Raw genomic sequence first — 112,948 nt, forward strand, 5'->3', positions numbered from 1 at the left:
GTCACGCTGATTCTGAAACAGGTGGTCACGCTCACTCTGAAATGACCGGTCATTTGCCTGAAATGGGTGGTCACGCTGGCCTGAAATACGCAATCAAACTTCTTTAAAGTTCTAATTTGCTGATCCGATTTAGCGGTATGTTGAAATTGCTCATACTCATAAAAGTCCACTAGGTACTTTTGATTGGGATTGAGTAGTTCCACAGAGCCGTTATAGATAGCTCTGCGAAACAAGCCTTTACCAAATGGGGTGTTGTACTTCTCATTAATAAAACCTCTGATTGCGATTTCTCTCATTTATTTTCTCCTTGAGTTCTCGTTGCTAGTTGCTTGGTTGGTTACAAGAGAGATCAGAAGAGATCAGTTGCATTAAAAGTCGCAGATCTCAAAAGAGGAGTTACGAAGTCGTGTCGCTTAGTCAGAGTTACTCATTTGCCACTACGAGTAACTTACAAGCAACTACTCAAACTCAACTTTGCAACTTCTTTTTCTTTATGCGACATCTACTTTGTAACCAAGCAACTCGCAAAAATATTTATGACTGCCACAGAAAAACCATATTTTTTCTATCCAAAATGAGCCGTTTTCCACTAATAGCCAAAAAGAGGTCGACCAAATAAGCAGATCGAAAACAAACTACTTATGCCCATTAACTAATAGGAGAAAACAATGAGCGCATTAAGTAATTTAAAGTTAGTTGCAGTAAAAAAGCCAACTCACATGCCTGCAATCGTGATTCGTAGAAATAAGCTTTCTAGCAAGCTGTGGGAGCAAATCCAATTAGCTAAAAGTCAAATGGATGGCACACCCTTTGTTGTAACAAAGTTCAAGACCATTAAAGACAAAGAGACGGGGTTGCGTAAGCAAGTAGAAATGCCTAAGCGGTTAAAGCCCTGGTGGTTCCAGTCAGAACAAGGCAAAGTTTGTGTTTCTGTCAAATATGGAAGCTGGACAATTGAGCTTGCTAAAGGTAAGCCTAGTGTTGAGGTATCCAGTGGTCCAGAGCTAGTAAAGGCATTGGAGTCTATTAAGTCAGCTGTTGAGGCTGGTGAATTGGATTCTCAAATAGAAACTGCAAGTGCTAGCTTGCGAAGTGGGTTTAAGCGATAGCAATATAAGTGTCCAGCAACTAGACGCTGGACGCTAAATATTTATATGAAAAGATATAAGGCAACAGTAAATGCAAGCGGACTATGGGTTGAGACGATTCTCTTCGCTCAAAATCAAGCTCAAGCCTATGCACTCTTCAAGGCAATTTTCGGCGCTAGTAATGTGCCCCACCAACCATTACAGATTGGTTAACTATGAGATTCGATGAAATTGCGCCACAAAAGCCATTGAGCCCTGAGCAAGCTAGGCTCAAGTCAATGAAGGATCGTGTCAAGCGAGATCAAGAGGCCGTTAAGGCTGAGCGAGCTAGGCAGAAGATTAAGGCTGGGCAGCAAGAGCTTGGTAAAGTTGAGCTATGACTTCTAAGGGCTCAAAATATGAAATTAATAGTCTCTAAAATTATCGCCTCAGTCAACGAAATTGCAATTGATCTGAATGCCTCTAATTGGAGGCGAATAAAGGCGGAAATTGAGGCCGTTCAGGAGGAGGGGCGATGCGAGGATGTTGATGTAAGCTCCCAAAAGAAGTTTATCGACTGCTTTATTGGCAATGAGGAATTGCATGCGGAACTATTTGATATTTTGGCGTCTAATAATTTGGGCGAAGAGGAAGTCTTTTTAGATTCATCAAATGAGACTTTTGAGGGAAGGGTTGATGGTTAGTGGTTGCTCATAAGCCCTACCAAGCAGTTCAAACAACGACCGTAATGGCGACGTATACGGTGGGCTTGTAAATAAGCTGTTTGATACACAAAGACCCGCCGCAGTGATGTGAGCGGGTTTTTTGTTGTTTAACGGGAAATCTAACCAGGGTTAATACTCAAAATTGATAGTAGTTATTGTGATTCATATGGAATTTGGTGATACTAGGCTGCCAATACCTAGTTACTGAATTGGTTGGCTAGAAAAATCTAAGAAAAATAAAAAATGAAATTACTTAATATTAAAAATATCGCATTAGTAACCGGTTTTATTTTGTTTGCGATTGCCGATGTGAGCGCCCAAACTTGTTCGGGATCGAACATTGCTGTTGGCACCAGTCAGAGCTGTCCAACAGTAACAGTAGCTAGCGATATTAATTCAGTTACAAATGCCGGAACAATTGGCAGTGGAAACTTCGGCATTAATTTTTTTAGTAGTACATCTCCATCTAATATTACTGTTGGCACTATTACCAATGCGGCAACAGGATCGATTGGTTCCGGTTTTTATGGTATTTTGATTTACTCATCTGCGAGTGGAGCCAATAACTCAATCTACTCAACTATTAATGCGATCAATAATGCTGGCTCAATTTCAGGAAGTGGCTACGCCATTCTTAGTGACGCCGCTCTTGGTTGTCCTTCGGGCTGTAACAACAGTACCTCACATGTTTCCATTGGATCAATTACTAATACTGGAACAATAACGGGTACTGGATCTTACGGCATATTTAATACGGCCTCTGTTGGTGGGTTTGGCTATTCGGGTGTAAGCTCAACGGCCACAATTGGTTCAATTGTAAATTCAGGGACCATTAGCTCAAACTACGCCATATATAACTCTGGCAATAATATTTCTGGAACCAACACCGTTTTAGCAACCATTGACTCGATTCAAAATAGTGGCTCAATAACAGGTACAACATATGGAATTATTAATTCTGGATTGATCAACAGCATTGCTAATACCGGCTCAATTACTGCCGGAACCACCAACCCGCAAATGGGCATCAATAACAATGGCACTATTGGTAATTTGACCAATAGTGGTTCTGGTTTGATAAGTGGCTACATCGGCATTCAAAACGGCGGAACAATTAATGCTCTCACTAATACCGCAAGCATTACTGGCCCTGACTACGGGATTGTGAACTACGGAACAATTACCACGCTGAATAACGGACAGGGTGCTGGCAATACAAATGGCCCGCTAACTTTCTATCAAAATTTACCCACTAACTACAACATCATTATTAATAGCAAAACGAGCTATGGTCAGCTAGCCATAAATGGTATTAGTGGTGCCACCACTTTTGGCATCTACTCTGGTGGCGTTGCTGGTATAGCGGCATCTGTGCTGAATAAAGGCACCTATTCAAGCGTTTTGTCTGGCGTGTTATCAAGCAATCTTAATAACACCAAGGGTAATTACAACGGCTTTACTTGGAGCCTAAACAATTCTTCTGGAACTATTTGGGATTTAATTGTTACTGGCGCCTCCACAGCCGACACACAACAATCTCTCGTCAACACAGCATCCGCATTACAAAACACCTTCACACTTCAAAATACCGTTCTTGCTAATAGCTTTACTTACGACTGTAATGTGTTCGGTGCTAATAATGTTTGCGTATCTGCTGGTGGCCGCAATACCCAAGTATCAGCAGCCAACGGATTAAACAATACCAGCGCACTCTTAATTGCTGCTTATCGTGTAATGCCAACCGTTCGCGTTGGTGCGTACGCCGATCAGAACTTATCAGTGAACAATGCTGGTTCAACAGTGAACCTAGGTAACAACACACCACTCATCGGTTTATTCGGCGCTTGGAATGAAAGACTTGATGGCACTGGTACTGAAGTGAAAGTATCAGCCGCTTATGGTCAAAAGAACACCACCGTGAATCGTCAAATTGTTGGTTTGAGTGAGGCTGGTTCTGGATCATCACAGTTAAACAGCCAAGGCGCTCAAGTAACGGCTAAGTATGGCTTTGGTGTAGCGGAGAATACAATTGTTTCTCCTTATGTTGGTGTTCGTTACACACAAAACAATATGAATGGCTACTCAGAACAAGCTACTAGTTCTGTAACAGCACCACTGACATACTCAGCGGTAAACACAAACGCAACAACTGCTTTAGCGGGTGTTGGCGCTCAATATAGGTTCATCCCACAAGCCACTGTCTTTGCTAGTGCTGGCGTTGAAACAGATACCAATACCAGTAATGGCACTTACTCAGCTACAGGTGTTGCTGGACTCACTCCGATTAACTTCAACGCCAATCCAGTGAAGACAAGACCAACGGCTACTATAGGTGCTTACTATGATGTTGAGAAGAATCAGAGGATTGGTATCACTGGCATTTATAGGCAAGAGCCATACCAAGCCGTTCAAACAACGACTGTGATGGCGACCTATACGGTTGGTTTGTAAACAGCGTTAATTTGAATCAAACAAAAAACCACCTTCGGGTGGTTTTTTGTTGTTTAGCGGGGAATCTGTTTAGGGTTAACCCCCAAAATTGATAGTATTTATTGTGATTTACCCGGCACTTAGAGACAATCTAACCCCAAAGCCTGAGCGTAGAGCCAATTACAACAAACAGCCCAAGCAAAAATAACAATGAAATTATTTAACATTAAAAATATTGCTTTATCAATAAGCCTGGCTTTTCTAGTCATTGTGGATGTGAGTGCGCAAACTTGTTCTGGAGGAACAACTACGGTGAACTCCATCACAAATTCGCCGCTTTACCTGAATGACAGTAATTCTTGTGGCTATATAAGTTCATCAGGCTCAGTTACTTTCGTAAGTGCCGAAGGAATGATGTCAGATATTGATGGAGTTATTATTAGAAACAATGGGGTGATTGGAAGTTCGATTACATATGACTATGCTGGTCAAGTTGGTATCGAGATTGGAGGTGGCATAGCACAAACTTCAATTGCTTCTTTAGTTAATGCTGCCAGTATCAATGTTTCTCTCAATGGTATTAATCCATATGTTTGGGGGATAAGAAATTTTGACACTATTATTGCGCTGACTAACAGCGGAAGCATTATTACTTCCGCAAATGGCGCAAATGCCTACAGCATTGGGATTGAAAACAATGGCGCCATTACTTCGCTGACTAATAGCGGAAGTATTACTTCCTACACAAGCGGAATAAATTCATTTGGTTTCGGCATTGCGAATAATGGCACGATTGATGCTTTGAATAATGCTCAAGGAGGTAATCGTTCTTCGCTACCAACTACAGCTTTGACTTACACTGGCGCACTGCCCACCAACTACAACATTATCATCACGAGCCCGACACATTATGGTCAATTGGCTGTGACTGGTGGCTCTGGCACCACCACTTTTGGTATCTATGGAGGCGGAGCTGCTGGTATAGCAGCATCAATCTTGAGCAAGGGCACTTACTCGGCCGTTTTGTCTGGCGTTGCTGCTAGTAATATAATTGGCGCTACTAAGGGTGCTTATGGCGGACTAAATTGGACTTTGTCTGAAGTGAATTTAACTGGTGGCATTTGGGATTTGATTGTGAACGGCGCAACAGTTGCCGATACTCAGCAATCACTCGTTAACACAGCCTCTGCTCTACAAAATACCTTCACCCTACAAAACAACGTATTGGCTAATAGTTTTTCTTATGACTGTAATATCTTTGGTGAGAACGATGTGTGTGTAAGTGCTGGTGGTCGCAATACGGCCGTATCAGCAGCCAATGGATTGAATAACACCAGTGCTTTATTAATCGCGGCGTATCGCGTAATGCCATCTGTTCGTGTTGGTGCGTATGCTGACCAAAACTTATCAGTAAACAACGCAGGCTCCACCGTTAATCTTGGTAATAACACGCCACTCATTGGACTCTTTGGTGCTTGGAATGAGCGTCTAGATGGCACAGGTACAGAAGTCAAGGTATCAGCTGCTTATGGTCAAAAGAACACCACAGTGACTCGTCAAGTAGTCGGCACTAGTGAAGCGGGGTCGGGTTCATCACAGCTAAACAGTCAAGGGGCACAAGTAGCTGCGAAGTACGGCTTTGGTGTTGTTGAGAATGTCATCGTCTCACCATATGTTGGTGTTCGTTATACACAAAACAATATGAATGGTTACACCGAAGCTGCTAGCTCAACAGTCACAGCACCACTCACATACTCAGCACTCAATACAAACGCAACCACTGCTTTAGCTGGTGTTGGTGCTCAGTACAAGTTCATCCCACAAGCCACCGCTTTTGCTAGTGTTGGCGTTGAAACAGATACCAATACAAGTAATGGCACTTACTCAGCTACTGGCATTACAGGGCTTACTCCGATTAACTTCAATGCTAATCCTGTTAAGACTCGTCCAACAGCAATGCTTGGCGCATCTTACGATGTTGAGAAGAATCAGCGTTTAGGTGTAACTGGTATCTATCGTCAAGAAGCGTACCAAGCTACAGCATCCACTACTGTGATGGCTACTTATACAGTGGGTTTCTAATCAAACCCAATTAGCCTTAATCAATCAACCCGCCTAGTGCGGGTTTTTTGTTGTCTTGAATATGGGGTTTATTAAAGCGCAGGGTTTTTCACCTACAAAAAACCTGCTTTTGCTTAAAGCAACCCAGCTAAATATATTGATGCTGATTAAAGAAGTAGAAACTATCAAATCTATAAAGCCACTGACGCCACAGCAGCAGCGTATAGACACGCTTAAGCAACAAGTCAAGCGAGATCAGGAAGCCATTAAGGCAGAGCGACAGCGTCAACAAGTCGCTAAAGCACAGCAACAGCTACAGAAGGCCAGAGCTTTAAGACCGTAGAGTCTAAAAGCAATCCTCTATCCCACTTCCTACCGTAAACAGGATAGAAAATCCCCACCAAGCCGCAGGATCAATAGCTTTTTAGAAGAGTTAGCTACAGTAAGTACTTTTTAACAGCTTGATTACACTTTCATTTATAATTCCAAGTCTTGGCCTGGTAGCTCAGTCGGTAGAGCAGAGGATTGAAAATCCTTGTGTCGGTGGTTCGATTCCGCCCCGGGCCACCAAGAATTCAAAAAGAGAGCTTCTAGCTCTCTTTTTTCATTTGAAAGTTAGCATCGACACTATAAATCTTGTTTTTTATTCTGGAGTAGCTAATAGTCAAGGCAATGCAACTAGGGTGACTAACCCAAGCTTGTTATCCAAAGAAACAGCCATATTGATCGGCATCAATAACTTGTAGTGCCTCATTGAGATCTTTTGAGATTGGATTTGGCTCATAGGCTTGCCATTTTCCGCTGGCTCGCATCCAATAAATATGCCACAGAGCCTCAGACTGTATGTACCGAAATTTTACAAACGGTCGTCGAGTTAACTCTCCTGGTTTTCCACGCCACAAAGGGCGAACTTCAAAAACACTTACAGTCTGGCCATCGATTTCGTAATCGTAATCAAGATCTTTTTTGATTTCAAGTGGAGCCAGAAGCAGACACCACTGCCCGACCAAATAGTCAATATCCCCTAGCTGTTCAATGCTAAATGCCATATCTGATTAGTTGTCCCAGAAAGTAAAACTGATCAATCAATTTTATTTCAAACATAGCTATTATGAATTATGGGTGAAATGATTACAGTGGATATAGACGTCCTCAGACTAAATGAAGCTCAACTCTCTTGCCCAAGGCCGCCGCATACTTTCTTAGGGTAGTTAGGCTTGGGGAATGTTTGCCGGTAGCCAGAGAGCTTTCTAATCTAGCAATAGCTGGGGTTTGTGTTCCCATCTTTTTTGCCACTTGAGCTTGCGTTAATCCAGCCTCTTTCCTTGCCGTAAGAATCTCATCAAGAATAGCAAATTCAGTGCGATCAAGTTCTTTGACTGCGGCTTTTACAGCTGGCTTTTTAAGCATTTTGCTTATCATTTGTTTATGGGTAAGCATTTTTGTTTTCTTCTGTGTTGTCATTTTTTCCACTCCTTCATACGTGCTTTCGCAATCTTTAATTCTTTCTCAGGCGTCTTTTGAGTCTTCTTAATAAAGCTATGGAGCATCACTATTTCTTTCTCCACCATCGTACAAAAGAAAACTCGGGCGATACCTTCAGCCCCTTTAAGTCTTAATTCAAATAAGCCGCCGCCAAATGAATCCGTATGAGGCAAGCCTAAATTCGGCCCATGCTCAATCATTCGAGTGGTCAATCCAATATAGCGAGCTTGAAGCGTGTCGGGAAGATTCATAATGTCTTCTTGAACCTGCTCGCTGTAATAAAGGATGGAATAGCTCATCCGTGTATGTTAACAAATTTGTTAACATTGAGCAAGAGTAAATTGTCTTTTAAAGCAACAGTCTAGAGGCGGAATTAAACATCCTAGGTCCTGGTCTATTCCGAGCCGGGCCACCGAGAAACACCAAACTACCTTCGGGTGGTTTTTTCATTTGTAAGAATAAGCCTTTAGTCTAATATTGAAGAATTCAACTTTAGTAATTAGGGCAAAAAATGAATTTTCACTTCAATAGATATTTCTTAATATCAGGCTTATTGATGCTGATGTGTGGATTATTGGTGCCCATTTACTCACCTTACGCAATTGCCCAAATCGGAATATTACAAGCCCATTTAATTGGCGTCGTTCAGGCGCTAGTATTCTTTGCATTTGCTTGGATGTGGCCACAATTAACGTTGCCAGTTTTTTCAAAAAAGATTGCGACTATCTCTCTCTATATTTCACTGTGGGCCAATTGGCTGGGCACTTTTTTTGTAGGTGTTTTTGGTGCCGGTAAAGAGCAATATATTGTTCATCAAGATTTAGTGCCAGGAGCGACAGGCTTTTGGAATGTTGTAACTTTATTGCTGATTAATCTATCTCTCTTGGCAGTACTTGCAACTTTATTGGCCATTGCGGGCTTTTTAAAATATGACTGTTTAGTTCGTCGAGTTAAGACAATGAATTACACCTCATTAGCATTATTCTTAGCTTGTATTGGAATTGCCTTATTTCAAACCTTTAATCCGGAGTATTCGAACGGATAGCTCTGTTTTGGCCCTGGTCGACTTCGCCCCGGCCACCAAGAAACACCAAAACCACCTTCGGGTGGTTTTTTCATTTAGTCCTGCGGAAAGGTTGCGTGAACCAGAATTTTTAAGCCTGGTTGCTTACCCCAAATAATATATGTACAATGTACATATGACTTCATTGCGATTTGAATGGGAACCCAGAAAAGCATCAGCCAATCTGAAGAAACACGGCATTTCTTTTGAAGAGGCGAAATCTGTTTTTTATGATGAAAGTGCTAAGTTAATTTCCGATCCCGATCATTCGGAGGATGAAGACAGATTTATCTTGCTGGGAGTAAGCCATTCTCTTCGTGTAGTTTTGGTTTGTCATTGCTATCGAAGGGAAGGCAATGTTGTCCGTATTATTTCGGCTCGTAAGGCAACTCCTAAAGAGTCAAAAGCTTATTAAAGGTGATGAAAATGCGTAAAGAATATGATTTCTCAAAAGCCCGTAAAAATCCATATGCTTCTATGCTCAAGAAGCCCATTACGATTAGATTGGATGAGGATTCAGTGAGTTACTTCAAGTCTGTATCAGAAGAGGTGGGCATTCCTTATCAAAGCCTCATTAACCTTTATTTGAGAGATTGTGCGGCATCTCGTAAGAAGTTAAACCTTAGCTGGAAGTAGTCTAGCTAGGATTGGGCATCCTAGGCTCTGGTCGATTCCGCCCCGGGCCACCAAGAAATACCAAAACCACCTTCGGGTGGTTTTTTAATTTATGGGCGCGCCCACCTTGATTTGTTGAAAGCCCTAAGTCGTAGAATGTAGCTTAGATGCCTATTAAGTTCATTCAGCTGTTAACTAGCGCCCAAAGGTCTCATAAGGCCAACATTCAATTGGGTGCTTATATGGCCTTTGTGGCAGGCGCCGTTAATGCTGGCGGGTTTTTGGCAATCGCTCGCTACACATCTCATATGAGCGGCATCATTTCTGCTATCGGCGATGATCTTGCCCTCAATAACTTTATTTCAGTCTTGGGCGGTATATCTCTATTGCTCTCATTTTTATTTGGCGCCGCAACGACTGCCATTATTGTTAACTGGGGGCACAGGAGAAAAATTCATAGTGAGTTTGCTTTGCCATTATTGCTTGAGGCCATCTTGTTGCTGGTATTCGGGCTTGTTGGAGCAAACTTAAATTTGTATTTGCCTTTAACGGTCCCAGCTATTGCTCTACTCCTTTGTTTTGTAATGGGCTTACAAAATGCAATTGTCACTAAGGCCTCGCACGCAGAGATTAGAACGACTCATATGACGGGCGTTATCACTGACATAGGCATTGAACTTGGTAAGTTGGTTTATTGGAATAAGTCCCAAGAGGCCAATGTGAGTGGTTATGTCAAAGCCAATCGAGAAAAGCTCAAAACCCATTTATGCATTTTTGGAATGTTTTTAATTGGCGGTATTGTTGGCGCGGTTAGCTTTAAGAAGGTTGGCTATATTTCGGTGGTGCCGCTATCCCTTTCTCTAGTTTTGATCGCTGGTTTACAGATTTATCGAGACATTAGGGCGATCATGAAGGGTTGAGAACCCTCAGCCCTAGTTGATTCGGTCCCAGGTCACCATTAAATACCGCGCCTACCATTGGGTAGATTGGATATTGGTAGGCGCAGCGTTAGACTAATATTCAGATGTTTAACTTTTGTAGATGAGACAAATAATGAATTTTCAATTTGATAGATATTTCTTAATATCAGGCCTATTGATGTTGATGTGTGGTTTATTGGCTCCCATTTACTCGCCTTACGCAATCGCCCAAATTGGCCTACTACAAGCCCATTTAATTGGTGCCGTTCAGGCGCTCGTATTTTTCGCATTTGCTTGGATGTGGCCACAATTAACTTTGCCAGATTTTTCAAAAAAGATTGCGACCATCTCTCTGTATGTTTCATTGTGGGCTAATTGGTTAGGCACTTTTTTTGTCGGTGTTTTTGGTGCTGGCAAGGAGCAATATATTGTTCACCAAGATCTAGTGCCGGGGGCGACAGGATTTTGGAATGTTGTAACTCTATTACTAATTAACCTATCGCTCTTGGCTGTGCTTACGACTTTGTTGGCTATTGCGGGATTTCTAAAGTTCGACGTTTTGGTTCGTCGGGCCAAGACAGTAAATTATGTCTCCCTAGCATTATTCTTGGCCTGTATTGGAATTGCTCTGTTTCAAACTTTTAATCCAGAGTATTCGAACGGATAACTAAGATGTATGCTCTGGTCGATTCCGCCCCGGCCACCAAGAATCTCAATAGCCCACTTGTTGGGCTATTTTTATTTCACACCCTTCTTCAGGATCCAGGCACTTGGGTGTTGTTCAAAACCAAGGGGCCCATAGTATTCTCTTGCCTTTGGGGCGGCCAGTAAAACCAACATACATTCTGGCTCGAGATCTGATTTAGTTTTCTCAATCAATTGCTTTCCAATGCCCTGCTTTTGATATTGAACATCTACAGCTAGATCAGATAGATACGCAACATATGAGAAATCAGTTAATGACCTAGCAATACCTACTAACTTATCGCCATCCCAGGCTGAAATAATCAGATTGGCATACTTATACATATTCTCAAATGCTTTGCGATTATGAATGGGGCGCCTTTCCCCAAGTGTCGACCTGATGTATAAATCGATTGCTTGATCAGCAGAGATATTGGTCGAACTGGAATAGGCGATTTTCATAGCTTTACACTTAATAAAATACCAGTCTATATAGTCCTAGTAAAAAAGTAAAACCAGGACCGAGCATCCTTAGCCTTGGTCGATTCCGCCCCGGGCCACCAAGAAATACCAAAACCACCTTCGGGTGGTTTTTTCATTTGGGCTCGGTTATATTGTTGCTATGAAAGCGCTCAAGAAAAGAATCCTGGGGTCTTGTTGTGGTGCCCATATTCTTCATGATGGATATACCGACCTACTGTATGTCATGTTTCCCATTTGGCAAATGGCATTTGGTCTATCGCTTGCTGAAGTTGGCTCTTTAAAGACTTTATATTCGGGGGCGATGGCTTCCTTACAAGTTCCATCAAGCATGTTGTCAGAAAAGGTCGGTGAAAAACGCCTATTGCTATTCGGCACTCTGATTGCGGCAATTGGGTTTTTATTGTCTGGTTGGACTACCAGTTTTTTAGGTTTGGCGGCCTGTTTAATTCTTAGTGGTATTGGCGCAAGTGTTCAACACCCCCTCTCCTCCTCATTAACTTCCCATGCTTTTGAAGGCTCGGAATTAAGGGGTGCTCTGAGCACATATAACTTTTCTGGCGATATAGGGAAGGTGTTATTGCCATCACTCTGTGCGGCTTTATTGGCAGTCTGGGATTGGCATACCGTAACCAGCGTGATGGGGCTCTTGGGATTGTTGGCTGTAATGTTCTTAGCAGTTGTTCTACCTAAAACAACAGTTACCAATCACTCTAAGACCCAGTTAAATAAGGCATCAAGTGATACAAGCGGAAAAGGTGCAGGCAGCAACTTTCTTAATCTAGGCTTTATTTCTTTATCGTCAATTGCTGCTATCGATAGCGCTACTCGTATGGGGTTTCTAACACTACTACCTTTTTTATTAATGTCTAAAGGCGCCACAGTCACGCAGGTAGGCTTTGCGCTGAGTTTAACTTTTGCTGGTGGCGCCGCAGGTAAATTTGTTTGCGGGTTTATCGCAGCTCGATTTGGCGTAATCAAAACCACTTTAATAACAGAGATTGCTACGTCTATTCTGATGGCTTTAACCTTGCCGCTAAATGTTGATGTTGTTATGTTGATGCTGCCATTAGTTGGTGTTGCCTTAAATGGAAAATCCTCTGGGCTTTATGGAACTGTCCCCGAGTTAGTTCCACCGCACATGCGATCAAGAGCATTTGGAGTGTTTTATACAGTAACAATTGGTTCTGGTGCTATTTCACCCCTTGTTTATGGTTTTGTCGGCGATAGGCTGGGAGTCCCTAATACTATTGCCCTAATTGCTGGCTCAGTATTAATGGTGCTACCGCTGACTTTGGGTTTGAAAAAAGTCTTTAGAAGATTACAAGTCTAGAGCTAGGATTGGATATCTTTAGGCTTGGTCGATTCCGCCTCAGGCCACCAAGATTCAAAAAGAGAGCTTCTAGCTCTCTTTTTTCATTTCCACCCTAGCCATTTGTCTCTAAGTTAAGCGATGGTGCGCCCACCTTAGTTCTAGCGCCTTATGTCGTTGCCTAGAGCTTCCAATCTAAACGTCAGGATGAGTAATCCTGTCCTACCGTTTCTGCTATGCAAGTGGTCTTGTTCGGGGTATGCTCAAGAGAACGCAAATCCTTTTGATGTTCAGGTTAGCGTAAGTCCAATGGAAGGACGTTTTCAGATTCAAGCAAGTTACGTTGTTCCAATAGACATCTGTAATGCTTTCTCCTTCATCACCGCATATGAGGGCGCAAAAAATATTCCTGGAATACTGGAATCAAAAGTGATTTCTAGGGCGGGCAACAAGGTGCGGGTTTACAGGGTAGTTGAAGAAAATGTACTCTTTTTTCCTATCGAGATGAAATCAGTTATGGAATATACAGAGACACCAAATCGACTATTAAATTTTGAGCAAATCAGTGGCGACACAAAGTTTTATAAGGGTAGTTGGAGATTGACTTCAGACAAGGTCAATACGAGTTTTAAGTATGAAGCAATAGTAGAGCCCGACTCATTCATTCCATCCGCCGTGATTGAGTATTTCATGAAAAATAGTATTCGCGGACGATTTGAGTTAATGGCTCAAAGAGCTTCTCAACATAAGGCCGTTGAAAAGCTGGCTTGTAAATAGCTCTTACGACTTGGTCAATGTCGTTTAAAACAACATTACTAACTAAAGCTCAGTGAGGCTATGAGCTTAATAACCCAATTATCACTATTGGCTGTAACACCTTTACCAACCCCAAAGTTAAGCGATGATTTGCCATGCTTGGCATCTAGGACTAAGTAAGCAGTATGGGGCTGTTGAGTGATGTTGTACAAACTTTTATTGGGTAGGTTATCTCCGTAATACTCCATGCCAACATCAACCGTAGACGTTATCCCATAAACCGCTTTAGCTGATGGTGAGAATGTGGCTGAGCTATTTTTATTCAAGGCCACATCAATGCTTGGGTTGATAGTAAACCGCCAATCTTGAAGTTGTAGAGCAAGAATGGGTGTTAGCTCGTAATAAGTGGTTTGATTGCCGCCTATATCTTTGATGTAATTAATCTCATTCTTCACCCCGTAATGCCACAAGCCCTCTTCATCATGGGTGGGAATATACACATGGCCTACCTTCCCGCCATTGATATAACTCACGCCGTTGTAGTTGCTCAAGTAGATGTTGGCACCAATCTCACTATTACGGGCAATACCATACCCATATTCAAGCCGCGTTTGAAATACATTGGTCTTGAGGCCCTGTGATGCTGGTGCTTGAAATAGATTTGTTTCTACTTCATAGGCAGATTCTTGATATTCCGCAATAAGCTCATCATGCACCTTGATTTCAAAAGGAGCGGCAATCGCGAAGCCGTCAGCAATCCATAGTAAGTAGGGCGCTAATTTAAGGAGATTAAATGGATTGCGAAAAAAAGACACTTCGCGATCATAAAGGATCAGTATGAAATGTCGTTTTAAACGACATTTCAATCAAATAGCTCTTTGATTAACCCGCTTGGATAATTCCTCGGCTGACTCTTTTCGCTCACTGTAGCGATCAGTCAAATAGCCAGAAACTGAGCGAGTCAATAAGGTGAACTTAACCAGCTCCTCCATGACATCAACCACGCGATCGTAATTAGCTGAAGGTTTCATTCGATTGTTGTCATCAAACTCTAAAAATGCTTTGGGTACTGACGATTGATTGGGAATCGTGATCATCCGCATCCATCTGCCTAGGATTCTCATTTGATTAACCGCATTAAAAGATTGCGAACCACCACTCACTTGTAATAAAGCAAGCGTCTTACCTTGTGAAGGTCTGACAGCACCAACGCTAAGCGGTATCCAATCAATTTGAGATTTCATCAGCCCTGTCATTGCGCCATGACGCTCGGGACTACTCCAAACCATTCCTTCTGACCATTGAACGAGTTCTCTGAGTTCTACTACTTTGGGATGTGTTTCAGGAGCATCATCAACTTGTGGTAATCCATGGGGATTAAAAAACTTAGTTTCACAGCCCATTGCCTTTAATATTCTTTCGGCTTCTTCCGCTAGAAGGCGACTAAAAGATCTTTCTCTCAATGATCCATATAAAAGCAAAATCTTAGGGGGATGACTCTGTAAAGCTTTGTTTTGGAATTCATCAAGATTTGGCTTGTGAAATAGTGCTTTATCGATATTGGGAAGGTCGTTCATGGACGCTCATTAAGCAAAAATTAGATTTCATAAAATTGTCACAATAATTCTATTATCATCGAATTATGAAAAATACAGACGCTGTAAGTGCATTTGTAGCTCTTGGACAAGAGTCCCGCCTTAATGTATTTCGTTTAATTGTCCAAAAGGGTGACAAGGGTTTAACCCCATCTCAAATACATGAGATGTTGGGCATTCCAAATGCCACCCTCAGTTTTCATTTGAAAGAGCTCTATCAAGCCAACTTAATTTCGGTAGAGCGTCAAAGTCGTAATCTTATCTATCGCCCTAATGCAGATTTGGTCCAAGAGCTAAGCAAGTTCTTGTTAGACAACTGTTGCGGCGGTAAACCCTGCTCACTCGTTAAATCCTCTAAAAAGGTTAAATCGCTATGAAGTCATACAACATTCTGTTTTTGTGCACACACAACTCAGCTCGCTCGATTATTGGTGAGGCGCTGGCATCTACTCATCCAAGTGGAAAATTTAAAGGTTTTTCTGCAGGCTCCACTCCGGGTACAAGCGTAAATCCCATTGCCGCTGACATTGCCGCAGAATTGGGAATGGATCGCACTTTGCTAAAGTCAAAAAGTTGGGATGTGTATGGTCAACCTGACGCCCCCAAGATGGATTTCGTAATTACTGTTTGTGACAATGCGGCGGGTGAACAATGTCCATTTTGGCCTGGACAGCCAGCTACTGCTCACTGGGGATTTCCTGATCCATCACAAGTGCAGGGTACAGACTTGGAAAAGCGACGTGCATTTAATGATGTAATGAATGGCCTCAAAAGACGCTTAGACATCATGGCGGCTATGTCACTAGATAAATTAGATTCAATGAGCCTTAAAGAGATCCACACTAAAGCATGAGAAGTTATGTAAGTGAGTTTGTAGGTACAGCCTTGCTATTAGCAATAGTGGCAGGGTCAGGTTTTATGGGCGAATCATTGGGTGCTGGTAATGCCGCTGTAGCTTTACTTGGAAACAGTATTGCTACTGGGGCAGGACTCTACGCTTTAATTGTTTTACTAGGACCCATCTCGGGCGCTCACTTTAATCCCGTTGTCACTTTGATGTTTTGGAAACTAGGCCATATCAAAGCGCCAAAGATGTTGGGTTACTGGGTATGTCAGTTTACAGGCGCTATTGCTGGTATCTGGCTCACACATTTAATGTTTAGCTTACCCATTATTCAAGAGTCAACCAAGGTCAGAACAGGATTGGGTATTTGGGTTAGTGAGCTTATATCTACTCTTGTATTGCTCTCAGTAATACATATTGGCGACAAGGAAGCCAAAGATAAGGTGCCAATGTTAGTTGCTTTAACAGTAACAGCAGGTTATTGGTTTACTTCATCTACTTTCTTTAGCAATCCAGCAGTGGCAGTAGCTAGAAGTTTTACGAATACCTTTGTTGGTATTGCTCCATCAAGTGTGTTTGGATTTGTTATTGCTGAAGTCGTTGCGGCATTGCTGGTTTTAGGAATTCTTGCTCTAGTTGAGCCGAAAGATAGTAAGAGCTATACAAGGGGCTTGTAGTGGTAATGTCCTTTAAAAAGACACTTCATGTAGCGGTGGCGAGCACTCCAAGGGTGTCCCATCCCTGTGCCAGTCAAGCCTCATGACCGACGCATTAACTACCGCACTCCTTGTGTCGGTCAAATACTTCTTCCAAATCAATCCCATACAAAGGGCATGTTGATTTTGTGAACAAAGTTTTCACATGGTGGGAGAACCAGATGATTGAAAAGCGAAATCGGTCTAGCTGAACGGGTTGGGCATCCTAGGCCCTGGTTCGATTCCGCCCCGGGCCACCAAACTCAAAGAATGCCCTGCTCCGTGCGGGGCATTTTCTTTTGGTTTGGCGGATGAGATGGTCACTTGACAAAGCGTACGCTTTTGCGTACTATTTTGAAAAGGAGTGAAATCATGACCACATTAACTGCAAGTGAAGCTCGAGCAGGTCTCTACCGTTTAATTGATCAAGCGGCAGAGTCACACAAGCCAGTAGTCATTTCTGGTAAGCGAGCAAATGCCGTTTTAGTATCTGAAGAAGATTGGAGCGCTATTCAGGAAACACTTTATCTATTGGCCATTCCAGGAATGCGTGAGTCAATCAAAGACGCTATGGCTGAGCCTATTACTAAAAGTAAAAGGGCATTGAAGTGGTGACTTGGAATTTAGCTTATTCCAAATATGCCATTAAGGATGCTAAAAAACTATCTGCCGCAGGCCTTAAAGATAAAGCTCAGGCTTTATTAGATATTTTAGAAGTTGATCCTCTCCAAAATCCGCCACCTTATGAGAAGTTAGTTGGTGATCTAAAGGGGGCTCACTCACGCAGAATTAATATTCAACATCGCTTAGTTTATGAAATTTTGCGCAAGGAGAAGACGGTTCGAATCTTAAGAATGTGGACTCACTATGAATAAAGTAGGTATTAGTCTAGGGTAGAGTTTGACATCCTAGGCCCTGGTTCGATTCCGCCCCGGGCCACCAAGAATCTCAATAGCCCACTTGTTGGGCTATTTTCTTTTATGGCTTGGCAGGATTAGGCGCCATTTGAGTCGGATACCACTATCTAGAACCGTCCTTTAAAAGGACAAATCAATTATTCATCCCTGCGCCAGTCAATGTCGTTTAAAACGATATTTTTAATTAGTGCCGAGGGTAATCACTAACGCATGCTTCTATAAAAGTAGCTATGCTGACATGAGCTTAAAAAATACTGTGGAGGAGATATCCATGAATTCAGAGAACTTTACCAATAGACGTAAAGTCATTACTGCGGCATTGGCTGGTGGAGCCAGTTCTTTATTGCCATCCTGGGCTTTGGGAGCAGAGAGTACTAATTTACCTATTGCCTATGGCGAGCGTGAGCTCATGGCCTTTCCTGAAAAGAAGCCCATGATTGTGCTGACCTCTAGGCCACCGCAATTAGAGACACCTTTTAAGTATTACGACAATCATGTCATTACGCCAAATGATGAATTCTTTGTGCGCTATCACATGGCTGGCATTCCGACATCGATTGATCCCACTACTTATCGGTTAAAAGTTGGCGGCAATGTTGAAAAGCCTTTAGAGATTTCTCTAGAGTCTTTAAAGAAAAACTTCCCATCCCAGCGCATTGTTGCGGTGAATCAATGCTCTGGTAACAGTCGTGGCTTATTTGAGCCTAGGGTCAATGGTGGTCAATTGGGTAATGGCGCTATGGGTAATGCCGCTTGGGTTGGTGTTGCCTTAAAAGATATTTTGAAAGCGGCTAACCCCGGTCGCGGCGCTAAGCAGGTAACCTTTGATGGATTGGATCAGCCAGTATTGCCAAGTGATTCTGATTTTGTAAAAGGTTTGGATATTGACCATGCTATGGATGGCAATGTCATGGTTGCCTACCAAATGAATGGAACAGACATTCCCTTCTTAAATGGTTATCCAATTAAATTAATTGTGCCCGGTTACTACGGAACCTATTGGGTCAAGCACTTAAGCGAAATTAAAGTGGTTGATGATGTATACAACGGCTATTGGATGAATCCCGCTTATCGCATTCCCGATAACGACTGTAATTGCGTTGCGCCTGGAACGGCCCCTTCTAAAACGATTCCAATTAATCAATTTACGATTCGCTCTTTTATTACGAACTTCACAGACAATAGCGTTGTGACTGTTGGTAAGCCTACTCAAGCTCGAGGCATTGCCTTTGATGCCGGCTATGGAATAAAGAAAGTTTTATTCTCTCAGGACAATGGACAAAATTGGACAGAGGCGAGATTGGGTCAAGACTTGGGTCGTTTCTCATTTAGAGAGTGGCGTGTTGAATTTATGCCAAAACAAAAAGGCACATTGGACTTAAGGGTTAGAGCCTTTAATCATGCCGGTCAAGTTCAGCCAATGACCGCAACTTGGATGCCTGCTGGTTATATGCGAAATATCGTGGAGACCGTCAAGGTCACTGCGGTTTAAGGAGAAGAATATGAAAAAATTACTTCTTCTTATATCTGCTCTTGCTTTGGCGCAAATGGCACAAGCTAAAACAATTGAGTTGCCAGCCGATACTGTTTTATGGAGACCATCAGATTTGCCAGGTTATCAGCTTACCTTACAAAAATGCTCTGCTTGTCACTCTGCTCACTACGCAGAATATCAGCCGCCTAATACGGGAGTTGGTTACTGGAATGCCCAAGTTTTAAGGATGAAGAATGTCTTTAAGGCGCCGATTACTGATGAGGAGGTTCCTATCATTGTGGATTACCTCAACAAGACTTATGGAGCTAATAGAAAATAAGGTTAGGTATCCTCAGCCCTGGTCGATTCCGCCCCGGACTGCCAAGAAGTGCAAAAACCAACCCGGGTGGATTTTGCACTTGATTAGGTGTAAAACTATTCCATGAAAATATTTGTTTTGCTGACCTTACTTGGTACTCTAGTTTCAATTCAGGCAAAAGCTCAAGTTTTTGATGTTTCTTATAAAAATGATGCTCCCACTAGAACATTTTTATTGGCAGCAAAACATCCCCAAGCAGTTGTTCTCCTTTTTCCAGGCGGCAGCGGTGTTTTGCGCTTACAAGACGATGGATCAACCACCAATACTCATACTTTTGTAAGGTCTATTGAGCTATGGGCTCAATATGGAATCGATGCCGTACTGGTCGACACACCATATGGATTAGGTAATGGAAGAAATAATTCGAGGTCGACTCGAGATCATCAGCAAAGAATTTTAAATGTCGTTAAATATTACAAAGAAAAATTAAATATACCCATTTGGTTATTTGGCCATAGCATGGGTACCGTAAGTGTTTCAGAATTTGCTAATAGTGGATTGGAGCAGCAGCAGATGATAAGCGGCGTGATTATTGCTGGCACCTATAGAACGGTCTCGATGGATGGGGATGGAAAATTGCCTGTTCTGGCAATTCATCACATCCATGATGGATGTTCGAGCACCCCCAAATCTGCATCTGAAGCAGTCATCAAAGATAGGCCAAAAGACTCGCGATCTCAACTTATCTTGATTGATGGCGGTATGAGCACTGGCGAGGAGTGCTTATCGCTAGCCCACCATGGCTTTAATCAAAATGAAACCGAGCTAATTAAGGATGCAGCAGATTTCATTTTGCACGAATAGCTTTAAGTTAGCGCGGGTTTTTATCTTTCTGAACCTCCCCAAAAATTGGGTTTGCTGCGGCGTTTGCAATAATCACGGCGGCGTCATCGGGTAATAAAAAGCCTGCCTGCATTAATTTAATCGAGGCACTACGGACTTGATTGACATAATCATCTTGGTTTTTATAGCGCTCCTCAATAGATGGGCGGGTATCGTGCGCGGCCTCTCGCTCAGCTTTAGTTTTGGCAAAGGCGATGTAAGAGCCCGCAAGAGAGCAAGTAAAAGTTTGAGGTTCATTTTGGCCTCCATTTGTGCCTAAGGGGACTGCATGATCGGGCAGACGCACGCCGCCGATCGCATTGCCATCAGCATCGAGTCGAGGAGTTTGTATGACAGCGCTAGCTAAGTGTTTAGGTGCCCTCAGGGTAGCAGGCATGTTTTGAGCGAGTTGAAGTTGAAGCAAGGTTGTTGGTGGTGGCGCCGTATTGTTAATGACCCACTGATCTAAGCGTGCCAAGGTGGCGCGCGACACGGGGGTCCAATCTAGTGTGGCCACAGGTATTTTGCAATCTTCATTTTGTATGGGTAGCAGAACGTGTGAAGCACCTGCAATATCGTACATTCTGACGTTGGCTGGCAAAGGTAAGTCATGAGTGCCACTTGCGCCAGTGCGTCCTAATGAGGCTCTAAGAGAGTAGTAATCTGTAGTGCTTGAAATAAGAATCAGCTTGGGCGGCAGTTCACCCCGAGCTTGTACTCGCTTATTGATCTCAGCGATCGTCAGCACTTCTTCGTGGACACCTCTCATCTCGGGATTGGCGAAGCTTGGCGCATTGTTGCCGTTGGATTCTGGCCCCACTCCGGTTTGTAGGATAGGCAATAGTCCAGCGCCAGAAACAAATATGTGCATGCCATCAAAAACTCTTTCGTGGCCAACCATATTGAAGCCATTTAGCAAGAACGTTTTTAGAAAGCGACCAGTTTGAGATTTGCCACTAGCCAGCAGGCGACTAATTTTTCCAGCAAACGGATTGAGATTGCCTTCGGAGTCATGCGCGCGGTGCGCAAAAAAGTTACTTGCATCCCTAACAATGGCAAACCCGACACCTTCTACATATTGTTTTTCACCCTGCGCATCGATGAATGATGGCAATTGAGCCCCTTGACCTAGCTCCCAGTAAATCTCGGCTGTGCTAAAGCCAACATCTTGCAAGTATCCAGTGCCCTGAGCAAATGTTCCGGAGAGAAAAGGTAATCCCCTGGGTGCGTTATAAAGTGCTTGAGCATAAGCACGGCCTCGGTTGGGGATATCGATAATTAATCCACCATTTGAGTGACCATTTTCATCGGGCATGATTAGTACAACATTAGCAGAATATTCAACCATTCCGTAATTATTGGTTTGTAATTGCTTAAGCCCGGGTATATTTTCGCTGGGCGATAGTTCACCATGAACCCTTCCCTTAAGAATGACATAGCTGCCACTGAGAAATGTTCCGTAAGGCTCAATGCTCGTAATTTCTAGGCGTGTAAGTTCAGCATGTGCTACACAGCTGAGTGAAATAGAGATGAGAAATAAAGCAATGCGTTTTATATGAATGATGGCCATGACTATAAGGACTATTAATGATTGAACAGCTTACCTCTTTTATTGAGCTGTTGCAAAGCTATCGGCAAGCTTGCCGACAATTTTTATTGTATTTTCTAGCTTTGGATTAAAAAATAGCTCGAAAGATTCTGCCAATATATGATGAAAGAAATTGATGTTGAAATTGTTTTTTAGATTGAGCTTAGCAGAATATAAAATTCGGTTAAACAACCGAGGGTTAAGTTAATAAATCATTAAAGCTTTATCCTTAAGAAAATAAAAATGGAGACATAATGAAACTATTGTTTATAAAAAATATTTGCATTGGATTTATTTTGCTTGCTGCTGCTGGAGTGCCGGCAGCTGAAATTCAAGTGGTGAGTTCGGGGGGCTTTGCTCAGGCCTATAAAGAATTGGCTCCTGAATTTGAAAAGCAAACAGGAAACAAATTGATTTCAGGTTGGGGCCCTTCAATGGGAATAACTAAAAATGCTATTCCAGTTCGCCTAGATCGTGGCGAACAAATTGATGTGGTAATTATGGTCGGTAGTTCGCTTGATGATCTAATGGCGCAAGGGAAGCTTATTCCAGGAAGTAAAGTTGTTTTGGCAAATTCACCAATTGCGTGTGCAGTAAAGCAAGGGGCCGCTAAGCCAGATATCAGTACAGTCGCTAAATTTAAAGCGGCTTTGCTCAATGCAAAAACAATGGCTTATTCGGATAGCGCTAGCGGCGAATACATCAAAAACGAGTTGATGGATAAGCTTGGAATTACAGAGCAAATGGCTGGAAAAGCCAGGCAAATTCCTGCTACACCAGTTGGTGAAATTGTTGCGCAGGGAGAAGCGGAGATAGGCTGTCAACAGCGAAGTGAGCTCAAAGCAGTTAAGGGGATCGATATCATTGGGCTGATTCCACAAGAGGTTCAGCTAATCACAACGTTTTCTGGCGCTGTTGTTGCCAGCTCTAAAGTTCCCAGAGAATCACAGGCCTTACTTATGTTCTTAAGTGCCCCCCAAAATGCCCAAGCGATTGAAGAGACCGGTTTGGTGCCAGCCTCCAATAAGCATTAACTAGTTTCGCATTATTAAGGCGTATGGCTTCAGCTCGTTTGGCATTATGAAATACATATCTCTAAGTGCTTAAGGACTCGCAGAAACATCAAAACCACTCTCAAGTGGTTTTTTCATCTTCTGCTCCCTAAAAGAGTAATTTTGTTTGGGGATGGTTCATCTTTTCATGATGGGGTAAACGCCTAGAGTAATTAGTCCTAGAGCTCTCTAGTATTTGTGAATGTCTCAACTAATCGAATTAACTTATGTGAGTGAGCCAGCCCAAAATATGTCCTTTTTGGGCTTGATGAGGCTTCTATATCACTCGTATTCTAAGAATCAAGCGCTAGGTATTACTGGCGCGCTTATTTATGAGAACAATCAATTTGGTCAAGTGATTGAGGGGCTTGAAAAAGATATCGAAGCCTTGTGGCAAAAAATTCAAAAAGATAGCAGACATAAAAATGTTCGCCTAATAGAGGCAAAATCTATCAGTGAACGAAGTTTTAGTAAATGGACAATGGTTTTTCAGGGAAGTGAAGAGGTTGCCAAGACCTTACCTGAAGTTACTGCGGCTATTGAAGACGTGGAGTTTCCAATGGGCCATCCATTGCTGATAGCCTTGAGGGGTGCTTAGGGGTCACTTCCCTCCCCACATAAGATGGCCTTATCAAAACAGTTTTGTTACTTGAACTCCGTTGCTGTAAATCATGTTTTGATGGGTTGGCTCAAACCCAACAGTTAATAAAAAATTATCTATTTCTAAGTTGCTATCTTCATTGAGCAGGGAGGTCACTTTCGCTTTCAGCTTAAAGTCCCCTATTTTAATTTCTGTAATTGTTTTCCAAATATCGCCACAGATAGCTTTTAAGGGTTCTGGAAGATCGTAATAATTTCCATCTTCGGATTGCTTGGGCGTTTCGGCATTGGCATCGTAGGTTAAGGAGCTGTAGTGGTAAAGATAGCCAAAACGAATTTTGTTTACACCTTGAAGATAAGTGGTGGTTTCTTCATAGGACTTAAAGCAATCAAATTTAATAATGGAAGTTGCGGTTAGATAGCCATTGGCTAGAAATTCATTAATACGATCTTTCATTTGCTCATCCAGCCCAATCATTGGTTGACCAGCCAAAATGGCGCTGGATATTGAATTAAGAGCCCATACTAATTCCGCAGAGCGCAATTTAAATGAGGTTCCACTACTGGTTTATACCGATGACCCTGTTTTAAGGGGTCATAGTGATATATATTAGGGTTAATTTCTATAGGGTGCAGGCAGGAATAGACACCAAAACATCCTGCGGGCGTTTTTTCATACTCGGGCTTTATGATCTGACTATGAAATCTTATCTATCCGAATTCATTGGTACCGCCATGCTATTGGCTATCGTTGCTGGCTCAGGAATTATGGGTGAGACCTTAGACTCTGGTAATGCCGCAATAGCGTTACTAGGAAACAGCATTGCTACAGGAGCAGGTTTATACGCTTTGATTACATTGCTAGGACCCATCTCTGGTGCCCACTTTAATCCCGTAGTCACTTTGATGTTTTGGAAGTTGGGTTATTTGGATTTGAAAAAGATGTTGGGTTATTGCTTGTGCCAATTTGCCGGGGCTCTCTGCGGAATATGGCTGACACACCTCATGTTTAGCTTACCTATAATTCAAGAATCAACTAAGGTTAGAGCGGGATTAGGAATTTGGTTAAGCGAATTCATGTCAACGCTCGTTTTACTTTCAGTCATTCATATAGGTGATAAAGAGGTCAAAGATCGAGTGCCAATGCTTGTTGCGTTAATAGTAACAGCAGGCTATTGGTTTACTTCATCTACCTTCTTCGCCAATCCTGCTGTTGCCTTGGCAAGAAGTTTCACAAATACTTTTGTGGGCATTGCTCCCGGCAATGTCTTAGGTTTTGTAACGGCTGAAGTATTGGCGGCTTTGGTAATGATTGGGATATTTTCTTTCTCAAAACAAAAGTCTTGAGCCGGTTTTTATCTACGATATATGACTAATAAAGCCAGCTTAGAAAATGGTGAGGCTGAAAGCTCGAAAAAAGAAGGGTTAGAAGGCCTCTCTGACTATGAGCAACGTCTGCAAGATGCGAATGGCCTCAGGAGACGCGTGCAAAGTAAGCGCGAAATAATGGAAGAGTTAAGTCGGGCGCGATTTCCATGGGAAGATGAAGGCTAGTGGGCCGCTTTTGGCCCATTTACTAGCCAATGCTTATGAAATGTATCAGGAGCCCTGAATGTTATTGGTCACCTCAATCATCGCCTTGGTTTTATTGAACTTGGGCCGGACTATTTTTAAAATAATTATCTAAAACTAAGGATTGCATATGCCTTTTGTCAGAATCGATTTAAGCAAAAAACATCCAACAGACTTTGCCCAGCAAGTGGGTAATATTGTCTATGGTGCCATGCGAGAGCATATTAATGTGCCAGAAGATGATAAGTTCCAAGTCATCACCAGGCACGACAGCAATGAACTAGTAATACCTAAAAGCTATTTGGGTATTGAGTATTCAGAGGACATCATCTTTATTCAAGTAACCCTGAATGCAGGCAGAACCACTGAAATGAAGAAAGTTTTCTACAAAGCAATATGCGACGGCATCGTAGAGAGGCTTAAAGTAAGGCCGCAAGATATCTTTATCAACCTGGTGGAAGTGAATAAAGAAAACTGGTCATTTGGCAATGGCGAGATGCAATACGCGCCAAAGGATTAAAAGGCTATTAAAAAGAAGAAAACCACCTTATGGTGGTTTTTTGCTTTTAGGATCTGCTATAAATTGATAAATCATCAATGGAGCTGACATGACCCAATCTTCCCGCCGTAACTTCTTAAAAACATCAGCTATTAGTTCAGCTGCAATCGCAGGGGCCTGTGGAATGGTATTGGGTATTCCAAGTGCACAAGCAGCAGGCGCAAAGTCTAGTATTGAAATAAAGGCCAATGAAATATCCAAGAAATTATTTTCTGATGATGGCTTGGCAATTCCAATTGCTACTAAGCCCACAGTTTCCAAGCTAGCTAAAGGTCTTGATCGAACAATGGTGCTTGGTGGGGGCGGGGAATACTATATTGCTTGGTATTGCGGTTTCTTTCATGGTCTTTATGAGGCTGGCTTGGATATGGCTCAAATTCCAGAAATGGTAGTGGGCACTTCTGCTGGTTCTTACATGGGATCATCTTTACTCTCCGGTGAATTTTTACGCTTACGCACCGAGTTTGATTTTTTTGGAAAATTCCCAGCCATCTTCTCTAAGATGGCTCCAATTGCTAGCCCTAATGTAAGTCAGATGAGGGCCGATCAAATCAATATGAGCGCAAGTGATGGCAGTATTGAAACTCGCAGAGTCATAGGCGCTGCAGCATTGGCAGCTGATAATAAATTAAATAGCGATCGAATCGAAAAACTAGCCGCGCTTTTAACTGGGGATAGCAAAACAGATTGGCCAAGTAGTCGGATGCATACTACCGGAATCGATTGCTATACCGGCGAGCGTTTGGTGGTCAGCCAAGAGACTGCAAGAAAAAATAATATTCCCCTGGCGCATGGTGCAGCTGCTAGTAGCTCATTACCAGGGGTCGCCGGCCCGACACTGTTGGGTCAGCGTTTTGTAATGGATGGTGGTATTTGCTCTAATCCTGCTCATGTAGATTTGGTGGCGGGCTCCAAAAGGGCTTTGATCATCACGCTGACAGATGGTGTAACGGGTGCAATATTGACAACCATCCCCCACCCAATCGCCCAAAATATTAAAGATATAGAGGCTACGGGCACAAAGGTAAAGTGGGTGGTGGCAGGTACACCCCCTGGTGTTAACCTGCTAGACCCAAAACAGATTGAGGCAGCATTACATAGAGGATATGAACGCTCAAAAATGGAGGCATCCAATATCAAAGCATTTTGGTCTTAATTTTGCATGCAGAAAAAGTGAAGATATATGAGTGTGAATAAATAGGCGCAGTAAAAGACTATTGATAAGGTAATAAGATGAAAAAATTATTGAGTTTTGTTTTGTTGGCGATATTTCTATTGGTGCTAGGTGGATGCGCAGCCAGCAGCACTTCGCCGATAGGTATTAATTGCGATGATACAAAAGACCTGACCATAAATGAGATGCCACTTGCTTGCCAAGGTGGCCGCTGATTTAAATTGCGTATACCAGCATATATGTTTTTCAATATATGCAAATCACTTATTAATGGTGGCGCTAGGACGCCAATGTATTCACCGTCGCTTCTTTAACAATGACCCAGCTGAGCTAGAAAAAGGAATGGCGGGATTGCGCGTAATGGGTTCTGGACATAGCTCCGTAGTCAGTAAGGACGGTATTTATTCGAAGTTAGATCGATACTTATCAGGATCCTATTCTTACGATCTTTATGAGCGGGCTGAAGAAAGTCGAACCTCATTAGCGCTATCATAGAAAAATGCACGCAGACTATTTGGCGGGCTATCAGTAATTGCATTAGCACCATCTAATTGATGTTCGCTACGCAGCTCTAGTTGATAATTAGGAATTCGAGCTAGCTCATAAAAACGTGGGTGACGAACGATTTTTGATTCAATAGCAAGCCGCTCTTTATTCATGCTTAATTCCCGTGATGGTTGCGTAACTAATGAGTGCAATAGATGTTGGTCTCATAGTAAAAAATATATTGCCTATTAGATATACAACCTTAGCTCTAGAACTTTGGGGGTAGAGCTTATGAGTGCGTCATCAAACTGACATTAATTGTTAATAAGTCGGCATGTAAATGCGTGAACGCCTATTGTTGATGAGCAAGCTAGAGCAAACAAAGCCAAAAGTCATTGGGAGCAATGTTGGATTTACATCAACTCTATTCCAAATCCTTTGATCAAAAGCGCAAATAGAAGAAAGCAGATCATGGTGATGCCTATGCTCGCACCCATCGTGAGCCAAAACCCAATTTTGGGTAATAAATAAGGAAATAATAAAAACATTGGTAAGGTGGGTATGACATACCAAAATGTGTAATAAGCATGGTTGGCAATTTTTTCAACGCCTTGATTTTCAAAATAGAGCCAAGTCAGCGTAAGCAATGTCATGACTGGTAGCGCCCCCAAAAGACCGCCGAGGCGATCACTGCGTTTTGCTACTTCAGAAATAAATACAACCATTCCTGCGCTTAGTAAATATTTGGCGATAATCCAAGTCATAAAGGCCTTACAAAAGAAGTGCTAGCTTAAGATATTAATGGCCCTCATTAATTAACGGTTAACTGATTCATGAAAAGACGCCTCCTTATATTTTTGGCGACTCTATTGATGGGTATGACCTCATTGCCTGTGCTTGCTGCAGAAGAGCCAGAAGGACATGCGTTGGTTTTGATGTTGGGAGGTGCGGCTGAGAAGAGTGTGAGTGAGGTAACAAGCAATGTCGGCCCCACAGCTTCAGTGGAGTTTTTAGTGATTGAGGATTTACTTGAGATTGAGCTTGGCACCCAATACCTTAGCTCAAGCTACCTGCATACATTGGGAGGTCAAATTTTGTTTAAGAAGCCATTTGAGGTGACTCACAATATTGAGCTGATGGTAGGGGCGGGGCCTGCAATCACGCACGCTACTTCAGGTGCAAGCCCCATCAATCAATATGGAATTTCTTTTGCTCTTGATTTAATGGTCTGGACCTCAAAAGAGATGGGCTGGTTTATTAGTCCAGAATATAACTATGGGGTGGGGGCATCGAGCGAAAGAAGTATTGGCCTATCGCTTGGCTTGATGTTTGGTTTATGACAAAAATGTCACTACCATCAACGATACTAAGGCGTTTTTACACCATTTTTATACCTCGTTGTTTACTCTAACTAAAACCGAGCTTACTAAAGCTCGACATGATTTAGTTAAAAAGGGGTATGTATGCGGCAAATTGGAAAACGCCTATTTCTGGGTGGTGCGCTTATGGTTATATTGGGATCGGCTTATGCAGACAATGCATCTGTCAGTGTAAAAACTTGTGATCCCTATCAAGACTATAGCTGTTTAGATTCAGCCCTCGGCACAGGGTTTTGGAATCGCCTGACCAATTACTACAAGTTAGAGATGGGCAAGGATGCTGCGCCAGTTGATCCAAATGCGCCCCCCACTCGGCGCGAAGATTTTCCTCCCGCAGCCATGACTATGCCACCAATGCCTTTCACAGAATGGCCTTATGGTGGCACCACGTCACTTGGCGTTTCTCTCCCTAATGCGGTGGATAGTCCGTTTATGAATGCAATTTCTGATACCGCCTTTGGGCAGTGGATGATTGACAATCACATCCAAGCGTACGGCTGGGCTAATGCTGGATTTAACTTTAGCAATGCTTCGGTACATGGTGGAAATGCGCCCGCTGCTTATTCCTACAATCCAAATTCATTAGCCTTGGATCAAATTGTTGAATACGTTGAACGTATTCCGGATATGGTGCAAAAAGATCACAATGATTGGGGCTTCAGAGCATCCATGATTTATGGTCAGGATTATCGCTACACCACTTCTTACGGTGTGATGAGCGGACAGTACTTAAATCAAAATTTGGCTAACGGCTGGGATGCCCCCATGCTTTATGCCGAGTGGTATACGCCCTTTGTAATGCAAGGTTTGAATATTCGTGTGGGGCGATATATTTCTGTGCCAGATATCGAGGCACAGTTGGCGCCAAATAACTATATGTATTCGCATTCCATGACCTATGCCTACGATAACTATACAAACGAAGGAATTATTGCTTCGTTAGCCGTGGACAGGAATTGGATTATTCAAGCAGGTATTGAGGGGGGTACAGACTCATCTTTGAATCATTCATGGTCAACTACTAATAACCCAGCCCCTAATGCACTTTTCCCGAATAAAACTACTAGGCAAGATCCAGGCGCAAATCCTGCCGGCACTTTTGCGGTTCGATACACCACGGATGATGGAAAAACCAATTTGCAGGCAACTGCTAATGGTATTAATAGCGGGACATGGGGTTATAACAACCTGCAATGGTATGGCCTAACCTTCTATCACACCTTCGACGAGCACTGGCATATTTCCTCTGAGGTTTATCAGGAGCATCAAAATAATGTTCCCAACTTGAATAATAGTTATGTCATGACGAGTAATAATGGCGGCCCAATTTGGACTCCGCTCACTTTTGCATATAACTCACCGGGCTGGGCTTCTTGTAGTAATGCAGCAGCATTAACTTGTACTGCAACAGCAAAAGGATTTGTAACTTACTTAAACTATCAGATTGATCCATTAAATAACTTATCTTTGCGTCCAGAAATTTATTGGGACCCACAAGGACAGCGTACTGGAACAGCTGCTACTTACCGTAACTTAGCTTTTGGCTGGCAGCACTGGTTCTCGCCACAAATTGAAGTGCGCCCAGAAATAGCTTATTACACAGCAAATAAGGCCGCATTTAATGGGAATGCCAATTTAGGAATGGCACCCAATATGAAAAATCTTACTGTTTTTTCAGGCGATATCATTTGGCACTGGTAAGCGAAGTTATCGAAGTTGCATCGCTTTAGAGAGAGCCACCTCCGGGTGGTTTTCTATTTTGTATTTAGTCTTTTGGGTGGAAAATGGGATGATGAAAATACCCAATATGAATGCCCTTAGTATCCGGGCCCTAATAAAGACAATTTCCCTCTGTTTTTTAATTGCAATGGGAGTGACTGCTCTTTGCTGGTCTTTCGGCGGCTTTATTGACTATGCCAATATTGCTATGATCTTTTTGCTCAGCACTTTTCTGGCTGCTCTTGCATTTGGACGTGGCGCAGCTGTTGTCTCAGCCTTTCTAAATGTTGCATTTTTTGACTTCTTCTTTGTTGCGCCGCTTTATTCATTTGATGTCGAGGATCTGCAATATTTAATTACGCTCGGGGTGATGTTGATCATTGGATTAATTACCGGAAATTTTGTATCAAGCCTTAAAGAAAAAATAGCCGATATTACGCGTCGAGCCTCAATGAGCCTTGCCTTGCAAAATTTATCCCAAGGCTTATTTAAGGCTCAGAATATCGAACAAGTGATCGCCACTAGCTTGACAAGCTTACAGCCAGCCATCAAGGCTGAGTTGAGTATGTATCTTTTAAATGAAGAGGAGATAATCATTCCTCAAAATACTCAACACATAGAGCAAGTCATGGCAATCATGGATGGGTCTGTGGCAACTCCCCCATCAGAACCTGATCCTAATCTTGAATGCGAAATTTTTATACCCATTCAATCGGACTGGAAGAAATTTGGTGTATTGCTAGCTAAAGATTTGAGCCCCTTTAGTAAAAAAGATGGACGAGAGCAGTTTCTTCAAACTGCTGCAGATTTGATTGCACTAGCAGTATTAAAGCTGCAATTGGCTCGGTCAGACGAAGCTAGCAAAGTTGAGGCGGCCACTGAGCGCTTGCGTAGCGCTATCTTATCTTCTTTGTCGCATGACTTACGTACACCGCTAACCAAAATTATTGGCCTGGCAGAAGAGGTGCAAAGCAAGGCAGCCAACCTAGATGTGAATAGCAACCACACGCTCACTACCATTGCGAATCAAGGAAAGCGACTTTCAAACAAGATCAATAATTTATTAGAAATTGTGAAGTTACAAACCCAGAAGCCTACATTAGAGAAGGCATGGCAGCCAATCGAAGAGGTCATCGGCACTAGTATTAAATATTTTTCATCTTTATTTCCCTATCGTAAGGTAGAGATATCAATTGATCCAGAGATTCCACCGCTTTATTTTGATGAGGTGTTAATGGAGCGCGTGATTTATAACTTATTAGATAACGCCGCAAAATATTCTGGGCCTGATTCGGTAATAGAGATTAATGCTAGGCGTCGTAAGGAGTTTGTGGAGATTGAGGTAAGAGATTATGGTTCTGGATTTACAAAATCGCCCACCTCTCTGTTTAAGGCATTTGCTAAGGGCGATAATGATTCTGTAGTCGGTGGCTTAGGTTTAGCCATATGCAAAACGATTATCGATTCGCATGGCGGCACCATTTGGGCAGAAAACGTTGCAGATGGCAATGGCGCAGTGGTAGTGATTCAATTGCCCTTAATTAGCGCTCCCAACTTCGACCTTGATCTTGAGTGAGGCCCATCAATTTTGACACCCAAACAAAATAAACCATATGTCTTAGTAGTTGAAGATGATCCTGAGATCCGGGATATGATTTTGAAAATCCTAGAGGGAATGGATTTAGCCTCTGGCTATGCAGGCAGCGTGGCGGCTGCTATTTCTGAGATTGTGAAGGCGCCACCAGATTTAGTTGTGCTTGATTTGGGTTTACCAGATGCCGATGGAATTACCCTCATTGAGAATATACGCCGTTGGTCAGAACTACCCATTTTGGTTTTATCTGCCCGTATTGTTGAGCACGAGAAAGTGAAGGCTCTAGATGCAGGTGCTGATGACTATTTGACAAAACCATTTGGCATGGCCGAATTAATGGCGCGCATTCGTGTTCTCTTGCGTCGTCGATCTGCCAGTGAAACCCTCTCTCCTAAATTTCAGTTTGGCAATATTGAAGTTGATCTGAGTGCTCGTAAAGTACTCAAGCGCGGCGAAGAGGTTCACTTGAGCCCGATCGAGTTTCAATTACTCAATATATTTTTGGTCAACAAAGGCAGAATTATGACGCACCGACAGCTACTAAAAGAAGTTTGGGGTGGTCGTCGTATTGAGTCGAATCATTATTTGCGAATTTACGTTGGTCACTTGCGTCAGAAGCTAGAGGATGAGCCTGCACGACCTGTCTATTTACTCACTGAGGCCGGCGTTGGCTATCGTCTAGAGATAGAGTGAATATCGAAGTTAGTGCGAGCAAAAAACTAGCTTTTTTCTAGCTTGAAAACATGTAAAAAGTGAGTGTGGTGTTGTGCTGAGGCCAAATAGACTAAATTTGGATCATCAAGTAGTGGATCTGTGTGGCCAGTTGAAAAGATGACGAATTCGTTATCTTCTAGTGGCGCGTCCTTTTCTACCAAAGCCCAAATAGTCAGTTGCGTTCCTTGATATTCAATATCTAAGATTTGCGCACCCTTTTGAATGGGAATGATATTTCTTGAGCCATTGGATACATGTTCAATCGGATATTTGTAGATAATTTTCATATTAAGAGCTCGTATGGATCAATTAAGACGTTTGGCTTCGGCGCCGCATTGTTAACATGGTAATCCTGTAAGGCTTTAAATGGCTAATTTTTATTAGAAAATAAAGCGAATGAGTTTGACCTAGATCACAGCCTATATAGGTAAGATGGTTTTAGAGCACAATGTAAGAAAATTTCTAAAGATGGGAATCGCATGTACAAGTTAGTTGCTTTCGATGCATACGGCACGTTATTTGATGTGTACTCCATGGGGCAGCTTGCGGAAGAGCTTTTCCCAGGGCATGGTCCTCAATTTGCATTGATGTGGCGCGATCGTCAAATTGAATACACACGCTTGGTTACCATTAGTGATCCAAATCCCAATGGCAGCAAGCATTACCTCCCTTTTTGGGAGCTCACAATCCGTTCCTTGCGTTATGTAGCTAAACGTATGGGATTTGATCTTACTGCGGAAAATGAGAAGCGGTTGATGGATCAGTATGCCAAGCTCACTGGATTTGCAGATAGCTTGTCAGTTTTGAGGAGCATTAAAGAAAAAAGCATTACCACGGCCATTTTGTCTAATGGCAGCCGAGAGATGCTTGCCACCGTTGTTCAGAGCAACGGACTGGGGCCTTACCTTGATCAAGTTGTTACTGTTGAGGAGGCTCGCTTATTCAAAACTGCACCCCAAGCCTATGAATTGCTCTTAAAGACATTTCCGGTGCAGAAAGAGGAGGTTTTGTTTGTTTCTAGCAATGCATGGGATGCTCTTGCAGCGAAATGGTATGGCTTTCATGTGTTTTGGGTCAACCGTCTGGGGCACCCATTTGAGGAAATTGGTGAGCAGCCAGATTACGAAGGCTCTCAATTAAGCGATGTATTGGCAATTATCTAAGTTTGACTCAGGGAAAATATCAGATTGATTTTTTTGATGTTTTCAGTTGATACTGCTTGATATAGCACGCGATAAGTTAGATAAGCAGTAAATATCCATTCATAAAATAATAGAGACAAAATGAGCGCATCTATAGCTAAGCCGCAGTCAAAATTTTCCACGGTGGTTCGCGTTACCAGCGGCAACTTTATTGAGATGTATGATTTTTTTCTTTTTGGCTTTTATGCCACTTACATCTCTAAAGCTTTTTTTCCTTCAGATAGCGAATACGCTTCACTGATGTTAACTTTTGCAACTTTTGGGGCGGGCTTTCTAATGCGTCCTTTGGGCGCTATTTTGCTGGGTGGTTATATTGACCGAATTGGTCGACGTAAGGGCTTGGTGCTTACCTTGGGAATTATGGCAACCGGAACTGCAATGGTTGCTTTCATTCCAAGTTATGCGACGATTGGATTGTTTGCACCATTGCTAGTGTTGGTTGGCCGTTTGTTGCAAGGCTTTTCTGCAGGTGTTGAGCTAGGTGGCGTATCTGTGTATCTTTCTGAGATGGCAACCCCGGGTCATAAGGGCTTTTATGTCAGTTGGCAGTCAGCCAGTCAACAGGTGGCCATTATTTTTTCAGCCGCCTTAGGCTACATCCTCAATGAGTTTATGAGCAAAGAGATGGTTGCCGATTGGGGTTGGCGCATTCCTTTCTTCATTGGATGCATGATCATCCCCATTGTTTTTCAGATTCGACGCTCACTTCAGGAAACCGAAGTATTCTTAGCAAAAAAGCACCACCCTAGTTTTAAAGAAATTTTGCAATCTCTCGTCCTCAATTGGCAGTTAGTCCTTGCTGGAATGATGCTGATAGTAATGACAACAGTGTCGTTCTATTTGATCACTGTCTACACCCCAACTTTTGGCAAGAGTGTTTTAAAGCTGACTATTGTCGATAGCTTAATTGTGACGTTTGCTGTTGGTATTTCCAATTTCTTTTGGTTGCCAATAATGGGGGCGCTCTCTGATCGTATTGGGCGTTGGCCAATTATGGGATTATTTTCGGCATTGACCCTAATTACTGCTTATCCGATCCTCAGTTGGTTGGTTGGCTCACCTAGCTTTGAGCATATGTTGGCGGTAGAGCTATGGCTGTCATTCTTGTATGGCAGTTATAACGGAGCAACCGTAGTGGCTTTGACGGAAATTATTCCAAGCAACATTAGAACCACAGGGTTCTCATTGGCATATAGCTTAGCCACTGCGCTTTTTGGTGGATTTACACCTCTGGTTTCTACTTGGCTAATTGAATCGACAGGCGATAAGGCTGCCCCAGGTTATTGGATGGCCATGGCAGGCGGCCTCGGTTTATTGGCTACATTTTTGATTTATCGGGGCATTATTAAGGTGAAAAATTGATAAGGCTCTCATAAAACCTGCAAAATTGAACATTTAAGAGGAGTCTGCACCATTTTGGGATGCTTGGCACCTAAAGAATGCGAAACCGAAAATCCCAAGAAATTGATGACACTATTATGAAACTGTAGTTTTGATTCATTCTTTAGTCTCACCTCCATAAGTTTTATTTGCAAGCCACCCTTTGGGGTGGCTTTTTTCTTTCTTGTCCCCCCTTTATCCTTTTTTGAATATTTTGGTTTGCTTGATAAACTGCGTATTAGGAGGATTGTGTCGACTGGCTTACTAGGGTCGATAAATTTTATAAATATAAAAATCCATATTTGGAGAGACAGTCATGAGCTATACAGTCAGCGAAAAGCGGCAAAGAATTTTTGCCATATTTGCAGCATCCTCAGGAAATCTAGTGGAGTGGTTTGATTTTTATGTGTATGCCTTTTGTGCAGTTTACTTTGCACATATTTTTTTCCCAAAGGCAGACCCCACCGTTCAGCTTTTAAATACTGCGGGGGTTTTTGCTGCAGGATTTTTAATGCGCCCTATTGGCGGTTGGTTGTTTGGCCGCCTAGCAGATCGTCATGGCCGAAAAAAATCTTTAGTGATTTCCGTAGCAATGATGTGTGCAGGCTCTCTCTTAATTGCCTGCTTGCCAGGTTATGACAGCATCGGTATTTGGGCGCCATTTTTGTTGTTGGTAGCAAGACTGTTTCAAGGCCTGTCAGTAGGTGGTGAGTATGGTGCTACAGCAACATATATGAGCGAAATCGCTATGAAGGGACAAAGAGGGTTTTACTCCTCCTTCCAGTATGTCACGCTCATTGGAGGTCAGTTGCTTGCGGTGTTGGTGATTATCATCTTGCAGCAGTTTTTAGACGATGCACAAATGAGAGACTGGGGCTGGCGTATTCCATTTGTTGTTGGTGCGGCAGCAGCTGTGATTGCACTCATGTTGCGTAAAACCTTAACCGAGACAGCTCATAATCTCGCCAGTGAAAATAAAGATGCGGGCAGCATCAAAGCATTATTTCGTTACCATAAGAAAGCATTCTTTACGGTTCTGGGTTACACCGCAGGTGGATCACTTAGCTTCTATACCTTTACAACCTATATGCAAAAGTATTTGGTCAATACTGCGCATATCTCGATTAAAACAGCCAGTGGCATTATGACGGGCTGTTTATTGGCATACATGCTGATGCAGCCTTTATTCGGCGCCTTATCTGATCGCATTGGTCGTAGAAATAATATGTTGCTGTTTGGTGGTTTAGGGGCAATTTGTACTATTCCTATCATGATGCTTTTGCAGGGTGTCACAGAGCCATGGGTAGCATTTGCACTGATTTCTTGCGCGCTCGCCATTGTGAGCTTTTATACGTCCATCTCTGGAATTGTTAAAGCAGAAATGTTTCCAGTTGAGGTGCGTGCTTTAGGTGTTGGCTTATCGTATGCAGTTGCCAATGCCTTGTTTGGCGGCTCAGCAGAATTTGTGGCACTCAGCTTTAAGGCAGAAGGTCATGAGTCTTTGTTTTATTGGTACGTTACCGGAATGCTCGTAATTGCTTTTGTAGTAAGTTTCCGCTTACCTAAAAAACCTGAGTACCTCTTAAACGATCACTAATGCTATTGGAGTAAGCGGGGCGCCGAATAAGGCGCCCTCGCGACGACTTAGCGGAGCAAGAAATTGATTAATAAAATAGCGCCCTCTATTCAAGAGGCACTCTCTGCCATTTCCGATGGCTCTACTATCTTGATCGGCGGCTTTGGCACTGCTGGCAACCCCAATGAACTAATCAATGCCCTGATTGAACAAGGGGCCCGCGATCTGACGGTGGTAAACAATAATGCCGGGAATGCAGAAGCAGGGCTGGCAGCTTTGCTGAAAACGGGTCGTGTACGCAAAATTATTTGTAGTTATCCACGTCAAGTTGATTCTTATGTTTTTGATGAGCTCTACCGTAGTGGCAAGATTGAGCTTGAGCTCGTTCCCCAGGGCAATTTGGTGGAGCGCTTGCGTGCGGCTGGCGCAGGCATAGGCGCCTTTTATACCCCAATTGGGTTTGGAACGGAGATGGCGAAAAATGCCGATGGCAGTCCCAAAGAAACCCGGATTATTCATGGCAAGCCTCACGTGCTGGAGTATCCAATCTATGGCGATGTTGCACTCATTAAAGCAGAGAAGGGTGATCGTTGGGGCAATTTAGTTTATCGAAAAGCAGCGCGCAATTTTGGCCCTGTCATGGCAACCGCTGCTAAATATACGGTTGCAACGGTGCATGAGATTGTCGACTTAGGCGTGCTTGATCCAGAGACAATCGTAACGCCTGGTATTTTTGTGTCTAAGATTGTGAAGATAGATCATGTGGCAACTGCGGCTGGCGGCTTTAAAAAAAGTAAGGATGCAGCATGAGTCAATATCACAGACGTAGCAAAGAAGAGCTTGCAAAGCGAGTTGCGCAAGATATGTTTGATGGGGCTTACGTTAATCTTGGCATCGGCCAGCCTACCTTAATAGCAAATCATCTGCCTGCTGGCGTAGAAATTATTCTTCATAGCGAAAACGGTATTTTGGGGATGGGTCCAGCACCAAGTCAGGAGGCTGAAGATTTTGATCTCATTAATGCGGGTAAACAGCCGGTGACATTATTGCCGGGTGGCGCATTTTTTCATCATGCAGATAGTTTCTCGATGATGCGTGGCGGCCATTTGGATATTTGTGTGCTTGGCGCTTTTCAGGTATCAGCTACAGGGGATTTGGCAAATTGGAGTACCGGTGAAGTAGGTTCCATTCCGGCTGTAGGTGGTGCAATGGATTTAGCAATCGGCGCAAAACAGACTTGGGTGATGATGGATCTCTTGACGAAAAAAGGCGAGAGTAAAGTCGTTGCCACATGTAGCTATCCTTTAACTGCGATTGCCTGTGTAAAAAGAATTTATTCTGATCTTGCTACCTTAGAGTGTACGTCTGAGGGTCTCAAATTAATCGACATGGTTGAAGGTCTTGATCATGCTCAGTTAGAAGATTTGGTCTGCTTGCCAATTCGCTCGTAATATTTTTTTCTAGAAAGCGCTTTACGACAGATGCATTTATTTGCGATGCGATTCGCACTCCATTTGGTCGTTATGGTGGCGCTCTCAGCAGTATTCGTGCTGATGATCTCGGCGCGATTGTGCTAAAGGCCTTAATGGTACGCAATCCCACTGTAGACTGGGGCTTAGTGGATGACGTGATATTTGGCTGCGCTAATCAAGCCGGTGAAGATAATCGCAATGTGGCTCGCATGAGTAGCCTCTTGGCTGGGTTGCCAGTGGAGGTTTCTGGAGTGACATTAAATCGCTTATGTGGCTCGGGTTTGGATGCCGTTGGTTCAGCTGCGCGCGCAATTAAATCGGGCGAGACTAGCTTCATGATTGCGGGCGGGGTAGAAAGTATGAGCCGCGCTCCTTTTGTGATGCCCAAGGCTGAGAGTGCCTTCAGTCGCAACAATGCGGTCTATGACACAACCATTGGCTGGCGTTTTATCAACCGATTGATGAAAGAGCAGTATGGGGTTGATTCCATGCCAGAGACGGCTGAGAATGTTGCGATCGATTTTAAGATTGAGCGAGAGGCCCAAGATCGTATGGCTATGCGTAGCCAGCTACTGGCATTAGCTGCCCAACAGGCGGGTCACTTGGCACGCGAAATTTGTGCTGTGACAATTGCCCAGAAGAAAGGCGATGCACTGGTCGTTGATAAAGACGAGCATCCGCGTGCAACCAGCGCAGAAGCATTGGCTAAATTGAAGGGGATTGTTCGCTCCGATGGCTCGGTAACCGCTGGTAACTCTAGTGGCGTCAATGATGGGGCTTGCGCACTATTGTTATCAAATGAGGCCATGGCAGTTAAAAACGGATTAACTCCAAAAGCGCGAGTAGTCGGCATGGCAGTCAGTGGAGTTGCCCCGCGCATTATGGGCATTGGCCCCGGGCCTGCAGTTGAAAAAGTATTGGCACTCACAGGCTTAAAGCTTGAGCAGATGGATGTGATTGAACTCAACGAAGCATTTGCTGCCCAAGGACTAGCAGTGCTACGCTATCTTGGTTTATCCGACGATGACGCGCGTGTAAATGCCTGGGGTGGCGCCATTGCCCTAGGCCACCCACTGGGTGCTTCTGGAGCCCGCTTAGTGACTACGGCTATCAATCGCTTGCATGCTACTGGCAGTCACTACGCTTTATGTACGATGTGTATTGGGGTTGGTCAAGGAATTGCCTTAATTGTTGAGCGTGTTTAATGCTATTTGCAGTAAAGTAGTTCTAGTATTTTTAATCACTATAAAAAAGGAATTCTGATGTCTCATCACGAAAAATTAATTGCAGCCTTTGAAGCTTATAAAGCGGAAAATGAAAAGTTCCAGGAAAAAGGCATTAAAGCATCTGCTGCTAGAGCTCGTAAGGCACTTCAAGAAATTGCTGGCTCTTGTAAAGAGCGCCGTAAAGAAATCACAGCGCAAAAAGAGGCTTTAGAAGCTAAGCCAAAAGGCGAAGGTATGTCTCAAGATGCTGCACGTCACGCGCACATCCGCAGATAATTGCTGCAAATATAGAAACCGCCTGCGGGCGGTTTTTTTATTGCATCAAGTTAAAGATCAATATTTTCTAGGGAAACATGTTCTAGATGGCGTGTGTCAGCCCATTGCCCAACTTCCCATCCGCTTCCATCATGAATGAGCCAGTTAAATGACGCATTCGGGACGGAGGCTGCGCGTTTCGCATTCAATGCCTCACGTCTTGCCAGTCTATGAGCCATATCTAAGACGCCCCCATGACTTACAAGCAGAATGGTTTTTCCAAGATTGGCTTGGCGAATCTGCTCAAGTGTATCTTGAACCCGTTTTGCAAATTGAGAAATACTTTCTCCACCATTGAGATCATGGTCTATGTCTCTAGCGAGGTGTGCTTCCCATACTTGGGGCTGCTGATCGGGAGCCTCGACTACAGTGAGCCCTTGCAAGGCCCCGAAGTGGCGCTCTCTCAAGCCCTGATGGGGAATTGCGTCTACATTAAATAGATTCACAATGGCATTGGCGGTATCAGCAGCTCTCTGTAGATCACTTGTATAGAGCGCATGAAATTGCAAGTCTGAGATCTTCATAGCTTGCGCCAATTGCAGAGCCTGCGCTTTGCCACGTATGTTTAGTGGAGTGTTCGTCATGCCTTGCAGGCGTCGTTCCACATTCCAGGCGGTTTCTCCATGACGTATGAGGCAGAAGCGAGTTGTATTCATTCACTAATGATAAAACGGCATTAAAAAAGCCCCGTGTGGGGCTTATTCATTATGCTGCTAATAGATTGAGCTTATTTAGGGCCCTTTGGATTTTGTCTTTTTCTTTTGGTTTAGTACTTGTCTCAAGCAATTTTGTTAGTTGTGCAAGATTGAGTGGACCCAATCGGGCTTTACCGGTTTTGGTAAGCATAGAGTCATTTTTGCGATTGCGTTGATTTTGGCCTACAGCCATGATGGTGTCCTAGAGTATTGGAATGATAAATCCGAGGGTCCAACCCAAGAGACTTCCCTAGCTAGGGCGCAGAATAGTGATCACTGATCAGCATAACAGCTATATTCCCCTGGCGTATCATAAGAATGTTAGATTCATGTTTTACTGATCGAATCAAGGCTGAGTAAAAGCTGAAAGCACATTATGAATAAATTTTTATATCCTTTGTTACTCATGAGCCTCAATTTGATGGCTTGCGCTGCAGTGTATACCGACGCATCTGACGCTAATCATGTCACTTATTTGAATAGCAGTGATGAGTCGATTGCACAGTTAAATCAAAAAGCCACCTTGTATTGTGCTCAATACGGCAAGGTTGCCTCATTCAGAAAAACCGATAGTGCTCTGGTTGCGGTTTTTGACTGCAGCTACCAAAAATAAGACTAGTTAACCCGCTAAGTCTGACTGATAAATGAGACCCGCATGCTCTCGTAGGGCATGGAATTGAATGGATTCCCAGCGTTGCTGCGCAACATCTAGTTCTGATTTGTGAGAGGCTAAAAATACAGATGCACCAACGACATCTTCGGCCATGCGGTGAATATTTTCTTGGGTAAATTTCTTGAGCGCCACAGGATCATCAGAGCTTACCCAACGCGCTAGACTGTAACGAGCAGGAAGAAGCCTCACCTCAGCACCATACTCAGTTTGCAGGCGATGACTCACCACCTCAAACTGCAGTTGACCAAATGCACCTAGTAGCATGGTGCCACCAGTCATCGGCCTGAAAACTTGAATCGCACCTTCTTCGCCCAGCTGCATTAACCCGGTTCGCAATTGCTTGGAGCGCAAGGGGTCGGCCGACTCAACCATACGGAAAATTTCAGGAGCAAAAAATGGCAAGCCAGTAAATTGCAATTGTTCGCCTTCAGTCAGCGTGTCGCCTAAGCGGAGCAGACCATGATTGGGCAGGCCTATGATGTCACCCGGGAAAGCCTCGTCCAAAATGTCACGGCGTTGCGATAAAAAGGAGAGGGCATTGTTGGTGCGAACTTCTTTACCATTGCGGCAAATCTTGAGTTTCATGCCGCGTTGGAAGTGGCCAGAGCAGATACGTAAGAAGGCAACTCGGTCGCGATGCGCTGGATCCATATTGGCCTGAATCTTGAAGACTACGGCCGAGAATTTATTTTCTGCGGGACTGACTTCACGTTGCAATGCTTTGCGTGAACCTGGCGATGGCGCGAGCTCAACTAGGGTATTCAAAATTTCTCGCACCCCAAAATTATTAATCGCTGAGCCAAAAAATACAGGGGATTGGCGGCCTGCTAAGAAGGCTTCGCGGTCAAATGCAGGCATGGCATTTTTAATTAAATCAACTTCAGCTAAAGCATTCTCTAGATCATCGCCCAAGCGCTCTTTGAGCGCCGGATCATTGATATCAACGATGGCGTGTGAGTCTTCAGTAACACGATCTTCACCCGCTTTAAACATCCGCATTTGCGAGTTCGCAATATCAATCACGCCCGCGAAAGATTTACCCATGCCGACAGGCCATGTGAATGGCACTACTTCAATACCAAGTGCAGATTCAATTTCATCCATTAATTCCATGGGCGGCTTTACTTCGCGATCCATCTTATTAATGAAGGTAACAATAGGTGTATTACGAGCACGACAAACCTCAAGCAAGCGCAAGGTTTGAGATTCAACACCATTGGCTGCATCAATTACCATTAAGGCAGAGTCAACCGCGGTTAATACCCGATACGTATCTTCAGAAAAATCTTGGTGACCTGGCGTGTCTAATAAATTGATGATGCAGTCACGGTATTCCATCTGCATCACCGAGCTTGCTACCGAAATGCCACGCTGTTTCTCAATTTCCATCCAATCTGAGGTGGCATGTCTACTGGCTTTACGAGCCTTCACACTACCGGCAATTTGAATTGCTCCAGCATAAAGGAGCAGTTTTTCAGTCAGCGTAGTCTTACCCGCATCTGGGTGAGAGATGATGGCAAAACTGCGGCGGCGAAGAACTTCTGCGCCGGGAGTGCTTGATGAAATAGTATCGATGGTAATTCTGCCCTTAATCTAGGTCTGGACAGAATTATAAGCGGGTACTGCCTTCTCAGAACTGCTCTTCAGGTCTCAGAAAGCGCCATTGCCCAGGTGGCAGTGGACCCAGTGAAATTCGACCCATTCGCACACGCTTTAAGCCGATGACCTTAAGACCCACCATTTCACACATGCGGCGAATCTGACGTTTACGGCCTTCTCGCAGCACAAAGCGTAACTGATCTTCGTTCTGCCAACTTACTTGGGCTGGTTTGAGGGCAACGCCGTCTAGGGAGAGGCCATGTTTGAGTCTATCTAAATCCTCAAATGAAAGTGCACCCTCTACTCGCACTAGATATTCTTTTTCAATTGGGCTGTTCTCGCCGATGAGTAGTTTGGCAATACGACCGTCTTGTGTAAGAACAAGCATGCCGGTTGAGTCAATATCTAAACGGCCAGCAGGCGCTAGGCCGCGGGTATTAAAACGTGGACTACGACCTTTATCCAGAGGACTACCAAAGTAGTTGTCTGGGGTGATAAGGGATGCGGCTGGCTTATATTCTTGTTCGTCGTCAAAGTGAGAAATAAAGCCCACCGGCTTATTTAAGATCACAGTTACTCTAGAAGCCTGCTGTGCTTTTGCAACCGATTGCAACTCAATCTTTTGATGGCGAAAAGCCCGGACGCCCAGCTCATTTACTACTTCGCCGTCAACCGTCACCAGACCTTGTTCAATGTAGGAATCGGCCTCACGGCGAGAGCAGAGGCCCAACTCAGAGAGTAGTTTTGAAACGCGAACTTTTTCTTCCATGGGGACATTATCAAGCAAATGGCTAACTTATTGATTAAATCCGGGCATAGATGCTAGACGCGTACGATATGCACGCTACAGGTCGCTTCCTCAACAATTTTGGTCATGGAGGTTCTCCAGGGCGCTACTTTATTAGGTAGCTTATGAGAGCCTCCAATAATAATCAAAGAAGCCTCATTGTCTTTGGCAAACTCAACAATGCGGGTTGCCGGATCTAGCGCTTCTAGAACATGATATGAAATCCGCTCGGGAGGAAGTTTAAGTGGTTTAGCCCATTCCATGAGTTGCACGAGATGGTTACGCACTATACCGCTGGCAGTTTGACTTTCTTGATTGCCCTCAAATGTGGGTGTGCTTGCAATAGTGCTAAGACAGACGAGGCGACCTTCGGGATAGACTAACAGAACATTTTTAGCAGTCATTTGCATGCGTTCACGCAATTCTTGATCTGACTGGCGTGTGTCGATAGCCGCAATAATGAGTGGTGCATTTTGATTGCCCTTGCTTGGGCGTGGGCTGGGGGAGGGTTCATAACCCGCAGCACTAAACCAACGCTTCATACTCTCCCAGAGACTGACCGGGGCAACACGTTCAGAGCGCTCTGTCAGCGTAATGGTATCTGGTTCGCGCAATGCTTGACGTAGTTGGGTAGCGCTTTGATAGCGATCATCTGCTCTTGCCTCCAAGCAACGTAATACAACCTCTTGTAGCCAGCGAGGAATTTCTTTGCGAATGGCGCGTGGCGGGAAAGCTTCGGCCCACATTCGCTTGCGTAAGCCACTCATGGTCTGCGGATTGCCAAATGGAAGCTGACCTGTAAGTAATTCATACAAGATCACGCCAATAGAGAAAATATCACTGCGATAGTCAGAGCGAATTCCAAAAACTTGTTCGGGTGCAATGTAAGGCGCCGAGCCGATGCCTTTTCGCATTTCTTCGGCCAGCAAATCAGGAAAACGTTCATGATGTGAAAGGCCAAAATCAATTAGACTTAATTTGCCCTTCTCATCAATCAAAATATTGTCGGGCTTGATATCAAGATGAATAGCATCTTGAGAGTGTAAAGATTGCACTGCCTGAGCTAAATCCGCTCCTATCTGAATCACTTCTTCAATGCTAAATTGCTTGCCCTCTTTGATCTGGTCTTCTAAGGGGTGGCCACCGACCCGCTCCATTGCTATGTAGGGACGGGTTGCCATATTGCCAGAGCCTAAATATTGGGGAACATAAGGGCTCTTGAGAGCTCGCAAGATGGTTAATTCAGTTTCAAATCCAATCAAGCTTTCTACGGGCTGATCCCTGCCAACCCGTGGAATTTTTAAAAGAATGGGGAGATCAATGCCTTCTTTGGTTGCAGAAAATAAGCTGGCCATACCTCCGCGATGCACTTCTTTGCCCAATACAAAACCATCGACCACCTTGCCTTCTTGAAAGATATCGTCAACTGCTTCGATGTTTGGCCTGGCATCCATGAACAGTTTATTTGCCAGTAATGAGGCGATTGGCTAGCTCTTCAGGTAGGCCAGCACTTCTTACTTTTTCTGCGGCTGTAAAGTGATCATAGGGCACACGGTGAAACGTCAGGGCTTCTGTAGCAGGCTCAAGGATAGCAAAACAGGCCTCAGGATTACCATCCCGTGGTTGCCCAAGAGAGCCCACAACACCGACCCATTGGCGATGTTTCATCACTGGAATTTCATCACCTGGATGGGGTGCAAAGCGAATGAGTTTGCCTACAGCGCTTTGATAAAAGAGGGCTTGCTCGTGGGCATGGCCAACAAAGGTATATGTGGTGCCAGAGCTTTGTGCACATTGCCAAGCGCTCATGCTATCGGTAACGTAATTCCATTCAGACGGGTTATATGCTGATGCATGCACAAAGCATCGATCTTCTTCATGAATGATGAGGGGTAGATCTTTTAAAAATTGCACCTGCGCACTGCTTAATTGTGTCTTTGTCCAAGCAATAGCAGCATTTGCATGGGGATTCATCTGATCGCGATAGTCTTTAAAGACTGCTTCATCATGATTACCAACAATTGCAATTGCTTTTTTTGCAGCCACTAGATCGCCAATACGATCGACGAGCGCGCAAGGATCTGCGTTATACCCTACTAGGTCCCCCAAAAAAACCATGCGCGTCACCCCAAGCTCTTGCGCCTTAGCCATACAGGCTTCATAGGCTTCTAAATTGCTATGCAGGTCGGCAAAAAATCCAATACGTTCAGTCATCCTCAAATGATAGGACAAAATGGAAGTGGGCGGCTAATATGGATTGGTTTCGTTTAAAGGACGGTTTTTAAAACGCTTATGAACCCAATAATATTCTGCCGGTCGTAAACGAATCTCTTTTTCAAAATACTCATTCAGCTTGGCTGTATCAGCCACTGGATTGTCGGTTGGAAATTGCTCGAATGGTTTGCTAATCGAGCATATATAGCCACTTTCATCTGCTTTGAGAGTGGTAATCATCAAGCAAACTTCCGCCCCAGTGATAGATGCGAGGCGCGAAATAGCGGTAATCGTATTTGTCGATATGCCGAAGAAAGGTACAAAAGCAGAATCTTTTAGGCCCAAATCGATATCAGGCGCAATGATGATGAAATTACCCTTACGAATTTCGCGGATCAGCTCTAGAGAATTTCCCTGGCGATCTATTGAGTTGCCACCAAAGCGATTGCGCCATTCCACAATTTTTCGATTAAAGAATGGGCTTTTCATTCTTTGAAAAAATCCCGAGGTTCTAGGCCAACCCTTTTCTTTCGAGAGCGCGCTCAAAATAATACTGCCCTCAATTCCAGTGAAGTGCATATTAACTAATATACGTGGTTTCTTATCCTTTAGATCAACTGCTGATTGCACTTCAATCATGCGACTTAATTGCTGTGAGCTACCGCACCAGATCACGCTTTTTTCCACCAGACTTCTGCCTAGCAAACGCCAGTGTTGCTTGCTTAAGACCTCAATCTCGTGGGAGTTCAAATTTGGAAAACACAAATGCAAGTTGGTTTTAACAACCCGATTGCGTTCACCCGGTATACGGGCCGCAATATACCCAAGACCATACCCTAGCGCTACCAATAATTTATAAGGAAGAATTGATAGGATTTTTAAAAAAGCAACTACGGTGTAATTTGAGAGAGTCTGAAGCAAATTATGTAGACTCGATTTCATAACGACTCAATGTCTCTGGGTAGCGCATAGCCAATTCTTCGGATGAGCTAATAGACATGCCAAGATCATTCACAAGGCCTGTTTCGAGGCGATATGTCCAGCCATGAACAGTAAGATCTTGTCCGCGTGACCAAGCATCTTGGACAATCGTTGTTTCACAAACGTTGACCACTTGCTCGATCACATTGAGCTCGCATAAACGGTCTTGTCGTTTTGGTGTTGGTATGAAATCGCCTAAGTAACGCTCGTGTTTTTGGTGGACATCTTTTACATGGCGCAACCAGTTGTCGGCAAGGCCTACGCGGCGGTCGCTTAAAGCGGCATGTACACCTGCACAGCCATAGTGACCTACTACCAAAATATGCTTAACCTTAAGCAAGTCGATCGCAAACTGAATGACTGATAAGCAATTTAAATCGGTATGAACGACTACATTTGCTACATTGCGATGAACAAATAATTCACCGGGTAATAAATCAACAATTTCATTAGCAGGTACGCGGCTATCTGAGCAGCCAATCCAAAGATATTCGGGAGCCTGTTGAGAGACAAGGCGCTGAAAGAATTCGGGATCTTTAGCAACCATGCTTTGCGCCCAAACACGATTATTGGTAAATAGCTGTTCTAAAGGTTTGGAGTTCTTCATAATGATGTTTTCAGTTTAAAGCACTTTTATGACGCCAATTTGGTTGAAACAAACTTCTACAGGTATTGCGCTGAGCTTGCACTGCCAGCCGGGTGCTAAACAAACTAAGGTTGTTGGCTTGCATGATGGCTGCTTAAAAATCTCTTTACAAGCCCCTGCGCTAGAGAACAAGGCAAATGAATTGCTTTTGGCTTGGCTTTCAAAGCAATTAAAGGTGCCGCAAAAACAAATTCAGTTTCTATCTGGTCAAAATAGCCGCGTCAAAAGAGTGGAAATTTGGGGCTCTATTACGCCTGAGCAAATCGTCCAGATCCTGAGCCCCTGAGGTTCACCAGAAGATTGCCCACAGAATTCCCAAAATAAGTACCCATTTACCAATGTAATAAACAGAGCGGTGTTTTGCTTTGAGCTTCTTGGCCTGCGCTCTGAGTTGGTAAAAATACCAAAAGAGTCTATTAACAAACCCTACTTGCTCTCCTACCTCATTTTGCGAGGATGCAGCACTCATGACGTAGCGACCAAACCAGCGATTAATCACTTGTACCAGCTTGGTGTAAACGGGGCGCTCGACATCACAGAACAAAATAATCCGCTGTTGATCGGTTTCATTCGCGGCAAAGTGAATATAAGTCTCATCAAACATCACCGGCTCGCCATCTTTCCAGAAATAACGCTCCCCATCTACTTCGATAAAGCATTTAGGATCGTTCGGCGTGACTAGGCCAATGTGATAACGCAAAGAGCCGGCATAGGGGTCACGGTGTCTTACCAAAGTGGCGCCAGGGGGTAGTGAGGCAAACATGGCGGCTTTGACTGCAGGGATTGAGTTCAATAAAGCGACTGTTTTGGGGCATTTAGCCTGCGCCGATGGCATTTCTTTGCCGTACCAGCAAAGGTGGAAGCGCTTCCAGCCCGTCCGAAAGAATGAGTTAAAGCCGATATCGTTATAGCCAGTTGCCACTGCAATTGCACCGTCACTGTTTAAAGAAAGGGCCTCGTCGCGGATGATTTGCCAGTTATCCTGCAACACTTGCATCTCTGGAAACTGTTCAACAGGAATAAACGCACCCTTTTTGACTTTTGAAAAAAGGTACAAAAGCGTATTAATGGGAGCAAGTAGTACTTGATAGTCCATTAAAGAGCGAACCAAGCCGAAACGCACCTTACCTCGGAAATATACAAATAATGCTGAGGCAATAAAAATAAAAAAGACGATGTGGCGCACTTGCATAGGGTTTACCAATAAGGATGAATCCTTGTATTTTATTTCTTGCGGCTAGCGATTGCTATCTTTTCTCTACTGGATATACCCCTATACTTAAAGTATATGAATAATATGTTTAGCGATAGGCATCTAATTGGTGCGTAGTGCCCTATTAATAAGGAAAAACAGATGAATAAATTCATAAAAACCCTTCTAGTTCTTATAGTTATTGGCTTGGCGCTCTTGGCAGCCTATACCTGGGCAATGCTCAATTGGAGCTATGGCAGCGGTGAGCGCGCTGGATATGTGCAGAAATTTTCTAACCGCGGGTATCTCTGCAAGACCTGGGAAGGTGAGTTAGCAATGGTTTCCATGCCTGGAACAATGTCAGAAAAATTCTTTTTCACAGTCCCGAGTGATGCTGTGGCGCAAAAAATTAACGCTAATTTAGGTAAAAAGGTCACATTGCAGTATCAACAACACATCGGTCTTCCAACAACATGTTTTGGGGATACGGAGTATTTTGTCTCGGATATAACTGTTTTGGATGACCCAAATCAATAAGTAGTAAAAATTGCTGTAGCGCAACTTTATTTTTGTAATTTTTTATGGTTAAAATCATGTAAGCGTAATGTGCGCTGACATCAATATATATAAGGAGCTTCACTTGAACAAAGCAGAACTAATCGCAGCGATTGCTGACGATGCTGAGATCTCAAAAGCCAAAGCTGAATTTGCATTGAATTCTGCTATTGAGCAAATCATTAAGGCTGTTACTAAAGGTGATTCAGTACAACTGATCGGCTTCGGTACTTTTGCTTCTGGTAAGCGCGCTGCGCGTATGGGTCGTAACCCAAAAACTGGCGAGCCACTCAAAATTGCTGCTGCTAAAACTGTTAAGTTCTCTGCTGGTAAAGCATTTAAAGATTCAGTTAACAAGCGTAAGAAGTAATTCTTACTTTGTTAGAAAAAAGCCCGGCATGCCGGGCTTTTTTATTTCTGCAAATAGCTAGGATCTATAAAAAATCTCAATCCAATTTAGCTTTGAACCAAGCGGCGATGGCGATGAATGCTCATTAATATTCCAGCACCAAAACCTAGCGTTACTAAGGCAGTGCCACCATAACTGATGAACGGCAGGGGTACTCCGACCACCGGAAGTAGTCCACTTACCATGCCAATATTTACAAATGCATAGGTAAAGAAAATTAAAGTGACTGATGCACCTAAGAGGCGGGTAAATAAATTGGGGGCGCTTGCTGAGATCGTCAAGCCTCTTTTGATGAGTGCAAAAAAGAGCGCCAATAAAATAAAGTTGCCAAGCAAGCCAAACTCTTCTGAATACACTGCAAATACAAAGTCGGTATGTTTTTCTGGAATAAATTCTAAATGGGCTTGAGTGCCCTGAAACCATCCCTTGCCAAAGAAGCCGCCAGAACCGATGGCGATCATTGATTGAATGGTATGAAATCCTTTTCCAAGAGGATCGCTGCTTGGATCAAGCAAGGTACAGACTCGATGCTTTTGATAATCTTGAATAAATGGCCAGGCTATATCCGGTTGACAGATCGTGCCGCCAAAAATAATGATGAGCAAAATCCCAACAACACCAATTGCAACAAAAGGCAAAATCCATTTCCAGGGTAGGCCAGCCAAAATGATGACGTAAAGACCTGCTGCAAAAACAAGGAGTGCGGTACCTAGGTCGGGTTGACGTGCAATGAGTAGAACAGGGATGCCCAGAATCACTGCAGCAACACCATAGTCCCAAGTCTTAATAATGCCTTCTCGTTTTTGGAAGTACCAAGCCAACATGAGAGGCATGGCAATTTTCATAATTTCAGAGGGCTGAATGACAACGCCAATATTGAGCCAACGGCGCGCCCCTTTTTTAATTAATCCAAAGGCAGCTACTGCAACTAACAATAGAACGCCCAAGCTATAAATCCATACTGCAGCAAGCTCTAACCATTTTGGCGGGATCCGAGAAACAATCCACATCACCACAAAAGATAATGCAAGATTACGCAACTCATCTTCAACCAATACGGGCGTATTTTGACTTGCAGAAAGAAAAGTTAAAAAGCCAACCGTCGCCAAGCCAAGTAAAATAAGGCCTAAGCGTCGATCTAAACCTTCAAAAATATAAAAGAAGGCTTGGCGTAATTTAGTTATGGGGCTCTTTTCCATTCAGGAACCTCCTTAGGCCATTTGCCTTCAATGTAGTAATCCAAGGCTTTGCGAGCAATCGGTGCAGCATATTGCGCACCAAAGCCTGCATTCTCTACAACCATCGCAATAACGATAGTTGGTTTGTCAGCAGGCGCAAATGCTTCGAACAAAGCATGATCGCGGAGAAACTCTGCAGTGGCGCCATGTTTGTAATCTTTCGAATTCAAACTAAAGACTTGAGCTGTTCCAGTTTTTCCGCCAGAGGTATATCCAGCTCCTTGAAACGCAGCTGCAGATGTCCCGGAGCGATTGACTTCAACCATGGCATTTTTGATCACTTCAATGTTTTCTGGTTTGAGCTCAATTCGATAGCTTTCCTTGGGCGTGGTCAGGGTGCGATTTCTTGTAAAGGGATCTTCAATTGCCTTCACTAAGTGCGGCTTCATGACGATGCCGTTATTCGCGAGGTTTGCCATTGCGTGTGCTAATTGCAAAATCGTGAAGGCGTTATAGCCCTGCCCGATTCCCAATGAGATCGTTTCGCCTTCATACCATTTTTGCTGCTCTGGTTTTTTAGAGGTATTCTTTTTCCAAGTGGTAGATGGTAGGACGCCTTTTGCTTCACCTTGTAAATCGATGCCAGTGATTTGGCCAAAACCAAATGGCTTCATAAAGTCCGCAATCATATCTACACCCATATCGCGCGCTAGCATGTAGTAATACGTGTCACACGATTCAACAATCGACTTTTGCATGTCCACAGTACCATGGCCACCTTTTTTATCATCGCGGAATGTGTGATTGCCAAAATCAAAGTAGCCGGGATCAAAAATAGTTTGTGATGGAGTGCGCTTTTTATTCTCCAAGGCGCCTAATGCCATAAATGGCTTGTAAGTAGATCCGGGTGGATAAATACCTTTTAGTGGCCTGTTATAAAGTGGTTTTTGTGGAGAGTCATTCAGCTCCTTCCATGTCACTGAGTCAATGCCTTCCACAAAATCATTTGGATTGAAGTTGGGTTTAGAGACGAATGCCAGGACATCACCCGTTTGAGGTTCGATTGCTACAAATGCGCCACGAAAGTTTCCATAAAGCTGTTCAACTAAATATTGCAATTTGATATCAACAGACAGAATGACATTTTTGCCTGGCACTGAAGGTGAGCTTGAAAGTGTGCGCACAGGTTTGCCACCAGCAGTAATTTCTACCTGGTCGTAACCTGGTACGCCACGCAATACAGTTTCATAACTTTGTTCTAGACCAATCTTGCCTACGTATTGAATGCCTGGCAAAAAAGATGCCTGAAGTGCATCAGGATCATCGGCTTTAGAGTCTTCAATTTCGGCTTGCATGCGTTCTTTGTCGCGCTGTGAAACGCGCCCAATGTAACCAATGAGGTGGGAGGCCAATTCGTTATACGGGTACTCTCGGAAGCTTCGGGCGCGGATTTCAACACCTGGAAAGCGGTAACGATTGGCCATAAAGCGGGCAGTTTCTGCCTCGGTTAGCATTGAACGAAGGGGAATTGTCCCCATTTTTCGAGAATCTTCTAGAGAACGCTTGAAATTGCGTCGGTCTCTGGGGGAAATGAGCACGATTTCAGATAACTGATCAATTAATTCGTCCACATTCCCTTGAACCTCTTCAGCATTGATATCTAAAGTAAGGGCGGAATAGTTTCGTCCAATCACAATTCCGTTGCGATCAATCAGCAAGCCACGGCTAGCTGGTGCTGGCACCACGGCAATGCGATTGTTTTCTGCTAGAACTGCATATTTATTATGGCTAACCAATTGCAGCCAAACTAGTCGGGTAATTAGCAGAAAAAAGCAAAACGTGACAAACCAGGTTGCAATATGAATGCGCTCTTGGAACGAGTCTAAGTCTGGCTTTTTAAAGGAAACCATTGGCTTTAGATGGGGCGGTTGTGATCAACGTCAGTTGGCCGACGTTGGGGCGCAAGCAAGATTCGCGTCGCAAGTGGCCACAACATAGCTTCAATGCTTGCTTGAATCGCGCCCGTTAAAGCCCACCAATAGAATTCCCCGCTAAGCATCCAGTGCACTAAGACTGGAAATAAAGAAACTAAGAGGAAGATTGGCAGTAGGTGAAAGGCCTGCGTAAAAACTGCTAATGCAGTAATGCGGCGATGCCAAGAGATGGCGATATAGGCTACCAGCGAGTAACTAAATGCATGCAGGCCAAGCAGATCGGAGTTGTGTACATCCATTAGCAGGCCGAATAAGAAGGCCCATACAACGCCTACATAGCGGTGCTGATGAATATTCCAAAACACAATGCAGAGAATGAGCCAATCTGGCACCCAACCGTAGTTTCCGATTGGTAGGAGATTAAGCATTAAGGCGCAAAATAAACTGAAGTAAATAAATACAGGGTTTACTGGGCGAAGAATGTAGCCGCTTTGAAAGTCGATCATTGCATTCCTCGGGCGCGGGTCTGGCGACGACCGGGCGCATTATTGACTGGGGCCCCAGTCTTATTGGAGCTGGTGGAGGCTTTTGCCTCCCATTTTGGGTCGTAAAGGAAGGCCAAAGCCTGGCGATAGCGATTGACAGGAGCAACTGGTTCGCAAAATACGTTCGAAGAGTTCTTGTCTGCATTACGCTCAATACGAGTAATGATCGCCACTGCAAATCCTGGCGGGTATACGCCATCAATTCCGGAGGTCAATAAAACATCTCCTACTTCTAAATCACTGGCAACGGGCAGATAGCGCAGCTCTAAAGGATTGCCGCGCCCCGCACCAAATACGGCGGCTCGAAGGCCATTGCGAGCGACTTGCACTGGTACGGCAAAATCACGATCTTCTAGCAAAGATACTTCTGCAGAGTGATCGTAGATGCGCACCACCTGACCAAGAATGCCATCATCATTCGCAATCGGATTACCAAGTTTGAGTCCATCATCGGTGCCACGATTAATTACAACGCGTTGTGAGATTGGATTTGGTGGGTTAAACAAAATTTCAACAGGCAAGGTTTTGAAAGAAACCTGTTTTTGTAAGTCCATGAGCTGACGTAAATTCTGATTCTCTACTTGGAGGTATTCGGATTGAGTGGCAAGCAGGGAGAGCTCCGCTTGACGTGCTTTCATTTCTCGATTCTCTTGATCTAAAGTTCCGCGAGTAGTGAAATAGTCTGAGCTAGCTTCAATCAAGTTCCGGGGCGCCATCATGATGTATTCAAGTGGACGCAATACCCAATTCACATTGTTGCGAATCGGATCGAGGGCTTTAAAGCGAAAATCGATCAGCATTAATGCAATGCTGATCGACAGACAGACAATCAGTTTTACTAAGGCGGGAATGCCCTGTCTGAAAAGTGGAGGGGCGCTATGTCGCAATGTCCTGGCCGACGTTATCGCTTACTCTTGCGAGAACACTCCACCCAATTTGTCCATACGCTCTAAAGCAATACCGCAGCCACGAGCAACGCAAGTGAGCGGGTCTTCAGCAATATGAATCGGGAGTCCAGTTTCTTCCATGAGTAAGCGGTCTAGGTCACGCAATAAGGCGCCACCACCAGTAAGCATCATGCCGCGCTCAGCAATGTCAGATGCCAACTCAGGAGGAATTTGTTCGAGCGCAGCTTTGACTGCAGTGACGATTTGATTGAGTGGATCAGTCAAAGCTTCCAACACTTCGTTGCTAGTGACAGTGAAGCTACGTGGAATACCTTCTGAAAGATTGCGACCCTTTACTTCCATCTCGCGCACTTCAGCGCCAGGGAATGCAGAGCCAATTGTTTTCTTAATCAATTCAGCAGTTTGCTCGCCAATCAACATCCCGTAGTTACGACGAATGTAATTGGTAATCGCTTCGTCAAACTTATCACCGCCAACACGCACAGATCCTTTGTAGACCATGCCACCCAATGACATCACGCCAACTTCAGTGGTACCACCACCAATATCAATCACCATTGAGCCAGCCGCCTCAGATACAGGCAGGCCTGCACCGATTGCTGCAGCCATTGGCTCTTCAATCAGAAATACTTGTGAAGCGCCCGCACCGAGTGCAGATTCACGAATTGCGCGACGCTCAACTTGAGTTGAGCCGCAAGGAACGCAGATGATGATGCGCGGGCTAGGCTTGAGAAGCTTGCTTTCATGAACCATCTTGATAAATTGCTTGAGCATTTGCTCAGTGATGGTGAAATCAGCAATAACCCCGTCTTTCATGGGGCGAATGGCCTCAATATTGCCCGGAACGCGTCCTAACATCGCTTTTGCTTCTTTGCCGACGGCCAAAATGGTCTTTTTGCCACTTGGACCACCTTCTGTGCGAATTGCCACAACCGAGGGTTCATCAAGCACAATACCCCGCTCACGCATGTAAATTAAGGTGTTGGCGGTTCCTAGGTCGATGGCTAGGTCATTAGAAAAGTAGCTGCGGAAAAAACCAAACATGATGTAGTGGGAAAATAGTAAGTGTTAATAAATATATATAGGAATGATACTCCAGAGACCTATGAAACTTGATGATGTCCAGCGCATTGCGCACCTATCTAGGCTTGAGTTAAATCAGGCAGAAGCCGAGGCAGTTTTGCCTCAATTGCAGGCGGTTTTCTCCCTGGTGGAAGAAATGCAGGCAGTCGATACCTCTGGTCTGGAGCCCTTGGCTCACCCCATTCTTTTCCTGCGAGAGCTGGCTCAGCCTTTACGGGTCGATCAGGTCAGCGAGTCCGATCATCGCATTGAAAACATGCAATCTGCCCCTGCCCAGCAGGATGGTTATTTCTTAGTTCCAAGGGTGATTGAATGAGTTGGCACCAAACCCCCATCGCCCTAATGGCCAAAGCGTTGGCCGCAAAAGAGGTCTCCAGTATGGAGTTGACCCAATACTTTTTGAGTCGTATTGAGGCTGAAAAACGTTGGAATGCATATCTTGATGTGAATGCTCACTTATCTTTAGAGCAAGCAAATAAAGCAGATACATTAATAGCTGCCGGTAAAGGTACGCGTTTAACCGGAATTCCGGTGGCGCACAAAGATGTGTTCGTCACTAGGGGCTGGAAGTCGACCGCAGCCTCCAAAATTCTAGAAAACTACCAAAGCCCTTTTGATGCCACCGTGGTGGCAAACCTCGGAATGCCAAGTGAAAAAAATCCACATGGTGCAGGAATGGTCTGTCTTGGCAAGACCAATATGGATGAGTTCGCAATGGGCTCTTCTAACGAAAATTCAGCCTTTGGACCAGTCTTAAATCCCTGGAATGGTCAATATGTCTCTGGTGGCTCCTCCGGTGGTTCGGCTGCTGCCGTAGCTGCCGGATTGGCCCCTATTGCTACAGGTAGCGACACCGGCGGATCCATTCGTCAGCCATCGGCCTTTTGTGGCATTACTGGCATCAAGCCTAGTTATGGGCGCGTATCCCGTTACGGCATGATCGCCTATGCCTCTTCCTTAGATCAGGCTGGCCCTATGGGTAAAACGGCGGAGGATTGCGCTTTATTGTTAACGGCAATGTCTTCTCATGACCCGCGCGACTCAACCTCCTTGGCTGATTCGGGCGAGGACTACAGTCGTTTCCTCAATAAGCCCTGGCAAGATAGCAGCACCAATTCCGCAAAACCTTTAGAAGGCTTACGAGTGGGGCTGCCAAAAGAGTTTTTTGCAGAAGGATTGGCGCAGGATGTTGCAAATGCAGTAAATGCTGCAGCGAAAGCTTTGGCAGATTTGGGGGCAACACTAGTTGAGGTGAGTCTGCCTAAAACCAAATTATCCATTCCAGTCTATTACGTCTTGGCACCCGCCGAGGCATCAAGCAATTTGAGTCGTTTCGATGGTGTACGTTATGGACATCGCGCAAATGAATATAAAGACCTTGGGGATATGTACCAAAAGTCTCGGACGGAAGGTTTTGGTGCTGAAGTCAGACGCCGTATTTTGATTGGCACTTATGTACTGTGCCATGGTTACTATGATGCCTATTATCTCCAGGCACAAAAGATTCGTCGCATTATTGCGGCAGATTTTCAGGCGGCATTTAATCAATGCGATGTCATTTTGGGACCAGTGGCTCCTGATGTGGCTTGGCGTTTGGGTGAAAAGTCCAAAGATCCAGTACAAATGTATTTAGAAGATATTTATACGCTTTCCACGAATCTGGCTGGACTACCAGCAATGAGTGTGCCTTGCGGCTTTAATGCAAATGACTTACCCATCGGCATGCAACTCATTGGGAATTATTTTTCTGAGGCGCGCTTATTGCAGGTGGCGCATCAGTATCAGCAGGCCAGCGATTGGCATTTGCGGCAAGCAAGCGAGGTGGCATGATGCAATGGGAAGTGGTTATTGGTTTAGAAACTCACGCGCAGTTACAAACGCAATCAAAAATTTTTAGTGGCGCAAGCACGCGCTTTGGGGCTCAGCCCAACACACAGGCATGTGCTGTTGATTTAGCCTTGCCTGGCGTATTGCCTGTACTCAATCGCCAAGCGGTAGAGCACGCCATTCGTTTTGGTTTGGCGGTAGGTGCAAAGATCTCGCCAGCCAGCATTTTTGCGCGCAAGAACTATTTCTATCCTGACCTGCCAAAGGGTTATCAAATTAGTCAATTTGAAATTCCGGTAGTAGTTGGTGGCCAATTAGAAATTTTGGTAGGCGATGAGGTGAAGGTTGTTGAGCTCACCCGAGCGCATATGGAAGAAGATGCGGGCAAATCTGTTCATGAAGAAGGTTTCACTGGTCCGCATGGTGAAGCTTCTAGTGGCATTGATCTCAATCGCGCTGGTACACCGCTACTTGAAATTGTGACTGAACCAGTCATGCGTAGCGCAGTAGAAGCAGTGGCTTATGCAAAAGCGCTGCATGGTTTAGTTGTTTGGTTGGGGGTATGTGATGGGAATATGCAAGAAGGCTCTTTCCGTTGCGATGCCAATGTCTCAGTGCGCCCTAAAGGACAAGTTGAATTTGGTACGCGCTGCGAAATTAAAAACCTTAATTCATTCCGCTTTTTGGAAGAGGCCATTCAATATGAAGTGCGCCGCCAAATTGAGTTAATAGAAGATGGGGGCACCGTTGTTCAGGAGACGCGCTTATACGATCCGGATAAACAGGAAACGCGTAGCATGCGTAGCAAAGAAGATGCGAATGACTATCGCTACTTCCCGGACCCTGATTTATTGCCAGTAGTCATTGATCAGGCTTGGATTGCTGATGTGCGTAGCCAAATGCCGGCATTGCCTGCGCAACTGCGTGAACGATGGCAAAGAGATTTTGGCCTGAGCGCCTACGATGCACAGTTACTGACACAGGATCGCGATACCGCAAAATTATTTGAGACTCTATTAACTTTGGTGGATAAGTCTCTTGCGAAGGCTGCCGCTAATTTAATTACAGGTGAATTTGCTTCCGCTTTAAATCGTGCAGGGATGGCCACTGCAGATGCGCCCCTCAAGGCAGAACATCTCGCACCGATACTTGCTCGCATTGCTGATGGCACGATATCGAACAAGATTGCGAAAGATATTTTTGCCATTCTCTGGGAAGATGTCGTAGCTGGTAAACCACTGAGTTCAGTTGATGAGATTATCGAGGCGAAGGGCTTGAAGCAAATTAGCGATAGTGGTGCATTGGAGGCAATGATTGATCAGGTACTGGTAGCCAATCAGAAATCAGTTGAAGAATTCCGTTCTGGAAAAGAGAAGGCATTTAATGCTTTGGTCGGGCAAATCATGAAGGCCTCTCAGGGCAAAGCCAATCCAGGTCAAGTCAATGAGTTGCTGCGTAAGAAATTAAGTTAAAACCAATTTGTAAAAAGAAAGAGACGATGAGCGCGATTGATCCAAAGCAAGCTGAGCAAGAAGAATTGGTAGCGGAGTGGTTGCGCTCCACCCCAGGTTTCTTTGAGCGTTATGCAGAGTTGTTCAATGAAATTCGTATTAAACATCCGCATGAAGATCGAGCTATCTCTTTGCAAGAGCGACAAATGACAGTCTTGCGCACGCAGAATCAAGAGCTCAATCGTCGTTTAAGTGAGATGTTGCACTTTGGTAGTCGTAACGATAAAACCCAACAAAGCTTAGTAGCATGGTTATTACGTTTAATGAAAGCAAATAACAAGGCCGATGTAGAGGACGCAATTACCTCTGGTTTGGCTGATGTGTTTGAAGTCGAGTCTGCACAACTACTCTCACCAAACGCTGCATTTGGTCCTTGGGTTGATACTCCCTTATGTGGGTCTGCTAAAGAATTGGCGGCAGCGAGTGTGGATTTATTGGCAACCCAAACAATGATTGATCCAAATTGGCAAAGCATGGTCGCTATCGGCTTACCCCTAGGTAAGGCCGCTGCTACACCTCAATCTCCGGCGGTGTTACTGCTTGCTAGTTCGGATGCCACGCGTTTCACGGCTGATATGGGTGCCTTTTACCTGCGTCAGATCGCTGAATTAACGGCAGCAGCTTTGGATCGTATCCAAGCATATGAATCCCCGACTGACTGAACTGCATCCACTCATGCAGGAATACTTGCATGACTTACATGTGTTGCGTCAGTTGTCCGCACACACCCTTAAGGCCTATCAAATGGATTTGGGGGCACTGCAGCTTTTTGCAGCCGAAGATACGACTGATCTATTGTGTGTCAGCAATGCGCATATTCGTCGTTGGGCTGGCAGAATGCATGCCAAAGGTAAATCCCCTAGAAGCATTGCCCGGGGTCTATCAGCTTGGCGTGGTTGGTATGACTGGTTAACCGAGCGGGATGCCAGACGGAGTCCAGGTGTGGCCAATGCTGCCGATAAGTTGTTCGCCAACCCAGTTGATGATGTCAAGGCACCCAAGCGTTTGAAGTCGCTGCCAAAAGCCCTGTCTGTAGAACAGGCCCTATCTTTGGTAAATCAAGCTGTACGCGAAGCACAAGAGAGGGATGATTTCGAGTCGATTCGGGATGCCGCCATCATCGATTTGCTGTATTCCTCTGGTTTACGCCTTTCCGAGTTGCTCGGAATTGATGTCATGCAAAGCAAGGATCGTCAGCATGAGTCGGCTGGTTGGTTGGATTGGGATGCGGGCGAGGTGACGGTACTAGGTAAGGGAGGCAAGCGACGTTCTGTCCCTGTTGGTGCGCCAGCAATGGCGTCATTATCTAAATGGCGAGAGCACAGGGACACACTCGATAGACAAATGATTTCTGCGGGCCTCTTTCTTTCTGCTACGGGCGCGCGTTTATCGCCCCGTACGGTACAAGCGCGTCTACGCTCCTTGGCTATTAGGGCCGGTCTGCCAACCCATGTTCATCCGCATATGATGCGGCATAGCTTTGCCAGCCATGTTTTGCAGTCTTCACAGGATTTACGAGCGGTTCAGGAGATGTTGGGTCATGCCAGCATTGCCAGCACCCAGATCTACACTTCTTTGGATTTTCAGCATTTGGCGCAGGCGTATGACAAAGCCCATCCTAGAGCAAAGGCTGGCAAAGGCTGAGGAACTCGGTAATATAGGGGGTTTCTCGGTTTGAGAACGCGACACACTCGATTTAGATTGGATTTTTAATGGCTTTAATTCCTGTAACGATTCTGACTGGCTTTCTGGGTAGCGGTAAGACCACTTTGCTAAAGCACATTCTGACTGAGCAACATGGCAAGAAAATTGCCGTGATTGAGAATGAGTTTGGCGAGGAAAATATTGATAACGATATTTTGGTCCAGGACAACCAAGAAAATATTGTGCAGATGAGCAATGGTTGCATCTGCTGCACCATCCGTGGCGACTTAGTGGAGGCCTTAAATGCCTTATGGGAACAGCGTAAAGAGAAAAAAATTAGCTTTGAGCGCGTGGTCATTGAAACCACGGGTGTAGCTAATCCAGGGCCAGTTGCGCAAACCTTCTTTATGGATGATGACGTTGCCGACCACTATGTATTGGATGCTGTGGTCACATTGGTAGATGCCAGGCATGGACAACAACAATTAACTGAACATGAAGAAGCGCAGCGCCAAGTGGGCTTTGCCGATCAAATATTTATCACCAAAACGGATTTAGTCAGCCCTACTGAGGTGGATGCATTGCGTAACCGTTTAATGCATATGAATCCGAGAGCCCCAATAGCTGGGATTTCTAAAGGGGTTGTGCCCTTAGATGCGGTATTGGATCTAAAAGGCTTTAATCTCAATACCAAACTGGATATTGACCCCCATTTTTTGGAGGCCGAGGATCAAGATCACAGCAATTGCGGGCACGACCATGGCCATGATCACCATGACCACAGTCATTGTGGGCACGACCACTCCCACGACCATCATGGCCATGCAGGCCATACTGATCGTATCCAATCCTTCGTTTTTCGTAGTGATAAACCCTTTGATCATAAAAAATTGGAAGACTTCCTGGGAGGCATTTTGGAGATCTTTGGCGAGAAGATGCTGCGCTACAAAGGGGTGCTTTACGTTAAGGGAAGTAACCGAAAAGTCGTGTTCCAGGGCGTTCATCAGATGATGGGCAGCGATTTGGCCGGTCCTTGGGGTGCTGAGCACAAGCAAACCCGGATGGTGTTTATCGGCATCGACCTACCCAAAGATACCCTACTGGCGGGGCTTGAGGGTTGTTTGGCCTAGTTAAATTGCGAGTACAATCCGCCGCCACGGTCAATATTGGTAAAAGGTCTTAAAACTTTGGCAGAATGAGGCAATAATGCTTCAAATCCACTGAAAGAATGAATGATGGTTAAAACAGCAACAAAATCCACTGCGGCTACTAAGACAGCTAGCAAAGCTCCAAAGGGTGCGCCTCTCACTGAAGCTGAATTGCTCAAAATGTCCGAGAAGGACTATATGAATGCTGCTCAGTTGGATTTTTTCCGTCAGAAGCTTAATACCCTGAAAGATGACATCTTGAAGAATGCCTCTGAAACAACAGAGCACCTTCGTGAAAATATTTTGGTTCCCGATCCAGCCGATCGCGCAACGATTGAAGAAGAGCACGCGCTTGAATTGCGCACGCGTGATCGTGAGCGCAAGTTGCTCAAAAAAGTAGAGCAAGCTTTAGCGCGCATTGAATCAGGCGACTATGGTTGGTGCGAAGAAACCGGTGAGCCAATTGGCTTGAATCGTTTGATTGCCAGGCCAACTGCTAATTTATCTCTTGAGGCTCAAGAGCGTCGTGAATTACGCCAAAAGCTGTTTGGCGATTAATCTTAAAAATGTCTAATCAATCACCTTCTCTCGCAGATATCTCGCCTTTATTAAAGGCGGAGATCTTAGCTGAGGCTCTGCCTTATATTCGGCAGTACCACGGCAAAACTATTGTGATCAAGTACGGCGGGAACGCCATGGTCGAAGAGCGTCTCAAAGAAAGTTTTGCGCGCGATGTCATTTTGCTCAAGCTAGTTGGTATGAATCCAGTGGTGGTTCATGGCGGCGGCCCACAAATTGATGAAGCCCTCAAAAAGATCGGTAAGACCGGTAACTTTATTCAAGGTATGCGCATCACTGATGACGAAACCATGGAAGTAGTTGAATGGGTTCTCGGTGGTGAAGTGCAGCAAGATATTGTGATGTTGATCAACCACTTTGGCGGTCAGGCTGTGGGCTTGACCGGTAAGGATGGCGGCTTAATTCATGCGCGAAAAATGTTAATTCCAGATGAAAAAAATCCTGGAGAGACAATTGATATTGGGTATGTGGGTGAGATTGAAGCTATTAATCCAGCAGTAGTAAAAGCATTGCAAGATGATGCCTTTATTCCAGTGATATCACCCATTGGCTTTAGCGACGAGGGTCAAGCCTATAACATCAATGCCGATTTGGTTGCTGGCAAGATGGCTGAAATTTTGCATGCTGAAAAATTAGTCATGATGACCAATATTCCCGGCGTGTTGGATAAAAATGGCACTTTGATTACCGATTTGACTGCGCGTGAAATTGATGCCCTATTTGCGGATGGCACTATTTCTGGTGGCATGTTGCCTAAGATTTCTTCAGCATTAGATGCAGCAAAGAGCGGCGTCAATTCAGTGCATATTATTGACGGCCGAATTGAGCACTCTTTGTTATTGGAAATTTTGACTGAGCAAGCTTTCGGCACCATGATCCGTTCCAGGTAATCAATCAATAAGCGATATGACTATGCGTGATTCCCTCGAGCCGGCAGCAGAAGTTGACAACAGCGTTGCTGACGCCGGTAAGACACGTAAGCGCCCACGCCCAGGCGAGCGCCGTTTGCAAATCTTGCAAGTGCTTGCGGAGATGTTGCAAAATCCAAAAGGTGAGCGGGTCACAACGGCTGCCTTGGCAGCCAAAATACAAGTATCGGAAGCGGCTCTGTATCGTCACTTTGCTAGTAAAGCGCAAATGTTCGAGGGGCTCATTGCCTTTATTGAGCAGACTGTATTTGGCTTAATTAATCAGATTAATCAAAAAGAAGAATCCGGTCTTGCCCAAGCGCGCGGCATGTTGCAAATGCTTTTATTCTTTGCGGAAAAAAACCCCGGCATGACTCGCGTGCTCTTGGGCGATGCTTTGCTGCAGGAGGATGATCGTTTACAAGAGCGCATCACTCAGGTTCTAGATCGTGTCGAGGCATCACTGAAGCAAGCATTAAGAATTGCCCAGACTCAAGGTGGTGCATGGTCACACGTGAGTCAAGATGAGGTGGGTATTCGGGCTGCCATGTTGATGAGTTTTGTCTTGGGACGTTGGCATCGCTTTGCGCGTAGCGGTTTTAAAAAACTACCAACTGAAGCTTCTGACATTAGTCTTCGCATTCTTCTCTCCGAATGAGCGAGCTAAACCTCTCTAGAAACACCATCCATTTTGCCGAGCCCTTGCCTTTGCAAAGTGGCGCCATTCTGCCTGCTTATGACTTAGTGATTGAAACGTACGGCAAGTTAAATGCTGATAAAAGCAATGCCGTATTAATTTGCCATGCCCTCAATGCATCCCATCATGTAGCGGGACCAAGCCCCGATAATGCAAATGACATTGGCTGGTGGGACAATATGATTGGACCTGGTAAGCCAGTCGATACCAATTATTTTTATGTCATCGGCGTTAATAATTTAGGCTCCTGCTTTGGCTCAACTGGGCCAATGAGTATTAATCCTGAAGATGGCAAACCATATGGTGCCAACTTTCCAGTCATTACTGTTGAGGATTGGGTAAATACCCAGGCGCGCTTGGCTGATAAATTAGGTATTCGTAAGTTTGCGGCAGTAATGGGTGGTAGCTTGGGTGGCATGCAAGCGATGGCTTGGGCGATTCAATACCCTAAGCGTTTAGATCATTGCGTAGTGATTGCCTCCACACCAAAACTCAGCGCACAAAACATTGCTTTCAACGAAGTCGCTCGCAATGCCATTCTCTCTGATCCAGACTTCCATGGCGGGAACTATTACGAGTACGGAGTAGTACCCAAGCGTGGCTTAAGACTCGCGCGTATGGTTGGCCATATTACTTATTTGTCAGATGACGATATGGCTGAAAAGTTTGGGCGCGAGTTACAGCGCCCTCATGGTGAATCAAATGACTACCGCTTTAGTTTTGATGTTGAGTTTGAGGTCGAGAGTTATTTACGCCATCAGGGTGATAAGTTCTCCAATTATTTTGATGCCAACACCTATCTATTGATTACACGCGCATTGGACTATTTTGATCCATCGCGACGTTATGGTGGTAGTCTAGATCGTGCCTTAGCAGATATTCAGGCGAAATTCTTGGTGGTAAGTTTTTCAACAGATTGGCGCTTCCCGCCAAATCGCAGTCGCGAAATCGTGCAATCCTTATTAAGCAATAAGAGTCAGGTCAGTTATGCGGAGATTGACGCGCCACATGGCCACGATGCCTTTTTGTTGAATGACCCGCGCTACCATAATCTGATTCGTGCGTATTTTGAAAAAATGCATGAGGTTCATTCATGAAGCGCGCTGATTTTTCTGCCATTGCTAATTGGATATCACCCAACAGCCAGGTTTTAGATCTAGGTTGTGGTGATGGTAGTTTTTTGGAATATCTTCAAACACAAAAAACGGTGCAAGCCTATGGTGTTGAAATTGATGATGCTCGCGTACTTGCTTGTGTACAAAAGGGGCTCAATGTCATTCAGCAAAATTTAGAGGGTGGACTCGCTCTTTTTGGAGATGCTAGTTTTGACACCGTAGTTTTATCTCAGACCTTACAAACCATTCATCAAACAGAAAAGATTTTGCGCGAAGTGGTGCGTGTTGGTAAAGAATCTATTATTTCTTTTCCAAATTTTGGCCACTGGTCACATCGTTTAGCCGTTGGACTGGGTCATATGCCTGTATCCAAAAGCCTGCCATATCAGTGGTACAACACGCCTAATGTGCGCGTACTCACGGTGGCTGATTTTGAAAATCTGGCATCCAATCTTGGTCTGAAAATCATTGATCAATGCATCTTGCATGAGGGTCGGGTAGTTACATTAATGCCCAATTTGTTTGGTAGTTTGGCTCTGTTTCGCATACGTCGCGCTTGAGTACACCTTCTGCCTCACTTAAAGGCCCTAGCAATACCAAAGCCTTTATCGCCTGTGCTTTTTTGGGCTTTACTAGTGGCCTACCCTTATTCATCCTATACAACCTACTAGCTGCCTGGCTTAAATCAGGCGGCGTTGATTTGAAGGCAATTGGCCTATTTGCCTTAGTGGGTTTTCCCTACACCTGGAAATTTCTGTGGTCACCATTTCTCGATCGCTATCCATTTCCTTTTTTAGGAAGACGACGGGGGTGGATGTTAGTGACACAAATAATCACCATGGCTGCGGTAATGGCGATGGGATTTTTTAATCCCGTAACAGAGATTTGGATCGTAGTTGGCTTGGCAGCAGTCGTTGCATTCTTTTCTGCTAGTCAGGATATTGTGGTCGATGCTTATCGACGCGAATGGCTTACTGATGCGCAGTTAGGTTCTGGCACTGCCGTATTTGTAAATGCTTATAAGCTGTCTACTTTGGTGCCCGGCTCTTTATCTTTGATCTTGTCAGATTTTATGCCTTGGTCCACAGTGTTCTTAATTACGGGTGGATTTATTTCTATTGGCGTTCTGACAACCCTGATGTTGCCTGAGCCTACTTTACGCGGGAAGCCGCCTCAAACTTTGCGTGCTGCAGTTATCGAGCCTTTTAAAGAATTCATTACACGACGCGGTTGGCGTTACGCATTCACGATTCTGGCGTTTATTTTTTTATATAAGTTGGGCGACTCCATGGCAACCGCTTTGGCTACGCCGTTTTATATGGACCTGGGTTTTACTCGTACACAGATTGGTTTGGTAGCAAAGAACGCCGGTCTTTGGGCTAGCTTAGGCGGCGGCTTATTAGGCGCCTATTGGCTGCAGAGGATGACCATTGCGCGCGGCCTATGGATTTTTGGCGTCTTGCAGGCCATTGCTATTTTGGGCTTTGCTATTTTGGCCAAAGTTGGTCTAAGCCCATGGATCTTGGCTTGGGTGATTGGCTTTGAAGCTTTTGCTGTTGGTCTGGGGACGGCCGCTTTTACTGCATACATTGCCCAAACTACTGACCCTCGCTATACGGCAACGCAATTTGCTTTGTTTACCAGCTTGGCTGCAGTGCCACGTACTTTTATTAATGCTATGACCGGCTATATCGTTGAAGCTTTGGGCTGGTTTAATTTCTTCATCTTATGTTTTGCTCTGGCGCTACCGGGAATGCTGTTGCTACTCAAGATTGCCCCGTGGAATCATACGGCAGAATCTGAGCGTACTTAAATAGACCAGTCGTAATCCACAATCAAGGGCGCGTGATCTGAGAAGCGCTCATCTTTGTATATAGAAGTCGATTGTGCGGTCGCTGCAATATCGGGTGTGGCGAGGTGATAGTCAATACGCCAACCCACATTTTTGGCATAAGCTTGCCCCCGATTGCTCCACCAGGTGTAACAAGCTTCAGTCGCTTCTGGTTCAATTTGACGATAGACATCAACGTATCCGACTTGATCAAACAGCTTGCTCAGCCAAGCGCGCTCCTCTGGCAAAAAGCCAGAATTCTTGAGATTGCCTTTCCAGTTCTTTAGATCTATTTCATTGTGAGCAATATTCACATCACCACACAGTACGATTTCTCTACCAGACTTTTTAAGCTTGATGAGGTGCGGCAGAAAGGCGTCAAGGTAGCGAAATTTAGCCTCCTGTCTCTCTGGGGAGCTGGAGCCGGAGGGCATATATACCGAAAGAATTGATAAGCCTTTGAAGCGAGCCTCAACATAACGGCCCTCAGCATCAAACTCCTCATTACCAAAACCATAAAGTACTTCATCTGGTTGATGGGGGGTATAAATGCCGCAGCCACTGTAACCCTTCTTTTCTGCATGATGGAAAAAGCCATGCATCCCATCTGGGTTGAGTATGGCATCGTCCAGATCATCGCGCTGGGCTTTCAGTTCCTGTAGGCAGACAAAGTCGGCCTGCTGTTTTGTCATCCATGGCAGGAAGCCTTTTTTGACTGCAGAACGAATACCGTTGAGGTTGGCGGAAATGATGCGTAACATGTAGGCCTATGAGCTCAGAAAATTCAAATCAAGTTAACTTTATTCGTTTCGCCTTAGAGGCAAAAGTATTGTCGTTTGGGGAGTTTAAAACCAAAGCGGGCAGACTGACCCCTTATTTCTTTAATGCTGGCGAATTTAATGACGGCGTACGCTTAAACGCGCTGGGGCAGTATTACGCTCGTGCCCTCCAAGAATCGAACATTCAATATGACATGCTCTATGGCCCTGCATATAAAGGGATTACCTTAGCGGCCGCTACCGCGATTGCTTTAGCGCAGGCTGGTCGAAATGTGCCATATGCGTATAACCGTAAAGAAGCCAAGGATCATGGTGAGGGCGGCACCTTGGTGGGCGCTCCCGTTCAAGGCAAGGTGGTCATCATTGACGATGTGATCTCGGCCGGTACCTCGGTAAGGGAGTCGGTGCAATTGATTCGTGCTGCTGGGGCTGAGCCTGCTGCGGTACTCATTGCCTTGGATCGCATGGAAAAGTCTGGAACAGCCACTGAGATTGGAGACAAGTCTGCAGTTCAAGCGGTGGAGCAAGAATTTGGTTTGCCGGTGATTGCGATTGCTAATTTAGCTGATTTGATGGCTTTCTTAACTGCTTCAAGCGATAGTCAGCTCGGTGCCTATTTGCCGGCTGTGAAAGCCTACCGCGAAAAATATGGTATTTAAGTTTCCTGCCTAAGAACTTAAGCAGGAAAATCAGTCTCACCTTCAAAGACCGTGATGGCGGGCCCAGTCATGATGACTGGCTCGCAAACATTATTGTGAATGCCGCCCCATCCAATTGTTAAATCGCCACCACGGGTGTGAACTAGTGCGGGTGAATCGAGCATACCCCGACGAATCCCTGCTACGACTGCCGCGCATGCACCAGTACCGCAAGCCAAGGTCTCGCCAGCCCCACGCTCAAATACACGTAATTTAATTTCATGGCGATTCATAACCTGCATGTAGCCGGCATTGACACGGTTTGGGAAAGCGGGATGACTCTCAATCAACGGACCTTCTGTAAGCACAGGCGCGCTTTCAACATCGACTACGACTTGCACTGCATGAGGGTTGCCCATAGACACTACGCTAATCCAGTCATCATGATGACCTGGATTATTACTAACAGCTAAGGCATAAACAGTTTCATGAAAGTCTTGCTTGCTTGGTAAACCTGCCGGGTTAAATGGAATACGACTAGGTTCAAAAATAGGTGCACCCATATTCACCTCTACTTGCCCATCTTCATGGGACAGCAGTGTGAGGATGGTATGAGCTACCTCAACGCGCAAAGGATTTTTGTTGGATAGCCCGTGGTCTTGTACATAGCGTACAAAGCAGCGTGACCCATTGCCACATTGCTCTACCTCGCCACCATCTGCATTGAAAATACGATAACGAAAATCAGCATCTGGGCGAGTGGCTTTTTCTACCAAGAGAATTTGATCGGCACCAATGCCAAATTGACGGTGCGCTAATTGCTTCCATTGTTCTGTAGTAATGCTGCTTAAATCTTGGTCAATGCCATTGAGCACAATAAAGTCATTGCCCGCGCCATGCATTTTAGTAAAGCGAAGTTTGCGTGCTGTATTGCTCAAAGGAATTCCATTTAGTTATAAAGACTGGGTTCGCCTGCGGGGCGATGCTTAAAGCGCTTATGTACCCAATAGTACTCTGCCGGTCTTTCGCGAACAAGATCCTCGATATAGCGATTGAGTCGAGCCGTATCTTGCTCTACATCATCACTAGGAAAATTGGGTAACGGTTCGCTAATGTTGCAGGTATAGCCCTTACGGTCTGGATTGAGGGTGGTAGTCATGAGACATACTTCCGCACCACTTAATTTTGCCAAACGGGAGACTGAAGTGATCGTATTGGTTTGAATGCCAAAGAATGGGACAAAGACTGAGTCACGAGGACCAAGATCAATATCAGGGGCAATAAAAATAAAATTACCCGTCTGAATCTCGCGAATCAAATCACGTAGACGACTTTGTCTTTCAATAGACTTGCCACCAAAACGATTGCGCCACTCGATCATCTTTTGATTAAAGAATGGATTTTTCATGTTTTGATATAGGCCTGCCCCTCTGGGCCAGTCATGTTCAGCGGCTAATACTGACAGAGCCATGAAGCCTCCCTCTAATCCCACAAAGTGTGGATTGATGAGTAGGCGAGGCTTACGATCTCCAAGGGTGATGGCCGACCGAATGGTGACAATGTCAGTGATTTGCCTGCCACTACCGAGCCAAATGCGACTGCGTTCAATGACACTGCGCCCAAATAATTTCCAGTGTTCTAGTGCTAAAGCGTCAATTTCTTTTTCACTCAAATTGGGAAAACACAGCCGCAGGTTGGTTTTGACTACCCGAGCGCGTTCATTTGGTATGTGGGCAGCCAACCAACCTAAGCCATAACCAATATAAATTGTTAGGCTGTAAGGTAAGAATGCAAATAAGCGCAGCAGTTTGAGCGCTAGAAAATTAAACAGGTTTTGAAGCCAAGTCATTTTCGATTAATTATAAATTTACCAATTCATTACTTGGCGGTAATTCAGCGCCAGCTGGGTGCTTGTAGCGGTTGTACGCCCAGATAAATTGTTCTGGAGCCTTTAGGATTGCGTTTTCGATAGCGACATTCAGTTCTGCGGCTGCGACTGTTGGATCATCGGAGAGTGGTGTAAGTCTGGTTGCCTGCATCAGCCAGCCCTTACCTAGACCTTTGCGTTTTGCAGTAAACATCACCACGGGCGTGTTATTCCGGCTCGCTAAACGGGCTGGCAGTGGCGTTGTATAAGCGGGGCGCCCAAAGAAGGGTACCCAAACACCTTCCCCGCCAGTAGGTACCTGATCGGGCAGAATACCGATGGCTTCACCGCGAGTCAGTGCCCGCGTCATCTGCCGGACGCCATTGAGGTTGGTGGGTACAAAGTGCATATTGGGATAGGCGCGCCCCTCTTCAACCACCTCATTGAGCCATGTTTGGCGAGAAGGTCGATATAGGATGGTGGCCGGGAAATGTTGTGCCAGCACACGAGGAATGATTTCAAAGCCGCCCAGATGGGGTGTGAGCATGACTAAGCCGTGCCCTTCGTTAATGGCTTCTTCGACTAAGTCCCAGTTTTGTACTTCCGCTAATTTGAGGGCTTTTTGCGGATTACGCCAGATCCACAGGCTATCTGAAAACAGCATTCCAGATGCGCGAACGGCAGCCCATAAATGATTTGGCAGTTTGTATTTTGAAATGACAGCCTCATATTGAGGCTTAAAAAGTTCGCGATATGGTTTTGAGCCCAAAAAAGCTAATAGTCCTAAAAAGGACCCAATCAGCTGTACTAATGCCAAAGGAAGCGCTGCAATCGCATTGAGTGTTGTTAGAAGAAGAAATTTACGCACTTAGCAATGATATTCAATGCTGGCGATATGGCCAAATTTACTGAGCGTATTGCAAGATTTGGCGTTTTTCAGATAGAATTGATTTATCGCTGAGTTAAGACAACTTGCAGAGCGATTCAAAAATTCTGCTAAAGCGTCGCCGTTGTGGTTCCTGGCACGTCGAGTTGTCCAATTGATAGTGTTAATTTTTAAAGGAATGCAGCAATGGCAAATGATTACTTCTTTACCTCAGAATCGGTTTCTGAAGGTCACCCCGATAAAGTAGCGGACCAAATTTCTGATTCGATCTTAGATGCCATCTTGGCGCAAGATTCGACTGCACGGGTTGCGGCTGAAACTCTCTGTAACACTGGTTTAGTGGTTTTGGCTGGTGAAATTACAACCAACGCAAACGTGGATTACATTCAAGTAGCCCGTAATACCTTGCGTGAAATTGGTTACGACAACACTGATTACGGTATCGACTACAAGGGCTGTGCTGTGTTGGTTGCCTATGACAAACAAAGTCCTGATATTGCTCAAGGTGTTGATAAGGCGCACGACGACGGTCTAGATCAAGGTGCTGGCGACCAGGGTTTGATGTTTGGTTACGCCTGTGATGAAACTGCAGAACTCATGCCGCTACCCATTCATTTGTCTCACCGTTTGGTAGAGCGTCAGTCTCAACTGCGTCGCGATGGCCGTTTGAACTGGTTGCGTCCTGATGCAAAGTCACAAGTGACCTTGCGTTACGTTGATGGGAAGCCTGATTCAATCGACACCGTCGTTTTATCTACTCAGCATGATGAAGATATCTCCCTTGAGAAATTGCGCGAAGCTGTCATCGAAGAAATCATCAAACCCGTACTGCCAAAGCATTTAATTAAAGGCGCCATTAATTTCTTAGTGAACCCAACAGGCCGCTTTGTGATTGGTGGGCCGCAAGGCGATTGCGGTTTAACAGGCCGCAAGATTATTGTAGATACCTACGGCGGTGCAGCTCCCCACGGTGGTGGCGCCTTCTCCGGGAAGGATCCATCTAAAGTGGACCGCTCAGCTGCCTATGCTGGTCGTTATGTTGCAAAGAATGTGGTGGCCGCAGGTTTGGCAAGTAAGTGCTTAATTCAGATTTCGTATGCGATTGGTGTTGCTAAACCCACTTCAGTGATGGTGAGCACCTTTGGCACTGGCAAGATCTCTGATGAGAAAATTGCACAACTCGTTTCTGAGCACTTTGACTTACGTCCAAAAGGCATCGTCAAGATGCTGAACCTCTTGCGTCCGATATATCGCAAAACAGCAGCGTATGGTCACTTTGGTCGTGAAGAGCCAGAATTTAGCTGGGAGCAATGCGATAAAGCACCTGCATTACGTGCTGCAGCAGGGCTATAAGTAGTAAATAACTAGTATTGAAGCCAAAGATGGCGAAATTGATTACAATTTCGCCATACCTTCAAGGAGCGCTGCAAGGAATGCTGAGAACCAGTATTGCCTCAGGCTTGAGGGGAGTAAATTTTGGGCACACCCCAATTTGCTAATTGCAACTGCGCTCGCTAACCCATGATTCAATGGCTAGCGAGTACCCACTCCAGCATTGAATCGTATTTAGCTGGAGCATTCATGAATACCGTTTCTGATTTCAACTTACAAGACTTTGTCGCAACGCGTTGCGCAATTGCTGATATTTCTTTGGCAGACTTTGGCCGTAAAGAAATTGCGATTGCCGAAACCGAGATGCCAGGCTTGATCGCTATTCGCGATGAGTTTGCAGCACAGCAGCCATTGCGCGGTGCGCGTATTACCGGTTCATTACACATGACCATTCAAACGGCTGTGTTGATTGAGACATTAGAAGCACTCGGTGCCGAGGTGCAATGGGCCTCTTGCAATATTTTCTCTACACAAGATCACGCCGCTGCTGCAATTGCAGCGAACGGTACACCTGTGTTTGCAATTAAGGGCGAAACCCTTGAGCAGTATTGGGATTACACCCACCGTATTTTTGAGTGGGCAGATGGCGGCTTTACCAATATGATTTTGGATGACGGCGGCGATGCTACTTTGTTGTTGCATCTGGGCGCACGTGCTGAGAAAGATCAGGCCTGCATTGGTCATCCGACAAGCGAAGAAGAAACTATTTTGTTTGCAGCTATTAAAAAGAAATTAGCGCAAGACCCTACTTGGTATTCAACTCGCCTGGAAAAGGTAAAGGGCGTTACTGAAGAAACCACTACTGGTGTACATCGTCTCTATCAGATGTTTGCTAAAGGTGAGTTGAAGTTCCCAGCAATCAATGTGAATGACTCAGTCACTAAGAGCAAATTCGACAATCTTTATGGTTGCCGTGAGTCTTTGGTTGATGCGATCAAGCGCGCTACTGATGTGATGGTTGCCGGTAAGGTGGCTGTGGTTTGTGGCTATGGCGATGTAGGTAAAGGTTCTGCGCAAGCCTTACGTGCCTTATCTGCACAAGTGTGGGTAACTGAAGTTGATCCAATTTGCGCATTGCAAGCTGCAATGGAAGGTTATCGCGTTGTCACTATGGATTACGCTGCTGATAAAGCCGACATCTTCGTTTCGGCAACTGGTAACTACCATGTGATCACGCATGACCATATGGTGAAGATGAAGAATCAAGCGATTGTTTGTAACATCGGTCATTTTGATAATGAGATTGATGTTGCCGGAATTGAAAAATACAAGTGGGAAGAAATCAAGCCACAAGTTGACCATGTTATTTTCCCGGCCGCCAATGGTCAGCCTGAAAAGCGCATCATCATTTTGGCTAAAGGTCGTTTGGTTAATCTTGGTTGCGGTACGGGCCACCCTTCCTATGTAATGAGCTCTTCTTTTGCAAATCAAGTGATTGCTCAGATTGAGTTGTGGAATGCGGTTGGAACCAATAAGTACCCGATTGGCGTTTATACCTTGCCTAAGCATTTGGATGAGAAAGTTGCACGCTTACAGTTGAAGACTCTGAATGCCGAGTTGACAGTGTTATCGGATCAGCAAGCCTCTTACATTGGCGTTACCAAGGAAGGCCCGTACAAGGCTGACCACTACCGTTATTAATCTGTAGATATAAAGTATATAGGCCCAAAATCATGGAATTAAGCGTTGAATTCTTTCCTCCTAAAACACCTGAAGGGGAGAGCAAGCTACACATGGTGCGTGAGCGTTTAAGTGAAACACTCAAGCCTGCATTCTATTCCGTGACTTTTGGTGCCGGTGGCTCGACACAATCGGGTACTTTAAAAGTAGTAAGCGATATCCATGCGGCAGGGGCTGCTGTAGCGCCTCATTTATCGTGTGTGGGTAGTTCGCGTGACAGCGTGCGCGAGATGCTTAAGCAATACCAAGCGCTTGGCGTAAAACGCATTGTTGCTTTGCGGGGCGATTTACCCTCTGGCATGGGTCAGTACGGTGAATTTCATCATGCCAATGAATTAGTTGAATTTATTCGTACCGAGACTGGCGATTGGTTTCACATTGATGTTGCTGCCTATCCCGAAACGCATCCACAAGCAAAATCACCGGCAAGTGACATTGATTTCTTTGTACAAAAAATGAAAGCCGGTGCAGACTCAGCGGTAACCCAGTATTTTTACAACAGCGACGCTTACTTTCGCTTTGTAGATGAGGCTTATGATTTGGGTGTTACCCAGCCTGTAATCGCTGGCATTATGCCGATTACCAATAGTACGCAATTATTACGTTTCTCTGATGCCTGTGGCGCTGAAATCCCTCGCTGGATTCGTTTGCGTTTGCAGTCGTATGGTGATGATATTGCTTCGATTCGTGCATTTGGTGAGGAAGTGGTTACCGACCTATGTGACCAGTTATTGACCGCTGGCGCTCCTGGATTGCATTTCTATTCTCTGAATCAAGCAGATGCTGTTTTAGCGATTACGGATAATCTCAATCTAGCGCAATCAAAATAGTAAACCGGACTCAGTAATGAGGGCATCCAAGGGTTCATCATGTGCCTGAGCAGCCCATTGGCTGTCAGTTAGTTTTTGCCAATGAAAACCAATGCCAACACATAGCAGTTTTGGGTTGGCATGACGTAATTGTGCAAGCGTGCGATCAAAGTAACCCCCGCCATAGCCAAGACGCCAATAATGTTGTTTACCTTCAAGCTGGGATGCATTCCAGCCTACGCAGGGTAGCAAGATGCAGTCAGGCACCATTTGGGGACGCTCGATATTTCCTGGATTAGGTTCTAGAACGCCATGCTTGCTTGGGCTTAATGTATCCCCCTCTTTCCATAGATAAAACTCAAGATGTTTATCTGGGCGTGCAAAAGGTAGCAGTAAGCTCCGCTTGGCATCCTGATTAGCCCAAGCCAGTAAGGCCGGGCGTAGATCGATTTCATCCTGAATGGGGCAATACAAGGCAACTGACCTCAGCAAAACATCATTGATGGCCAGGAAATTCTGAAGGGAAGTAATGAGACCCTCTTTTGCTTGGGGGAATACGGACTCTGCCGCAAATGCTTTGCGCTGACTAATCAAGCTTTGGCGAAGAGTTTTTAACGAATTGCCGTGCATATCGACCATTATCAGGCGAAAATTAAAGAATATAGTAGCTCAGCGAGCTTGGTAAAGACACATGGGGTTTGATGGTGAAAAAGAAGTTGCTTGTAAGCGCAAAAAAAGGCAAGGCAATCGCAGGGGCATTCCTCTTGGGAATTCTTCTGGCATCCCCTATGGCTCACGCTGATAAAACAAAAAAGAGCGGTTCTAACAATATTAGCAAGGTAATGGCCAACGATTTAACTGATAGCGATCGTATTTTTATCGATTTACGCGAGGCAGCCAAAAAGAATGATGTCGCTAAAACGCAGCAATTGGCGGCAAGTCTGACCAATTACCCCTACGATGATTATGTGGCTTACTTTCGCATTAAGCCCCAGTTGTTTGATAGCGCTGGTGGCGCGCGTGCTGATAGTTCTGCAGATTCTCAGGTGAATGCATTTCTCACTCAATATCAAGGCAGTGCTTTAGCTGATCGGATGCGTAATGATTGGCTATTGGTTTTGGGCAAACGAAAAGATTGGGCTAATTTTGATGCTCAATATGCCAAATTTGTATTAGATGATGAGACCCAAGTGAAGTGCTACGCCTTGCAATCCAGATTGGCGCAAGGTGAAAATCCTGCAAAAGTAGGGCTTGATGCGCGTGCAGTTTTAATTGATCCCCGCTATTTCGGGCAGGCCTGTCAAGAGTTAGTACCAGCCTTAGTAGGGTTTGGTGGCATGAGTGCAAGTGAAGCAAAGGCAATTGGGCGCGCTGCTAATGAAATGGGTTTTGATACGATGTCCCGCCGCTTAGGTGGCGATGATCCAATCGCAGATATTGTTAAGGCAGCCAAAACCGATCCTGCAAAAGCGTATAAAGACTTTGCTCAGGTGGCTTCTCGTTACAGTAAAGAGAATCAAGCAGTTGCTTGGGGTGTTATTGGGCAGTTTTTAGGAAAAAAACTCGACTCAAACGCAGCCGATGCTTACCGCATGCAACAAGAATTAGGCTATAACGAACTACTCTCCGCTGAAACGCAGGAGTGGAAAGTGCGCGCTGGACTGCGCGCCAAAGATTGGAGCTTGGTAAAGAGTGCAATTGAGGGTATGAACCCAGCTGTACGCAATCGCGATCCAGCCTGGGTGTATTGGTATGCGCGCGCATTAAAGGCGGATGGTCAAGATGCCAAGGCGCGAGAAAACTATGAATTAATTTCTGACCAATTTAATTTCTACGGCCAATTAGCGCGTGAAGAATTGGGTAGGCCAAATCATGCGCCTCCACGTACTAAAGTATCTGAGCCAGAAATAGAAGCAATGACTAATCGCAAGGGTTTTATTAGAGCCGAGCGTTTATACGCAATGAATTTGCGCTTCGAGGGCAATCGGGAGTGGAATTGGGAGTTGCGTAATATGAGCGACAAACAATTATTGGCTGCCGCAGAATATGCCAAGCGAATCAACTTATATGACCGTGTTGTCAATACAGCCGATCGTACCAAGCAAGAGCATGACTTTAGTTTGCGCTATCCCACCCCTTATCGTGATGAGCTTTCTCCGATTGCCAGGCAAATTGATTTGAATTTGGCTTGGGCTTATGGATTAATACGTCAAGAATCGCGCTTCATTATGAATGCCGCATCTTCCGTTGGTGCTTCTGGTTTGATGCAGGTGATGCCCAACACTGCAAAATATGTAGCCAAGAAAATCGGGATGACCTCCTATACTAATGACCAGTTGAGCAACACCAATACCAACCTCACCTTAGGTAGTAATTACTTGAATATGGTATTGATGGATTTGGATGGATCCTGGGTTTTGGCTTCAGCAGCATACAACGCAGGTCCTGGACGCCCTAAACAATGGCGTGAGAAATTAACAACGCCAACAGAAGGCGCCATCTTTGCTGAAACGATTCCATTTAATGAGACGCGTACCTATGTCAAGAATGTCTTGGCAAACTCAACTTACTACACGACAGTCATTCAGGGGCAAACACCTTCACTAAAACAACGGCTGGGAGTAATTAGCCCTAAAGCTGCTAATTCTTCTGATTTACCTTAAGACATTGGGGTTTTATGAGATACGACATTCTTTTAATTGGTGGCAATGGGTTTGTAGGGCGAACACTTGCAGCGCGCCTGCAAAGGGAGGGTTATTCTGTTTTAATTCCGACCCGTCACCCTGCTAGTGCACGTGACTTCCGTATTCTTCCTGCAGTGCATATTGAAGATGCCGATGTAAATGACTTTGATGAATTGCAAAGCCTTTGTGCTTGCATCAAGCCTACTGGTGCTGTAATTAATTTAGTCGGCGTGTTACACGATAAACCTGCGACACCCTATGGCAAAGTGTTTAAGGCTGCGCATGTTGATTTGCCAAAAAATATTATTACTGCAATGCAGTTGCATGGCTTAAAGCGTTATTTGCATATGAGTGCTCTGGGTGCCGATAGTCAGGGCTTATCGATGTATCAGCGCAGTAAAGGCGACGGTGAGGCTGCAGTGAAGGCTAGTAATTTAGATTGGACTATTTTTCGCCCATCCGTTATTTTTGGCGAGCAAGATGAATTCATTAATCTGTTTGCTAAGTTAACCAAATTATTTCCAGCCTTACCTTTAGCGCATAGTGATGCACAGTTTCAGCCCGTCAGTGTCGATGATGTTGCGGGCGCATTTACTGCATCATTGAAAATGCCAAGAGCTACTCACCAATCTTATGATCTGGTTGGAGCGACAGTGCTGACGATGAAAGAAATTGTTCAATTGGCGGCGCGTAAATCTAAATCCTCTTGTATTGTTATTCCGGCGCCTGATTTAGTGGGTTATTTACAAGCCCTGGCTTTTGAGTATTTGCCAATCAAGACGCTCATGTCCCGTGACAATATTGCATCTATGCAAACACCCAATATTTTGCCTCCAGGCGGCCAAGATGCACTGATGGATGTATTTGGCATCAGTCGTCGAGCTATCGAGGATTTGGTGTAATGAAAATCTACGCGGTAGGCGGAGCCATTCGCGATACCCAAATGGGTTTACCGATGCATGACATTGATTATGTGGTGGTTGGCTCCAGCGTAGAGGAGATGTTGGCGAAAGGTTTTCGACCGGTCGGAAAAGATTTCCCGGTATTTTTGCACCCCCAAACACAAGCTGAATATGCTTTGGCCCGTACGGAGCGCAAAACAGGCTTAGGCTATAAAGGTTTTCTCTTTCATGCCGATCCCTCGGTGACACTAGAGCAAGATTTAGAGCGGCGTGATTTGACGATGAATGCTATGGCTCAAGAAGTGTCAGAGAGTGGTGCATTGGTAGGTCCAATTATTGACCCTTTTAATGGCCAAAGAGATTTGGTGGCGAAAGTATTTCGGCATGTATCAGATGCTTTTGCAGAAGACCCTTTACGCCTACTGCGAATTGCTCGTTTTGCAGCGCGTTTTCCGCAATTTACGGTAGCCCCTGAAACGCTCGAAGCACTCAAGGCGATTGTTCAATCGGGTGAACTCAATGCATTGTCTCCTGAGCGAATCTGGCAAGAATTGGCCAGAGGCTTGATTGCGGATAAGCCGATGCGAATGTTTCAAGTCTTGTTGGATACGGCTGCTGCGCAAACTATTTTGCCCGCAAGCTTGGTAGCTCAATTAGTACAAGAGCCCGCGAGAGAAATCATGGGTGCGCATTTACATGCAAGTGCGGCAGTATTAGAGCAGCGTTGTGCAGTGGCTTTGATGAACTTGCCCGCTACTGAAATACGGTCTTGGGCGGAGTGCATTCGAATGCCAATAGAGGTGCGCGACTTTAGTGAAATCTTTAGTGAATTAATTCAATTTCTGAAGATGAGCTTAGGTGGTGTATTTCAAGCAATCGATGTGCTTGCTTGGTTCAATCGCGCTGATGTTTGGCGTAAGCCTGAGCGTGGCAACAAGTTATTGCAGCTAGCTCGCAAACTTGGTTTTAAGGTGGACAGCTTGATTCTTGCTATGCAACAAGCACAACTGCTTAATGCACCTGAAATTATTGCCACCATTCCCCTTGAAGACAAACTGAATGGTGAGCGCATTCGGAGTGCAGTTGAGGCGGCACGCTTAGCCACCATCACCTCTGCGCTGAATCTAAATAATTAAAACCAGGCTGGTTTACAGCCTATTTCTGCCGCGAAGTCCAGGTAGATCCTCAAGAGAATATCCCGGTAGTAACTTATGCAGATTCTTTGAGAAGGCAAACGCCTTAAATAGTTCACCCATCTCGGCTTCCGATAGTAGTTTTTGTAAGGCATTAGAGATAGGTAGAAAGACTTCAGGGTTGCTCGGGTCTGCACTCTCTAGGGCAATTTCACCGATACCAGCATCAAGTAAATATGCTGCTTGGTTAGTGAGGTACACGTCATCTGCATTTTCATCCAATGCATTGCGGGCAATTTGAGACCACTCGACGTGTGTCGTGATGTCGCATAGGCCAGGAAGATAAAACGGATCTTGAATCGCATGATGGCGATGGTGCGCCATTAGTGTGCCCTCAATGCGTTGTGGGTGGTAATACTCGCTCTCCGGAAAGCCATAATCAAATGTCAGAAATAAGCCCATATCCAGTTGCTTTGCAATCTGACGAAGCCAACTATTTGCTTGAAGATGCAGCTCGCTGACATAGCCTTCTGAATAGCTATCAACTCGTAGTGGCTCGGGTAAAAGATCTTGAGGGACTGGCGCACCGGTTTGCCAGGTAAGTTGACCTTCATGAAGGCAAACGTTCTGCCAATGCCAAAATCCATCTTGATAAACAATAGCATCGCAAGGAATAGCATCGATCACCTCATTAGCAATCATGACGCCCTTAAATTGCTCGGGTAAAGCGCTGAGCCACTGACATTCGGTTGTTAGGCCTAATTCTGCTGAGATACTCCCCAGCCTTTTTTGTTGTCTTTGCGTTAAGTCCGGTGAAATCTCAATAATTTGGTAGCGATCCAAAGCAAAGCCCAGATCGTGCAAGCGCTTCAGAATAGATTGGGCTAACTTACCAGTGCCTGCACCAAACTCCAGAATCTGGGCGGGTAAGCCTTTGGCTTTGAGGGCCTCCAAAACGGGCAATAAGGTTGAGACGATGGCTGCGCCAAATAGTGGGCTTAATTCAGGGGCGGTAGTGAAATCACCTCCAATGCCTAATTTATGAGCACCAGCGCTGTAATAACCCATTCCAGGCTCGTAAAGTGCCATCTCCATATAGCGAGAAAAGGGCATTTGCCCACTTCCAGAGGCTATTTCAGTCGCCATTTTTTGATATAGAAGGGCGGTATGCTCCGTTTCGAGGCTGCTCAAGGTAATATCCATAGCTCGTTAGTCTAAGAGAATTTTGGTGAACTTGAGTTCAATATCCCCTTCACAGCAAAATAAAGCGGTATTGGTGACCGGCGCTGCTAAGCGTTTAGGTAAGGCCATTGCCCTTGAGTTTGCTCGTCAAGGATGGGACGTTGCGGTTCATTATGGGCGTTCTGAGTCTGAGGCTATGGCCACAGTAACTGAAATACAAGCCCTGGGCAGAAGGGCCAAAGCATTTCGGGCTGAGTTATCCCAGGAAGAAGATGTTCGGGCCCTATTTATAGCGGTGAGCCATGAATTTACTAATCTGTCTTGTTTGGTGAATAACGCTTCTATTTTTGAATTTGATCGCGCTAACTCTGAAGTGCCATTAAGTGGTGCAAGCCTACAAGAGCACATGCAGGTTAATGTGACTGCTCCGATTCTTTTATCTCAGCTCATGTTTGCATTGCAAAAGACAATCAAGGCAAAGCAAGCTGGCACAGAATCAGCTCAAAGCGTACTGCCTGCAGTCATTCAGCTGTTAGATCAAAAATTGATTAATCCAAATCCTGATTATTTATCCTATACCTTATCAAAAAGTGCGCTGCTTGCTTCTGTGGAGTTATTGGCAATGGATTTCGCACCATGGCTACGTGTTGTTGGTTTAGCCCCAGGGATTTCTTTGCTATCGGGCGATCAAACGCAGTCAGGATTTACGAGTGCGCATCAGATGACGCCACTTGGAAAGTCCTCTACCCCAAATGATATTGCTAGAGCAGCAGTTTTTTTAGCAGAATCGAATGCCATCACTGGAACCACCTTATATGTTGATGGTGGGCAGCACTTGCTGCCATCTGACCGTGATGTCATGTTTAAAACGAATTGATTTACAAATAATTATTTAGGCCACTATTTATGCATGCCATTCTTTCTCATCCCGCTTTAGTGGATTGCCGCCGCTTATTTTTGCGCGATTATGAAATCTATATCAACATTGGCGTTCATGACTTCGAAAAAAAGGCTGAACAGCGCGTCATTTTGAATGTCGATTTATATATACCCTTAAAAGAAAATACACCCACACAAGATTTATTGGACGAAGTAGTTGATTATGACTTCATGCGCGAAACTATTAAGGCACGGGCTATGCAGGGCCATATTCATTTACAAGAAACCTTCTGTGATGAGATTGTTGCGGCAATGTTGATGCACCCAAAAGTATTGGCAGCCCGCGTGAGTACTGCAAAACCAGATGTGTACCCCGACTGCCATTCTGTTGGTGTTGAAGTATTTCGGATGAAACAAAATTAAACAAAAGAATATATTGAGCTGATGGGTGATATTCGTAAAGTTGTTTTCGAAGAAAACAAGCTAGAAAAAAAGTTATGCCGTCTGGTGGGTCAAGCCATTGGTGATTTTGGCATGATTGAAGACGGCGATAAAGTCATGGTCTGTCTGTCGGGAGGGAAAGATAGTTATGCCATGCTTGATATCTTGCTCAAGCTGCGGGAGCGTGCGCCGATTCATTTTGAAATCGTTGCTGTTAACTTGGATCAAAAGCAGCCGGATTTCCCAGAAGAAATTTTGCCAAACTATTTAAAAAGTTTAGGCGTAGATTTTCATATTGAAGAGCAAGATACTTACAGTATTGTGAAACGCGTTATTCCTGAGGGAAAAACGACTTGTGGTTTATGTTCCCGCTTGCGCCGTGGAATTTTGTATCGCGTTGCCGATGAGCTGGGCGCTACTAAGATTGCTTTGGGACATCATCGCGATGACATCTTAGAAACACTCATGCTCAATATGTTTTATGCAGGGAAGTTAAAGGGCATGCCTCCTAAGTTACGCTCTGATGATGGCAAGCATATTGTGATTCGACCTTTGGCTTATGTGCCAGAAAAGCTATTAGAGCGTTATGCAGTTGATATGAATTTCCCTATCATTCCGTGTAATTTATGCGGCAGTCAGCCAAACTTACAGCGTGGCGCTATGAAGCAAATGCTGCGGGACTGGGAGAGGCAATTTCCGGGGCGCGTTGAAAATCTTTTTCGCTCAATGCACCACATCGTGCCATCCCATTTGATGGACGGCGAAGCATTTGATTTTAAGAATTTAGAGATCGCAACCCAATTGGGCGGTATTGCTGCCCGATCCGGCGGAGATAAGGCAATTGATGAGACCGAGCTCGATGAATTGGCTTGCGGCACGGTTATCCCTGGGATTTATAATCAATCTTTATGAATATTGTCATTTTGGCTGCAGGGCAAGGCAAGCGGATGAAATCCGCGCTGCCTAAAGTACTTCAAACACTTGCTGGTAAGCCTTTGCTTGCACATGTATTGGGCACGGCTTTAGCGCTTCAAGGGAAGCAGGCTGCAAGAGGCCCGATTGTGGTTGTAGGACATGGCTCAGCAGATGTTAAAACCTTTTTAACTAAAGCAGCCCAAGCTGATGCTAGTGTCTCTAAGGTCAGCACGGTATTGCAGGCGGAACAAAAGGGTACCGGCCATGCGCTATTGCAGGCACTCTCCAAGTTAGATGTGCAAGAGCCTACTTTAGTGCTTTATGGCGATGTGCCGCTAACCACTAAAAAAACTTTGTCAAAACTAGTGCAGTTGGCTGATGGTGTGCGTGGTCAAGAATCTGCTCTCGCATTGTTAACACAAAATTTGAATAACCCAACAGGCTATGGTCGTATTGTGCGTGATGCGGATGGATCCGTTGTGCAAATTGTGGAAGAAAAAGATGCCACGCCAGCGCAAAAAGCGATTGCTGAAATCAATACCGGCATTATGGTGTTGCCAACTGGCTCGTTGAAGAAATGGTTAAAGTCCTTGCGTGCCAGTAATGCCCAAGGTGAGTACTATTTAACTGATGTGATTGCCATGGCAGTGAAAGATGGTGTTCCTATTCGAACAGCACAGGCAGATTTTGAATATGAAACTGTAGGCGTGAATAGTCGTGATCAACTCGCTTCCCTTGAGCGAGTCCACCAAAAAAGTTTAGCCAATCACCTGTTAGATGCTGGCGTATCGCTGGCTGATCCTGCGCGTATTGATATTCGTGGCAGCTTGGTATGTGGCACTGATGTCTTTATTGACGTAGGTTGCGTCTTTGAGGGTGATGTCAGTTTAGCGGCTGGTACTCAGATCGGTCCATATTGCATTATTCGTAACAGCATACTTGCAGAAAATGTGCAGATACATGCATTTAGTCATTTAGATGGTGCTCGAGTGGGCAGTTACTCAATTATTGGTCCCTATGCACGCTTGCGTCCCGGTGCAGATTTAGCAAATGATGTGCACATCGGAAACTTTGTTGAAGTAAAAAATAGCAAGATTGCTGCCAATAGCAAGGCTAATCACTTAGCCTATGTAGGTGATTCCATTGTGGGCTCTAGAGTAAATATTGGGGCCGGGACAATCACTTGTAATTACGATGGTGTTAATAAACATCAAACCATTATTGAAGACGATGTATTTATTGGGTCGGATACTCAGTTGGTTGCACCGGTACGTGTTGGACGCGGTGCAACTTTAGGGGCAGGCACAACACTGACTAAAGACGCCCCGCCGAATCAACTGACTGTTTCTAGAGCAAAACAAATTTCTTTACAGTGGCAACGCCCTGTGAAGCAAGAGAAAAAATCCGTTAGCAAAAAACCAGCGGCAAAAAAAAGTGCCTCAAAATCCACAAAGGGTAAAAAATAATGTGCGGTATTGTTGGAGGTGTATCACGTCAGAATATTGTGGACGTCCTGATTGAAGGACTACGTCGCCTTGAATATCGCGGTTACGATTCTTGTGGATTTGCAGTAATCAATGGTGATGATAACAAGCACCCTATTAAACGTGCGCGTACGACCGCCCGTGTTTCTGAATTGGCTGAGCAGGGTAAAGATTTTCATGGCACCCTGGGAATTGCCCATACCCGCTGGGCTACGCACGGTAAACCCGATACTGAAAATGCCCACCCTCACATCTCAAATGAATTGATTGCGGTAGTGCATAACGGCATCATTGAAAATTACGAAGTGTTACGCACACAATTGAAGTCTGTGGGGTATCTATTTACTTCCGAGACAGATACAGAAGTGATTGCGCATTTGATTCATCAAGAATATGTAGCACAAGGTAAAAAAGATCTTTTCGCATCGGTTAGAGCGGTATTGCCTCGGTTGCATGGTGCTTACGCTATTGGTGTGATTGCACAGGACTGTCCAGATATTTTGGTGGGTGCTAGAGTGGGTTCGCCGCTCGTTGTGGCGCTTGGAGAGGGCGAGAATTTCCTGGCTTCGGATGCACTTGCATTAGCAGGTAGAGCCCACTCCATGCTTTATCTAGAGGAGGGTGATGTTGCTGCTCTTCAGGCTGAAGGTATACAGATCATTGATGCAGCAGGTAATGCTGTACAGCGTCAGCATAAGCCGATGCCAGCACAGGCCGACTCCGTTGATTTGGGTCCCTATCAGCATTACATGCAAAAAGAAATCTTTGAGCAACCCAGGGCGATTGGTGATACCTTGGCTAATATTGCAGGATTTGGCCCCGAGCTTTTTCATGCGGATCCAGAAGAGTGGAAAAAATTTGAGCAGATATTGATTCTTGCTTGCGGGACTAGTTATTACTCTGCTTGCGTAGCCAAGTATTGGATTGAAGATCTTGCTGGCATTCCTACGCAAGTCGAAATTGCAAGTGAGTATCGTTATCGCACTACTGTGCCCAATCCGAAAACCTTGGTTGTGGTGGTTTCGCAATCGGGTGAGACGGCGGATACTTTGGCTGCATTACGGCATGCACAAAGCTTGGGCCATCAATTTACTTTGGCAGTATGTAATGTTGCTAGCAGTGCAATGGTGCGTGAAACCAAATGGCAATTTTTAACAAAAGCAGGAGCCGAGATTGGGGTTGCCTCTACCAAGGCTTTTACCACTCAGTTAGTGGCCCTTTATCTTTTAGCGGTGTCACTTGCTAAACGTGCGGGAAAAATTTCTCCAGAAAAAGAAAAGCAATTGTTGGCTGAGTTACGCCACTTGCCAAAAGCCTTGCACGCCGTCTTAGCGCTGGAGCCTCAAATCATTGCATGGAGTGCAGCATTCTCTCAATGTGAGAATGCCTTATTTCTTGGTCGCGGTATGCACTATCCGATTGCGCTCGAGGGTGCCCTCAAACTAAAAGAAATCTCTTATATTCATGCTGAGGCTTACCCTGCTGGGGAGCTCAAGCACGGACCATTGGCATTGGTTACGGATAAGATGCCCGTTATCACGGTTGCCCCCAAGGATGAATTGCTCGAGAAACTCAAATCCAATATGCAGGAAGTAAAAGCACGTGGTGGCAAGTTGTATGTATTTGCAGATCAAGATACTGAAATCACTAGCAGTGAAGGCATTCAAGTCATTCGCTTGCCTGAGCACTATGGGAATCTATCCCCCATATTGCATGTCGTGCCGCTGCAATTACTCGCGTACCACACTGCCTGTGCTTTAGGTACCGATGTCGACAAGCCAAGAAACTTGGCAAAAAGTGTCACCGTCGAGTAGGGTTAATTTGTAGTTTGACTTCCATCTCAGTGTGTGAACAAATTTAATTAGATAAATCAGGACCTTACAAAACGAAGTCGCAAAACTGTGTTCAAATATCTGCTGTAGAAAGAGGGTATTGAAACACTTCATGTTTTTTTTAAAGAGCTTCCCTAGATTGCATTTGCTTCTGCCCTTAATGGCGGCGGCATTGAGTGCGTGCGCAGTTGGCCCAGACTTTAAACAGCCAGATGTGCCTAAAGTGGTGGGATTTACTAAAACACCCGTTTCTGAAAAATTAGCTACCGTGCCAGATGTCCCTGGAGGCACACCGCAAGAGTTTGTGAAGGACGCTGATATTTCGGCGCAGTGGTGGGAGCTTTACAAGTCACCCCAATTAAATGCCCTCATTAAAAAAGCTCTGCAGCAGAATCCAACCCTAGGTGCTGCTGATGCTGCACTGCGCTCTGCTCAAGAAAACGTCAATGCACAAATTGGCGGTCAATACTTTCCTGCCGTAGGATTGGGGGCAAACGGTAGTCGCCAACAAACACCCAATGCTGCTTTTGGCCTGCCCGGGAATGGGAGCAATATTTATAACTTATATAACACTACGGTTAACGTGAGCTATAAGTTAGACGTGTTTGGTGGTGCACGCCGCACAGTTGAGAGCGCTCGAGCTCAAGCCGAGTACCAACAATTTCAGTTAGAAGCGGCGTACTTATCTCTCACCTCGAATATAGTTGCCTCAGCCATTCGTGAGGCAGCGCTTGAGGCGCAATTGAAGGCTACAGATGAAATTTTGAAGGCTCAAGAAAACTTGGCTGAGCTTACTGAGCAGCAATTGCAAATAGGAACCGTGTCTAAGGTTGACGTCACTTCGCAACAAGCATTAGTAGCTAACACGCAAGGTGATTTAATTGGCTACGAGAAAAATCTATCAATTACGCGCAATCAATTGGCAATTTATACCGGGGAGCTTCCTGGTAATGCAGACATTGCGGCATTCAATCTAAGCACCCTCAATTTACCGAGTAAGCTGCCACTCTCTTTGCCATCGAATTTAGTGCGTCAGCGACCTGACATTCGGGCTGCTGAAGCCCAGCTTAAATCCACTAATGCACTAGTGGGTGTGGCGACTGCTAATTTATTACCGCAGGTGAATTTAACAGCTGCCATGGGTTCTGAGGCTTTGACAACGGGCGCACTTTTTGGCCCGGGTGCAGCGCTGTGGAGTGTTGGTGGCGGGCTCTTCCAACCCCTGTTCCAGGGCGGCCAACTGCAGGCACAACGTCGCGGTGCAATGGCTAATTATGATCAGGCGGTATATCAATACCAGGCCACAGTATTAAATGCGTTTAAAGAAGTGGCTGATGCTTTGCGTGCCTTAGATACGGGCGCAAGGTCATTGAAGGCCGCCTCCAATGCAGAGCGTTATGCCTATGAAACATTGGACTTGGTGCAGCAGCAATATAAGTTGGGGACCCAAAGCTACCTAGCAGTTTTGTATTACCAAAGCCAGTACCAGCAAGCCAAAATTAAATCGATTCAAGCACAAGCAACCCGCTTCTCAGATACAGCGGCTCTCTTTGCCGCATTGGGAGGTGGTTGGTGGAATCGTGAAGCTCCAGCGTTCCAAGCGCATAGCGAAAGTAATTCTTTAAGTAATGCCGATCTCACTAACGGATTAAGTAAGAACTCAAATGACACTCCTCGAGAAAATTAATTCCACCCTGGTTGCGGTGTGGCTAAAGATAAAAGCAGTTTTTGGCTATCTTGGACAGAAGATGCGTTTACGTGCATGGTTTAAAACAACTCGGGCCTATGCAAAATTACAGGAGATGAATCCCCTGCGTCGTCGCATGATCATCATGCTCTGCTGTGTCTGTTTGTTGCTTGGCCTTATTTTTGGTTTCAACCAGTTTAAGAGCTACATGATTAAGAAATTCATCTCGGGGGCTGGCTTACCCCCAGCAACTGTATCGACGATGGATATTACTTCTACCCTATGGCAGCCTAATTTAACTAGCGTGGCAAATGTACGCGCTTTTAGGGGGGTTGAATTAAGTACTGAGCTTGGTGGTTTGGTGCAAACAGTGGCGGTGAAATCAGGTCAAGATGTGCAAGAAGGAGACCTCTTAATTAAATTAAATGATGCGTCTGATGTTGCCCAGCTACATTCTTTAAAGGCTTTGGCTGATTTAGCGAAAGTGATTAATGAGCGAGATCGTCAGCAATTGGCAATTCAAGCGATTAGCAAGAATGTCTATGACACCAGCAAAGCAGACGCCCAGTCTAAGCAAGCGCAAGTGGAGCAGCAAGCTGCCTTAGTCGCTAAAAAGACCTTAAAGGCACCTTTTAGTGGACGCGTTGGTATTGTGACCATTAATCCAGGTCAATATGTCAATCCTGGCGATAAGTTGATGACCCTGCAAACACTAGATCCTATTTTTCTAGATTTCACACTGCCACAAAGCAATGCCGAGCAAATTGCAGTTGGGCAAGACATTATCGTGACGACCGATGCATTTAAGGATGCTACCTTCACTGGCAAGATCACAGCAGTTAGTCCAAAGGTGGATACCAATACTCGTAATATTCAGATTGAAGCCCAATTGGCCAATCCGGATAAGAAAATTTTGCCCGGGATGTTTGCAAACGTAAATATCAAAGTCGGCCAAGAAACCAAGTTATTGACTCTCCCCCAGACAGCGGTGACCTATAACCCATATGGCTCTACGGTATTTATTGCGAAAGCAACGGATAAGAAAGATAAAGAAGGTAAGCCTGTATTAGAAGCTCAACAAGTATTTGTAACCACTGGTTCTACCCGGGGTGATCAGGTTGCTATTTTGAAGGGCTTGCAAGAGGGCGACACGGTAGTGACCAGTGGACAGCTTAAATTAAAAAATGGTACCCCTTTAATTATTAACAATACCGTATTGCCCGCTAACTCTCCTAATCCAAAGCCACAGGAATAAGTCCCCAATGAAATGGACCGACCTATTTATTCGTAAGCCAGTGTTATCACTGGTTGTGAGCGCGCTGGTATTGGTGTTTGGCTTGAAGGCGATTGGCTCCTTGCCAATCAATCAATATCCGCAAACTCAGAACGCAGTAGTGACGATAACAACCGCCTATTACGGCGCTGATCCAGAAACGATTGCAGGCTTTATTACTCAACCACTGGAGGCTTCAGTTTCTCAAGCGCAGGGGATTGATTACCTTTCTTCTACAAGCGTGAGTGGCGTCTCAACTATTGTTGCAACACTCAAGTTGAACTACGATTCAAATGCGGCCTTAACGCAAATTCAGACACAAATTAGTGCTGTCAAGAATCAACTTCCAGTGCAAGCCCAACAGCCAATCTTGACGGTACAAATGGGTCAGTCTACTGATGCCATGTACATGGGCTTTGATAGTGAGAACTTGCCCAGTAATGCAATTACCGATTACTTACTCCGTGTTGTAAAGCCTAAGCTTGATTCAGTTGAGGGCGTGCAGAATGCTGAAATTATTGGCGGCAGAAAATTTGCTTTACGAGCTTGGCTAGATCGTGAAAAGATGGCTGGATTAGGTATTGCGGCTGATGATGTATATAACGCAATGGCTGCTAACAACTACATTTCTGCCGTTGGAAGTACCAAAGGAGACATGGTTGCCGTCGACTTGGTTGCGGGTACCGATCTACACACATTAGAAGAATTCCGTAAGCTCATTGTGAAGCAAGATGGCATCAACATTGTTCATTTGGAGCAAGTCGCTAGTGTGAGTCTGGGTTCAGAGGACTACAACACCAATGTCGCTTTTAGTGGCAAGCAATCTGTTTTTATAGGTATTAAGGTAGCGCCGCAGGCTAACTTATTAGATGTTGCTGAGCGAGTCCGCAAGGTGATACCAGATATTCAGAGGCAACTCCCAGTTGGCATGACTGGCAAAGTGGTTTATGACTCCACTCAATTTATCACTAGCTCGATTAGTGAAGTCATTCATACCCTACTCGAAGCACTATTGATTGTGACGGTGGTGATTTACCTTTTCTTGGGTAGCTATCGTGCAGTTGCAGTGCCTGTCATTGCTATGCCCCTCTCATTGATTGGCACTTTCTTTTTAATGCAGATGCTGGGCTACTCGATTAATTTGCTGACCCTGTTGGCTTTGGTGCTTGCCATTGGATTAGTCGTAGACGATGCCATTATTGTGGTGGAGAACGTTGACCGCCATATGAAAGAGGGGAAGTCACCCCTAGAAGCCTCTTTGATTGCCGCTCGTGAATTAGGCGGCCCAATCTTAGCGATGACGGTAGTGCTTATTGCGGTGTACATACCTATTGGTTTCCAGGGCGGCTTAACAGGCGCTTTGTTTACTGAGTTTGCTTTTACATTAGCCAGTGCTGTTGCTGTTTCAGGCTTAATTGCGCTAACGCTCTCCCCAATGATGTGCTCCCGTATTTTTACTGAAGCTCAAGAGGCGTCTCCTTTTGTACAAAAGATTGATCACATCTTTGACAGAGTCCATCATAGTTATCAGGCCACTTTACGTAACCTATTGAGCACCTGGCAAGTCATTATTGTGATGGGTGTATTGCTTTTGGGCGGTGTTGCTTATCTCTATGCAACTGCGCGCGCTGAACTTGCTCCAACAGAAGATCAAGGCATTGTGTTGATGCAAGCTTCTGGGCCACCGAATAGTACCGTCAACCAGATGCAAATGTATGCCGATCAGATTTATCAAATTGCGGCTGCTGAACCTGAGTATCAGCAAATTTTCCAAATCACCAGCCCTACTACCAGCTTCGGCGGTGTGATTCTCAAGGACTGGGGTGAGCGTAAGCGTGGCGCCACTTCGTTCCAGCAGGATATGCAGAATAAGTGGAATTCGATTGCTGGCGCTAGGGTGGCGGCATTTCAATTTCCTGCTTTACCTGGCGCACAAGGCTTACCAGTGCAAGTGGTTATTAATAGTACGGAGTCTTATGAATTACTCAATGAAGTAGCGCAGCAGGTATTGGATAAAGCGCGCCGCAGCGGCAATTTCTTTTTTGTCGATTCAGATTTAAAGATTGATAAACCGCAAGATGTCTTGGTAATTGATCGTGACAAAGTTGCAGCGCTCGGTATGACCCAGCAACAAGTGGGTGCCGCACTTACCAATGCATTGGGTGGTGGCTACGTTAATTATTTTGCCGTTGCAGGTAGGTCTTATCGCGTGATTCCACAAGTAAAACAGGTGGATCGATTAAATCCCGATCAAATCTTGGACTATTACATTCGTACGCCGAGTGGTGCGATGATTCAGGCGCGCACTTTTGCCACGATTAAGCAAAAAGTAGTTCCAGAGTCGATTAATCACTTTCAGCAATTGAATTCAGCAACGATTTCTGGGGTGAGTACGCCATTTATTTCGCAGGCGGATTTGTTGGAGTTTATGCGCCAGACCTTAAAAGAAGTTGCGCCAAGCGGCTACACCATGGACTATGCAGGACCTTCCCGCCAGTTCATGGCAGAGTCAGGCGGATTTTTAGTAACCATGTTCTTTGCGATTCTGATCGTGTTCTTGGTACTCGCAGCTCAATTTGAAAGTTTCCGTGATCCGATTGTGATTTTGGTATCAGTACCACTGGCATTGTTTGGTGCTCTGATCTTTATCAATCTGGGATTCACCACCTTAAACGTGTATACGCAGGTAGGTCTGGTCACGTTAATGGGTTTAATTAGTAAGCACGGAATTTTGATTGTCGAATTTGCAAATGAATTACAACTCGCAGGGCGCAGTAAGTTAGATGCAATTATTGAGGCAAGCAGTGTTCGTCTCAGACCCATCCTAATGACAACTGCTGCAATGGTATTGGGCGTATTGCCCTTGGTCGTCGCCTCTGGGGCGGGTGCAGCAGGGCGTCAGTCAATGGGTATCGTGATCTTTACCGGTTTATCTATTGGTACTCTATTTACTTTATTCGTGGTGCCTGCAATGTATCTATTTATTGGCGCCGATCACCACGCTAGGAAATTTACGCAAGAGTAAGAAACTATTTCGTGACGATATTGAGTTGCTTGTCAGCAAACTCATTAAAGTGAGTATTGTTATTCATGCGCTCCATCCAGGCATCAATATTTTTTAATGGAGTGCGTGGACCAGTTTCTTCGGGGAAGGTTTCATTTAATAAAATCCAGCGGTGCACGCATAGGGCAAGGACAATATCACCTAGATGAAAGCGTTCACCCGCGCAGTACTGTTGAGTTTCTAGTGCCTGATCGAGCACACTAAAGTGTTTGTTTGAATTTTGGAATTGTTGACGTATTGCTGGGTAGTTTCTATCGGCTTGCGCAGTGCGTGTCAGCCCCAAAAATGACTGTCTCAAGTCTGGCCACATCGCATTTAATTGCCAATCCATCCATTTTTCAGATTGATACTGACTGTTAATGTCAGTTGGGAAACGGCCTTGCTTATCATGTGTTCGCGCCAAATAGCGCATGATGGTATTGGACTCCCACAGGGCGATGCCCTCATCTTCCAATACGGGTACTAGACCATTGGGATTGAGCTTTAGAAATTCAGGGCTGTTATTTTTTCCAAACTGTAGGCCTGCGTCGATGCGCTCGAAATCCTTACCTTCTTCAAAGCCTAGCTCCAAAAGAGTCCACAGAATCTTTTGGACATTAATAGAATTTTTTCTACCCCATAAGCGCATTTGAATTTCCTTTTTAAGCGGTTTTAAGATCCATTGGATTGAGTCCCACAAATTTGCTGCGCGCAAATATAAGGGGTTCTTTCTCCGGATCATTTTTTAAATTCAAGACCTTTGCCACAATGATGTTGTGATCGCCGCCCAAATGGACGGAGACGGTCTCACATTCGTAATAAGCCACACAACCATCAATTTGATTTAAGCCGCTTGCTGCGCGTTGGTGGGCGATATTGACGAACTGATTTTCTTTCACGGTTGCAAAATGCATTGCCAGCGCTTCTTGTGAGCGCTCAAGCACATGAATCAACTGCTTATGCCCAACTTCAAAAAAAGGCATTAAGCGCGAGTGCTTCTTTAGGCTCCACAAAATGAGAGGCGGCTCGAGTGAGACTGTATTAAAGGAGCTAATGGTGATTCCGTGCGATTGATCCTGCGCATCTAAGCAGGTAATGACCGTCACTCCGGTTGCGAAAGAGGCAAATCCCTTGCGTAATTCTTGCGATGTAAAAGGCGTCATTATTTGATGAGTGGGCTTGTAGTGCATTCTGCGTGGGAAAAGGCGAAACCCAAGCCAGAAATTGCGGTTAATAGTAGAATTTTTTTCACAGAAACCTCTTTAGGCAACAATGCTCCTTAGAATAAACCTATTAAGTATTTGTTGTGAGGCTACACACGCTTACAAAAGGAAGTGACATGTTTAAAGCAATCGTAATTAATAAAGATGAGCAGGGCTATCGTGCACAGCTCCAACAGCTTGAAGAGGCTGCTCTCCCTGCAGGTGAGGTGAAGGTAGATGTTCTCTATTCGACCTTGAACTACAAAGACGGTCTGGCCATTACTGGCAAAGGTCCAGTAGTGCGTAGCTTTCCAATGGTGCCAGGCATTGATTTCGCGGGCTGCGTCACTGAAAGCGCCACTCCTGACTTTAAGGTCGGGGATCTGGTCTTGTTAAACGGCTGGGGTGTGGGCGAAGGTCATTGGGGTGGTTTGGCGCAGCGTGCCAGCGTGAGGGCTGATTGGCTCATTCCGCTTCCAAAGGGTTTTACTGCTAAACAAGCCTTAGCCATTGGTACTGCAGGCTATACCGCCATGCTGTGCATTATGGCTCTACAAAAACACGGAACTAAGCCTAGTGATGGTGAAGTATTGGTTACTGGCGCAGCCGGTGGCGTTGGCAGCTTTGCGGTCAGTCTTTTGAGCAAACTTGGTTTTACTGTTGTGGCTAGCACTGGACGCCTTGATGAGGCAGACTATTTGAAAAAATTAGGCGCCAATGAAATCATTGATCGTGCTTCCCTGTCCGCACCAGGCAAGCCCCTCGCTAAAGAGCGCTGGGCAGCGGTAGTTGATAGCGTAGGAAGTCATACCTTGGCAAATGCCTGTGCCCAAACCAAGAGCGATGGTGCCGTAGCCGCATGTGGTTTAGCGCAAGGCATGGATTTCCCATCATCGGTCGCGCCTTTTATTTTGCGTGGTGTAACGCTGTATGGCATCAATAGCGTGACGGTGCCACGTGCAAAACGCATTGCTGCTTATGAGCAATTAAGTCAATTGGTTGATCTCAATACCTTAGATGAAATCTCTAAAGAAATTTCGTTGCAAGATGCGATTACTTATGCCGACCAATTAATGGCGGGCAATGTGCGTGGGCGCGTGATTGTAGATGTAAATCAATAGGCTTCTAAGAAGCTTGCTCAGGTTTGCGAGCATGAAGTTGCTCCCAAACTTTGAGCTTGTCTTCATTAGTGAGCTCAGACCAAGCGGCGATTTCATTCAGGGTACGATAGCATCCACGACAATACCCATTTAAAGGATCGATGTCGCACCAATTAATGCAAGGTGATGGAACTGTTATCAAGACAAGCCTAAGATCAAAAATATGAATACAAAAAATCAGTCAGATTCTCAAAGTGCTATTCATTATCCCTTAGGTGATGTATTACCTGAATTGGGGTCAACGGTTGAGGTCGCTCCTGGAGTGCGTTGGCTGAGAATGCGACTTCCTTTTGCCTTAGATCATATTAATTTATGGCTTTTGCGTGACTCTATCGATGGTGTATCTGGCTGGACGATAGTCGATTGCGGTATTGCAAACGAAGAAACGCAGTTGGCTTGGGAGACTGTATTTGCTAGCCAATTAGAAGGTTTGCCGGTGCTACGTGTCCTTGTGACGCATATGCACCCAGATCATATTGGCCTAGCTCAGTGGCTCTGTGAGCGGTTGAAGGCCCCATTGTGGATCTCCATGACCGATTATTTAACGGCGCAATGGTTGAGTCATAAAGAAGGTGGCGCCGCCATAGGCGCTCGAGCCGGAAGTGGCGGCTCGGCTGATCATTTTCAGCGTCATGGATTAAATGCCCCAGAAGACTTAGAAAAAATACGTGGGCGGGCAAATTACTATAGCAAGATGGTCCCTGGGGTGCCACGGCAATACCGCCGCATCATGGATGGTGAAATGATTGCTATCGGCGGTCATGCTTGGCAAGTCATCATGGGTTATGGTCATGCTCCTGAGCACGCCAGCTTGTATTGCCAGGCTCTCGGGGTATTGATTTCTGGGGACATGTTGTTGCCGCGAATATCAACGAATGTGAGCGTGTATGACGCCGATCCGGATGGTGATCCCCTCGGCTTATATCTCGATTCCTTGGAGCGCTATTTACCCCTGCCTGACGACACTTTAGTCCTACCTTCTCATGGCAAGCCATTTATCGGGATGAAGCCTCGTATTGCTCAGCTAAAGACGCACCACGATGAACGCTTGGCCGATACTATGAGCGCCTGCAAAAAACCGGCAACTGCTCGTGAGATAGTGCCGGTTTTATTTAAGCGGGAATTAGATATTCACCAAATGACCTTTGCCATGGGCGAGGCTATTGCTCATCTGAATTACCTACTTCGTCGAGGAAAGTTGGATCGCCAGCTTTGCGACGACGGCGTGTTGCGGTTTTGCGTGCGGTAGGCTTCTTCGCCTTGGTGCTTGCACCCTCAGAAGTTCCCGTAGCAGCAGCTCCTGCAGCAGATACAGCTTCCCCAAATGATTTAAGCGCCATCATGGTGGCATGCTGAACTTCTAGCCCCTGAATGGTTGACTTGAGAATGTTCAGGTTCATGCTCAGCCAGTTTTCGACGCTTTTCAGGTCTTTAATGCGCTTTTCGAGCTCGTCTACGTCTAATCCAGGAAAAGCGGCTCCAAACCCACCTGCCGCCTTAGAGGCATCGGTAGTGAAGGGAAATTGCCCGGGCATTTGGCCTGCGGCCGTTTGCCCCCACATGGTCTTTAGCATGTCCATGCTTTGATTGAATTCTGGAATGGTTCCAAACATATAGACTCCGGTTAGATAAAGAGTGGCATTTACCAATAGAATAAGGGATTCTAGAGAGTTATCCCGGTAAAAAATGCAATCTAATGGTTTATCCCAGCGCTATACGCGCGGTCAGGCGCTTCCCGAGCTTTTAAAGCAACGTATCCTCATATTGGACGGGGCAATGGGGACCATGATTCAGCAATACAAGCTAACAGAGGCAGATTATCGTGGCCAGCCTGCTAAGACACGTTTTAGTGATCACCCGGGCGATATCAAAGGAAACAATGAGTTATTGGTATTAACTCAGCCACAGATTATTAGCACCATTCATGAGCAGTACTTGGATGCTGGCGCAGACATCATTGAAACCAATACTTTTGGTGCGACCTCAGTAGCGCAAGAGGATTACAAGATGGCTGGTTTAGCGCGCGAGATGAATGAAGTTTCTGCTAAATTGGCGCGCGCTGCCTGCGATAAATATAGTACGCCTGATAAGCCTCGTTTTGCGGCTGGCGCTATTGGGCCAACGCCGAAGACCGCCAGCATTTCTCCGGACGTGAACGACCCAGGCGCACGCAACATCACATTCGATGCGCTGCGAGCATCTTACCGCGAACAAATTGAAGGTTTATTTGCAGGTGGCGTTGACCTGTTTTTAGTGGAAACAATTTTTGATACTTTGAATGCCAAGGCCGCTCTATTTGCTTTGGATGAATTCTTTGAGGAAACTGGCGAGCGTTTGCCTGTCATGATTTCTGGAACGGTGACCGATGCTTCGGGACGCATTCTTTCGGGGCAAACTGTAGAGGCGTTTTGGAATAGCTTGCGTCATATTAAGCCCCTGACATTTGGTTTGAACTGTGCTTTGGGCGCTGCTCTCATGCGCCCTTACATTGCCGAGTTAGCGCGCATATGCGATGCAGCCGTTTCCTGCTACCCCAATGCTGGCCTGCCTAACCCCATGAGTGATACCGGCTTTGATGAAACGCCAGACATTACTTCAAGCTTAGTTGATGGATTTGCTAAGGATGGCTTGGTTAACTTGGTGGGTGGCTGCTGCGGTACAACCCCCGATCACATTCGCGCAATAGCCAATGCTGTTGCAAAAAGAAAGCCACGCGCTTTTTACCGCGAAGCTACTGAGACTGCAGTATGAGCGATAAAAAAGTAATGCCTGCAATGAAGTTGTCGGGCTTAGAGCCATTTAATGTGACAGCAGACGTAGGCTTTGTGAATATTGGTGAGCGTACCAATGTCACTGGTTCTAAAGCGTTTGCGCGCATGATTCTCAATAATCAATTTGACGAGGCATTGGCTGTTGCTCGCCAGCAAGTTGAAAATGGTGCGCAGGTAATTGACATCAATATGGATGAAGCCATGTTAGATTCAGAGGCGGCGATGGTTCGCTTCTTAAATCTCATTGCCTCTGAGCCAGATATTGCGCGTGTGCCCATCATGATTGACTCTTCTAAATGGAGCGTCATTGAAGCAGGTCTTAAATGCATTCAAGGCAAACCCATTGTTAATTCGATTTCTCTGAAAGAGGGTGAAGAACCCTTCAGAAAACAAGCACGCTTGATCCGTCGGTACGGCGCTGCTTCAGTAGTGATGGCTTTTGATGAGCAGGGTCAAGCCGATACCTTTGAGCGTAAAACAGAAATCTGTCAGCGTTGTTACAAAGTGCTGGTGAATGAGATTGGTTTTCCGGCCGAAGATATTATTTTTGATCCGAATATTTTTGCGATTGCTACAGGCATTGAAGAGCACGATAACTACGCAGTAGATTTTATTAATGCAACGCGTTGGATTAAAGAAAATCTCCCCGGTGCAAAGGTCAGTGGCGGCGTATCGAATGTGAGTTTCTCATTCCGCGGCAATGATCGCGTGCGCGAAGCAATACACACCGTATTCCTGTACCACGCTATCCAAGCAGGCATGGATATGGGTATTGTGAATGCTGGCCAGTTGGGTGTGTATGCTGATCTTGATCCAGAGCTACGTGAGCGCGTAGAAGACGTCGTTCTCAATCGCTTTAAAGAAAAAGAAGGTAAAACCCCTACTGAGCGTCTGCTTGAAATTGCTGATCAATTTAAAGGTGGTGGTGCAAAGCAAGTGGAGAATTTGGTTTGGCGCGAAGCGCCTGTGCGTGAACGTTTAACCCACGCACTCGTTCACGGCATTACAAGCTTTATTGAAGAAGATACCGAGGAGTTGCGTGCCCAAATCATGGGTGCGGGCGGTCGACCAATTGAGGTAATCGAAGGCCCACTCATGGATGGCATGAATGTCGTCGGCGACTTATTTGGCGCTGGAAAAATGTTCTTGCCTCAAGTAGTTAAGAGTGCGCGCGTGATGAAGCAGGCAGTAGCCTTACTCATTCCTTACATTGAAGAAGAAAAGCGCCTACACATTGCAGCCGGTGGTGAGGCAAAAGCCAAGGGCAAAATTGTGATGGCGACTGTGAAGGGCGACGTCCATGATATTGGTAAAAATATTGTGACTGTTGTACTGCAATGTAATAACTTTGAAGTGGCTAATATGGGTGTGATGGTGCCTTGCGCAGAAATTCTCAAGCGTGCCAAAGAAGAGAAGGCGGATATTGTCGGTCTCTCCGGTTTAATCACTCCATCTTTAGAAGAGATGACTTATGTTGCGCAAGAGATGCAGCGTGATGATTATTTCCGTGAGCGTCAGATTCCATTAATGATTGGTGGCGCAACGACTTCACGTGTGCATACCGCTGTAAAAATTGCTCCGCACTATGATGGACCAGTGGTTTACGTGCCTGATGCCTCACGTTCGGTATCGGTAGCCTCTAGCTTGCTTTCGGATGAGAGTGCTAAGAAGTTTATTCAAGAGCTGCGTGATGACTATGTACGCATTCGTGAGCAGCATGCGAATAAAAAGGCGGCGCCAACCATCTCATTGGAGGCGGCTCGCAAAAATCGTGAGCTAATTGATTGGGCATCTTATGTACCCGCGAAGCCAAAATTTATTGGTCGTCGCTTATTTAAGAACTTTGCCTTAAGTGATATCGCAAAATACATCGACTGGACCCCTTTTTTCCAGACTTGGGATTTAGCGGGGAAATTCCCAGCTATCTTAAATGACGAAGTAGTTGGAGTTGAAGCTCGCAAAGTATTTGAAGATGCGCAAGTCTTGCTCGACAAATTGATTAAAGGTCAATGGCTGCAAGCTGATGCTGTAGTCGCTTTCTATCCTGCTAATGCAGTAGGTGACGATATTGTTTTATATAGCGATGAGTCGCGTGAACACCCTCTTTTCGTGTGGCATAACCTGCGTCAACAGGCTGAGCGCCCTGTGGTAGATGGCTTACGTCGACCCAATCGCTGCCTAGCGGATTACGTTGCACCAAAGGATTCTGGTGTGGCCGACTACTTAGGTTGCTTTGCTGTGACTACTGGTCATGGTGTTGAGAAAAAAGTCGCTGAGTTTCAAGCCAAGCATGATGACTACAGTGCAATTATGTTGAAAGCCTTGGCTGATCGCTTGGCTGAAGCGTTCGCTGAGCTCATGCACCATCGTGTGCGCACTGATTTGTGGGGATATGCCACGGATGAGATGTTGACCAACGATCAAATGATCAATGAAGAGTACCGTGGTATTCGTCCGGCGCCTGGCTATCCAGCTTGCCCGGCACATGAGGTTAAGGAGGATTTATTGCGTGTCATAGGTTCTGAGGATATTGGTATGACATTGACAGAATCAATGGCTATGAATCCTGCTTCTAGCGTGAGTGGTTTCTATTTGGCACACCCGGATGCCCGTTACTTCAATGTGGGCAAAATCTCCCCTGATCAGCTCGAGGATTTAGCCCAGCGGCGCGGTGATTCTGTTGAGAATGTACGCCGTCAGCTTTCCAGCTCTTTAGATTAAACGCCCCACATGACGGGTTCGCCCATGGAATTGGCTTGCTTCATCAACTCCAAAAAAGGGTAAGCTCGCTGACCCAATCGATCGGCGAGCTTCGGTTTTGTGCTTCCAGGCTCTTCTGCTGTATTAATTTGGGCGCGATCCTCTAAATCCTTCAGAATGGCGGTCTCTAGCATATGAATCAAACTAGGCAATTGTTCTGTAGTCAGGATTCCCCGAGATTCAAGCGGGCGACCCAAGATATCAAATATTCGTTGGGATAGATCAGCCAACATAATGACGTCTGGACCCGCTTTGGAGCGAAATTGATAGATCATTTGTATAGCTTACCACCTGATAAACTCACTGTTCTATGTTGTCAAATAATAAAAACCAATTAATTTCCATGCTGAGCGCTGCCTTGCAGGGGCTTGCTCAGGATCGTGGCATTGGGGATGTGCCGCAGCCCCGTTTAGAGCGCCCTAAGGCAGTTGATCATGGCGATGTGGCATGCAACATTGCGCTGCAACTCTCAAAGGCCTGGAAGCTCAATCCAAGGGATTTGGCGCAGGACTTAGTTGAGCGCTTACAGCAGCAATCTGGATTCGGTGATTTGATTGCCTCTTGTGAGATAGCTGGCCCCGGATTTATCAACTTTCGCCTCACTAAGGCTGCTAAAACCAAAGTCATTGCAGAAATACTTGGCGCAAAATCCCAGTTTGGCGTGTTGCCGCAAGGCAGCGGCGTAGTTCCAAGCGCCATGATTGAGTTTGTATCCGCAAACCCAACAGGACCACTTCATGTTGGGCATGGCCGCCAGGCGGCACTCGGTGATGCCCTGGCCAATCTATTGGGCACCCAAGGAATTGCTGTACACCGCGAGTTTTATTACAACGATGCTGGCGTGCAGATTGCCAATCTGGCGCTCTCAGTGCAAGCTCGTTTGCAGGGCTTAAAGCCAGGCGATGCGAATTGGCCTGAACAAGCCTACAACGGTGAATACATTGCTGAAATTGCTACAGCCTTCAAAGCATCTCCAGAGTATCGTGAAGACCTCGAGGCTATTCGTCAATTTGCAGTTGCCTATTTACGTAATGAACAAGATATTGATTTAAAAACCTTTGGCGTGCAATTTGATTGCTATTACCTAGAGTCGTCTTTGTATGCCGACGGTAGTGTTGCGCAAATTGTGGATGACTTACAAACTATTGGCAAGACTTACGAAGCCGAGGGTGCGCTGTGGTTAAAAACCACCGATGATGGTGATGATAAAGATCGCGTCATGCGTAAGTCGGATGGTAGCTTTACCTACTTTGTACCAGACGTTGCGTACCATACTAGTAAGTGGAAGCGTGGCTTTGAGAAGGTCATTAATGTTCAAGGTAGCGATCACCATGGAACTATTGCCCGTGTTCGCTCTGGCTTGCAGGGCGTTGCTTTAAAACGTGGCTGGGATATTCCAAAATCTTACCCAGACTATGTTTTGCATAAAATGGTTACAGTGATGCGCAATGGAGAGGAAGTCAAAATCTCTAAACGTGCTGGTTCCTATGTCACCGTGCGTGATTTAGTCGAATGGTCTGGCGGGGTTACGCCTGAAATGACTTCTGCTGAGCGTGAGCTTGCACTGCAGCGTGGGCGTGATGCAGTACGTTTCTTTTTGATTTCGCGCAAAGCAGATACTGAATTTGTTTTCGATATTGACTTGGCTTTGCAGCAAAATGATGAGAATCCCGTGTTTTATGTGCAGTATGCACATGCACGTATTTGCTCCATCCTGGCCCAGTGGGGCGGACAAGCTGCTGACTTAGTGGCAGCCGATTTATCCTTGCTCGATAGTAAAGCTTCAGATCACTTGTTGCGCCGTTTGGCTGAGTACCCTGAAGTGCTTGCGGATGCCGCTGCCGATTTGGCGCCACATGCTTTAGCCTTTTATCTGCGAGATCTAGCAGGTGATTTCCACACATTCTATAACGCAGACCGAGTTTTAGTAGATGATCAGGCACTTAAGCTGGCTCGCTTAGCACTTCTCTCGGCCACTCGCCAAGTATTGGAAAATGGTTTAAAACTACTAGGTGTATCCGCTCCGGCTAAGATGTAAATTGCAGGCAATGAAGTGAACATAGAAGATGGGGATGTGATGAAAAGATCGAATCAACAAACTGGCTTCATACATCGTGAGAGCAGCAATAGTGCAGAGTACGGCGGCACGATTTTAGGCTTTATTGTGGGTCTGGGCGTGGGTCTGGGCATCGCATTTTTTATCGCCTTTTACATGTCTAAAAATACTCCACAAGAAAGACCTGGGGTACGCGCTCCCAATTTACCGCTCACGATTAAATCCGCCCCAGCGACTGCAGAGGGTGAGACACCAGCCCCAGCTGAACCATTAGATTTGAATAAGGGCTTGAAGGGCAAATCCATGCCAGTCCCGACCTCTAATGGTTCGGATCCAATTGGTGATTTGGTTAATGGCAAAAAATCAACGGATGCCCCAGCCCCTGTGGCTACGCCTAAGGCGGAGTCGATTTATTTCTTGCAAGTGGGCGCTTATGCTCAACGCGCAGACGCTGATGCGCAGAAAGCGAATTTAGCGATTCAAGGTATTTCTTCGCAATTGAGCGAAGTGACTAGCGATGGCAATACTGTATGGCGTGTGCGTGTTGGCCCATTTACTACCCCAGAAGAAAGCAATCCCGTGCGCGATAAGTTAAGTGGCATGGGCGTTAAATCAACCATTATTAAATCGAATAAATCATGATTTCCTTTAATCGAAGACTCATTACTTTTCTTGCACTGATTTCTTTAAGTGGTATTGCTGTTGCCCAGGCTCAAAAATATGAAGAGGGCTTGGACTACCGCGTCCTACCAGTTGCGCAACCAGTCGAAGCTAAGGGCAAGGTCGAGGTGATTGAGTTCTTTTGGTATGGCTGCCCTCATTGCTATGACTTTGATCCAGATCTGATGTCATGGGTAAAGCGTCAACCCAAAGATGTTGTATTTCGCAGAGTGCCCGTGGCATTTCGTGATGACTTTTTGCCACACAGTCAGTTGTTCTACACCCTACAAGTAATGGGTAAGAGTAATTTAGATATTAAGGTGATGGATACGATTCACCATAGCAACAATCATCTTTTGACGGAATCTGAAATCGCAGATTGGGCAGTTGCCCAAGGTTTGGACCGCAATACCTTTTTAACTACTTACCATTCCTTTGCGGTGGTATCTAAAGTGCGTGCAGCCAAGCAGCTTGCTGAAGCCTATCGGATTGATGGCGTACCAACCGTGGTGATTCAAGGAAAGTATGTCACTTCACCATCAATAGCTGGAACTAAGGCGAAGGCGCTCTTGGTGATGGATTACTTGGTCGAAAAGGTCCGCAAAGACAAATATAAGTAAACGTTTAGATCGCTAAAAAGCGGCGTACAAACCAGAAGTAAATGGGGTAGGGCAAAATTCTGAGAAATTTCAGAAAGCCCGAAAAACGCTTGGGGAAGTGAATATCAAACTTCCCCTTCTTGATGCCTTGCAAAATTGCTTGTGCTGCCTGATCTGCGCTAATGAGTGCTGGCATATAAAAATCATTTTGCGCCGTTGCCTCCGTGGCAACAAATCCCGGGGAAATCATGTGTACGCTGACCCCGGTTGGCAATAAGTCGTAATAGAGGGTTTCGCAAAAATTAATAATGCCTGCCTTGCTAGGGCCATAAGCAAGCGCTTTTGGTAGCCCACTATAGCCTGCAACGCTACCAACAATTGCAATATGACCGCAGTGCGCTCGAAGCATATGGGGGAGTACTGTAGCTACAGCCCCCATTGGGCCTATAAGATTGGCATCAATGGTTTTTTTCGCGGCTTCATATTCAAAGTTATCGGCGCGCAGAGGAACGTATACGCCAGATACAAACAGTAGGATATCAAGACCACCCCAAAGATTGAGAATGGTTTGATAGCCTTCCTCAACCTGAGATTGCTCTGTGACATCAAGTGGCACAATCAATGCTGACCCCCAGTGATTGTCTTTTGCTTTGGCTGCCATGATATTGAGGCGTTCAACTCGTCTGGCTGACAAGGCTACCTTAGCCCCTGAAGCCATGAGCGCATTGGCGCATGCCTCGCCTATGCCGCTAGAGGCTCCAATAATCCAGATGCGTTTACCAAAAAAGGTATCAATGCCGTTTTGTTTCATGGCTCAGTGTAAATTGCACAACATCAATACTGCGCTCTGAAAACCCAGCAGCACAATACATTAAATAAAAATTCCACAAGCGAATAAATGCCTCATCAAATCCAAGTTGTTTGACTTCTTGTAGTTTGGCATTGAACTGATCTCGCCATATGCATAAGGTCTTGGCGTAGTCCTGTCCGAAGGCAAATTCACCCTCTACTTTTAGACCGGCCTTGGCGGCGCTGGATCTAAACCTCTCAATCGATGGCAGCATACCCCCGGGGAATACATACTGCTGAATAAAGTCAGTGCCAGCACGATACCGCTCGAAAAATTCTTCTGCAATAACGATAGTTTGTATGCATGCTTTACCGCCTGCCTTGAGATTTTTTGCAACAGTCTGAAAAAATTCTGGCCAATGCTTTTCACCAACGGCTTCAAACATTTCAACTGAGGCAATCCCATCGAATTGCTCATTGCAGTCACGATAGTCTTGCAGACGCACTTCAAACCCAGGCGGTCTTGTAAGTTCTTTTTGCACCCCCTCTAAGCGATGCTGTGCAAAGGCCTGCTGCTCGGTAGATAAAGTCAGGCCGGTAATGCTGGTCTGTTTACGCAAAGCCTCTTCCATCACGCCGCCCCATCCGCAACCAATTTCTAAGATGCGATCTCCGGGTTTTGTATTTAATGAGTCCAGAATGCGGGCAATCTTTGCTTTTTGTGCTTCTGCTAGCGATTCTTTATCGGCACCAGAGAACCATGCGCTCGAGTAACTCATCGTTGGGTCTAGCCAAAGGGTGTAAAAGGCATTGCCTAAGTCATAGTGCGCGTGAATATTTTTGCGGCTGCCTTCTTTACTGTTATCCCTGAGCCAATGCTTCAAGCGATAAAACAGGGAGCCAAGCCAGTGCCCGTAAATCGCTTTTTCTAAAACTGTGCGATTGCGAATAGCTAGCTCGAGAAGGCTTTTCAGGTTCGATGTGCTCCATTGGCCGCGAATGTAGCATTCCGCAAAGCCAATATCACCATGAGAGAGAAGCTCTTTAAATACAGCCCAGTCTAGAATGTCTATATCGGCATGCAGTTCATCGTTCGGCTTGCCAAATTCTTTTATCTGACCATCTGGGAGTGTCAGACGCAGATGCCCAGCGCGCAATTGCACTAACAGGCTTAAGACTGTTTTGGTGCTCCAGCGGTTTCGGGGTATCGGGGTATTTGGTTTCTCGGCCTTGGAAAAATATAGGCGTGAGAGTAAAGATTGGCCTGGGCGATTCATCTACTAACCTCAAATTCAGGGGGTGTTGGCTTTGAGTGAAAGGGTACACCTTTTACAAATAATTTCAATGCTTGCCAGTGAATGCGCATAACCACACCTAAGCTCATTAGTGGGTAGCGCAAGAAAGCACTATATAGGGCGCGCTTTGAAAGGGGTGAGCTCATTCCGCTGATGCTGGTATTAATCAAGGGCATACCATCTCGGTGTAATTCGATTCTGCAAACACTATTCCTTTTGCTCTGACTATCCTGGGGAAATAAGAAGCGGAAATGATATTCCCCCGTGACATCACAAAAAGGAGAAACATGAAACACCTTTTTACTTTTGAGAGTCTCACCAGATCGTAAGGCCTCACCAGATTCCTTATAAAGTAAATAGCAATGACGCTCGCCAAAGGTGTTATTGACTTCAGCTAAGACTGCTTGTACTTGCCCGTCAGCGCGAGTGCAGATCCAAAAACTGACAGGATTAAAGACGTAAGCAAGTACCCTTGGAAAGGTTTGCAACCAAATTTCACCATCAACATGGGGTATTTGATTTTCTTGAAGAATGTTTTCAATCCATTGCAAGCTGTCAGAGCCGCCTTCACCATGATCTTTGTCAAAGAAAGACAATAATTTATTTTGATTATCCCCAAGACCGCATTTACTTAATAAGTCAGACTCTTTTTTTCGTGAGCGCATGGGTATGGATAAGGTAAAAACACCATATCCAAATGCATTGGATGCAGGCCGAAAACGGCGATGCTTTACCAAGCCAAAATTAATAGTTGCCTGATGCATTTACTGAGTGCTTGAGCTTGGGTTGAATCGCACCGGGGAGTGGATGCTCTCCAGCAAATCCTTGGCTACCAATTCACCTGAGCGCAAGCCATCTTCATGAAAGCCAAATCCAGTCCACGCACCACAATACCAAATGGAGTTCAATCCCTGTATGAGGGGCAATTCTTTTTGAGCCTGAATTGCGCGCATATCAAAAACCGGATGGGCGTATTCAATTTCCGCATGGACGAGTTTTTCATCAGGATTGGTTAAAGGATTTAGGCTCACAATGATAGGCACTTGTTCAATTGCCTGAGGTAAGGGTTGCAGGCGATTGATGAGGTAATGCACGCTGACATGTTTTGTTGAAGTGCTTGCAACACCAGATTTTGCGGTGTAGTTCCAGGCAGCCCAACAACGTTCTGCTTGCGGTAAAAAATGCCGATCGGTATGCAGGATGGCGCGATTTTGTTGATACGGAATCGAGGCCAAAATATGCTTAGCTTCTTGGGTAATTCCATGTACCAGCCCAAGTGATTGATCGCTATGACAGGCCATGACTACCTCATCAAACCAGCTAGACCCAACTTGGCTCATTACTTCAACCATGGGCTGAGCCTCAGAGGCCGCATTGATTTGATGAACGCTTTCGCGGATTATTTTTACCTGGTGACTTTCTAATACCGCTACAAGTCGTTTCACATATTCACGTGAGCCACCTTTGACAGTAAGCCATTGGGGTCGATTTTGAATCTGGAGTAAGCCATGGTTATGGCAAAAGCGCACCATGGTTTGAATCGGAAACTCCAGCATTTGTTCTACGGAGCAAGACCAGATTGCACCAATCATTGGCAGGAAATAATTTTCCCGAAAACTAGAACTAAAGCGGTAACGATTTAGAAATTGATCAATTGACTCTTGTGGTTCCGAATACTCGGTTTCATTTGCAATGTGCTGATGAGCGAGCTTTGTTGCCAAGCGATTAAAACGGAGGATATCGTAAGCCATTCTCCAAAAAGACGGCGATAACAAATTTACTCTTTGGCCAAAAAAGGAATTGAGATCATTGCCCGCCCACTCGATCTTTTTGTGAAAGAAGGAGGAGCGTCCTTGGTCAATCGAAACAGAAAATGACATTTCTGATGCGCTAATTGGCACGGCAATTTCTTCAAAGAGTCTGACAAGGCGGGGATACGTTTTGCGATTAAAAACTAAAAATCCTGTATCAATCCCATGGGTGATGGGTCCTGCTGGTGTCTGCAGCGTCATATCAACCGTATTACTATGGCCGCCAATATGCGAGCCACCCTCGAAAATCGTGACCTCTATATTTGGATCATTTCTTAGTGCGTAGGCACATCCAAGACCGGATATTCCTGCGCCAATAATGGCAACTTTTTTCTTGCTCACTATATTTTTTCCTGTAGCAATTTTTCAATTGCATTCACAATGCTTTCGCTGGTGGGTTTAGTCATGCTGTTATAGGAATCGATCACATTGCCATTGCGATCTATTAGGTATTTATAAAAATTCCATTTCGGTGTGGTGCCCGTTTTTGCAATGAGCATCTTAAATAATGGGTTGGCAGAAGACCCGCTGACTGATGATTTAGCAAACATGGGAAACTTGACGTCATAGGTATTTTTGCAAAAGTCAGCAATTTCCTTATTGCTGCCAGGCTCTTGTTGTCCAAAATCATTTGATGGAAAGCCCAGAACAACCAGCCCCTGATCTTTGTATTTGGCATACAGTTTTTCAAGGCCGTCGTATTGACTGGTAAAGCCACAATAACTGGCTGTATTGACCACCAGAATGACCTTGCCCTGGTACTGACATAGGTTTTGAGGGGTCTCATCTTGCAAGCGGGGGAAGGTATGGGAAAGTAGAGGACTGCATGTAGCCGGCGCAGCGTGAACCATTCCGATCATAGAAGTGAGAAGAAAAAAGGCAATTAAGCTAGTACTGAGCAGGCGCTTGATCATGGTCTTTGGCGTTGTAATGGATAGCGCCCAGTCTAAGACATTCTGGACAATATCGCTGGGATTTAGTCAATGCTATTAATATTGAGACATGAGCACCTTACTACCGCCTTCATTTGAGTCAAAAGTATGTCCTCCAGGGGATTTGCAGGCTCGCATTGCCCAATTGCCTAGACCTTTAGTCTTCACGAATGGGGTGTTTGATATTCTGCATCGTGGGCATGCTAGTTATTTGGCCCAAGCACGTGATTTGGGGGCTAGCTTAGTGGTGGGGGTGAATTCGGATGCATCGGTAAAGATGCTTGGCAAAGGCGACGACCGGCCTATTAATTCTGAAGAAGATCGCCAGGCCCTGCTGGCTGCCTTGGCTAGTGTTGATATGACAGTGCTGTTTAGGGAGCAAACCCCCGTCAACCTGATTGCGCAAATTCGCCCTGATATTTATGTGAAGGGCGGGGATTATGAGATTGATGCCTTGGAAGAAACCCGTCTGGTAAAAAGCTGGGGTGGAACAGCGGTTGCCATTCCGTTTTTATATGAGCGTTCTACAACAAAATTATTAGGGCGTATTCGGTCTTAAGACGCCTTTAGTAACCACGCCCAAATTCCACGCAGTACTAAACCTTCAATTGGTTCTATTAATAGGCCACATTGCTTAGCTAAGAGACCAAGTTGTTTTGCCAAAATTGGGGCATTTCCGCCATCAATCCAAATACGCTCAATTGGGTGATTGATTTCTTTGGCTAATTGCACGGCGCGTGTAATGGCGCCAAACTGAGCAGCTTCGCAGCCAAAGCCAATCGCCTCTGTAGTGGAAAGCCCAAAGCCCCCTGATTGTGCTTGCCGAAGGTCGCTTTCGACTAGGGGCAGTTGGGCGGTATTGGTATGCAAGCTTTCTTGCATCAAAGCCAAGCCAGGCATGATCCAGCCGCCATAATGAACACCGTTACTGCCTAATAAATCAATCGTAGTGGCCGTGCCTGCGCTAATGACTAGGGTGTTGCTAGTCGCGAGTGCGCGGGCTCCAATAACGGCAGCCCAACGGTCAGCCCCTAATTTCACAGGATCTGCATACAAGGTGCGAATGCCTGGATAGATGCTATCCCCTTGTAGCTGTTTCCACGAGACATCGTTCCATTGGGGAAAGAGGGATTGAAGATTGGCAATAGCCTCGCTGCCAGCAACACAGCAAAAGCCAATGGCATCCGGTTTGGGAATCGTCTTGGCAATATAGTCAGCCAGTTCTGTGCGGTGATCTGCAGATGCAAGCAGCTTGGTGCTAATAGACCCAGAGTAAGCCCACCCCTTTTTTTGTCGATCGGCGGGATTTTGGGTGGATTCAACGGCGGCCCATTTCAGGCGTGTATTGCCAACATCAAATACTAAATACAGACTCATGGTTGAACTCGCAAAGAAACATCGCCGGCATGGATGGTGATGATCTTACCTGCCTGCTCGAGAAGTAAGGCCCCAGTCTCATCCACACCTTTAGCGAGCCCTTCAATCGGCTGCTTGCCCCCACCTAAGATGCTAACGGCTTGATCTTGATAGGCATCCCATTTCATCCACTGGTCGCGAAACTGGGAAAAACCGCCTTCTTCAAATTGGGTTAAATAGTGTTCGAGTGATTCAATGATCTTGAGCCAGAGGAAATCAACTTCTGGTAGCGCATCATTTTCAGAGCCCATCAACTCATCTAAGGCGGCGACCTTTTGAGCTCCGATAGATTGAAGTTGAGTCTGGATTTTCATGGCATGGCCTAGGTTTATTCCTACTCCAATCACCATCCATGTCGATTCTGTAGGCTTTGTTTGGCCACCCTCAATCAAGATGCCACCTAATTTAGCCTGATGGATTAAGAGATCATTGGGCCATTTCAGTCGTAAGCCTTGTCGATGTAGGGTAGTCAGGTCCAAGTTGAGGGCGGTGCTGATGCCGGTAATCACTGCTAGCCCTGCCACCAAACTCAGGCCGCTCAGCTGAGCAATATTTTTTTTGAAGGGGTAGGCTAAGGAAAAGCAAAGGGAGTCTTCTGGGTTTGCTAACCAGGATCGTCCAGCCCTGCCTTTACCAGCGGTTTGCCGATAGGCAATGCGGGCTACTGGGCAGCTTAGCTCGCCAGCGCGCCAGCGCCCTAGCAGATCGTCATTGGTCGACCGGGTCTCTTCTACGCGTTCAAGGATGCAATTTGTGCTCATTTTGTCCATTGTAGAAAGGTCTGACCTAGAATTGGGGAATGCATCCGGAAGAAATACGTCCCCGCAAGTTTATTTGGCCGCTCCAGGCCATGCCTCTGGCTAGAGTCATCAGTATTGCTTATGCTTTGCTCATTATTTACGTGAGCTTAAACCCCTTTGATTTTGACTTTCAAAATGGGGTTGCCGGATGGGCTTGGCTAGATGCGCCATTGCCGCGTTTCATAACGGTTTTTGATGTATCTGTGAATATCTTGGCATATATTCCCTTGGGGTTTTTGTTGGTATTTGCTGCTTATCCACGTTGGCAAAACTTTGTGGCCTTGGGTATGACGCTGACCTTGACAGCTATTTTGGCATTTAGTGTCGAATCTTTACAAACCTGGTTGCCAACGCGTATACCCAGTCAAATCGACTGGTGGACCAATATGTTGGGAGGTCTCTTGGGCGGCCTGCTCGCCATTCCTTTGGGTCCTCAATGGCTTTCAGGCAGTGCGATTCGGCGGCGCTTTGATCTTTGGTTTGGGGCAAATTGGGGCGCTTGCGCCTTATTTATCTTATTTCCGTGGTCACAGATTTATCCACAAAGTTCATGGTTAGGGATGGGTGTTTGGGGTCATGCCATTTTTGGTTCGATTGATTGGGGCACTACCGTCATCAATCAGGTTGCCCAAGAAACGGTGATTACCGCGGTTTGCTGGTTCGGGACGGCTTTATTGCTTTCCTTGGGCATGAGGGTCAAAGCGCCGCAATGGCGCATTCTCAATGAGCTGCTGTGTGTAACACTCGTAGTCAAGATTTTTTTTACTGCTCTGCAATTTGGGATTGAATTAAGCTTGCTCTGGTTAACCGCTGGGGCTGCTTGGGGAATGGCCTTAGCCAGTCTGGCCCTCAGGTGGGCTTTGCGCTTTTCCAATGCAATGAAATTTTGGCTTGCTTTTCTCTGCTTGCTTGCGGCAACGATTGCAGTCAACTTACTGCCTGATAATCCATATTTCGTTTTAACCATGCGCCATTGGTATCAAGGGCCTCTATTGCATTTTAATGAGCTCATGCAATGGGTTTCGGTGGTATGGTTACCAATGGCATTGATTTGGGCGGTACGGAATGCGCTGCCTTTTAAAACCTACTCTGAATGAAATTTGTATGAGCTTTAAGCACCATGTTTTTTTCTGTTTAAACCAGCGCGCAAATGGTGAGGATTGTTGTGAGCGACACAATGCCTTTGCTTTATTTGAGTACGCAAAAAATCGCATCAAAGAACTTGGTCTATCGGGGCCCGGCAAGATCCGCATCAACAAGGCGGGTTGCCTTGATCGATGTGCTGACGGCCCAGTATTGGTAGTTTATCCGTCTGGAGTTTGGTATACATTGGTTGATACGGAAGACGTGGAAGAAATTATTCAGTCTCACTTGATTGCAGGAAATCCTGTAGAGCGTTTGCAATTAGTTTAGAAAGTTTGCAAAATGAACAGCCGTACACAAATTATTCATATTGATGGCTTGGTTGGCCCCATTCAGATGTCAATTGATTTGCCAGATGAGCTCAAGAATGACTCTCACTTTGTAGTGCGTGGTTTAGCCTTAGTAGCGCATCCTCACCCGCTCATGGGTGGAACCATGGATAACAAAGTGGCGCAGACGATGGCACGCGCTTTTAATCAGCTGGGTTATGTCAGTGTTCGGCCTAATTTTCGTGGTGTGGGTGAGACCGGCGGAATTCATGATGATGGCGTTGGCGAGCTAGAAGACTTGTTACATGTCACTGATTGGATGCGCACCCCATCGAGTTGGGCGCATTTACCTGCGATTGAGCATCAAGCATGGGTGAGTGCAGCCAATACATTGCCTTTAGTGGTCTCTGGCTTTTCATTTGGAAGTTACGTGGGCACACATCTTGTGCAACGCCTAGCTGAATTGGGGAGACCGGCAGAGCGTTTAGTGATGGTGGGTAGTGCTGCCGGCAAATGGGAGTTGGTGCCAGTACCAGCAGATACGATATTGATTCATGGTGAGGTGGACGAAACCATTACTTTGGGTGCGGTACTGGATTGGGCGCGACCACAGGAGTTAACCGTGCAGGTGGTGCCTGGTGCAGACCACTTCTTTCATCGCAGACTGCATTGCATCCGAAACATTATTACAGGCGCTTGGTTAGGCATGCCTGATCATCGCATTAAGTGAGAGCGCTATGACTGAAGAAAAATCTTTAATTGAATACCCATCAGAATTTCCGATTAAGGTGATGGGCAAAGCTAGCCCAGAATATTTGCCGGCCATTGTGCACATTGCAAAACAATTTGATCCGACTTTTGATGAAAGCAAGGTGGAGCAGCGGCCATCAAAAGATGGTAACTATTTAGGCCTGACTTTGCCAATTACTGCAACCAGTCGCGAGCAGTTGGATGAGTTGTATCGCACCCTCTCTACTCATCCGCTCGTGAGCATCGTTCTCTAGTTGCAGTCTTCATGACCATCCTAGTCAAGCATTTGGGTTTGGTGGATTATTCATCGACTTATGAAGCGATGCGTTCATTTACACAAGAGCGCGATAGCGATACTCCTGATGAGATTTGGGTCTTAGAGCACCCACCAGTATTTACTTTGGGATTGGCTGGAGATGCGGGTAATTTGCATTCACC

Annotated in this window: 126 protein-coding genes, 1 tRNA gene and 1 riboswitch (1 of these 128 cut by a window edge); of the genes, 84 read left to right on the forward strand and 43 right to left on the reverse strand. The window is 45.3% G+C overall.

The window, feature by feature from the left end:
* A partial coding sequence (locus tag M2125_RS06775; protein WP_280742762.1) for a hypothetical protein occupies positions 1-296 on the reverse strand: 296 nt, incomplete at its 3' end.
* Positions 297-668: 372 nt separating this feature from the next.
* Between M2125_RS06775 and M2125_RS06780 the strand changes: the two genes are divergently transcribed.
* The 8 genes from M2125_RS06780 (at position 669) to M2125_RS06815 (ending at position 6,853) form a co-directional block, all read left to right on the forward strand.
* Positions 669-1,109: a DUF6641 family protein gene (locus M2125_RS06780; protein ID WP_280742763.1), complete on the forward strand. Its 441-nt coding sequence runs from the start codon at positions 669-671 to the stop codon at positions 1,107-1,109.
* 45 nt (positions 1,110-1,154) lie between these two features.
* Positions 1,155-1,301 (forward strand): hypothetical protein, encoded by a 147-nt coding sequence (locus M2125_RS06785; protein ID WP_198929323.1) that lies wholly within the window; start codon positions 1,155-1,157, stop codon positions 1,299-1,301.
* A gap of 2 nt (positions 1,302-1,303) precedes the next feature.
* Entirely contained in the window at positions 1,304-1,468 is a 165-nt protein-coding gene (locus M2125_RS06790) for a hypothetical protein (RefSeq protein WP_280742764.1), read from the forward strand.
* A gap of 18 nt (positions 1,469-1,486) precedes the next feature.
* Entirely contained in the window at positions 1,487-1,771 is a 285-nt protein-coding gene (locus M2125_RS06795) for a hypothetical protein (protein ID WP_076024475.1), read from the forward strand.
* 264 nt (positions 1,772-2,035) lie between these two features.
* A complete protein-coding gene (locus tag M2125_RS06800; protein WP_280742765.1) occupies positions 2,036-4,243 on the forward strand; it encodes a beta strand repeat-containing protein in 2,208 nt (735 codons plus the stop codon).
* Between the two features lie 189 nt (positions 4,244-4,432).
* The gene (locus M2125_RS06805) at positions 4,433-6,304 is read left to right on the forward strand and encodes an autotransporter domain-containing protein (RefSeq protein WP_280742766.1); all 1,872 of its coding nucleotides are present in this window, start codon (positions 4,433-4,435) and stop codon (positions 6,302-6,304) included.
* A gap of 61 nt (positions 6,305-6,365) precedes the next feature.
* Complete coding sequence (locus tag M2125_RS06810; protein ID WP_280742767.1) at positions 6,366-6,626, forward strand: hypothetical protein; 261 nt, start codon at positions 6,366-6,368, stop codon at positions 6,624-6,626.
* A gap of 151 nt (positions 6,627-6,777) precedes the next feature.
* Positions 6,778-6,853: transfer RNA gene (locus tag M2125_RS06815), tRNA-Phe, on the forward strand.
* A gap of 131 nt (positions 6,854-6,984) precedes the next feature.
* On the opposite strand, the gene M2125_RS06820 is transcribed toward M2125_RS06815, so the two are convergent.
* The 3 genes from M2125_RS06820 to M2125_RS06830 form a co-directional block, all read right to left on the reverse strand.
* The gene (locus tag M2125_RS06820) at positions 6,985-7,332 is read right to left on the reverse strand and encodes a DUF3024 domain-containing protein (protein WP_072582001.1); all 348 of its coding nucleotides are present in this window, start codon (positions 7,330-7,332) and stop codon (positions 6,985-6,987) included.
* Positions 7,333-7,435: 103 nt separating this feature from the next.
* Positions 7,436-7,747, reverse strand: a complete 312-nt coding sequence (locus M2125_RS06825) for a helix-turn-helix domain-containing protein (RefSeq protein ID WP_370623372.1) — start codon at positions 7,745-7,747, stop codon at positions 7,436-7,438.
* Positions 7,744-8,067 (reverse strand): type II toxin-antitoxin system RelE/ParE family toxin, encoded by a 324-nt coding sequence (locus tag M2125_RS06830; RefSeq protein ID WP_072582000.1) that lies wholly within the window; start codon positions 8,065-8,067, stop codon positions 7,744-7,746. The genes M2125_RS06825 and M2125_RS06830 overlap by 4 nt, the downstream gene beginning before the upstream one ends.
* 212 nt (positions 8,068-8,279) lie before the next feature.
* Here M2125_RS06830 and M2125_RS06835 point away from each other — a divergent pair, with 212 nt between their 5' ends.
* The 5 genes from M2125_RS06835 (at position 8,280) to M2125_RS06855 (ending at position 11,033) form a co-directional block, all read left to right on the forward strand.
* Positions 8,280-8,813 carry a hypothetical protein gene (locus tag M2125_RS06835; protein ID WP_076024473.1) on the forward strand — a complete coding sequence of 178 codons (534 nt, stop codon included), beginning with the start codon at positions 8,280-8,282 and terminating at the stop codon, positions 8,811-8,813.
* Between the two features lie 154 nt (positions 8,814-8,967).
* The gene (locus M2125_RS06840) at positions 8,968-9,246 is read left to right on the forward strand and encodes a BrnT family toxin (RefSeq protein ID WP_076024671.1); all 279 of its coding nucleotides are present in this window, start codon (positions 8,968-8,970) and stop codon (positions 9,244-9,246) included.
* Positions 9,247-9,257: 11 nt separating this feature from the next.
* Positions 9,258-9,467 (forward strand): BrnA antitoxin family protein, encoded by a 210-nt coding sequence (locus M2125_RS06845; protein WP_076024670.1) that lies wholly within the window; start codon positions 9,258-9,260, stop codon positions 9,465-9,467.
* A gap of 146 nt (positions 9,468-9,613) precedes the next feature.
* Positions 9,614-10,366, forward strand: coding sequence for a YoaK family protein (locus M2125_RS06850; RefSeq protein ID WP_280742248.1), 753 nt, complete (start codon positions 9,614-9,616; stop codon positions 10,364-10,366).
* A gap of 133 nt (positions 10,367-10,499) precedes the next feature.
* On the forward strand, positions 10,500-11,033 hold the full coding sequence (locus M2125_RS06855) for a hypothetical protein (RefSeq protein WP_280742249.1): 534 nt from the start codon (positions 10,500-10,502) through the stop codon (positions 11,031-11,033).
* Between the two features lie 71 nt (positions 11,034-11,104).
* Here the strand turns inward: M2125_RS06855 and M2125_RS06860 are convergent, their stop codons facing one another.
* Complete coding sequence (locus M2125_RS06860; RefSeq protein ID WP_280742250.1) at positions 11,105-11,512, reverse strand: GNAT family N-acetyltransferase; 408 nt, start codon at positions 11,510-11,512, stop codon at positions 11,105-11,107.
* A gap of 160 nt (positions 11,513-11,672) precedes the next feature.
* Between M2125_RS06860 and M2125_RS06865 the strand changes: the two genes are divergently transcribed.
* Together M2125_RS06865 and M2125_RS06870 are read left to right on the forward strand one after the other, a co-directional pair.
* Positions 11,673-12,863, forward strand: a complete 1,191-nt coding sequence (locus M2125_RS06865; protein ID WP_280742768.1) for an MFS transporter — start codon at positions 11,673-11,675, stop codon at positions 12,861-12,863.
* Positions 12,864-13,049: 186 nt separating this feature from the next.
* A complete protein-coding gene (locus M2125_RS06870) occupies positions 13,050-13,619 on the forward strand; it encodes an SRPBCC family protein (protein WP_280741606.1) in 570 nt (189 codons plus the stop codon).
* 38 nt (positions 13,620-13,657) lie between these two features.
* On the opposite strand, the gene M2125_RS06875 is transcribed toward M2125_RS06870, so the two are convergent.
* Both M2125_RS06875 and arsH read right to left on the reverse strand, forming a co-directional pair.
* Positions 13,658-14,413 carry a hypothetical protein gene (locus M2125_RS06875; protein WP_280741607.1) on the reverse strand — a complete coding sequence of 252 codons (756 nt, stop codon included), beginning with the start codon at positions 14,411-14,413 and terminating at the stop codon, positions 13,658-13,660.
* 51 nt (positions 14,414-14,464) lie between these two features.
* On the reverse strand, positions 14,465-15,175 hold the full coding sequence (gene arsH, locus M2125_RS06880) for an arsenical resistance protein ArsH (protein ID WP_280741608.1): 711 nt from the start codon (positions 15,173-15,175) through the stop codon (positions 14,465-14,467).
* 65 nt (positions 15,176-15,240) lie between these two features.
* On the opposite strand from arsH, the gene M2125_RS06885 reads away from it, so the two are divergent.
* From M2125_RS06885 to M2125_RS06920, 8 genes are all read left to right on the forward strand, one after another.
* On the forward strand, positions 15,241-15,570 hold the full coding sequence (locus M2125_RS06885) for an ArsR/SmtB family transcription factor (RefSeq protein ID WP_280741609.1): 330 nt from the start codon (positions 15,241-15,243) through the stop codon (positions 15,568-15,570).
* Positions 15,567-16,046, forward strand: coding sequence for an arsenate reductase ArsC (locus tag M2125_RS06890; RefSeq protein WP_425334216.1), 480 nt, complete (start codon positions 15,567-15,569; stop codon positions 16,044-16,046). Before M2125_RS06885 ends, M2125_RS06890 begins: the two co-directional genes overlap by 4 nt.
* Positions 16,043-16,714 (forward strand): aquaporin, encoded by a 672-nt coding sequence (locus M2125_RS06895; RefSeq protein WP_280742769.1) that lies wholly within the window; start codon positions 16,043-16,045, stop codon positions 16,712-16,714. The genes M2125_RS06890 and M2125_RS06895 overlap by 4 nt, the downstream gene beginning before the upstream one ends.
* 390 nt (positions 16,715-17,104) lie before the next feature.
* A complete protein-coding gene (locus M2125_RS06900; RefSeq protein ID WP_216123334.1) occupies positions 17,105-17,347 on the forward strand; it encodes a type II toxin-antitoxin system Phd/YefM family antitoxin in 243 nt (80 codons plus the stop codon).
* Complete coding sequence (locus tag M2125_RS06905; protein ID WP_076024667.1) at positions 17,344-17,607, forward strand: Txe/YoeB family addiction module toxin; 264 nt, start codon at positions 17,344-17,346, stop codon at positions 17,605-17,607. Before M2125_RS06900 ends, M2125_RS06905 begins: the two co-directional genes overlap by 4 nt.
* 313 nt (positions 17,608-17,920) lie before the next feature.
* Positions 17,921-19,141 carry a SorA family sulfite dehydrogenase catalytic subunit gene (gene sorA / locus M2125_RS06910; protein WP_280742770.1) on the forward strand — a complete coding sequence of 407 codons (1,221 nt, stop codon included), beginning with the start codon at positions 17,921-17,923 and terminating at the stop codon, positions 19,139-19,141.
* A 10-nt stretch (positions 19,142-19,151) separates the two neighbouring features.
* Positions 19,152-19,463, forward strand: a complete 312-nt coding sequence (sorB, locus tag M2125_RS06915; protein WP_076024464.1) for a SorB family sulfite dehydrogenase c-type cytochrome subunit — start codon at positions 19,152-19,154, stop codon at positions 19,461-19,463.
* 102 nt (positions 19,464-19,565) lie between these two features.
* Entirely contained in the window at positions 19,566-20,306 is a 741-nt protein-coding gene (locus M2125_RS06920; RefSeq protein WP_280741612.1) for an alpha/beta fold hydrolase, read from the forward strand.
* A gap of 7 nt (positions 20,307-20,313) precedes the next feature.
* Here M2125_RS06920 and M2125_RS06925 read toward each other — a convergent pair whose 3' ends face one another.
* A complete protein-coding gene (locus M2125_RS06925; RefSeq protein WP_076024462.1) occupies positions 20,314-21,894 on the reverse strand; it encodes an alpha/beta hydrolase domain-containing protein in 1,581 nt (526 codons plus the stop codon).
* 272 nt (positions 21,895-22,166) lie between these two features.
* On the opposite strand from M2125_RS06925, the gene M2125_RS06930 reads away from it, so the two are divergent.
* Positions 22,167-22,946: a substrate-binding domain-containing protein gene (locus M2125_RS06930; protein ID WP_280741613.1), complete on the forward strand. Its 780-nt coding sequence runs from the start codon at positions 22,167-22,169 to the stop codon at positions 22,944-22,946.
* Between the two features lie 220 nt (positions 22,947-23,166).
* Positions 23,167-23,562, forward strand: coding sequence for a BLUF domain-containing protein (locus M2125_RS06935; protein WP_277541773.1), 396 nt, complete (start codon positions 23,167-23,169; stop codon positions 23,560-23,562).
* A 33-nt stretch (positions 23,563-23,595) separates the two neighbouring features.
* Here M2125_RS06935 and M2125_RS06940 read toward each other — a convergent pair whose 3' ends face one another.
* Positions 23,596-24,021, reverse strand: a complete 426-nt coding sequence (locus M2125_RS06940; RefSeq protein ID WP_143742188.1) for a hypothetical protein — start codon at positions 24,019-24,021, stop codon at positions 23,596-23,598.
* A gap of 242 nt (positions 24,022-24,263) precedes the next feature.
* Here M2125_RS06940 and M2125_RS06945 point away from each other — a divergent pair, with 242 nt between their 5' ends.
* The 4 genes from M2125_RS06945 to M2125_RS06960 all read left to right on the forward strand — a co-directional run bounded on the left by M2125_RS06945 (position 24,264) and on the right by M2125_RS06960 (position 26,851).
* Complete coding sequence (locus M2125_RS06945) at positions 24,264-24,911, forward strand: aquaporin (RefSeq protein ID WP_280742771.1); 648 nt, start codon at positions 24,264-24,266, stop codon at positions 24,909-24,911.
* A gap of 21 nt (positions 24,912-24,932) precedes the next feature.
* Positions 24,933-25,118, forward strand: coding sequence for a hypothetical protein (locus tag M2125_RS06950; RefSeq protein WP_076024456.1), 186 nt, complete (start codon positions 24,933-24,935; stop codon positions 25,116-25,118).
* A 148-nt stretch (positions 25,119-25,266) separates the two neighbouring features.
* Positions 25,267-25,656, forward strand: coding sequence for a tautomerase family protein (locus M2125_RS06955; protein WP_076024455.1), 390 nt, complete (start codon positions 25,267-25,269; stop codon positions 25,654-25,656).
* An 88-nt stretch (positions 25,657-25,744) separates the two neighbouring features.
* Positions 25,745-26,851, forward strand: a complete 1,107-nt coding sequence (locus M2125_RS06960) for a patatin-like phospholipase family protein (protein WP_280742772.1) — start codon at positions 25,745-25,747, stop codon at positions 26,849-26,851.
* 467 nt (positions 26,852-27,318) lie between these two features.
* Here the strand turns inward: M2125_RS06960 and M2125_RS06965 are convergent, their stop codons facing one another.
* Both M2125_RS06965 and M2125_RS06970 read right to left on the reverse strand, forming a co-directional pair.
* Positions 27,319-27,528, reverse strand: coding sequence for a hypothetical protein (locus M2125_RS06965; RefSeq protein WP_280742773.1), 210 nt, complete (start codon positions 27,526-27,528; stop codon positions 27,319-27,321).
* A gap of 240 nt (positions 27,529-27,768) precedes the next feature.
* A complete protein-coding gene (locus tag M2125_RS06970) occupies positions 27,769-28,119 on the reverse strand; it encodes a DUF3147 family protein (RefSeq protein ID WP_076024452.1) in 351 nt (116 codons plus the stop codon).
* Between the two features lie 69 nt (positions 28,120-28,188).
* Between M2125_RS06970 and M2125_RS06975 the strand changes: the two genes are divergently transcribed.
* The 4 genes from M2125_RS06975 to M2125_RS06990 all read left to right on the forward strand — a co-directional run bounded on the left by M2125_RS06975 (position 28,189) and on the right by M2125_RS06990 (position 32,740).
* Positions 28,189-28,695 carry a hypothetical protein gene (locus M2125_RS06975; RefSeq protein ID WP_277541782.1) on the forward strand — a complete coding sequence of 169 codons (507 nt, stop codon included), beginning with the start codon at positions 28,189-28,191 and terminating at the stop codon, positions 28,693-28,695.
* A 123-nt stretch (positions 28,696-28,818) separates the two neighbouring features.
* Complete coding sequence (locus tag M2125_RS06980) at positions 28,819-30,435, forward strand: outer membrane beta-barrel protein (RefSeq protein WP_076024450.1); 1,617 nt, start codon at positions 28,819-28,821, stop codon at positions 30,433-30,435.
* A gap of 88 nt (positions 30,436-30,523) precedes the next feature.
* Positions 30,524-32,029: a DUF4118 domain-containing protein gene (locus tag M2125_RS06985; RefSeq protein ID WP_280742774.1), complete on the forward strand. Its 1,506-nt coding sequence runs from the start codon at positions 30,524-30,526 to the stop codon at positions 32,027-32,029.
* Between the two features lie 12 nt (positions 32,030-32,041).
* Positions 32,042-32,740 carry a response regulator gene (locus M2125_RS06990; protein WP_233126757.1) on the forward strand — a complete coding sequence of 233 codons (699 nt, stop codon included), beginning with the start codon at positions 32,042-32,044 and terminating at the stop codon, positions 32,738-32,740.
* 26 nt (positions 32,741-32,766) lie between these two features.
* On the opposite strand, the gene M2125_RS06995 is transcribed toward M2125_RS06990, so the two are convergent.
* On the reverse strand, positions 32,767-33,048 hold the full coding sequence (locus M2125_RS06995; RefSeq protein ID WP_076024447.1) for a DUF7352 domain-containing protein: 282 nt from the start codon (positions 33,046-33,048) through the stop codon (positions 32,767-32,769).
* Positions 33,049-33,240: 192 nt separating this feature from the next.
* Here M2125_RS06995 and M2125_RS07000 point away from each other — a divergent pair, with 192 nt between their 5' ends.
* The 7 genes from M2125_RS07000 to M2125_RS07030 all read left to right on the forward strand — a co-directional run bounded on the left by M2125_RS07000 (position 33,241) and on the right by M2125_RS07030 (position 39,893).
* Positions 33,241-33,924 carry a haloacid dehalogenase type II gene (locus tag M2125_RS07000; RefSeq protein ID WP_280742775.1) on the forward strand — a complete coding sequence of 228 codons (684 nt, stop codon included), beginning with the start codon at positions 33,241-33,243 and terminating at the stop codon, positions 33,922-33,924.
* Between the two features lie 120 nt (positions 33,925-34,044).
* Positions 34,045-35,325: an MFS transporter gene (gene tcuC / locus M2125_RS07005; protein ID WP_076024445.1), complete on the forward strand. Its 1,281-nt coding sequence runs from the start codon at positions 34,045-34,047 to the stop codon at positions 35,323-35,325.
* Positions 35,326-35,659: 334 nt separating this feature from the next.
* Complete coding sequence (locus tag M2125_RS07010; protein ID WP_280742776.1) at positions 35,660-36,940, forward strand: MFS family transporter; 1,281 nt, start codon at positions 35,660-35,662, stop codon at positions 36,938-36,940.
* Between the two features lie 63 nt (positions 36,941-37,003).
* Positions 37,004-37,729 carry a 3-oxoacid CoA-transferase subunit A gene (locus M2125_RS07015; protein WP_076024443.1) on the forward strand — a complete coding sequence of 242 codons (726 nt, stop codon included), beginning with the start codon at positions 37,004-37,006 and terminating at the stop codon, positions 37,727-37,729.
* The gene (locus M2125_RS07020) at positions 37,726-38,370 is read left to right on the forward strand and encodes a 3-oxoacid CoA-transferase subunit B (protein WP_076024442.1); all 645 of its coding nucleotides are present in this window, start codon (positions 37,726-37,728) and stop codon (positions 38,368-38,370) included. The genes M2125_RS07015 and M2125_RS07020 overlap by 4 nt, the downstream gene beginning before the upstream one ends.
* Positions 38,370-39,596, forward strand: a complete 1,227-nt coding sequence (gene pcaF / locus M2125_RS07025) for a 3-oxoadipyl-CoA thiolase (protein WP_280742846.1) — start codon at positions 38,370-38,372, stop codon at positions 39,594-39,596. Before M2125_RS07020 ends, pcaF begins: the two co-directional genes overlap by 1 nt.
* Positions 39,597-39,653: 57 nt before the next feature.
* Positions 39,654-39,893 carry a hypothetical protein gene (locus M2125_RS07030; protein ID WP_076024440.1) on the forward strand — a complete coding sequence of 80 codons (240 nt, stop codon included), beginning with the start codon at positions 39,654-39,656 and terminating at the stop codon, positions 39,891-39,893.
* A gap of 50 nt (positions 39,894-39,943) precedes the next feature.
* Here M2125_RS07030 and M2125_RS07035 read toward each other — a convergent pair whose 3' ends face one another.
* Positions 39,944-40,588 carry a histidine phosphatase family protein gene (locus M2125_RS07035; protein ID WP_076024439.1) on the reverse strand — a complete coding sequence of 215 codons (645 nt, stop codon included), beginning with the start codon at positions 40,586-40,588 and terminating at the stop codon, positions 39,944-39,946.
* Between the two features lie 415 nt (positions 40,589-41,003).
* On the opposite strand from M2125_RS07035, the gene M2125_RS07040 reads away from it, so the two are divergent.
* A complete protein-coding gene (locus tag M2125_RS07040) occupies positions 41,004-41,240 on the forward strand; it encodes a hypothetical protein (RefSeq protein ID WP_076024437.1) in 237 nt (78 codons plus the stop codon).
* Positions 41,241-41,246: 6 nt separating this feature from the next.
* Here the strand turns inward: M2125_RS07040 and M2125_RS07045 are convergent, their stop codons facing one another.
* From M2125_RS07045 to can, 6 genes are all read right to left on the reverse strand, one after another.
* Positions 41,247-42,866 carry a peptide chain release factor 3 gene (locus M2125_RS07045; protein WP_076024436.1) on the reverse strand — a complete coding sequence of 540 codons (1,620 nt, stop codon included), beginning with the start codon at positions 42,864-42,866 and terminating at the stop codon, positions 41,247-41,249.
* Positions 42,867-42,930: 64 nt separating this feature from the next.
* On the reverse strand, positions 42,931-43,668 hold the full coding sequence (locus tag M2125_RS07050) for a pseudouridine synthase (protein ID WP_076024435.1): 738 nt from the start codon (positions 43,666-43,668) through the stop codon (positions 42,931-42,933).
* Positions 43,669-43,721: 53 nt separating this feature from the next.
* Complete coding sequence (locus M2125_RS07055) at positions 43,722-45,140, reverse strand: protein kinase domain-containing protein (RefSeq protein WP_076024434.1); 1,419 nt, start codon at positions 45,138-45,140, stop codon at positions 43,722-43,724.
* 7 nt (positions 45,141-45,147) lie between these two features.
* Positions 45,148-45,900, reverse strand: coding sequence for a metallophosphoesterase family protein (locus M2125_RS07060; protein WP_076024433.1), 753 nt, complete (start codon positions 45,898-45,900; stop codon positions 45,148-45,150).
* Positions 45,901-45,933: 33 nt separating this feature from the next.
* Positions 45,934-46,842 (reverse strand): LpxL/LpxP family acyltransferase, encoded by a 909-nt coding sequence (locus M2125_RS07065; RefSeq protein ID WP_233126755.1) that lies wholly within the window; start codon positions 46,840-46,842, stop codon positions 45,934-45,936.
* On the reverse strand, positions 46,823-47,488 hold the full coding sequence (can, locus tag M2125_RS07070) for a carbonate dehydratase (protein WP_076024432.1): 666 nt from the start codon (positions 47,486-47,488) through the stop codon (positions 46,823-46,825). The genes M2125_RS07065 and can overlap by 20 nt, the downstream gene beginning before the upstream one ends.
* Before the next feature lie 28 nt (positions 47,489-47,516).
* Between can and M2125_RS07075 the strand changes: the two genes are divergently transcribed.
* Positions 47,517-47,813, forward strand: coding sequence for a DUF167 domain-containing protein (locus M2125_RS07075; RefSeq protein WP_076024431.1), 297 nt, complete (start codon positions 47,517-47,519; stop codon positions 47,811-47,813).
* A 3-nt stretch (positions 47,814-47,816) separates the two neighbouring features.
* Here M2125_RS07075 and M2125_RS07080 read toward each other — a convergent pair whose 3' ends face one another.
* The gene (locus M2125_RS07080) at positions 47,817-48,713 is read right to left on the reverse strand and encodes an aspartyl/asparaginyl beta-hydroxylase domain-containing protein (protein ID WP_233126773.1); all 897 of its coding nucleotides are present in this window, start codon (positions 48,711-48,713) and stop codon (positions 47,817-47,819) included.
* A 168-nt stretch (positions 48,714-48,881) separates the two neighbouring features.
* On the opposite strand from M2125_RS07080, the gene M2125_RS07085 reads away from it, so the two are divergent.
* Positions 48,882-49,256, forward strand: a complete 375-nt coding sequence (locus tag M2125_RS07085) for a hypothetical protein (RefSeq protein ID WP_076024429.1) — start codon at positions 48,882-48,884, stop codon at positions 49,254-49,256.
* A gap of 103 nt (positions 49,257-49,359) precedes the next feature.
* Positions 49,360-49,644, forward strand: a complete 285-nt coding sequence (locus M2125_RS07090; RefSeq protein WP_015422181.1) for an HU family DNA-binding protein — start codon at positions 49,360-49,362, stop codon at positions 49,642-49,644.
* An 86-nt stretch (positions 49,645-49,730) separates the two neighbouring features.
* On the opposite strand, the gene rodA is transcribed toward M2125_RS07090, so the two are convergent.
* Genes rodA through M2125_RS07115 form a run of 5 tightly spaced genes read right to left on the reverse strand, consistent with a single transcriptional unit; the run spans position 49,731 to position 55,292 of the window.
* Positions 49,731-50,882 (reverse strand): rod shape-determining protein RodA, encoded by a 1,152-nt coding sequence (gene rodA, locus M2125_RS07095; RefSeq protein WP_076024428.1) that lies wholly within the window; start codon positions 50,880-50,882, stop codon positions 49,731-49,733.
* Positions 50,864-52,771: a penicillin-binding protein 2 gene (gene mrdA / locus M2125_RS07100; RefSeq protein WP_342394172.1), complete on the reverse strand. Its 1,908-nt coding sequence runs from the start codon at positions 52,769-52,771 to the stop codon at positions 50,864-50,866. The genes rodA and mrdA overlap by 19 nt, the downstream gene beginning before the upstream one ends.
* A 5-nt stretch (positions 52,772-52,776) precedes the next feature.
* Complete coding sequence (mreD, locus tag M2125_RS07105; RefSeq protein WP_076024426.1) at positions 52,777-53,301, reverse strand: rod shape-determining protein MreD; 525 nt, start codon at positions 53,299-53,301, stop codon at positions 52,777-52,779.
* Entirely contained in the window at positions 53,298-54,227 is a 930-nt protein-coding gene (gene mreC, locus M2125_RS07110; protein WP_076024425.1) for a rod shape-determining protein MreC, read from the reverse strand. The genes mreD and mreC overlap by 4 nt, the downstream gene beginning before the upstream one ends.
* 21 nt (positions 54,228-54,248) lie before the next feature.
* Positions 54,249-55,292, reverse strand: a complete 1,044-nt coding sequence (locus M2125_RS07115) for a rod shape-determining protein (protein WP_076024424.1) — start codon at positions 55,290-55,292, stop codon at positions 54,249-54,251.
* Between the two features lie 61 nt (positions 55,293-55,353).
* Between M2125_RS07115 and gatC the strand changes: the two genes are divergently transcribed.
* The 12 genes from gatC to M2125_RS07175 all read left to right on the forward strand — a co-directional run bounded on the left by gatC (position 55,354) and on the right by M2125_RS07175 (position 66,573).
* Positions 55,354-55,647 (forward strand): Asp-tRNA(Asn)/Glu-tRNA(Gln) amidotransferase subunit GatC, encoded by a 294-nt coding sequence (gene gatC / locus M2125_RS07120; protein WP_076024423.1) that lies wholly within the window; start codon positions 55,354-55,356, stop codon positions 55,645-55,647.
* Complete coding sequence (gatA, locus tag M2125_RS07125) at positions 55,644-57,161, forward strand: Asp-tRNA(Asn)/Glu-tRNA(Gln) amidotransferase subunit GatA (RefSeq protein WP_076024422.1); 1,518 nt, start codon at positions 55,644-55,646, stop codon at positions 57,159-57,161. The genes gatC and gatA overlap by 4 nt, the downstream gene beginning before the upstream one ends.
* Positions 57,161-58,630: an Asp-tRNA(Asn)/Glu-tRNA(Gln) amidotransferase subunit GatB gene (gene gatB / locus M2125_RS07130; protein ID WP_076024664.1), complete on the forward strand. Its 1,470-nt coding sequence runs from the start codon at positions 57,161-57,163 to the stop codon at positions 58,628-58,630. Before gatA ends, gatB begins: the two co-directional genes overlap by 1 nt.
* A 26-nt stretch (positions 58,631-58,656) precedes the next feature.
* Positions 58,657-59,331, forward strand: a complete 675-nt coding sequence (locus tag M2125_RS07135) for a DUF484 family protein (RefSeq protein WP_076024421.1) — start codon at positions 58,657-58,659, stop codon at positions 59,329-59,331.
* Complete coding sequence (locus tag M2125_RS07140) at positions 59,312-60,313, forward strand: tyrosine recombinase XerC (protein WP_076024420.1); 1,002 nt, start codon at positions 59,312-59,314, stop codon at positions 60,311-60,313. The genes M2125_RS07135 and M2125_RS07140 overlap by 20 nt, the downstream gene beginning before the upstream one ends.
* Before the next feature lie 68 nt (positions 60,314-60,381).
* Entirely contained in the window at positions 60,382-61,443 is a 1,062-nt protein-coding gene (locus M2125_RS07145; protein WP_277541809.1) for a CobW family GTP-binding protein, read from the forward strand.
* Between the two features lie 198 nt (positions 61,444-61,641).
* Positions 61,642-62,019, forward strand: coding sequence for an RNA polymerase-binding protein DksA (gene dksA / locus M2125_RS07150; protein WP_198929330.1), 378 nt, complete (start codon positions 61,642-61,644; stop codon positions 62,017-62,019).
* An 8-nt stretch (positions 62,020-62,027) separates the two neighbouring features.
* Positions 62,028-62,930: an acetylglutamate kinase gene (argB, locus tag M2125_RS07155; protein ID WP_076024417.1), complete on the forward strand. Its 903-nt coding sequence runs from the start codon at positions 62,028-62,030 to the stop codon at positions 62,928-62,930.
* A gap of 22 nt (positions 62,931-62,952) precedes the next feature.
* Positions 62,953-63,606, forward strand: coding sequence for a nucleoid occlusion factor SlmA (slmA, locus tag M2125_RS07160; protein ID WP_076024416.1), 654 nt, complete (start codon positions 62,953-62,955; stop codon positions 63,604-63,606).
* The gene (gene metX, locus M2125_RS07165; protein WP_277541812.1) at positions 63,603-64,742 is read left to right on the forward strand and encodes a homoserine O-succinyltransferase MetX; all 1,140 of its coding nucleotides are present in this window, start codon (positions 63,603-63,605) and stop codon (positions 64,740-64,742) included. The genes slmA and metX overlap by 4 nt, the downstream gene beginning before the upstream one ends.
* Entirely contained in the window at positions 64,739-65,320 is a 582-nt protein-coding gene (metW, locus tag M2125_RS07170; RefSeq protein WP_076024414.1) for a methionine biosynthesis protein MetW, read from the forward strand. Before metX ends, metW begins: the two co-directional genes overlap by 4 nt.
* Positions 65,317-66,573, forward strand: a complete 1,257-nt coding sequence (locus M2125_RS07175) for an AmpG family muropeptide MFS transporter (RefSeq protein WP_076024413.1) — start codon at positions 65,317-65,319, stop codon at positions 66,571-66,573. Before metW ends, M2125_RS07175 begins: the two co-directional genes overlap by 4 nt.
* Here the strand turns inward: M2125_RS07175 and M2125_RS07180 are convergent.
* A complete protein-coding gene (locus M2125_RS07180) occupies positions 66,570-67,352 on the reverse strand; it encodes an exodeoxyribonuclease III (protein WP_076024412.1) in 783 nt (260 codons plus the stop codon). The two genes, M2125_RS07175 and M2125_RS07180, sit on opposite strands and share 4 nt — an antisense overlap.
* A gap of 8 nt (positions 67,353-67,360) precedes the next feature.
* On the opposite strand from M2125_RS07180, the gene pyrE reads away from it, so the two are divergent.
* Entirely contained in the window at positions 67,361-68,029 is a 669-nt protein-coding gene (gene pyrE, locus M2125_RS07185) for an orotate phosphoribosyltransferase (protein WP_076024411.1), read from the forward strand.
* 17 nt (positions 68,030-68,046) lie between these two features.
* On the opposite strand, the gene dapF is transcribed toward pyrE, so the two are convergent.
* From dapF to M2125_RS07200, 3 genes are read right to left on the reverse strand one after another with little or no spacing between them, the layout of a single operon-like run.
* Positions 68,047-68,910 (reverse strand): diaminopimelate epimerase, encoded by an 864-nt coding sequence (dapF, locus tag M2125_RS07190; RefSeq protein WP_280742847.1) that lies wholly within the window; start codon positions 68,908-68,910, stop codon positions 68,047-68,049.
* Between the two features lie 47 nt (positions 68,911-68,957).
* Positions 68,958-69,857 (reverse strand): LpxL/LpxP family acyltransferase, encoded by a 900-nt coding sequence (locus tag M2125_RS07195; protein ID WP_280742777.1) that lies wholly within the window; start codon positions 69,855-69,857, stop codon positions 68,958-68,960.
* A 10-nt stretch (positions 69,858-69,867) separates the two neighbouring features.
* Positions 69,868-70,743 (reverse strand): lysophospholipid acyltransferase family protein, encoded by an 876-nt coding sequence (locus M2125_RS07200; RefSeq protein WP_280742778.1) that lies wholly within the window; start codon positions 70,741-70,743, stop codon positions 69,868-69,870.
* 204 nt (positions 70,744-70,947) lie between these two features.
* Here M2125_RS07200 and metK point away from each other — a divergent pair, with 204 nt between their 5' ends.
* The 3 genes from metK (at position 70,948) to metF (ending at position 74,663) form a co-directional block, all read left to right on the forward strand.
* On the forward strand, positions 70,948-72,114 hold the full coding sequence (gene metK / locus M2125_RS07205; RefSeq protein WP_280742779.1) for a methionine adenosyltransferase: 1,167 nt from the start codon (positions 70,948-70,950) through the stop codon (positions 72,112-72,114).
* A gap of 57 nt (positions 72,115-72,171) precedes the next feature.
* Positions 72,172-72,281: riboswitch (S-adenosyl-L-homocysteine riboswitch) on the forward strand.
* A gap of 61 nt (positions 72,282-72,342) precedes the next feature.
* On the forward strand, positions 72,343-73,794 hold the full coding sequence (gene ahcY, locus M2125_RS07210; protein WP_076024663.1) for an adenosylhomocysteinase: 1,452 nt from the start codon (positions 72,343-72,345) through the stop codon (positions 73,792-73,794).
* 32 nt (positions 73,795-73,826) lie between these two features.
* A complete protein-coding gene (metF, locus tag M2125_RS07215; protein ID WP_280741624.1) occupies positions 73,827-74,663 on the forward strand; it encodes a methylenetetrahydrofolate reductase [NAD(P)H] in 837 nt (278 codons plus the stop codon).
* Here metF and M2125_RS07220 read toward each other — a convergent pair.
* Positions 74,655-75,272, reverse strand: a complete 618-nt coding sequence (locus tag M2125_RS07220; RefSeq protein WP_233126753.1) for a 5-formyltetrahydrofolate cyclo-ligase — start codon at positions 75,270-75,272, stop codon at positions 74,655-74,657. The genes metF and M2125_RS07220 overlap by 9 nt on opposite strands.
* Before the next feature lie 71 nt (positions 75,273-75,343).
* On the opposite strand from M2125_RS07220, the gene M2125_RS07225 reads away from it, so the two are divergent.
* From M2125_RS07225 to M2125_RS10925, 3 genes are read left to right on the forward strand one after another with little or no spacing between them, the layout of a single operon-like run.
* Positions 75,344-77,305: a lytic transglycosylase domain-containing protein gene (locus tag M2125_RS07225; RefSeq protein ID WP_280742780.1), complete on the forward strand. Its 1,962-nt coding sequence runs from the start codon at positions 75,344-75,346 to the stop codon at positions 77,303-77,305.
* A gap of 14 nt (positions 77,306-77,319) precedes the next feature.
* Positions 77,320-78,228, forward strand: a complete 909-nt coding sequence (locus tag M2125_RS07230; protein WP_076024403.1) for a complex I NDUFA9 subunit family protein — start codon at positions 77,320-77,322, stop codon at positions 78,226-78,228.
* Positions 78,228-79,364 (forward strand): tRNA nucleotidyltransferase/poly(A) polymerase-related protein, encoded by a 1,137-nt coding sequence (locus M2125_RS10925; RefSeq protein WP_338130195.1) that lies wholly within the window; start codon positions 78,228-78,230, stop codon positions 79,362-79,364. Before M2125_RS07230 ends, M2125_RS10925 begins: the two co-directional genes overlap by 1 nt.
* A gap of 12 nt (positions 79,365-79,376) precedes the next feature.
* Here the strand turns inward: M2125_RS10925 and M2125_RS07240 are convergent, their stop codons facing one another.
* Complete coding sequence (locus M2125_RS07240; protein ID WP_277541827.1) at positions 79,377-80,552, reverse strand: class I SAM-dependent methyltransferase; 1,176 nt, start codon at positions 80,550-80,552, stop codon at positions 79,377-79,379.
* Positions 80,553-80,589: 37 nt separating this feature from the next.
* Between M2125_RS07240 and M2125_RS07245 the strand changes: the two genes are divergently transcribed.
* The 8 genes from M2125_RS07245 to M2125_RS07280 all read left to right on the forward strand — a co-directional run bounded on the left by M2125_RS07245 (position 80,590) and on the right by M2125_RS07280 (position 92,079).
* Positions 80,590-81,420, forward strand: a complete 831-nt coding sequence (locus M2125_RS07245; RefSeq protein ID WP_280742781.1) for an SDR family oxidoreductase — start codon at positions 80,590-80,592, stop codon at positions 81,418-81,420.
* Between the two features lie 29 nt (positions 81,421-81,449).
* Positions 81,450-81,845, forward strand: a complete 396-nt coding sequence (locus tag M2125_RS07250) for a dihydroneopterin aldolase (RefSeq protein WP_076024399.1) — start codon at positions 81,450-81,452, stop codon at positions 81,843-81,845.
* Positions 81,846-81,866: 21 nt separating this feature from the next.
* On the forward strand, positions 81,867-82,775 hold the full coding sequence (gene ttcA / locus M2125_RS07255; protein ID WP_277541833.1) for a tRNA 2-thiocytidine(32) synthetase TtcA: 909 nt from the start codon (positions 81,867-81,869) through the stop codon (positions 82,773-82,775).
* On the forward strand, positions 82,772-84,244 hold the full coding sequence (gene glmU / locus M2125_RS07260; RefSeq protein WP_280742782.1) for a bifunctional UDP-N-acetylglucosamine diphosphorylase/glucosamine-1-phosphate N-acetyltransferase GlmU: 1,473 nt from the start codon (positions 82,772-82,774) through the stop codon (positions 84,242-84,244). Before ttcA ends, glmU begins: the two co-directional genes overlap by 4 nt.
* The gene (glmS, locus tag M2125_RS07265; protein WP_280742783.1) at positions 84,244-86,076 is read left to right on the forward strand and encodes a glutamine--fructose-6-phosphate transaminase (isomerizing); all 1,833 of its coding nucleotides are present in this window, start codon (positions 84,244-84,246) and stop codon (positions 86,074-86,076) included. Before glmU ends, glmS begins: the two co-directional genes overlap by 1 nt.
* Before the next feature lie 130 nt (positions 86,077-86,206).
* Positions 86,207-87,781, forward strand: a complete 1,575-nt coding sequence (locus M2125_RS07270; RefSeq protein WP_277541836.1) for an efflux transporter outer membrane subunit — start codon at positions 86,207-86,209, stop codon at positions 87,779-87,781.
* Positions 87,782-87,896: 115 nt separating this feature from the next.
* Positions 87,897-89,036: an efflux RND transporter periplasmic adaptor subunit gene (locus tag M2125_RS07275; RefSeq protein ID WP_280741682.1), complete on the forward strand. Its 1,140-nt coding sequence runs from the start codon at positions 87,897-87,899 to the stop codon at positions 89,034-89,036.
* Between the two features lie 7 nt (positions 89,037-89,043).
* Complete coding sequence (locus M2125_RS07280; protein ID WP_280741630.1) at positions 89,044-92,079, forward strand: efflux RND transporter permease subunit; 3,036 nt, start codon at positions 89,044-89,046, stop codon at positions 92,077-92,079.
* 4 nt (positions 92,080-92,083) lie between these two features.
* Here the strand turns inward: M2125_RS07280 and M2125_RS07285 are convergent, their stop codons facing one another.
* Together M2125_RS07285 and M2125_RS07290 are read right to left on the reverse strand one after the other, a co-directional pair.
* Entirely contained in the window at positions 92,084-92,746 is a 663-nt protein-coding gene (locus M2125_RS07285; protein ID WP_076024393.1) for a glutathione S-transferase family protein, read from the reverse strand.
* A 13-nt stretch (positions 92,747-92,759) separates the two neighbouring features.
* Positions 92,760-93,260 carry a flavin reductase family protein gene (locus tag M2125_RS07290; RefSeq protein ID WP_076024392.1) on the reverse strand — a complete coding sequence of 167 codons (501 nt, stop codon included), beginning with the start codon at positions 93,258-93,260 and terminating at the stop codon, positions 92,760-92,762.
* A gap of 176 nt (positions 93,261-93,436) precedes the next feature.
* Here M2125_RS07290 and acuI point away from each other — a divergent pair, with 176 nt between their 5' ends.
* Positions 93,437-94,420, forward strand: a complete 984-nt coding sequence (gene acuI, locus M2125_RS07295; RefSeq protein WP_277541840.1) for an acrylyl-CoA reductase (NADPH) — start codon at positions 93,437-93,439, stop codon at positions 94,418-94,420.
* Positions 94,421-94,424: 4 nt separating this feature from the next.
* Here acuI and M2125_RS07300 read toward each other — a convergent pair whose 3' ends face one another.
* On the reverse strand, positions 94,425-94,601 hold the full coding sequence (locus tag M2125_RS07300; RefSeq protein ID WP_083657578.1) for a DUF1289 domain-containing protein: 177 nt from the start codon (positions 94,599-94,601) through the stop codon (positions 94,425-94,427).
* Between the two features lie 21 nt (positions 94,602-94,622).
* Between M2125_RS07300 and M2125_RS07305 the strand changes: the two genes are divergently transcribed.
* Positions 94,623-95,708, forward strand: a complete 1,086-nt coding sequence (locus M2125_RS07305; RefSeq protein WP_076024389.1) for an MBL fold metallo-hydrolase — start codon at positions 94,623-94,625, stop codon at positions 95,706-95,708.
* On the opposite strand, the gene M2125_RS07310 is transcribed toward M2125_RS07305, so the two are convergent.
* Positions 95,620-96,072: a PhaM family polyhydroxyalkanoate granule multifunctional regulatory protein gene (locus M2125_RS07310; protein WP_076024388.1), complete on the reverse strand. Its 453-nt coding sequence runs from the start codon at positions 96,070-96,072 to the stop codon at positions 95,620-95,622. The genes M2125_RS07305 and M2125_RS07310 overlap by 89 nt on opposite strands.
* 73 nt (positions 96,073-96,145) lie before the next feature.
* Here M2125_RS07310 and M2125_RS07315 point away from each other — a divergent pair, with 73 nt between their 5' ends.
* Both M2125_RS07315 and metH read left to right on the forward strand, forming a co-directional pair.
* Entirely contained in the window at positions 96,146-97,210 is a 1,065-nt protein-coding gene (locus M2125_RS07315) for a homocysteine S-methyltransferase family protein (RefSeq protein ID WP_280742784.1), read from the forward strand.
* Positions 97,207-99,951, forward strand: coding sequence for a methionine synthase (gene metH, locus M2125_RS07320; RefSeq protein ID WP_076024386.1), 2,745 nt, complete (start codon positions 97,207-97,209; stop codon positions 99,949-99,951). Before M2125_RS07315 ends, metH begins: the two co-directional genes overlap by 4 nt.
* Here the strand turns inward: metH and M2125_RS07325 are convergent.
* Positions 99,948-100,265, reverse strand: a complete 318-nt coding sequence (locus tag M2125_RS07325; RefSeq protein ID WP_076024385.1) for a DUF1840 domain-containing protein — start codon at positions 100,263-100,265, stop codon at positions 99,948-99,950. The two genes, metH and M2125_RS07325, sit on opposite strands and share 4 nt — an antisense overlap.
* Positions 100,266-100,300: 35 nt before the next feature.
* Here M2125_RS07325 and argS point away from each other — a divergent pair, with 35 nt between their 5' ends.
* Genes argS through M2125_RS07340 form a run of 3 tightly spaced genes read left to right on the forward strand, consistent with a single transcriptional unit; the run spans position 100,301 to position 103,326 of the window.
* Positions 100,301-102,028 carry an arginine--tRNA ligase gene (argS, locus tag M2125_RS07330; RefSeq protein WP_280742785.1) on the forward strand — a complete coding sequence of 576 codons (1,728 nt, stop codon included), beginning with the start codon at positions 100,301-100,303 and terminating at the stop codon, positions 102,026-102,028.
* Positions 102,029-102,067: 39 nt separating this feature from the next.
* A complete protein-coding gene (locus tag M2125_RS07335; RefSeq protein ID WP_076024383.1) occupies positions 102,068-102,688 on the forward strand; it encodes an SPOR domain-containing protein in 621 nt (206 codons plus the stop codon).
* Positions 102,685-103,326 (forward strand): thiol:disulfide interchange protein DsbA/DsbL, encoded by a 642-nt coding sequence (locus M2125_RS07340; RefSeq protein ID WP_076024382.1) that lies wholly within the window; start codon positions 102,685-102,687, stop codon positions 103,324-103,326. The genes M2125_RS07335 and M2125_RS07340 overlap by 4 nt, the downstream gene beginning before the upstream one ends.
* A gap of 4 nt (positions 103,327-103,330) precedes the next feature.
* Here the strand turns inward: M2125_RS07340 and M2125_RS07345 are convergent, their stop codons facing one another.
* The 5 genes from M2125_RS07345 to M2125_RS07365 are packed head-to-tail and all read right to left on the reverse strand — an operon-like array spanning position 103,331 to position 108,114.
* Positions 103,331-104,116, reverse strand: coding sequence for an SDR family NAD(P)-dependent oxidoreductase (locus M2125_RS07345; RefSeq protein WP_076024381.1), 786 nt, complete (start codon positions 104,114-104,116; stop codon positions 103,331-103,333).
* Positions 104,097-105,371: a class I SAM-dependent methyltransferase gene (locus tag M2125_RS07350; protein ID WP_280742786.1), complete on the reverse strand. Its 1,275-nt coding sequence runs from the start codon at positions 105,369-105,371 to the stop codon at positions 104,097-104,099. Before M2125_RS07350 ends, M2125_RS07345 begins: the two co-directional genes overlap by 20 nt.
* The gene (locus M2125_RS07355) at positions 105,368-106,153 is read right to left on the reverse strand and encodes a DUF1365 domain-containing protein (RefSeq protein WP_076024379.1); all 786 of its coding nucleotides are present in this window, start codon (positions 106,151-106,153) and stop codon (positions 105,368-105,370) included. Before M2125_RS07355 ends, M2125_RS07350 begins: the two co-directional genes overlap by 4 nt.
* Complete coding sequence (locus tag M2125_RS07360; protein ID WP_280742787.1) at positions 106,154-107,542, reverse strand: NAD(P)/FAD-dependent oxidoreductase; 1,389 nt, start codon at positions 107,540-107,542, stop codon at positions 106,154-106,156.
* Positions 107,542-108,114 carry a glutathione peroxidase gene (locus M2125_RS07365; RefSeq protein WP_076024377.1) on the reverse strand — a complete coding sequence of 191 codons (573 nt, stop codon included), beginning with the start codon at positions 108,112-108,114 and terminating at the stop codon, positions 107,542-107,544. The genes M2125_RS07360 and M2125_RS07365 overlap by 1 nt, the downstream gene beginning before the upstream one ends.
* 88 nt (positions 108,115-108,202) lie before the next feature.
* On the opposite strand from M2125_RS07365, the gene rfaE2 reads away from it, so the two are divergent.
* Complete coding sequence (gene rfaE2 / locus M2125_RS07370; RefSeq protein ID WP_076024376.1) at positions 108,203-108,691, forward strand: D-glycero-beta-D-manno-heptose 1-phosphate adenylyltransferase; 489 nt, start codon at positions 108,203-108,205, stop codon at positions 108,689-108,691.
* On the opposite strand, the gene M2125_RS07375 is transcribed toward rfaE2, so the two are convergent.
* Positions 108,688-109,509, reverse strand: coding sequence for a type III pantothenate kinase (locus tag M2125_RS07375; protein ID WP_280742788.1), 822 nt, complete (start codon positions 109,507-109,509; stop codon positions 108,688-108,690). The genes rfaE2 and M2125_RS07375 overlap by 4 nt on opposite strands.
* Positions 109,506-110,309 (reverse strand): biotin--[acetyl-CoA-carboxylase] ligase, encoded by an 804-nt coding sequence (locus M2125_RS07380; protein ID WP_076024661.1) that lies wholly within the window; start codon positions 110,307-110,309, stop codon positions 109,506-109,508. Before M2125_RS07380 ends, M2125_RS07375 begins: the two co-directional genes overlap by 4 nt.
* Positions 110,310-110,347: 38 nt before the next feature.
* Here M2125_RS07380 and M2125_RS07385 point away from each other — a divergent pair, with 38 nt between their 5' ends.
* The 5 genes in view from M2125_RS07385 to lipB are tightly spaced (at most 12 nt apart) and all read left to right on the forward strand, a layout consistent with a single transcriptional unit that may run on beyond the window.
* Positions 110,348-111,445 (forward strand): VanZ family protein, encoded by a 1,098-nt coding sequence (locus M2125_RS07385; protein ID WP_076024374.1) that lies wholly within the window; start codon positions 110,348-110,350, stop codon positions 111,443-111,445.
* Positions 111,446-111,452: 7 nt separating this feature from the next.
* Complete coding sequence (locus M2125_RS07390; protein ID WP_076024373.1) at positions 111,453-111,761, forward strand: (2Fe-2S) ferredoxin domain-containing protein; 309 nt, start codon at positions 111,453-111,455, stop codon at positions 111,759-111,761.
* A gap of 12 nt (positions 111,762-111,773) precedes the next feature.
* Complete coding sequence (locus tag M2125_RS07395; protein WP_280742789.1) at positions 111,774-112,490, forward strand: alpha/beta hydrolase; 717 nt, start codon at positions 111,774-111,776, stop codon at positions 112,488-112,490.
* A 7-nt stretch (positions 112,491-112,497) separates the two neighbouring features.
* On the forward strand, positions 112,498-112,764 hold the full coding sequence (locus M2125_RS07400; RefSeq protein WP_076024371.1) for a DUF493 family protein: 267 nt from the start codon (positions 112,498-112,500) through the stop codon (positions 112,762-112,764).
* A gap of 11 nt (positions 112,765-112,775) precedes the next feature.
* Positions 112,776-112,948 carry the 5' portion of a lipoyl(octanoyl) transferase LipB gene (gene lipB, locus M2125_RS07405; protein ID WP_277541869.1) on the forward strand. The gene runs 472 nt beyond the window's last position, so only the first 173 of its 645 coding nucleotides appear in the window; its start codon is at positions 112,776-112,778; its stop codon lies off the right edge, out of view.

The sequence above is a fragment of the Polynucleobacter sphagniphilus genome (assembly GCF_029892205.1).
Taxonomy (GTDB): domain Bacteria; phylum Pseudomonadota; class Gammaproteobacteria; order Burkholderiales; family Burkholderiaceae; genus Polynucleobacter; species Polynucleobacter sphagniphilus.

Coding starts and splice junctions, on each gene's coding strand:
- M2125_RS06780 (WP_280742763.1), top strand. CDS start 669: ATGAGCGCATTAAGTAATTTAAAGTTAGTTGCAGTAAAAAAGCCAACT.
- M2125_RS06785 (WP_198929323.1), top strand. CDS start 1,155: ATGAAAAGATATAAGGCAACAGTAAATGCAAGCGGACTATGGGTTGAG.
- M2125_RS06790 (WP_280742764.1), top strand. CDS start 1,304: ATGAGATTCGATGAAATTGCGCCACAAAAGCCATTGAGCCCTGAGCAA.
- M2125_RS06795 (WP_076024475.1), top strand. CDS start 1,487: ATGAAATTAATAGTCTCTAAAATTATCGCCTCAGTCAACGAAATTGCA.
- M2125_RS06800 (WP_280742765.1), top strand. CDS start 2,036: ATGAAATTACTTAATATTAAAAATATCGCATTAGTAACCGGTTTTATT.
- M2125_RS06805 (WP_280742766.1), top strand. CDS start 4,433: ATGAAATTATTTAACATTAAAAATATTGCTTTATCAATAAGCCTGGCT.
- M2125_RS06810 (WP_280742767.1), top strand. CDS start 6,366: ATGGGGTTTATTAAAGCGCAGGGTTTTTCACCTACAAAAAACCTGCTT.
- M2125_RS06820 (WP_072582001.1), bottom strand. CDS start 7,332: ATGGCATTTAGCATTGAACAGCTAGGGGATATTGACTATTTGGTCGGG.
- M2125_RS06825 (WP_370623372.1), bottom strand. CDS start 7,747: ATGACAACACAGAAGAAAACAAAAATGCTTACCCATAAACAAATGATA.
- M2125_RS06830 (WP_072582000.1), bottom strand. CDS start 8,067: ATGAGCTATTCCATCCTTTATTACAGCGAGCAGGTTCAAGAAGACATT.
- M2125_RS06835 (WP_076024473.1), top strand. CDS start 8,280: ATGAATTTTCACTTCAATAGATATTTCTTAATATCAGGCTTATTGATG.
- M2125_RS06840 (WP_076024671.1), top strand. CDS start 8,968: ATGACTTCATTGCGATTTGAATGGGAACCCAGAAAAGCATCAGCCAAT.
- M2125_RS06845 (WP_076024670.1), top strand. CDS start 9,258: ATGCGTAAAGAATATGATTTCTCAAAAGCCCGTAAAAATCCATATGCT.
- M2125_RS06850 (WP_280742248.1), top strand. CDS start 9,614: ATGCCTATTAAGTTCATTCAGCTGTTAACTAGCGCCCAAAGGTCTCAT.
- M2125_RS06855 (WP_280742249.1), top strand. CDS start 10,500: ATGAATTTTCAATTTGATAGATATTTCTTAATATCAGGCCTATTGATG.
- M2125_RS06860 (WP_280742250.1), bottom strand. CDS start 11,512: ATGAAAATCGCCTATTCCAGTTCGACCAATATCTCTGCTGATCAAGCA.
- M2125_RS06865 (WP_280742768.1), top strand. CDS start 11,673: ATGAAAGCGCTCAAGAAAAGAATCCTGGGGTCTTGTTGTGGTGCCCAT.
- M2125_RS06870 (WP_280741606.1), top strand. CDS start 13,050: ATGAGTAATCCTGTCCTACCGTTTCTGCTATGCAAGTGGTCTTGTTCG.
- arsH (WP_280741608.1), bottom strand. CDS start 15,175: ATGAACGACCTTCCCAATATCGATAAAGCACTATTTCACAAGCCAAAT.
- M2125_RS06885 (WP_280741609.1), top strand. CDS start 15,241: ATGAAAAATACAGACGCTGTAAGTGCATTTGTAGCTCTTGGACAAGAG.
- M2125_RS06890 (WP_425334216.1), top strand. CDS start 15,567: ATGAAGTCATACAACATTCTGTTTTTGTGCACACACAACTCAGCTCGC.
- M2125_RS06895 (WP_280742769.1), top strand. CDS start 16,043: ATGAGAAGTTATGTAAGTGAGTTTGTAGGTACAGCCTTGCTATTAGCA.
- M2125_RS06900 (WP_216123334.1), top strand. CDS start 17,105: ATGACCACATTAACTGCAAGTGAAGCTCGAGCAGGTCTCTACCGTTTA.
- sorA (WP_280742770.1), top strand. CDS start 17,921: ATGAATTCAGAGAACTTTACCAATAGACGTAAAGTCATTACTGCGGCA.
- sorB (WP_076024464.1), top strand. CDS start 19,152: ATGAAAAAATTACTTCTTCTTATATCTGCTCTTGCTTTGGCGCAAATG.
- M2125_RS06920 (WP_280741612.1), top strand. CDS start 19,566: ATGAAAATATTTGTTTTGCTGACCTTACTTGGTACTCTAGTTTCAATT.
- M2125_RS06925 (WP_076024462.1), bottom strand. CDS start 21,894: ATGGCCATCATTCATATAAAACGCATTGCTTTATTTCTCATCTCTATT.
- M2125_RS06930 (WP_280741613.1), top strand. CDS start 22,167: ATGAAACTATTGTTTATAAAAAATATTTGCATTGGATTTATTTTGCTT.
- M2125_RS06935 (WP_277541773.1), top strand. CDS start 23,167: ATGTCTCAACTAATCGAATTAACTTATGTGAGTGAGCCAGCCCAAAAT.
- M2125_RS06940 (WP_143742188.1), bottom strand. CDS start 24,021: ATGAAAGATCGTATTAATGAATTTCTAGCCAATGGCTATCTAACCGCA.
- M2125_RS06945 (WP_280742771.1), top strand. CDS start 24,264: ATGAAATCTTATCTATCCGAATTCATTGGTACCGCCATGCTATTGGCT.
- M2125_RS06950 (WP_076024456.1), top strand. CDS start 24,933: ATGACTAATAAAGCCAGCTTAGAAAATGGTGAGGCTGAAAGCTCGAAA.
- M2125_RS06955 (WP_076024455.1), top strand. CDS start 25,267: ATGCCTTTTGTCAGAATCGATTTAAGCAAAAAACATCCAACAGACTTT.
- M2125_RS06960 (WP_280742772.1), top strand. CDS start 25,745: ATGACCCAATCTTCCCGCCGTAACTTCTTAAAAACATCAGCTATTAGT.
- M2125_RS06965 (WP_280742773.1), bottom strand. CDS start 27,528: ATGAATAAAGAGCGGCTTGCTATTGAATCAAAAATCGTTCGTCACCCA.
- M2125_RS06970 (WP_076024452.1), bottom strand. CDS start 28,119: ATGACTTGGATTATCGCCAAATATTTACTAAGCGCAGGAATGGTTGTA.
- M2125_RS06975 (WP_277541782.1), top strand. CDS start 28,189: ATGAAAAGACGCCTCCTTATATTTTTGGCGACTCTATTGATGGGTATG.
- M2125_RS06980 (WP_076024450.1), top strand. CDS start 28,819: ATGCGGCAAATTGGAAAACGCCTATTTCTGGGTGGTGCGCTTATGGTT.
- M2125_RS06985 (WP_280742774.1), top strand. CDS start 30,524: ATGATGAAAATACCCAATATGAATGCCCTTAGTATCCGGGCCCTAATA.
- M2125_RS06995 (WP_076024447.1), bottom strand. CDS start 33,048: ATGAAAATTATCTACAAATATCCGATTGAACATGTATCCAATGGCTCA.
- M2125_RS07000 (WP_280742775.1), top strand. CDS start 33,241: ATGTACAAGTTAGTTGCTTTCGATGCATACGGCACGTTATTTGATGTG.
- tcuC (WP_076024445.1), top strand. CDS start 34,045: ATGAGCGCATCTATAGCTAAGCCGCAGTCAAAATTTTCCACGGTGGTT.
- M2125_RS07010 (WP_280742776.1), top strand. CDS start 35,660: ATGAGCTATACAGTCAGCGAAAAGCGGCAAAGAATTTTTGCCATATTT.
- M2125_RS07020 (WP_076024442.1), top strand. CDS start 37,726: ATGAGTCAATATCACAGACGTAGCAAAGAAGAGCTTGCAAAGCGAGTT.
- M2125_RS07030 (WP_076024440.1), top strand. CDS start 39,654: ATGTCTCATCACGAAAAATTAATTGCAGCCTTTGAAGCTTATAAAGCG.
- M2125_RS07035 (WP_076024439.1), bottom strand. CDS start 40,588: ATGAATACAACTCGCTTCTGCCTCATACGTCATGGAGAAACCGCCTGG.
- M2125_RS07040 (WP_076024437.1), top strand. CDS start 41,004: ATGAATAAATTTTTATATCCTTTGTTACTCATGAGCCTCAATTTGATG.
- M2125_RS07050 (WP_076024435.1), bottom strand. CDS start 43,668: ATGGAAGAAAAAGTTCGCGTTTCAAAACTACTCTCTGAGTTGGGCCTC.
- M2125_RS07055 (WP_076024434.1), bottom strand. CDS start 45,140: ATGGATGCCAGGCCAAACATCGAAGCAGTTGACGATATCTTTCAAGAA.
- M2125_RS07060 (WP_076024433.1), bottom strand. CDS start 45,900: ATGACTGAACGTATTGGATTTTTTGCCGACCTGCATAGCAATTTAGAA.
- M2125_RS07065 (WP_233126755.1), bottom strand. CDS start 46,842: ATGAAATCGAGTCTACATAATTTGCTTCAGACTCTCTCAAATTACACC.
- can (WP_076024432.1), bottom strand. CDS start 47,488: ATGAAGAACTCCAAACCTTTAGAACAGCTATTTACCAATAATCGTGTT.
- M2125_RS07075 (WP_076024431.1), top strand. CDS start 47,517: ATGACGCCAATTTGGTTGAAACAAACTTCTACAGGTATTGCGCTGAGC.
- M2125_RS07085 (WP_076024429.1), top strand. CDS start 48,882: ATGAATAAATTCATAAAAACCCTTCTAGTTCTTATAGTTATTGGCTTG.
- rodA (WP_076024428.1), bottom strand. CDS start 50,882: ATGGAAAAGAGCCCCATAACTAAATTACGCCAAGCCTTCTTTTATATT.
- mrdA (WP_342394172.1), bottom strand. CDS start 52,771: ATGGTTTCCTTTAAAAAGCCAGACTTAGACTCGTTCCAAGAGCGCATT.
- mreD (WP_076024426.1), bottom strand. CDS start 53,301: ATGATCGACTTTCAAAGCGGCTACATTCTTCGCCCAGTAAACCCTGTA.
- M2125_RS07115 (WP_076024424.1), bottom strand. CDS start 55,292: ATGTTTGGTTTTTTCCGCAGCTACTTTTCTAATGACCTAGCCATCGAC.
- gatC (WP_076024423.1), top strand. CDS start 55,354: ATGAAACTTGATGATGTCCAGCGCATTGCGCACCTATCTAGGCTTGAG.
- gatA (WP_076024422.1), top strand. CDS start 55,644: ATGAGTTGGCACCAAACCCCCATCGCCCTAATGGCCAAAGCGTTGGCC.
- gatB (WP_076024664.1), top strand. CDS start 57,161: ATGCAATGGGAAGTGGTTATTGGTTTAGAAACTCACGCGCAGTTACAA.
- M2125_RS07135 (WP_076024421.1), top strand. CDS start 58,657: ATGAGCGCGATTGATCCAAAGCAAGCTGAGCAAGAAGAATTGGTAGCG.
- M2125_RS07140 (WP_076024420.1), top strand. CDS start 59,312: ATGAATCCCCGACTGACTGAACTGCATCCACTCATGCAGGAATACTTG.
- M2125_RS07145 (WP_277541809.1), top strand. CDS start 60,382: ATGGCTTTAATTCCTGTAACGATTCTGACTGGCTTTCTGGGTAGCGGT.
- dksA (WP_198929330.1), top strand. CDS start 61,642: ATGTCCGAGAAGGACTATATGAATGCTGCTCAGTTGGATTTTTTCCGT.
- argB (WP_076024417.1), top strand. CDS start 62,028: ATGTCTAATCAATCACCTTCTCTCGCAGATATCTCGCCTTTATTAAAG.
- slmA (WP_076024416.1), top strand. CDS start 62,953: ATGCGTGATTCCCTCGAGCCGGCAGCAGAAGTTGACAACAGCGTTGCT.
- metX (WP_277541812.1), top strand. CDS start 63,603: ATGAGCGAGCTAAACCTCTCTAGAAACACCATCCATTTTGCCGAGCCC.
- metW (WP_076024414.1), top strand. CDS start 64,739: ATGAAGCGCGCTGATTTTTCTGCCATTGCTAATTGGATATCACCCAAC.
- M2125_RS07180 (WP_076024412.1), bottom strand. CDS start 67,352: ATGTTACGCATCATTTCCGCCAACCTCAACGGTATTCGTTCTGCAGTC.
- pyrE (WP_076024411.1), top strand. CDS start 67,361: ATGAGCTCAGAAAATTCAAATCAAGTTAACTTTATTCGTTTCGCCTTA.
- dapF (WP_280742847.1), bottom strand. CDS start 68,910: ATGCATGGCGCGGGCAATGACTTTATTGTGCTCAATGGCATTGACCAA.
- M2125_RS07195 (WP_280742777.1), bottom strand. CDS start 69,857: ATGACTTGGCTTCAAAACCTGTTTAATTTTCTAGCGCTCAAACTGCTG.
- metK (WP_280742779.1), top strand. CDS start 70,948: ATGGCAAATGATTACTTCTTTACCTCAGAATCGGTTTCTGAAGGTCAC.
- ahcY (WP_076024663.1), top strand. CDS start 72,343: ATGAATACCGTTTCTGATTTCAACTTACAAGACTTTGTCGCAACGCGT.
- metF (WP_280741624.1), top strand. CDS start 73,827: ATGGAATTAAGCGTTGAATTCTTTCCTCCTAAAACACCTGAAGGGGAG.
- M2125_RS07220 (WP_233126753.1), bottom strand. CDS start 75,272: ATGCACGGCAATTCGTTAAAAACTCTTCGCCAAAGCTTGATTAGTCAG.
- M2125_RS07225 (WP_280742780.1), top strand. CDS start 75,344: ATGGTGAAAAAGAAGTTGCTTGTAAGCGCAAAAAAAGGCAAGGCAATC.
- M2125_RS07230 (WP_076024403.1), top strand. CDS start 77,320: ATGAGATACGACATTCTTTTAATTGGTGGCAATGGGTTTGTAGGGCGA.
- M2125_RS10925 (WP_338130195.1), top strand. CDS start 78,228: ATGAAAATCTACGCGGTAGGCGGAGCCATTCGCGATACCCAAATGGGT.
- M2125_RS07250 (WP_076024399.1), top strand. CDS start 81,450: ATGCATGCCATTCTTTCTCATCCCGCTTTAGTGGATTGCCGCCGCTTA.
- ttcA (WP_277541833.1), top strand. CDS start 81,867: ATGGGTGATATTCGTAAAGTTGTTTTCGAAGAAAACAAGCTAGAAAAA.
- glmU (WP_280742782.1), top strand. CDS start 82,772: ATGAATATTGTCATTTTGGCTGCAGGGCAAGGCAAGCGGATGAAATCC.
- glmS (WP_280742783.1), top strand. CDS start 84,244: ATGTGCGGTATTGTTGGAGGTGTATCACGTCAGAATATTGTGGACGTC.
- M2125_RS07270 (WP_277541836.1), top strand. CDS start 86,207: ATGTTTTTTTTAAAGAGCTTCCCTAGATTGCATTTGCTTCTGCCCTTA.
- M2125_RS07275 (WP_280741682.1), top strand. CDS start 87,897: ATGAATCCCCTGCGTCGTCGCATGATCATCATGCTCTGCTGTGTCTGT.
- M2125_RS07280 (WP_280741630.1), top strand. CDS start 89,044: ATGAAATGGACCGACCTATTTATTCGTAAGCCAGTGTTATCACTGGTT.
- M2125_RS07285 (WP_076024393.1), bottom strand. CDS start 92,746: ATGCGCTTATGGGGTAGAAAAAATTCTATTAATGTCCAAAAGATTCTG.
- M2125_RS07290 (WP_076024392.1), bottom strand. CDS start 93,260: ATGACGCCTTTTACATCGCAAGAATTACGCAAGGGATTTGCCTCTTTC.
- acuI (WP_277541840.1), top strand. CDS start 93,437: ATGTTTAAAGCAATCGTAATTAATAAAGATGAGCAGGGCTATCGTGCA.
- M2125_RS07305 (WP_076024389.1), top strand. CDS start 94,623: ATGAATACAAAAAATCAGTCAGATTCTCAAAGTGCTATTCATTATCCC.
- M2125_RS07310 (WP_076024388.1), bottom strand. CDS start 96,072: ATGTTTGGAACCATTCCAGAATTCAATCAAAGCATGGACATGCTAAAG.
- M2125_RS07315 (WP_280742784.1), top strand. CDS start 96,146: ATGCAATCTAATGGTTTATCCCAGCGCTATACGCGCGGTCAGGCGCTT.
- metH (WP_076024386.1), top strand. CDS start 97,207: ATGAGCGATAAAAAAGTAATGCCTGCAATGAAGTTGTCGGGCTTAGAG.
- M2125_RS07325 (WP_076024385.1), bottom strand. CDS start 100,265: ATGATCTATCAATTTCGCTCCAAAGCGGGTCCAGACGTCATTATGTTG.
- argS (WP_280742785.1), top strand. CDS start 100,301: ATGTTGTCAAATAATAAAAACCAATTAATTTCCATGCTGAGCGCTGCC.
- M2125_RS07335 (WP_076024383.1), top strand. CDS start 102,068: ATGAAAAGATCGAATCAACAAACTGGCTTCATACATCGTGAGAGCAGC.
- M2125_RS07340 (WP_076024382.1), top strand. CDS start 102,685: ATGATTTCCTTTAATCGAAGACTCATTACTTTTCTTGCACTGATTTCT.
- M2125_RS07345 (WP_076024381.1), bottom strand. CDS start 104,116: ATGAAACAAAACGGCATTGATACCTTTTTTGGTAAACGCATCTGGATT.
- M2125_RS07350 (WP_280742786.1), bottom strand. CDS start 105,371: ATGAATCGCCCAGGCCAATCTTTACTCTCACGCCTATATTTTTCCAAG.
- M2125_RS07355 (WP_076024379.1), bottom strand. CDS start 106,153: ATGCATCAGGCAACTATTAATTTTGGCTTGGTAAAGCATCGCCGTTTT.
- M2125_RS07365 (WP_076024377.1), bottom strand. CDS start 108,114: ATGATCAAGCGCCTGCTCAGTACTAGCTTAATTGCCTTTTTTCTTCTC.
- rfaE2 (WP_076024376.1), top strand. CDS start 108,203: ATGAGCACCTTACTACCGCCTTCATTTGAGTCAAAAGTATGTCCTCCA.
- M2125_RS07375 (WP_280742788.1), bottom strand. CDS start 109,509: ATGAGTCTGTATTTAGTATTTGATGTTGGCAATACACGCCTGAAATGG.
- M2125_RS07380 (WP_076024661.1), bottom strand. CDS start 110,309: ATGAGCACAAATTGCATCCTTGAACGCGTAGAAGAGACCCGGTCGACC.
- M2125_RS07385 (WP_076024374.1), top strand. CDS start 110,348: ATGCATCCGGAAGAAATACGTCCCCGCAAGTTTATTTGGCCGCTCCAG.
- M2125_RS07390 (WP_076024373.1), top strand. CDS start 111,453: ATGAGCTTTAAGCACCATGTTTTTTTCTGTTTAAACCAGCGCGCAAAT.
- M2125_RS07395 (WP_280742789.1), top strand. CDS start 111,774: ATGAACAGCCGTACACAAATTATTCATATTGATGGCTTGGTTGGCCCC.
- M2125_RS07400 (WP_076024371.1), top strand. CDS start 112,498: ATGACTGAAGAAAAATCTTTAATTGAATACCCATCAGAATTTCCGATT.